Here is a 109,425-nt window from a genome sequence, read left to right as displayed (position 1 = left end):
GCGCTGCGTCGTCATCGACCGTGAGACGGCAGTGATTCAGGATCATGCGGACAACCGCCCTACGTCTGAAGGTGGTTACCTGATTCGCGATCGAGCCGTCGCGTCGTTCATAGCCGATGCGTTCGAGACGTATTGGGTGCGCGGTGAAGACTGGGCCGGCGCGGCCACGTCCGAGCACGCGTCGGTGACCACTCCCCTGCAACGCGCGATCCTGCGGGAGTTGTGCGGTGGGCGTACGCAGCAGCAGATCGCGACGAGCCTCGGCTACACGTCGCGGACGGTCGGCCAGCACCTGACCGAGCTCAGGACGAGGCTCGGGTTCGAGACGCTGCATCAGCTCGTGCACTGGTGGTCGACGTCTGACGAGCGCCACAGCGACTAAGCGCGCGGTCAGTCCGCGTCGGGGAGCTCACCGGCTGCGAGTCTCCTCAGGAGCGCCTGAACCTTGGGCATGTCGGCCCCAGTCATGCCGGGCGCGTGCACCACTGCGACGACGGCGTCACCGCCACTCGCTCCGACGGGGTCGCCGGCAATGAGCCCGACGTACTGCTGCGCGGCGGCTACCTGCACCTCGCGGGCGGGTTTGCCGAGGGCTACGGCGACCGCTCGCACCAGGGGCGGCGAGACCTTGATCGGCTCGTCCTTGCTGATCTTCCAGAAGGTTGTGTGCCCTACCTTCTCGCCGGTTTCGGGGTCGACCGCCTTGTCTGCGAGGGATCGCAGAGTGACCTCGGGCACCTGGAGCGCCTCGCGTACCAGGTCGCCAAAGGGGCTGCCGGATTCGCTCGGCACGTTCTCACCTCTGTTCTTGTCCTCTTACGCGAACGCGCTCATCTAACCACTCTCCCCCGCACGACGTACACCAAAGAACCACATTGACGGCCCCGGGACCGCCCTCTACGGTTGCCGCTGTCCGCAAACGAGAACAAGCGTGGGCCCTCAATGGTGGGCCCTGACGCCTGTTTGTTCGTGTTCGACTACAGGAGGGGGAGCAGTGAACGTCGACGAGACACCCACGCCGCCCGAGGTCGACGAGTGGCCGGAGCCGACGCCCGAGCAGCTCGACCTCGTCCGGCGCCTTCTTGCGCCGCACGTCCGCCGCGCGCTTTCCGAGCACGTCGAGCAGCAAGCCGCAGCGTGAGGAGCGATCAGCACGTGACCGAGGTCGAGTTCATCGGGCCGCCGCCCAGGCAGCGCAACACCAAGCACTTCCGCATCGCCGCGGCGCTCCGCGGCAACGCCGACGCCTGGGGCGTGGTCGCCAGGCGCGCCAACATCACCCGTGCCGCCTCGGCAGCGCAGGCCATCAAGAGCGGGCGCCTCGCCGCGTACGCGCCTGCCGGCAGGTTCGAGGCGGTCGCCCGGACCGTCGTCGTCGACGGCGTCGAGGAACACCGAGTCTACGCCCGGTATGTCAGCGACAAGGCCGCGCAGTGAGCGACTCCGGGCGCGGCGAACTCGTCACCCCTTCCGCGGTTGTCGTCGCTCCGCCAGGGCTTGAGCGTGAGCAGTGGCTCACCGTGCGCCGTACGGGAGTTGGCGGTTCCGAGGTCGCCGCGGTGCTCGGCATGAGCCGGTACTCGTCGGCGTACGAGGTGTACCTCGACAAGCGGGGCGAGCTGCCGCTCGACCGGCCGCGGTCGCCCGAGCTCGCCGAGGCCGCTTTCTGGGGGCTCGCGCACGAGCCGACGATCGCCTCGGTGTTCGCGGACCGTACGGGGCTCGGCGTGGTCGAGGGTCCCGGGACCGTCGCGCATGTCGAGCGCCGGTGGATGCTCGCCAACGTCGACCGGTACGTGATCGAGGCGGGCGAGGCGGCGCCGTCGAGTCTGCTGGAGATCAAGACCCGTAGCGCTTTTCAGCTCGACGAGTGGCTCGGCGGTGTGCCGGATGGGCCGGCGCTGCAAACGCACTGGTACCTCGCGGTGACCGGTTACTCGCACGCGCACGTCGCCGCGCTGCTCGGCGGCAACCGGCTGGTCGTGCACCGGGTCGAGCGCGACGAACAGCTCGTCGAGCATCTCGTCGCCCTGGTCGGCGAGTTCTGGCAGGGCGTGCTCGACGGCACCCCGCCGCCGATCGACGGCTCGCCGGCAACCGAGGAACTGCTCGGTCACCTCTACGACGTACGGGCCGGTGCCGAGACGGTCGCCGACCCGGCCGAGGTGCTGCCGCTCTTGGAGCGACGCCGCGAGCTCAAGGCCCGCGAGCAGCGCACCGCCGACGAGCTGCGCGAGGTCGACAACAAGCTGCGGGCGACCGCGGGCGAGGCCGAGGTCGTCAAGGTGCAGGGCGAGGTCGCGTTCACGTGGAAGCAGTCTGGCCCGGTGTCCGCGAAGCGTCTCGCCGCCGCGCACCCCGAGCTCGCCGCGCGGTACACGCGCCCCGTCGACGCGCTCGACACGAAGTGCCTCGCCGCTGAACACCCCGACGTCGTGCGGCCGTTCCGATCCCGCCGCCTGCTTGTTCCGAAGGAGTCTGCGCGTTGAGTACCAACCTGGCCGAGCGCGTCGCCAAGCGCCGCGCTCACTCCCCCGCCCCGACCGCGGCGACGCACGATGCTGCCGCCGCGCCGGCCACGCTTGCACAGTTCGTGCACTCGATGCGCGGCGAGATCGCACGCGCATTGCCCGAACACGTCGCCAGTCCCGAGCGGATCGCACGTATCGCACTCACTGAGCTGCGCCGCGTGCCGCACCTCGCCGAGTGCACTCAAGAGTCGTTCGGCGGCGCCCTGATGACCTGCGCGGCCCTCGGTCTCGAACCGGGCGGCGTGGCGGGCGAGGCGTACCTGCTGCCGTTCTTCAACAAGCGGGCCCGTGCGTACGAGGTGCAGCTCGTCGTCGGCTATCAGGGCATGATCCGCCTGTTCTGGCAGCACCCGCTCGCGGCCGGTCTCGACACACACACCGTGCACGAGGGCGACGAGTTCGACTACGAGTACGGCCTTACCCCCGTGCTGCGGCACCGGCCCGCGCTCACCAACCGCGGGGCGGTGACCGGGTACTACGCGGTCGCACGGCTCACAAACGGCGGCTCGGCGTTCGTGGTGCTGTCCGTCGAGGACGTCGAGGCGATCCGCAAGCGCAGCAAGGCCAAGGACGGCGGCCCGTGGGCGACGGACTACGACGCCATGGCGCGCAAGACGTGCATACGCCAACTCTTCAAGCTGCTGCCCAAGTCCGCCGAACTCGCCCGCGCGGTCGCGCACGACGGGACCGTACGGCGCGACGTCACGGCCGATGGCCTCGACGCGGTGCCCGAGTACATCGAGGGCGAGGTCGTCGAGCAGCGGGCCGACCAGGGTCGCGGGCAGGCCGAAGTCGAGGACGTGCCCGTCGAGTTCGCCGGGTGGCCCGAGGCCACCGAGTCGCCCGCCGGTGAGCCCGCGGGGGCGAAGTGATCCGACCGGTCACGTACCGGTGTCGGCATTGGGTCGGGCCGGAGCGCCGTTACTGCGGTGCTCCGGGCGCCCGCCGGTACGTCATCGGCTTTCGCTGCGTGGCCCACACACCCGCCGCCGTGAACGGCAGGCCCGAGACCCCGCCGCATCTGCCCCACACCGCCGAGAAGGGAGGCCCCCGCCGTGTCCTGGTTCAAGATCGACGACAGCGCCCATACGCACCCGAAAGTCATCAAGGCCGGTAACGCCGCGGTCGGTCTGTGGGTGCGCTGCGGCGCCTACTGTGCGCAGCATCTCACCGAGGGGCACGTGCCCGGTGCCATCGCCAAGCAGTACGGCACCGCCCCGCAGGCGCGGAAGTTGGTCGCCTCCGGGCTGTGGCACGAGGCGGGGCACACCTGCCCGCGCTGCCCGCAGCCCGAGGCCGGCGACTACGTCGTGCACGACTTCTTCGAGGGCGGCAGGAACGCCACCCGCGCGCAGGTCGAGGCCGGTCGGCGGGACGCCGCGGAGCGCAAGGCACGCAGCCGCGCACGTGCCGAACAGGCTGCGCCCGAGGGCGTTTCGACTCCGGATCGCGCGCGTTTCGGCGACGAATCGAACGCGAATCGCGCGCGAAACGAGGGCGATTCGTCGCCGAACGGGACGCGAAACGCACCCCCGTTTGCCGAAGGTTCCGCAGGTCAGGAGGCGGTGTCACAGCGTGACGCTAGGGACGGTGTCACAGGCCCCCTAACCAACACCAAGCCATACCCCTCTACTTCCTTCGGAAGTAGAGGGAAACAAGCTAGCTCGGAGCAGACCGCCGACGAACCGCGGATCGCCGAGCCCGTACGGCCGTTGGTCGACGCCATGAGCGCCGCCGGAATGGTCGTCGCCTGGCAGCTCGCCCCGGGCGAATGGACGCTGCTGCACGCCCTGATCGAACGCTGTGGCGTGCCCGTGCTCGTCGATCACGCCGGCGCCGCGTGGCAGTCCGCCCGCACCCGCCCCCGCTCCGCGCGCTACTTCCTGCCCGGTTGGCGCTCTCTGCCCTCGATGCCCTCGAACGCGCCGGATATCGGCCGAGGTCCGAACGTCGTGTCGTTGGCCGCCGCACGACCTTCGACGACCGACCAGCGAGTGAGCGCAGGGCTCGACCTCGCCGCCCGACTCCGCGAACAGGAGGCCACGTCATGACCCCGGCCGAAGCCGCCGAACTCCTCGCGCACTGCGCCGCGTTCGACCGCCGCACCATCGGCGAGGCCGACGCCCGCGCATGGTCCCGCGCCCTGCACGACGTCCCCCTCGACGACGACACCCGGGGCGCTGTTGCCGAGCACTACGCCCACACTGACCAGTGGATCACCGTTGCGCAGGTGCGGGCGATCCGTGCCCGCATCCGGTCCGGGCGCATCGATGCCGCGCACCCGGTGTACGACGGCCAACCCGGCGAGACCGGCGAGCAGTTTGTCGCCCGCCGCCGTGCGCAGGTCACGGCCGCCGCCGAGGGCGAGCTGCCCGCCCGCACCATCACGCAGGCGATCGGCGCCGCCCCGTCTGAGAATCTGCTCGCGCTGCTGCCTGCGGTCGGCCGCCCTGTCGTCGAGGCGGAAGAACCCGGCCCGTACGTCGACGAGCAGACGCGCGTCGAGATCCGCGAGCACCTGCCGGGGAACCGGGCCGCGCTCGTCGAGCTCGAAGTCGACTGTCCCAACTCCCGTTGCCGCGCGGCCCGTCGCCACCTGTGCAGGTCCTCCCGCGGGCGGGAACTGCGCGGCACTGTGCACGGCCAGCGCCGCGACGCCTACGCCGTACGGCACGCACAGTGCCCCGAGTGCGGCGCCCCACCGAGCCACGCGTGCACCACGCCCGAGCCGCACCCGGCCCGCGTCCGCGCCGCGACCGCTGACCGGCCCATGCCCAACCGCCGCCAGCTCGACCGCCTCATGCGCACCCCACCCGCCCCGCGCAAGAGCCGAGCCCGCCACACCACCGGAGGTACCCAGCGATGACGCCGCCCGCAGTGCGCGACGCCATCGCCGCCCACCTGACCGACGAGCTCGACCTCGCACCCCAGCGTGCCGCCCTCGCCGCCGCCCGCCTGTGCGACGAACTCGCCCTCGACGGATGGCAGATCACCCAACCCGCAACCAGCACCGCGCGACCGGTCGCGCCTCGCGCGCGGGGGCCGCGCGCTCGGCGCTTGTCCGTTGTTCTGAGTTCGCGCCGTGCCCGCATGAGTGGAGAGCAGACCCGATGACCGCCAACGATCCCGTGACCGAGACCCGTAGTGATGCCTCGACGGTTGGCCCGGACCGGTACCGGCTCGTACACGAGTCGCGCGCCGAGTACGTGCTGCCCCTGCCCTCGACGATTCCGGCCGCGGTCGAGCTGCTCGACATCGTGCGGTCCGCGCTGCGCGCCGAGGGCCGGTCGGTCACCGACGCGGCCGTGCACCAGGGCGAGGGCGCCGAGCTCGTCATCTCGTATCAAGTCTCCGCCGACCGCAACACCGTCCCCATGCCGCAAGTGCCCCGCAGGAAAGTGGGGTTCGAGTGACCCGCGTCGCCGCGCAGCAGGCCCTCGACGACACCGACCACTGAACGACGGGAGCACACACGATGACCTACGCCGCACTTGCCCACCGTGAGACCGTCGACGCCCTGCGGACCGTACGGGAGTTGTGGGGCGAGCTACTCGTCGCGATCGAGACCCCGCCCGCGGACGTGTGGCCGCCGCGGCAGCTCGCGCACACCCTGCGCCCCGACGTCGACGGCGACGAGCTGCTCGTCGCCGACCGGGCGCCGCTCGTACTGCGCGAGCACCCCGCGCCGCTCAACGTGACCGCGCTCGACACGGGGCTCGCGATCGAGCGGACGCTGTTCGACCTCGCCGACCTGCTCGCCGCGGTAACGCAGCAGTACACCCCGCTTGACCACCCGCGTCGCTGGGCGTTCCGCGCCGACTCCGGGCCCGGTTCGCGCGCGTACGGGCTGCACTGGGCAGCTCTGTGGATCGAGGGCCGTGTGCTCAATGAGGACACCGAGCCCGAGCTGCTGCCCGACGGGACCCTCGCCGCGCCCCCGTTTACCGCGCTGCCCGGTCATCTGCTGCACGAGGCTCGGCGCACCGCCCGCAGCGCCGAGGGCCGGCTGCTGCGCACACTCGGCCTCGACGCGCGCACGGTGCCCATACCCGACCGGGCGTGCCCGTGGTGCGGGGGCGAGTTGCTGCTGCACCGGCACCCCGATGTGCAACCGGCGGTCACGTGCGCGACCGGCGAGCGGTGCGGCGCCCCGGTGCCGCTCGACGAGCGGGGGCGGCGCCGGTGGGGCGTGCACGAGCTCGTCGCCCTTGCGTCCGCGCTCGACGTGGGCGAGTGGCAGGACGCTGCGCGGGCTGCGTGACCGGCAGGTGCAGGGCGCCGGCCCGGACCGATGGGGCGGGCCGGCCCTACTTGCCTTTGGCGAGTTGGTCGACGCGGGGCACCGACAGGCCGAGGAGCGCGGCGACCTCGCGCAGCGTGCGGTCGGCGCGCAGTTCCTGTACCGCGCCCCCGCGGACGACCTTGACGCGTCGTACCGCGCTGGGCAGCAGCTCGTCAGCGAGGAACCGCGCGACGAGCTCGCGCTCGGCAGGGTCGGTGATCTTGTCTAGGTGCGCGAGGACGCTGTCGAGTTGCTCAGTCATCCGCTGGCGTAGGGCGTCGCGGTCCGTGTCGGACGAGTGTTGTTGCGCGGTCATGAGGGCAGCGTACGACGCCGCAGCGACTGATTTCTAGGGGGGCCTTGACACTCCTTTATAGCCCCCTCTATAAATGAAGTGCGCCGCCGGACTCCACCCGGCACCCGCCGACCCGAGGGAGCAAACCCCATGAACAGCACTCACACCACCAAGGCTTTCGAGGTTCGTGGCATGACCGACGAGATCACCACCTGCGAGCTGTGCGGCAGGGAGGAACTGCGCGGCACGGTGCAGATGATCGAGCTCGACGCCGACGGCAACCCCGACCGTGACCTGTACTTCGGCACCGCCTGCGCAGCGAAGGCCGCTGGCTGGACTCAGCGCGACCTCAAGGCCCGGATCAAGGCCGCCGAGACTGCCCGGCGCGAGGCTGGGGTGCGTGAGCGGGAAGCTCGCCGGGACGCCGAGAACGCCGCATTCGAGGCGTACCTGCTGGAGACTTACGGCACTTCCGACCGGCAGGCCGTGGTCGAGCGCCGCGGACTGCGCACGGCCGTGCCTCTGCTGGTGGAGTTCGACGAGTACCGCACCCCGCAGCGCGCCGCGGGGCAGACCGCTGTCGCCGCGCTTCAGCTCACTTTCCCGGGCCTGCCTGCCGACGCCCATCAGGTAGCGCTCTTCTGAGACCCGCGCCCTACCCGCCCCGCCGGGGCGGGTACTCGCCATCACGCATGAAGCGGCCCGCCGCGGCGACTCCACCGCCGGACGGGCCTGACCACGAACGGGAGCAAACCCCGCCATGGCTGCACCAGACCCTACCCACAGGTCGAACAACACGCCGCCAGCGGTCGGCAAGCGCGCCAGCGTCCGCGTCGACGCCGAGCTGCACGCCGACCTCGCCGTACTCATGTCCGACGGAACGAAGTTGTCGGACGCCGTGCGGCAGGCTGTCGGACTTCTCGCCAACTCGTACCGGCGTGCGTGGGACTACGGTGACGTGCCCGACGGCACTGCGCCGCATGTCCTCAGCGTGCGCTACGCCCTGTCGGACGGAACGCCCGAGTGGCTGCCGCGCCCGTCGGACACGTCACACCCGCAGGTGCGCGAGGTGCCGGCCGCCGCAACCCGCGCCGCGTGAGGCGTCGTCGGACGCGGGGCGTGCCGCGCGTCGGACACCGGGCGGGCGTCCCGCGTCGGACACGCGCCCTGCCCGACGCCGAGCCGGCTGTGTGGCGCCTCGCCCCCGTGGGACGCGGGAATCTACCCATGAACACTTGCGCCGTTATCGTTTCGTGACCTAATGTTGGGGGCGCCTCCGGCGTGCCCGGAAACTTCCTCCCCCCTCTTCTCGTACGCCCCGCTGTTCCCCCTGCGGCGGGGCGTACGCATGTCTCCGGTCGGGAGGTGAGCCGCGATGGCCGAGCCGATCACCGACCGAGACCGCGAGCAGGTCCGCCGGCTGCACGCCGAGGGCAAGAGCCGCAACGCCATCGCCCGCGCCATCGGGCGCAGCGCCGCGACCGTGAGCAAGATCGCCCGCGAGGCCGGCCTCACGTTCACCGGCGGCGCCCGGGTCGCTGCTGCGACCGAGGCGCGCCGCGCCGATGCCGCCGCCCGCCGCGAGCAGCTTGCCGACGACGCCCTCGACGGAGCGCTCGGCCAAGTCGCCCGCACCGGCGGGGCGGAGAGCGCACGAGATGCCCGCGACCACGCCACCGCGGCCCGCGCCCTGACCGAAGTACATGCACGCGTCGCTGAGTTGGCCCGCCACAGCGGGACTGGCAGCGCGGGCGGCTCGATGCTCGACAAGCTCGCCGACGCCCTGCTCGGGCCGACCGGCGAGGACGACCGGGAGGGGGAGTGATGACGGCTCCCCTGTCCGGCAAACAGCTCGACTCGATCCGCGAATCAGCCGACGCACGTATATCGGTCTGGCACGGGTCGGTGCGGTCGGGAAAGACGATCGCGAGCCTTGTCGCGTTTCTGCTCGCGCTGCGCCGCGCGCCGGCAACCGGGTTGATCCTGGTGTGCGGTCGGTCGTTGCAGACGATCGAGCGGAACATCATCGAGCCGTTGCAGGACCCCGGGTTGTTCGGCGAGGTGGCCGACGAAGTGCGGCACACCCGCGGGGCGACGACCGCGAGCATCCTCGGCCGCACCGTGCACCTTATCGGCGCCTCGGATGCGCGGGCCGAGGGCCGGCTGCGCGGACTGACCGCCGCTCTCGCCCTGGTCGATGAGGCCACCCTCGTACCCGAGGCTTTTTGGACGCAGCTTCTCGCCCGCCTGTCCGTGCCCGGCGCGCGGCTACTCGCGACCACGAACCCCGACTCACCGCGGCACTGGCTGCGTACCGGCTACCTGGACCGCGAGCGCGAACTCGACCTCGCCTCATGGCACTTCCGCCTCGACGACAACCCGAGCCTTTCCGAGGCGTACGTCGCCGCGCTCTCCGCCGAGTACGTCGGTCTGTGGCGTAAGCGCATGATCTTCGGCGAGTGGGTGGTCGCCGAGGGCGCGGTCTACGACATGTGGGACGAGCAGCGGCACGTCGTCGACGAGCTGCCGCCCATGCGCCGCACGTGGGTTGGCGTCGACTACGGCACTTCGAATCCGTTCGCCGCGGTGCTGCTCGGTCTCGGCGACGACGACCGGCTGTACGTCGCCGGCGAATGGCGGCACGACTCCCGCGCGGCGCACCGACAACTCACGGATGCGCAGTACAGCGCGCGCCTGCGCGGGTGGCTCGACGAGCAGCAGGTCGTGCCCGAGTGGACGTTCGTCGACCCCTCGGCCGCGTCATTCGTGACGCAGCTTTGGACAGACGGGCACCCCGGCGTCGCCCGCGCCCATAACGACGTACTCGACGGCATCCGCAGTGTGGCGACCGCGCTCGACTCCGGTCTGCTGCGCGTGCACCGCTCGTGTACCGGGCTGCTCGACGAGCTGCCCGGTTACGCGTGGTCGGAAGAGGCCGCCGAGAAGGGCGAAGACAAGCCCATCAAGCGCGACGACCACTCGTGCGACGCGCTGCGCTACGCGATCCACTCGACCGCCCACGAATGGCGGCACCTGATCGCGCAGCAGCCGTAACCACACCCGACCACCACAGCCCCGGACGACCCCCGCCCGGGGCGCCGCGGCATCTGGCATGCCCAAGGGGGGCGCTGCGATGCGCGAAGACTGGACAGACCGGTTCCTCGCCAAGATCACCGAGGCTGACAACGGTTGCTGGGAGTGGCAGGCTGCTCGGCTCCCGACCGGATACGGCCGCTTTTACCTCAACGGCAAACATCGGTACGCGCACCGCGTCGCGTACGAAGCCGTCAAGGGCCCGATACCCGACGGTCTGGTGATCGACCACCTGTGCCGCAACACGTCCTGCGCCAACCCTGACCACCTGGAAGCAGTGACGAACCGCGTCAACGTGCTCCGCGGGGTCGGGTTCTTCGCCGATCGGGCGCGGCAGACGCGTTGCATCCGCGGCCACCGCTTCGACGCCGCGAATACCTACCGGGCGCGCAACGGGACCCGCAAGTGCCGAACCTGCCGGCGCGCAGCAGCCTGCGAGTACCGGCGTCGCCGACGGGGGGTGCGTTGTGCCGCTGCCTGAGAGCAACGCCCCTTGGCCCCCGGCGCAGTTCGCGGCCGAGTACGCGGCGATGCGTGTCGATGATGCTTGGTACGCGGGTGACCGTCGCCGTTTGACCGAGGTGTACGCGCGTGACCGGCTGCGGGCCGACGGCCGTCGCCGGTTGTGGGCACGTCGCCCGCCGGACGCGTGGCAGCGCGACACCCGGCTGCACATTCCCCTCGCCGCCGACATCGCCGGGACGAGCGCGGCGCTGCTTTTCAGTGAGCCGCCGACGTTCACCGTCGAGGACCCTGCGGCGCAGGCCCGGCTCGACGAGCTGACCGAGGCCGGTGGCGTCGCGAACACGCTGCTTGAAGCGGCCGAGGTCGCCGCGGCGTTGGGCGGGGTGTTCCTGCGTGTCACGTGGGATGCCGGCCTCACCGCGCGTCCGCTGCTCACCGCCGTACATGCCGACGCCGCGTTGCCCCAGTTCCGATTCGGGCAGCTCGTCGCAGTGACGTTCTGGCACGAGCTGACCAGCGGCACGGGCGCAGTGTGGCGCCACCTCGAACGGCACGAGCCCGGCGTGATCCTGCACGGCTTGTATCAGGGCGACCGCGACCGCCTCGGCACGCGGGTGCCGCTCACCGAGCACCCCGAGGTCGCCGGCCTCGCTGACTCGCTCAGCGAGCAGGGCGACGCCGTCGAGACCGGGCTGCCCGACGCGCTGACCGCGGCGTACGTGCCCAACATGCGGCCGAACCGGCAGCGCCGCGGCAGCGCGCTCGGCCGCTCCGACTACCAGGGTGCGCACGATCTGTTCGACGCGCTCGATACGACGTGGTCGAGTTGGCTGCGCGACATCCGCCTCGCCCGTGCGCGGCTGATCGTCCCCGACGGGTACCTGCGCAGTAACGGCCCCGGGCAAGGGGCGTCGTTCGATGCCGATCGGGAGATCTGGCAGACCCTCAATATCCCGCCCACCGAGACCGGCAACGGCATCACGCTGTCTCAGTTCGCAATCCGGGTTGCCGAACACGCGCAGACCGCCGAGGCGATCGTGCGGCAGGCCGTACAGAGCGCCGGCTACAGCTCCCAGTCGTTCGGGCTCGGCGACGCGACCGCAGTCACGGCGACCGAGGTCGTCGCCCGCGAACGCCGCTCGATGATCACCCGGGACGTGAAAGCGCGCTATTGGGCGCCCGCGCTCGCCGACATGCTGCACGTGATGCTGCGCCTTGACCGCGGTCTCGGTTTCTCGACCGTGCCTGTCGACGCGCGTCCGCACGTCCAGTTCGGCGACGCCGTGAGCGAGGACCCGCAGACCACCGCGCAGACGCTCGCCTTGATCGCGCAGGCCGAGGCCGCGAGCACCGACACCCGCGTGCGCGTTCTGCACCCGGATTGGTCCGACGAGCAGGTGCAAGCCGAGGTCGACCGCATTCGCGAGGAGAACGGCACGGCCGTGCCCGACCCGATCACCGGCGCCCCCGCCGCCCCGCCGCCGGCAGACGAGCCGGACGCCCCCGAGGCGCCTTTCCCCGCGTAGCTCATGCGCCGGCCACAGGCCGGCGCCAACCCTGCTGAAAGTGAGGACCGATGACGACGACGATAGACAGGCCGGCCACGGCCAGACTGCTTGATCTCCAGCCGCACCCCGAGGGCGGCTGGTTCCGGCAGACGTGGCGCAGCGACATCACGCTGCACCTCGCCGACTACCCCGGCCCTCGCGCCACCGCGACCGCGATCTACTTCCTTCTCACCGCCACCGACAAGTCCGCGTGGCACACGGTGCGCTCGCCGGAACTCTGGCTGTGGCACCGGGGCGGCCCTCTGCGCCTGACCATGGGCGGGACCGGCGACAGCCCCAGTGCGCAGACGACAACGGTCGTTCTGGGACCCGACCTTGCAGCCGGGCAGCAGCCGCAGGTCATCGTGCCGGCCGGTGTCTGGCAGCGAGCCGAGCCGGCCGACTGCGACGAGGCCCTCGTGAGCACGGTCGTCTCGCCGGGATTCGAGTACGACGACTTCCGTCTGCTCGCGCAGAACTGACGGTGTGTGATGCCGAGGACCGGCTACTAGGCGACGGGCCACCCGACGAACTTGTCACCGTCCTCGTACACGAGCGCCATGCCGGCGTGCGCGACCAGCTCGGCGAGGTCGTCGACCGGCCGTTCGGGGAGCAGGACAACGAGGCGCGCGTCCTTCGGGGGGATGTGGCGGCTGTAGTCGTGAAGCTGTCCTATGGCCATTCGGACGGCGTTGCGACTGCTGCTGCCCTTGAGCTCGTAGAGCACGTTGTCGGTCGCGTCGTACAGGTCCGTCCAGAACGTTGAGGTCAGGCCCTGTACGCGGATCTTGAAGCGGTCGACCTTGTGCCCCTGACCCTTGAGGAAGGCGAGGAACCGGTCGCTCAGTTCCGCCTCGCGGCGCGTGACCTCGACGGCGTCGCTGGCCTTGCGCGTCACCTTCTTCTTGCTGTTCTTCTCCGGCTTGGTTGCCTGCCCGCTGGTGGATTCAGCCGGCTTGAGCTCGAAGAGCGAGGGGTCACCGGTCGGCACGGCCGGCAGGGTCTCGATGATGTCATCGGATGCGGCGGGAACGAAGTCCTCCGGGAGCTGCTCGACCGGGGCCACGGGGCGCAGTCGGAAGACGTAGACCCACCGCAGGTCCTTGTTCTGGTCGAGCGCCTGACGGCGTACGAACGGCTCGTCGTCATCGACCTTGAACTCGCCGACGTACCGGTGCTCCTTCGTTCCGTCGCGACCGTTGACGTATCCGACGCAGACGAACATGCGCAAGGTGCGCCCTGCCGCAGCGTGGTTGAGTACGGACCCGTTGAATCCCTTCAGGGTCTGGTGCCCTTCGACGCCCTGTCCGGTGTACTCGAAGACCGGGCCCTTCTCGTCTTCTTCGGCAAGCCAACCATCCTGGTAGCCGTACTCCTTGCCGCTCTCGTGATCCGTGAAGAGCTGGATTGTGTTGCTCGTCTTCGACGGGATGATGCCGCCCTGACCCGAGCCGCCGAACAGGGCGTTCAGCTGCTCACGGGTGAGGACGTCGCCGGGTGTGATCTGCGCAGAGGTCATGCTCACGACCGTACCGAGCGGCACTGACAGTCACTGTGGGTCAGGTGGGACGGGCCTGTGTCCCTCCCCACCTGACTACCTCAGCAACACAGACTCGGTGGTTGGTCAGATTCGCCTTGGAGCCGGCTAGCCGGCGCGGAAGACGATGCGTAGGACGCGTTCGGCCCTCCGTCGCATGTCGGGGTCGGGGTGGGCAACTGCCACCAGGACGACGGCAGCAAGTACGGCGGCAAACAGTGGGAGCCCAAGAGTGAGCAGCGCAGAAGCGTCAATTTGCATGAACGGAAAGGTACTTCGACGAAAGACGCTGCAACACCAGGAGTTTTCTTCCCAATCACTTGACAGTGTCTAGCAATATGGGCAATGTGAATTGATAACAGGCTAGAGCTGACCGAGCGGTCAACGAACTCTGCCTGGTCAGGCAGCCGTTCGAACGTTCGCGCGAGACGACATTCTGAGCAGGCCCATGCAGTACCCCGCCTGAGCGAGTGACGCATTTAACGAATCGAATTGCGTCAATTCTGCCACTTTTTGCGGGTGTTCACCCCTCACCACATTGCGTTTCATCTTCCACGAATAAGCAGGATTGGCGATGCCGGGGGGTGCACGGTGCCTATCGACCCCGGCGTGACCGAAGACCTGTCAGCCGGCGTGCGCGACCTGTACGCGGACGCCGAGGAACGCCTACTCGGCATCGTGGCCCGGCAGTTGGCCGACGGGTTCGAGGCCCCGGGGTGGGCGCAGCGCAAGCTCGCCGCTATCCAGCCGATGCGGCGGGCGGCGCAGGCCGTTGTCGACGAGCTCGGGCGCGCGGTGTCCCTTGAGGTGTTCGACGTGGTCGCCGAGGCGTACAACCGCGGGCACCGTGCCGCGGTTGCCGAGCTCGGCGCGCTGCCGGATGCCGCGCGGCGCCTGGTCGACGAGATCACCCCGAACGCGGCGGCCGTCGACCGGCTCGCGGTCGAGACGGTGGACCTGGTGACCGCGACGCATCGCGGCATTCTGCGGGCGGTCGCCGATGGGTTCCGCGAGGTCGTCGCGAAGGTCACGGCTACGCCGCTGCTGGGTGTCGGCACCCGTCGGCACGCGACGCAGGACGCCATGCGGCAGTTCGCCGACCGTGGCATATCCGGGTTCACCGACCGGGCCGGCCGACGGTGGCAACTCACCTCGTACGCGGAGATGGCCGTACGGACCTCGACCGCCCGCGCCGCGGTCGAGGCGCACACACGGACGTTGAGCGAGGCCGGTCTCGACCTGGTGCTCGTCTCCGACGCGCCACGCGAGTGCCCGCTGTGCCGCCCATGGGAGGGCAAGGTGTTGGGCATCGGCGGACCGGACGGGCCCCGTACGGTGCGGGTGGAGCACGCCACCATCGACGGCCGGATGCTGACGGTCGAGGTGCAGGGCAGTCTCGAAGAGGCCCGCCTCGCCGGTCTCCAGCATCCCAACTGCCGCCACAGCGTGAGTGCTTACCTTCCCGGGGTCACCACGCGTCCGCCGGTCGACTCCGACAGTGCCGGTTACGAGGCGGGGCAGCGACAGCGCGCGATCGAGCGGAACATTCGCAAGCACAAGAAGCGCGCCGCCGCGGCGACCACGCCCGAGGCCAAGAAGGGTGCCGAGGCGAAGGTGCGCACGTGGCAGGCCGCCATGCGCGAGCACCTCGCCGCGCACCCGGACCTGCGCCGGCTACGCCACCGGGAGCAGGTGGGCGCCGGCAACCTCCCGCCCGCCCGTACGGCGCCGCAGCCCGAGGCGGTCGAGGCCGCGCGGCTGCGCGCCGGCGACGCGCAGACTCCGGGCGAGATGAGCGAGCAGCAGGTCGCCGAGGCGGTCGGCTCGGGCCTGCTCGACGAGCGCGACCTCGATCGTGCCGCGGCCGAGCTCGACCGCCGCGACCTTGCCGCGCTGTTCGACCGCATCCGCCCCCAGGGCGTGTTGGTCGACGACCTCACGCCGTTCAGCGACCGTGAGCTCGCCCGCGTGCTGTCCCACCTCGACGACGAGCAGGTGCTGCGTGTGGCGGCGGAGATGGACCGACGCGACGTCGACGCCGGATTGCCCGGCGCGCGTGCGGATCTGGTCGGCCTGTCCGACGAGCAGCTCGCCCAACGCGCCCGCCTCGCCGATCCGGCCGAGCTCGCCGCCATTGCGGCCGAGGCCGACCGCCGGCAACTGCTCGCAGCGCTGTTCCCCGGCGGGCAGCTCGCCGCCGACCTGTCCGCCTTCGGCGACGACGTGCTCGGATGGGCGGTGCGCTACGCGCAGCCGGGCGAGGGTGAGCGGATCGCCGCCGAGCTCGACCGCCGGTACCCCGCCATACTGCCCGAGCCGAGCAACGCGACCGGGCCGGCCGCGCAGCTCGACGACGCGCGGGCGGTCGACGAAGCCCTCGCGCCCGCGCCCGACACCGCGGTGTGGGCCGTCGCGCTGTCCGATCCGCCCGACGACCCGTACGCCGGCATGACGTCCACTGAGCGTTGGATCGCCGAGCGCGAAGAAGCGCAACAGTCCGCCCAAGCCGCCTACACCCGCGCGGAGATACGCGAGCTGTACCGGGAGCACTGCTATCGGCAGTGGCTTGCGGCCGAGGACGCGACGAACGGCTATCTCCTCAACCGCCGTGCGGCAGCGCAAGGTGTCGACCCCGAGTCGTTGTTCTCGGGCCCGGCGCACGTCGCGTACGCGCGAGCGTCGGAGGAGCTCAAGAGGTATTGGGCGGAAGTTGAACCGCGGCTCACCCTCGCTGAATACACTGAGCAGCTCACCGGCATACGCACCGCCGAGGGCGACCGGGCACGGCGCAGTCTCGGCGATCAGCAGAACCGGCAGTGACCACACGGGGAAGGGGTGCGCATCGACATGGGGCCGCGTGAGCAGCTCGTACGCGCGATCAACGAGGGCCAGCAGGCCGGCCGCAACCGAGAGCCCGTGACCGTGTGCCCCTACCCCGCGAACGACCTGCGTCGCTCCGCATGGGTGCGCGCCTACACCGCCGGCCGCCGCGAAGCCGACGAGCAAGGCTGATCACCCGACGGGCACACCACCTGTCAGTGACGGTTGATATACGTCGGGTATGCCTGACGTCCGAGTGCCCGCCTGTCACCGATGGGAGTTACCAACCCATCTGGACCCGAAACTGCCGTCGCTGGGGAAGCTGTTCGCGTGGCAACGTGGACGATGCGCGATATGCGGCGTATCTACCGCGGCCTGCGTCGTGGACCATGATCACGTCACAGGGTTCGTGCGGGGGCTGCTCTGCTCTACCTGCAATTTGGCGGAAGGCGTCAGGGGTGCCAGGGACGACCCGTTCGCCGACTACCGCCGCAGGCCGCCGACGGCGATCGTCGGTGTGGCACTTCCGTACCGATCGGGCGACCGTACGTACTCCTTCCGATGCGATCGCTACCTCAGTTACCTCAGTGTTCCCTCTGCCTGGTCTCCAGGGGCCACCATGCTCACGTTGCTGGACGACCCTTCGGACCCCACGGCACTGGCGCGAGCCATCGAAGAACACGAGAGTCACAGCCCCGGATTGGGGGACGTGGATCGGTTCGAAATGGTCGCGTTCGCCTGTGTGCGCTCTCTGCGGCGAGACGGCACATGCCGCGATCAGCGGATGCACTTGGAAGGTGAACCTCCGCCCGGGACTGCCGTGTTCGCCCCAACACGCGCCGCACGTGCACAGGGCCTGACTGGCACCTTGGCTTCCGGCCGAACCATGGATGTGCAGAACCATCGGCTCGGGCGGCCACCACGCGGGGCAGCCCCGCTCTGGCAGCGCCTTTACCGCGCGTAGCCAGCAACCCAACCCGAAGGGGTCTACCGAACTCGGTAGCCCCCTTTGCCATGCCTGTATCCACCTGCCCCTGTCTGGGAGGACGACCTCCGCATGCCTGAGACCACCAACGCCCCGACCGCGAACACGGACGCCGCCGGGCAGGAACCGCAGTCGGCGCCCGTCGCCGGCAGCAGCGAGGCGACGCCGACCGCACCGCCGTCAGGCGATGCGCCGAGCGTGGCCGACGAGCAGCTCGCCGCCGCCGAGCAGCGCGCCACGGCCGAGACCAAGCGCGCCGAGCAGCTACAGGCCGCGCTCGACGCCGTGAACAAGGCGCTCAACCCGGGCGGAGCCGAGAACGAGCAGGACCCGACGCAGCTCGCCGCGGTTGTGGCCGAGCGCGACAAGCAGCTCGCCGACGTCAGCGAGCGTCTGCGTACGGCGCAGGTCGAGCTCGCCGCGCACCGTGCCGCGGGCGAGCACGGGGCGCGCGCTGACCGGCTGCTCAACTCCCGCAGCTTTCTCGACTCCGTCGCCGGCCTCGATCCGGACGGCCCGAAGTTCGAGCAGCAGCTCGGCGAGCAGATCCGCGCTGCCGTCGAGCACGACCCCGACCTGTACCGCGCGGCGCCGTCCGGGCCTGCGCGCGGGGGCGCCGAGTTCAACGGACCGCCGACCACCGAGCAGCGACCGAAGTCGCTGCGCGACGCCGTCGCCGCCCGCCTCGGCGCCTGACCTGTAAGGAGAACCTGACCCGTGATCACGCTCGCTGACGCGCACCTGAACGCGCTTGAGGACCTCGACCATTTGGTGATCGACGAGTTCCGCAAGTCGTCGTGGCTGCTCGACAACCTCACCTGGCACGACGCCGTCAATCCCGCCGGGGGCGGCGCGACCCTGTCGTACACGTACCTGCGGACCGTGACCGAGCGGCCCGCGCACTTCCGGAAGTACAACGACGAGTACCCGATCGCCGAAGCGCACCGCGCGAAGTACGGCGTTGAACTCGCGCCGCTCGGTGGCGCGTTCACGATTGACCGGGTCCTCGCGAACGTCGGGCCGGCGGCCACGAACGAGGTGACGTTCCAGATTGCGCAGGTCGTGAAGTCCGCGCGAGCGTTCTTCTCCGATCAGGTCATCAACGGCATGCGCGTGCGTACCCCGGGCGCAGAGGAAGGGTTCGACGGGCTCGACTTCGCCCTCGCGGGCTCGGATACCGAGATGGGTCTCGGGACCGTGACCGACTGGACCGGCCCCGGGCTGGACACCTCCCGCGAGTGGCACGCCGCCCTCGATCTGCTCGACGAGTTCCTCGCGCAACTCGACGACGCCCCGAGCGCCATTCTCGGCAACAAGCAGACGATTGCCCGCGTCCGCAGCTTGGCGCGCCGCTCGGGCTACTACACCCGAAGCGAGGACGCGTTCGGCCGACCGGTGGAGACGTACAACGGGATTCCGTTCGTCGACCTCGGCGCCAAGGCTGGCAGCACCGATCCTGTGATTCCGGTCGAGCCGCGGCTCGTCGACGCCGAGGGCGACGGCACGGGGCAGACCGTTTCGGGTTTGTCGGACCTGTACGCCGTGCGCCTCGGTCTCGACGGGTTCCACGGCGTTTCCACAGCCGGTGGACAACTTGTACGCACGTGGCTGCCGGACTTCGACACCGCGGGTGCCGTCAAGCGCGGCGAGGTCGAAATGGGCCCGGTTGCCGTCGTGCTCAAGGCGACCAAGGCCGCCGCCGTTCTGCGCAACATCCGTGTGAAGTAAGGGAGTTGAGTCCTGTCATGCAGTACCGCATTACCGCGCCCGTGCACGGGCATTCCGGCATCGTCGCGGGAATCACCTTCGCTGACGGTGTCGCGACGTGCTGCGATCCGCCGCTTGGCGCGATCGAGTATTTCCGCCGCCACAGGTACGAGATCGTCGTGCTCGACGCCCCCGACACCCTGCCCGCGGTCGAGGACTCTGCCGCGTCCAAGTCGACTGGCTCGCGTGGTCGTTCGGGCCGGCAGCGCGCCACCGACACGGACGGGAGGTAGGACCGTGGGCCGGATGTTCGCCACCGTCGAGCAGTACACCGTGCGGTGCGGGCACCCGGCCCCGGGCGTGCCGGTCGAGGTGCTGCTCGCGCGCGCGTCCGATGACATCGCCGCGGCGCTGATCGCTGCCGTCTACGACACCGCACTCGGCGACGTCGCCCGCGCCCTGGCCGATGCGGTGTGCGCGCAGGTCGAATACTGGCTCGCGATCGGTTCGGACGGGATCACGACCGCGGATACGTGGGATTCGGTCTCGATCGGACCCGTGTCCCTGTCCGGCCGTAGTGGCGCCGCCCCGACGCCGGTCGTCGTGTCCGGGGTCGAGCTCGCCCCGCGCGCCTACCGGGCGCTGCACCTGGCCGGCCTGCTGCCCGGGGAGGTGTGCGAACCGTGGTGAGCGAAGTCCCGGGATGGCTGCTGCGACACCGCATCTCGGTCGAGCCCTACCTCGGCGACTCCGCGTACGGGCCGCGGTACGGCGACCGCGTCGAGTGTGTGCCTGCCCTGGTTTCCCCGATGCGAAAGCAGCTCGCCGACAAGGAGGGCCGCGAGGTCCTCGCGACCGCGCAAGTCATCGCCGGCCCCGGGCTGGAATGTCCGCCCGGATCGCGCGTGACCCTGCCGGACGGGCGCACCGCGACCGCTGTCTCGACCGCACGGCACACCGCGCCCGGTCTGCCCGTGCCCGCCTGCGTAGAGGTGATGTGCCAATGACCCAACGCGCCCGCCTGCGGTGGAACGGCGAGCAGGCACTGCGCGGCACCCGAGAGGGCGCCGCCCGCGGCCTGCGGATCGCGGCCGAGCACGTGCTCGGCGTCTCCCGCCGCCGCGTCCCGATCGAAGAGGGCACCCTCGAACGGTCCGGCGTCGCGACCGTCGACGAGACCGACCTGACCGCCGCCCTGTCCTACGACACCCCGTACGCCGTGAGGCAGCATGAGGAACTCACCTACCAGCACGACCCGGGCCGGACCGCGAAGTATCTGGAAGGCCCGTTGACCGAAGAGGCCGACACGGTCGCCCAGTTGATCGCCGCGCAGGTAAGGCGGTCGCTCCGTGGCTGAGCCGCTGGACTACGCCGACGGGCTCGCCCGCTACCTGCACGGCCGGGGGCTGCTCGTCTACGACCCGACCGGCACCTCGGGTGACACGTTCATCGAGGCCATGCCTCCGGCGCCCGACGCCGCGGTGTGCCTGTCCCTGTATGGAGCGGGCGCCACGGACGCCCGCACCGGATGGGACGTGCGGTCCCTACAGGTGCGTGTGCGCGGCAGCGCCGATCCGCGCGTCTCCCGCCGCCGCTGTGAAGCGCTCTACGGGGCCCTGCACGGCCTCGCCGGCGTCTCGCTGCCTGGCGGTATCTGGCTCGTGCTCTCTACGGCCGTCGCCGCCCCGGCCCCGCTGGGGACGGACGCGAACGGGCGGCACGAACACGTCACGAACTACCGCCTCGACATCGAGGCGCCCACCGCGCACCGCCACAACTGAACAGCAACCACAACTGAACAACAATTCAAGAGGAGTTCCCCACATGGGACGACCGGTTGACGCCCGAGGCTGGGTGTTCGAAGTCCTCGACCAGTCGCACGCACACCGCGAGCGGTGGCTGCCGATCGAGAACCTCACCTCGTGGTCGAAGAACGACAGCGAGAACGAAGAGACCGCCGAGACGACGTCGTTCGACTCCAAGGGTTGGTACGAGCAGGACGTCATGCAGCGCGGCGGTCAGATCGAGCTCGAAGGGCAGTACGCCCTCGACCCGCGCACCGGCCGGCAGGTCGAGGGGCAGGCGTACGTCGATCGCTACTGGGGGCAGCGCCTCGGCATCGACAGCCGGAACCTGATCCGTTGGCGGCATGACTCCCAGGACACGTGGGTGATCTGGGAGGCCACCGTCACGCCCGACGAGCAGAGCGGCGAGACCAACGACAAGACCTCATGGACGGCGACGTTCACTCAGTGCGGGCGCCCGCGCTACGCCCCCGTCTTCCCGATCTGCGCCGAGGAGCGTTCCGCATGACCGAGCACAACCACAACCACGAACACGGGCACGAGGTCGCCGACTTCGACGCGTTCTTCGCCGAGCACGCCGAGCCGCGGTTCGGCGCCGTACTGCGCCTGTACAGCCGCGAGTACGTGCTGCCGACGAGCCTTCCGCTTCTTTTCACGCTCCAGATGGAGCGCGTCAAGGACAGCGACAACCCCGACGACATTCGGCGCCTGCTCGCCTCGCTGTTTGGGCCGGCCGCGCTCGACGAGTGGGCAGAGCACGGCATGACCGACCGGCAGCTCGGCGTCGTCCTCGTGTGGGCCGCGGCCAACTCCCGTGAACCGGGCTGCCTCACGATCGCCGAGGCCGCCGCCGCGTACGACGAGCGCGAGGGCGAGGAGGGAAAAGCCCTGCCGCGGCCGACCCCGGCGACGATGCGGCCCGGTTCTGGCAAGCCGTCCTGAGCCATTGGGGCGTGGTCGAGGCCGACCTCGCCCGCGAATACGGCCTGACCGCCGAGCAGCTCGCCGCGGCGAGCACACGGCGGTTTCTTGTGCTCGTCGGCGGTCTGCCTGCCGAGGCCAAGTTCCCCAGACTGTGGGCGCGCACCCCGCGCGCGGTCACCGACCCGCGCGAAATCGCCGCGCTCACCGGCGCCCCCGTCCCGTGACGGGCCGCGCCGACAACTGAAGACACAACAGAACAGACAACTGCACACATAACTGAATAGGTGGGGGTGGTCTGCGTCATGGCGCTCACCATTGGCGAACTCGTCGGATACATCGATCTCGACGCGTCCGGCGCCCGCCAAGGCGTGGCGCAGACCGGCCTCGCGTTGCAGGGGTTGCAGCGGGACGCCGACGGCCGGCTGCGCGACCTCCGCGGCCGGTTCGTCGCCGAGTCCGCCGCCATGGGCGCTGCCCTCGGCGACGGGCTCGGCGGCGCCGGCGAGCGAGCGGGGGCGAGCCTCGGCGCGCTCGGCGGCACCCTCGGCGTGCTGGGGACAGCGACCAAGGCACTCGCCGGCGGCGCTCTCGCTGCGGGCGGCGCCCTGGTCGCGGTCCCCGCGCTGTTCGGCGCTATCGGCATCAAGGCCGCAGCGAGTTCGGCGGAAGTGCAGGAAGCTTTCGGCGGGCTGAAAGATCACGTCGTCTCCGAGGTTCAGGGGATGGCGGCGCCGATCGGCAAAGAGCTCGTCGGCATCGCTGGCGATGCCCGCAGCACGTTCGACCAGATCGCCCCCTCGCTGCGCAGCGCGTTCGCCGCCGCCGCGCCGCAGATCCGCACCCTTGCGCAGGGCGCGCTCGGCCTGGTCGAGAAGCTCGCCCCCGCGCTCGCAAGCGCCGTCTCGGCCGCAACGCCCGTGATCAACGTCGTGGGGGACGGATTGACGCAGCTCGGCAGCGGGCTCGCCGGGTTCCTCGACGGGATCTCGGCCGGCGCGCAGGGTGCGGCTAGTGCCTTTTCGGGCCTGTTTGCTGGAATTTCTCATATCCTGCCCGCCCTTGGGCAGTTGATCGGCCAACTTGCCACGGCCGGCGGCCCTGTCCTGTCCGCGCTGGCGACACAGCTCGGTCCGCTGGTGTCGATACTGGCAGGCGCCTTGGGTCCCGCGCTCGCTCAACTCGGGCCGCCTCTGCGGCTCTTGATCGAGAATCTAGGCGCCGGCCTGCGCCCCATCGTCGCTGCGCTCGGCCCCGTGCTCGGCGCCGCGGCGGGCGCGCTCGGGCAACTCGTCGCCGCCGCAGCCCCACTACTGCCGATCGTCGGGCAGCTTGCGGCGGCCATCCTGCCCGCCCTCACACCGATTCTGCGCGCGGTCGGCGACGTTTTTCGGCAGCTCGCACCTGTGGTGCAGCAGCTCGCCAGCACCTTGCAAACCGCACTTGCCCCGATCCTCGCCCAACTACCCGCAATTACACGACCTTTGGCTAGTTTGCTCGGAACTCTGGCACGCGCGGTACTGCCGGTCGTATCGAGCCTGATCGCCGCCCTAGCCCCCAGTGTCGCCACCTTGGGACGAGCGTTTTCGCAGGTCATGGTCGCCCTGGGCCCCCTGCTGACCGTGCTCGGTCAGCTGATCGGGAGCGGGTTGCGTGCCCTGGCCGCGATCTTGACGCCGATCATCGGCCTTGTCGGCAAGCTCGCTTCGATCTTGGCGACCGGGCTGGCGAAGTACCTGACCGGCATCGTCGTTCCCGCGATCCGCATTGTGGTCAGCCTGCTCAAGGGCGACTTTTCCGGCGCGTGGACCAAGGCGAAAGCCCTGGTCGCCAACGTCGGCCGCTTCCTGTTCAGCCTGTTTCTGAAGCTCGGCGTATACGCGGCGCGCGGTATCACGCTCGCGGTGCGGTGGATCAAGTCTCTTCCCGGGCGGGCGCGTTCGGCGCTCGTCACGCTGGCCCCGGTCCTGCGTGCTGCCGCGGTGAACGCCCTCGCCCGGTTCCGGGCCGCGGTCGTCGCCGGCGGCACGCGGGCGCTCGCGTGGGTGCGCGGACTACCGCGCCGGATCGTGTCCGCGCTCGGGAACCTCGGCGCGCTGCTGCTGAGCGCGGGCCGTGACCTGATCCGCGGTCTGTGGAACGGCATGAAGTCCATGGGCTCGTGGGTGAAATCCAAGATCAAGGGATTCGCGAGCGGGATCGTCGGCGGAATCAAGGGCGCGCTTGGCATCTCCTCACCGTCCCGCGTGATGGCCCGCGACGTCGGCCGGTGGATTCCCGCCGGCGTCGTCTCCGGGATCACCTCCGGGCAGGGCGCGGTCGACACGGCGATGCGGCGGCTCGTGCCCACGCCCGCCCTGCCCGCCATGGCTGCTGGTCCGCCCTCCGCCGGGGGCGCCCGGGGAGTTGGGGCGAGCCCGTACGGCGCCGGCCGCGGGGCGCTGCTGCACATCGACACATGGAACGCCGGCGGCGCGACCCCGGACCAGACCGCCGCCGCGCTTGCGTGGCGTATGAAAGCGAGGGGATAACCCGCGATGGACCGCACACGAATCGACGTCACCCGGGCCGCGGCCGGCATGGTCGCAGGGCAGTTGCGCTACGGCGACTTCCTGCTCGGCCCGGGGACCCCGTACCGGTGGCGCAAGCTCACCGGGTGGGAAGAACTGCCCGAACTCGACTCGGGCAACGTCCCGAAGCCTGACGCACACGGCGCGTACCTCGGCCGGCTGCTGTCGCAGACGCGCACGATCGCGCTTGATGAGGTGATCGTGCGGGCTCCCGCCGAGCAGCTCGGCGGCGTCGTCGAGCAGCTCGGCGCCGCGACCGGACTCGTCGAGGGCGAGCTGCCGCTGCTCGTGCACATCGACGAGCGTGGCCCTTTGCTGGTGTGGGCGCGCGCGGTGCGCCGCACCGTGCCTGTTGAGCTCGGCTACGCGGTCGGGACGGTGACCGAGGCTGCGATCGAGTGGGAGGCGAGCGACCCGCGCCGGTACGCGCCGGCCGTGCAGCAGGTCGAGACCGGTCTACCCGAGCCCTGCCTGCCGTGGCACACCACTCCGGACGGGGCACCGCGCGGCATACCGGCCTCGACCGGGAACCTGACCGCGGCCAACCTCGGGAGCGCCCCGACGCATCCGGTCGTCGAGGTGTGGGGGCCGGTCGACACCCCGCGGATCACCAACGAAACGACGGGGGCCGTCCTCGAATACGACCTCATCCTCGACGCGGGCGAGCAGCTCGTCGTCGACACCTTCGCGGGAACCGCGGCCCTCGCCGACGGCGAGAGTCTGCTGCACGCCGCGTCGGTCGCGAGTTGGCCCGAGCAGGCATTCGTGCTCGCCCCCGGGGCCAACGAGCTCACGTTCCGGGCCGCCGATGACGCGCCCGCCGATCCGCGCGCCGCCGCCGTCCTGCGGTGGCGCTCCGCCCACTGGTGAGGGGAGCAACGGCCGTGTCTACCTCCCGTTACCGCATCCTGGTGTGTGATCTGCGGTCCGACCGGCTGCTCGACGTGCTGCCGCTGACCGGCGTCTCGATCGAGGATTACATCGGCAAGTCCGGCAGCCTGAGCGGCACCGTGCCCGTGCCGAACCGCGAGCTCGCCGACCGGGCCCGATCCGTTCTCGTCCCCGCGCGTACGGCGCTGTGGGTCGAGCGTGACCGCCGTATCTGGTGGGGCGGAGTGCTGTGGTCGGTCAACCCGAAGTCCGACGAGCGCGGACAGGTCAGCGTCGAGGTACAGGCGGGCACGTTCGACACCTACCTCGATCACCGGATGCTGCGCACCACGCACCGTGCCCGCGGCGTGGATCAGCTCGACATCGCCCGCGACCTGGTCGACTACGCGCAGGCGCAGCCCGGGGGCGACATCGGCCTCGCCTACGACACCGAGCTGTCCGGCGTGAAGCGGTCCCGTACGTTCTCGGCCTCGGATCAGCCGAAGATCCGCGAGCTACTCGACAAGCTCGCCGGCGCCGAGGACGGGTTCGAGTGGCGTGTGCGCTGCTACCGCGACGAGAACAGCGGCGCGCGCGTGAAGCTGCTCGACCTCGGATACCCGCGCATCGACCGCGGGGGCGACGACGTCGTGCTCGCCCACCCCGGGCGGCTGCTGTCCTACAGCTTCGCCGCGGACGGTACGACCGTGGCGAACGTCTGGCAGGCACGCGGGGCGAGCGACAACCGCAACCAGGCCGCCGCGTCCAAGCCCCTGTTGTCCGAGCTGCTCGTCGCCGAGCAGGACCTCGCCGACGGGTGGCCGCGCCTCGACGGCAGCTCGGATCACCAAAGCGTCGACGACCGCCAGGTGCTCGCCGAGCACGCGCGTGCCGAGGCCGCCCTCGCCCGACGGCCCACCGTGATTCCCGAGGTCACCGTGCATCTCGATTCCGGGATCTCCCCTGATCTGCTCGGCCGCTATGTGCGGCTGCGCATCCGCGACGAGTGGTTCGCCGAAGGGTTCGACACCCGGCACCGCGTCGTCGGCATCTCCGTCACGCCCCCGGAGCGGGGCGCCGGCGAATCCGCCCAACTCACCTTGGAGGTACCCCGTGTATCGGAGTCCCCTGCTTAACGGCCCGCTTTCCGCCGCGCTCGCTGACCTCGCGCACGGCGACGAGATCGTGCTCACCGGCGCGGCGCTGCCGCGGCCCGACGTTCTGCCGTCCATCGACCTGTCGCTCGTCGCCGGTAACCCGACGGTCGTCGAGGTCCTCGACGCGCTGCTGCCCACCTTCCCGGTCGAGTACGGCCTCGCCGCGCACGAGGTGCTGCACGACTGCCCGAGCATCGCCGCCGACCTGAGCGACCGTCTGCCGCACCTCGACACCATCCCGCACGCCGACCTGATGACCCGCTCGCACCGCGCGAAGGTCGTCGTCCGCACCGGCGACGACGAGCGGTACGCGAACGTCATCCTGCGCCGCGGCTTCTGACCCGACCCGACCCCTTTCCGGCGCCCCCGTACGCCCCTCGGTGTGCGGGGGCGCCCCTGTGTCTGCCCTGTATTGGAGGCCCGCCCATGGCGACCGTTCGAAACGACCTGCTCGACAGAATCCGGGATCTTGAGCGCCAGGTGCGCGAGCTCGCCGGCCGTGCCCAGACCCGCCCGCCGCTCGACCAGATCAAGAACGGCGACGTGAAGATCAGCGAGGGCGGGCAGCTCGCCGTCGTCCCGCCCGACAAGGACTTTGCGACGTTCGTCGTCGGCGAGTGGCCCGGCGGCTCGTACGGCCTCGTCGCCCGCCGCATGGACGGCTCGTACGCGCTGACCGTTGAGGGCGAGAAGGCCGACCGCGGCACGGTCCGTATCTGGTCGCGCGACCTCGCCGAGCCCGACCGCGTGCTCGTCATGGACGACCGGCACAGCCCGCGGCACCTCGGCCGCCCGTGGATTCCTCTCCAGCTCCACCCGACTGCCAACCAGTCGACGCGCTCGACGAGTTGGGCGCACGCGTGGGTCGGCGTCACCCCGGTACACAACCCCGTCGCGCACATCGAGCTCACGAGCTACGCGCCCGCGGGCGGGCGCGTGCGCGTACGGATGCGCGCCGAGGGCGGCACCGTGACCACGGTCGACGAGTGGACCGTGCCCGAGGGCGAATGGACCACCCACACGATCGAGCAGCCCCTCGACCGCGCCGGGTTCCTCGACGACGTCGCGCTGCAAGTCGAGCACCTCACCCGAAACCGCCGACAGCCCATCGAGACCCGCCTGTTGACCGCGTACGCCCGCAACACCTACTCAGCCGCCGAGGCGCCCGAAGCGCCCGAGGGGCGCGGCAGCGACACCGGCCGGCCCGACCCGACGCTGCCGGTCGAGGGCGACGAGAACGACAGCGACAACACGTAGAGAGGGGCCCCGAATGGCCAAGCCCATAGGCGCCGCCGCCATGGTCGCCGCTCTCAAGCGCGAGGGGGTGAAGGTGTCGGGCGTGCGCAGTTGGCGCCGGCACAACCGCCGCGGGCATGGTCCGTGGGGGCCCGTGCACGGCGTGATGATCCACCACACCGTTACCACGGGCGCCGAGCAGACCGTCGGACTCCTCTACCGCGGCCGGTCCGATCTTCCCGGCCCTCTGTGCCATGGGGCGATCACGAAGGACGGCACCGTTCATCTCGTCGGGCACGGGCGCGTCAACCACGCCGGCACCGGCGACGCCGGCGTGCTCGAAGCCGTCATACGCGAGGTCAAGCTGCCCGCCCCAGGCGCCGACACCGTCGACGGGAACGCCCGCTTCTACGGGTTCGAGTGCGAGAACCGCGGCGACGGCAAAGACCCGTGGCCCGCCGCGCAGCTCGACGCGATCGAGCGGGTATCCGCCGCCCTCTGTCGCCACCACGGATGGCAGGCGCCGTCAGTGATCGGCCACCTTGAGTGGACCGCCACCAAGAGCGACCCGCGCGGATTCTCCATGGACGCCATGCGCGAGCGGATCGCCGAGCGGCTCAAGCACCCGCCGGACGACCAGCCCCGCCGAAAGCCGCGCCCGAAGCGCCCCAAGCCGCGGCAGACCCCGCCGCCGGCCCCGAAACCGAAGCCCACACCGCCCCGGAAGGGAGACGACCCCATGACCGAGGCCGCCCGCCGGACCGTTCGAACCATGGTGCAGACGGCGCTCAGCCTCGCCGCCGCACTGCCGATACTCGTCGAGGCCGCCGACATCCCGCAGACTGCGGCCGGCGTCGGAACCGCCCTCGCGGTCGCCGGCGCCGTAACCCGCGTCATGCAGTCCAAGCAGGTACAACGGCTGCTGCCGAAGTGGCTGCGCACCACCGTGCCGGACCCCGAGGACATCCCGCGGCCCGAGGCCGACCGGGCACAGGGCGGGGGCGTGGTGTGACCGAACCCGACCCGACCGACGTCGCGCTCGAACTCGCCCAACTCCGCGGCGCCCTCGACGCCGGGTTCGCCCGCCTCGACGGCCGCCTCGCACTGCTCGACCAGCGACACGACCAGACCGACAAGCGACTCGACGAACACGACGCACGCCTCGACCGCGGCGAACAACGACTCTGGCCCCTGCCCAGCGTCGCCGCCCTGGTCGCCGTCTCCGCCCTCGCCCTCTCTGCCTGGCAGTTCACCCACTGAACGCGCCGCGCCCCCGTTCACCGGCTCAACGCCGGTGGACGGGGGCGCCTTTTGTCGTTGGGCGAGAGCGAGAGGACCCCCGACGGCCGCAAGCGTCGAGGGTCCTCTCCGAGGGGTCACCGTGCGAGTGCACCTACGCGGCCACGGGCACGGGAGCCGTTCCCCCCTTTCCTCCGCCATCCGCCCCCGCGTGGGAGACGTGGTTATCCGGGCGGATGCGGTGGTGTAGTGGCCACTGGGCAGCCCGCGCGTGGCGCCCACGGGCCTTGCCAGGCACCGGAGTTGGCGCGCCGATCAGGACCCGTACGGGCTCGGCGTAGCAGTAGCAGGTGTAGGTGGTGCCGGGCCGGTCAAGCGGCGGTGGCGTCTCGGCGCGAAGCGGGTTCGGCATTGACCAGTAGATCGCCACCAGGGCGAGCAGGCCGAGGCTCAGCGCGATTGCGAAGACACCCCACATGGCGGGTTCAACATCAAGGATCATCATTCGGCCGCCTCCCCAACGGCGGAACGGTCGCAGACGAACAGGCCGAGCAGGTCGCCCAGTTCGAGGGTGAGCTCGCGCGCCAGGGCCGGCCGGAGCTCGACGAGATGACGGGCGTCGAGGTACAGCCACACATCGCCGCTGCTGCCGATCCTCGACACGGTCAAGTTCTTCGGCTTGATCACGCAGCACCCCTCCCGCCCGTAACTAGGCGGAACCACACGGCTTTTGACGTGGGAATGAGGCCGCCGAAGTACGTCACACCCCACGCGTCGGCACAGGCATTGACGATGTACAGACCGTGGCCGTGCTCAGCGTCGCTCAGCTCGCGCGGCATGGGGATGTCTCGGGGACGGTCGTCGTGCACGTAGATCGAGACTTGGTTTTCGCCAACCGTCACGTCAACAACTACCAGGAACGCGTGCGTGTGCCGAAAGACATTCGTGACGATTTCGCTCGTGCAGAGGCGGGCCGATTGCGCGAGGCTCGCGTGCCCCGTCGATTTCAGCAAAGCGCGAACCAGATCTCGCAGCACATGAGCGGCTGTTGACGTGTTCGCCGTGCTGAGTCGATACGTGGTTGTGGATTGTGCTTCAGGTGGTGCGGGAGGTGCTAAGGCAATAGGCATTTCGTCGTCTCCCAACGCGGTCATAGCGCGCGCTGCCCGCCACCGTGGCTCGGCCGCCCCCAGGGATGACGCCCACCACAAGGGCATGCGTCAGCGGCTGCACTGCGGGTGGTTACCGGCGTGCTGCGCGGTGCTGCCAGGACCATAGGGGCATACATGCCCCGTGGCAAGGTAGGCCCTTACGCCTAGCTCTTCCGGGTGGACCCGTGGCACGGTTACGCGCGACACTGTGCGCAGACAGGGGAAGGGACACATGCCGCCGAGGGATAACCCAACGGCTCGCCAAGTTCGGCTTGGAGGCGAGCTACGCAAGCTGCGCGAACGCGCTGGGAAGACCGCCCGCGAGGCGGCAGGGATGGTTTCGACCGACCAAGCCAAGATCAGCCACATTGAGGCAGGTCGCATCGGGGTCAGCGAGGAACGCATCCGCAAGCTGAGCGTCTTCTACGCCTGCGACGACGAGGCTCTGATCGAAGCACTCTGCGCCATCTCACGCGAGCACCGAGGGCAACACTGGCGGGATGACTACCGGGGTGTACTCGCACCCGGCTTCCTAGACATTGCCGAGCTTGAGCACCACGCCACGCACCTGCGATGCCTGCAACCCGCAACGTTCCCCGGCGTCCTCCAGACCAAGGAGTACGCACGCGCGTTGTTCGCCGGCGTGATCCCTCCCCTCCCCGAAGATGAGGTAGAGGCTCGCGTCGAGCACCGCATGAAGCGGCGCGACATCTTGGAACGAGACGACCCTCCGCGGTTCGAGGCGATCGTTCACGAGTCGGCGCTGCGCATGAGGGTTGGCGGGAGGAAGGTCGCTCGCGAACAGCTCGAACATCTTTTGTCAGTTTCCGAGAGCCCCGGCCTCACTGTGCGGGTAATCCCGTTCACGAGCGAAGACTTCGTCGAAGTTACTCAAACAGTGATGTACGCGGGCGGCATTGTGCCGCAGCTCGACACCGTCCATATCGACACACCCTTCGGCGGCGGATTCCTCGATGCAGCCGCAGACCTGAGTCGGTACCGCACTCTGCTTGATGTTGCCGAGCAGGCAGCGCTCTCCCCCGAAGAGTCGCGGAGTTTTATTCACCACGTCGCAAGAGAACTGTGAGAGTCAGGGAATGAACAGCGAAATCAATTGGCAGAAGTCGAGCTTCTCCGGCGGCGGTGGTGAGCAGTGCCTCGAACTGGCCGAGTCCGCCGGCGAGATCCTCGTACGCGAGAGTGACGACCCGGACGTGATCGTGAAGACGACGCCGGCGAAGCTGCGGGCGTTCATCCTCGGGGCGAAGAACGGCGAGTTCGACCACTTCGTGAGCTAGCCCCCAGGCACAAGCATGCCCCTCGCCCGATCCGGGCGGGGGGCTTTCGCATGCCCTGAACGCATGTATGCCCCGGAGCACACTTGCCGCTTTGCCAGACGTGGCGCTACCGTCGCTGTGCGTCGCTGTTCCGGGCCGCTCCGGCAACAAAGGGGCATCCAGCAGCGTGCAACTCTCCCTGCCTGAAAGCCCGTTGGGAGAGATCCGGGAGGATTCCCTGCCTTGCTGGACATCGGGCGGGGCAATCATGGCGCTCTGACTGGAAGGGCGAAGATGCGCACACCACGCCTCTGTGAGGGTCCCGAGGGAACAACGTTGTCGGGTGGACGCGCGCCCGGGGGCCCGGTGACGTCTTCCGAGGCTGACGCCACAGAGCAGCCGGCTCCCCCAACCGCGCCGCCCGAGCCAACCGCCGCGGACTGCGTGGACGAACTGGACCGCAGGCAACACAAGTTGGCGGCAGAAGTGCGCGAGCACTTTGCGCTACTGCGCAAAAGGGGGACGAAGTGACCGCAACGTACCGCTTCCGCGAGTACACGATTCGGCCTGATGACGAGCCCGACGCCGAGCCGCACACCTACGCGATGCAGTGCGCGGTCTGCGAGACGTCCGGCAGTCCGAGCAACGAGTCGCCAGACCCCACGAGTTGGGCTTTCGAGCACGTCAGGGAGTACCCGGAACATCTGACGTACCGGGAGATCATCACGCGCCCGTACCACGCTGTCCCGGGCGAGTTGCTGTGAGTCGGCGTGCGTTCGCGGTCAAGCCCGAGGGCCCGGTCGTCGCTGGTGCGTTATTCCAGGCCGAGTGCGTCGCCTACACCACGATAGGGGAGCGCCTGTTCTGGCTCGGCTCGTGCCCGGCAGAGACGCCATGGCGGGCGTTCGGCTGGATCACCCGCCGCGCGGCGAGCATCGCCGACCAGCTCGACCCAGCGTACGCCCGGCCGGTGCATGCCTGGCTCGCGGACTCCCATACGCACGCGCGGATCGTCGAGCAGCTCGACGCCGGCACCCCCTACACGTTCACGATCTGCGAGGGGGCCGTGCGCTACGCGCTGACCATCGCTCCGGACGGCGCCATCGGTCAGGCACACCTCTTAGCGTGCGAGGTGAGCACGTGAGCCGGCATCGGCAACCCCGGCCCGGGGCGCGTGCTCCCCCTCCCTGCGACCGGCAACCGGCAACCGGCAACCGGCAACCGGCAACCGGCAACCGGCAACCGATCGACAAGGGCCGCCCGCCATCTGCGACAGGGCCATTGAACAGGGAGAGCACCGATGCACGACGAACAGCACTTCACCGCCCCGCCCCGCCGCCGTATCGGCGCGCTCGCACTCATCCAGGACACCGCCGGCGAGCGCGTGCTCATGGTCGAGAAGAGCTACAACAGCGGCCCGGCCCGCTGGGGCCTGCCCGGCGGCTGCGCGAAGACCAACGAGGACGCGGCCGATGCATGCCGCCGCGAAGCGCAAGAGGAACTCGGCCTCAGCCTGGCGCCTGGCGCTCTCCTGACGGCACACCGCATGCCCGGCAGCGACTCTGCGGAGGGCTACAACTTCGTCTTCGACTGCGGCCAGATCGCCGCCGATGCCGAGATACGCCTCGGCGACGAACTGACCTCGTACCGCTTCATGACGCCCGACGAGATCCGCGAACACGCCGCGCCGTACACAGCGTGGCGTGTCGAGAGCGCGCTGCGCACCCTCTCCGGTGAAGCGGGCGGGTACATCGTCGGGCACCCCGAAGCGCGGACCGCCCCAGACGCCGCGTGACGCGGCAGAGCACGACAAGGACCGTGGCCGACCCACCATGACGCCCAGTACGTACCACCGGTCCGGGGTCACCCGGGCCGCCACCACAGGCACGCTGCAAACACTTCGGTGCCCGAGCCCCGGGTGCCTGCGCTTCGTGCCCGTCCGGCAGAACCGCATGGACGAACACGACAGTTACCTGACGGGCGAGCGCTGCCAGCTGTCCGGCGCCGAGGTCCTCGACAAGGCCCGTCCCTGAACTCCCGCCCTTTGCCGGGGAAGTCCCTGTATCCGTTCCCCCACGGCAAAGGCCCCCAGCAGGGGGCGGGTCCCAAAACCCCGCTCCGGCCGTCCCCTTGAGACGGTCGGCGGCCGGAGCGGCACCCGATAGGAATCGAGCAGAAGGAGTATCCCCCGCGTGAGCAAGACCGCGAAGAGCACCATCAAGGCCGCCAAGTCCCAGATAGAGCGGGACACCAGGAACAGCAAGGACTCGACGCCCCACCAGACGCAGGGCTCCCTCGCGGACCGGCACGTGCGCATGCACACCCCCGCGAGCCCCTACGGGGACGACAGCGACAAGTAGCCCATGCCCCCTGTCCCGGCCGTCTCGCATCAGGAAGGGCAGCCGGCCGGGACAGGGCCCCGATCACAACGAGGAGAGCAGGACATGACCGCTGTACTGGAACCCCCGGCCCACACGACCCCGGCCGTCCCCACGTTCCTTGAACTGGAGATCACCGGGCGCTGCCAGCTCGCCTGTACGCACTGCTATGCCGAGTCCGGGCCGACCAAGGGGCACGGGAGCATGACCGGCGATGACTGGCGCCGGGTTCTTGATGAGGCCGCCGCGATCGGTGTTCAGCGCGTGCAGTTCATCGGTGGCGAGCCGAGCATGCACCCCGAGTTCACGGACCTCGTACGGCACGCCTTGGACGTGGGCCTTGCGGTGCAGGTCTACAGCAACCTGTACCGGGTGACGGCCGCGCAGTGGGAGCTGTACGAGCACCAGCGCGTGAGCCTGGCCACCAGCTACTACAGCGACGTGCCCGCCGACCACGACCGCGTCACCGGCCGCACGGGCTCCCATGAGGCGACCCGCGCGAACATCGTCGAGGCCGTGCGCCGGGGCATTCCGGTGAAGGTCGGCGTCATCAAGACGCGTGAGGACCAGCGCGCCGAACAGGCCGTCACCGAGCTGGAATCGATCGGCGTCGACCAGGTGAGCATGGACCACGCGCGGGGTGTCGGCAATGCGGCCAAGACCGCCGGACTCCCGTCCACGTCGGAGCTGTGCGGCCGGTGCGCCAAAGGCATCGCCGCCGTTCTCCCCGACGGCGTCATTGCCCCGTGCGTGATGGGACGTTTCCTCCCGGCCGGACAGGTCCGCTCCACCGGACTGGAGGACGTGTTCACCTCCGAAAGGTGGCAGGAGCTCGCCGCGAGCATCCCCCAGCGCGGGCCCACGGCCTGTGCCCCGGACTGCAAGCCCGCCGACTCCGACTCGTGTCAGCCCGCCTCCGGGACGCCGTGCAGCCCCATGGGCTACGCCCCCATGTCGGCGGGCTGTTCGCCGGACGACTCGGCGTGCAAGCCTGGACAGCCCGCCTGCCTGCCCGCCTTCCCCTGAGAGGAGTCCCGTTCGTGGACTGGACACACCCGGACTGGGAGTCCCACGCCTGCCGGATGGCCGAGGAGACCGTGCGGCCCGAATCCCGCTGGTATCAACCCCTCGCCAACACGCCGCGCCACCTTTTCGTGCCCCGCTGGTGGACGCCGACGGAGCACGACGGGACGCGGGTCTATGAGGTGAGCGACGGGCCCGCAGATCCCGAGGGGTGGATGCGTGCTGCTTACGACGGCAGCCGCTCCCTGATCACCCGGGTCGGCCCGCACCACGCCGACCACGCCAAGCCCGATGCGCGGGTGTCGGAGACCTGGCCGACGTCGTCCTCGACACTGCCGAGCCTGGTGGTGCTGATGTACCGGCACGCGGTCATGGCCGACACGTCCCGCGTCCTGGTGACCTGCGGCAGCGGATACGGCACCGCCCTGGCCTGCCAGCGCCTCGGCGATGCCCGCGTCACGAGCGTGGACGTCGACCCCTACCTCGTGCAGGCAGCCGCGGAACGTCTGGAGGCAGCCGGCCACCGGCCGACCCTGGAGGTCTGCGACGTGACCGGCGACCTGCCCGGCACCTTTGACCGCATCATCTCCACCGTCTCCGTGAAGACCGTCCCGGCGTCCTGGCTCAAAGCCCTGGCCCCTGGCGGGCGGCTCGTGACCACGCTGTCCGGGACCGGTCTCCTGATCACCGCCGACAAGACCGACGACGGCGGCGCCATCGGCCAAGTTGCCCCCGAATCCGCAGGGTTCATGCGCACCCGCCACGGCGACGACTACGACCCCGCCCCCGACGACACCGCCCTGTGGGAGAGGGCACAGCACGCCGACGGCGAGCACATCAGCACCGGCCTCTACCCGGTCATGCGCGTGAGCGACACATGGGACGTGAAATCCACCCTCGAACTCACCGCACCCGGCATCGACCACCGCATGCATGTCGGCCAGGACGGCACCCGCACCGCCTACATGCTCCACCCCGACGGCTCATGGGCCCGCGCCACCGCCACCGGCCCGCGCGAACTCCCCGTTGTCCACCAGGGCGGCCCCCGCCGCCTGTGGGACGAACTCGACCGCATCCGCACATGGCTCGTCATCGACGGAGACCTCCCCGTCAACGGCGCCGCCGTGAGGATCACCCCGGACGGCACACTCACGCTCGCCCGCAGCGGATGGACCGCAACTCTGTGACCTGCTAGGCAGGCAGGGGCCGCAACGGTTCACACCGCCCCACCGCTCCCCCCGTCGTCCAAGACCGACGGGGGGAGCGGTGGTTTCGTTGAATCCCGTGCCGCGACGAACGGACCGAGGTACCGAACGCACCCGTTGCCGACGCACGTTGCGTACGGTCTAGCGAATCGCTACTTTCATGGCCCTCTACCTGACCCTGGAGCGCGGCTACTCCGCCTCGTACGCGGGTCTCGTCGCCGCGCTGCACGGTCTCGGCGGGGTCGTCTCGTCGATCGTGGCGGGTGTCCTCGCGGACCGGATCGGGCGGCGGCCGACGCTGCTCGTCGCGCACACCTCGACCGCTCTCTCGGTGGCGCTGCTCGGCTTCATGCAGGACCCGGTGGCGATCGCCGCGGTGGGGTTCCTCGTCGGCATGGCGTCCAACGCCTCGCGGCCGGCGGTGCAGGCGATGATGGCGGACATCGTGCGCCCCGAGGACCGGGTGCGGGCGTTCGCGCTCAACTACTGGGCGATCAACCTGGGGTTCGCGCTCAGCTCGATGGCGGCGGGCTTCATCGCGGAGTACAGCTACCTGGCCGGCTTCCTCGGCGAGGCCGTCCTCACCCTGGCCTGCGCGGTCCTGGTCTTCCTGCGGCTGCCCGAGTCGCGGCCGGTGAAGTCGGCGGGCGGCGCGGACGGGGACGACGAGCGGGTCGGCCTCGGCACGGTCGTGCGGAACGGCCGCTTCATGGGCGTCGTCGGCCTGTCCTTTCTGATCGCGCTGATCTTCATGCAGGCGTACGTCTCGCTGCCCGTCGCGATGGGCGCGGACGGCTTCTCCAGCTCGGACTTCGGCGTCGCGATCGCCGTCAACGGCGTCCTGATCGTGGCTCTGCAGATCCCGGTCACCCGCTTCATCGAGCACCGTGACCCGCGCCGCCTGCTCGTCGCCTCCTCGCTGCTCGCGGGGTACGGCTTCGGGCTCACGGCGTTCGCCGGCTCCCTCGGGCTGTACGCGCTAGCGGTGTGCGTGTGGACGCTCGCCGAGATCGTCAACGCTCCGACGCAGACGAGCCTCGTCGTCCGCCTCTCCCCCGTGCACGGCCGCGGCCGCTACCAGGGCATGTACACCCTGTCGTGGGCGGTCGCCGCGCTGATGGCGCCGCTGATGGGCGGCTGGGTCATCGACCGGTACGGGGCCGAGTGGCTGTGGGCGGGCTGCGCGCTGCTCGGCACGGTGGCGGCGCTGGGGTACTGGCTGCTGATGCGGGGCCTGCCCGCGGAGGACCCGAAGGCGGTGTCCGACGCCGTGCCGGAGCGGTCGGCCGAGGTCACCGCCTGAGATCACATCCTTGGGTCGCCGCCCGAGGGCACTTCCTGAGACCGCTGGGCGTCACCGCCTGAGCGCCCGCTGGGCCTCGTACAGGTTGCGCGGTTCGACGCCGCCCGGCCGCCCGTACGCCTCCACGCGCGCGTGCAGGTCGCCGCTGAAGTCGGGGACGTCGATCTGGTCGAACTCGCGCACCTCGGAGATGGCCACCGTGGCGCTGTAGGGGGCGATTTCGTCGATCTTGACGAGGCCGGCGCGGCCGTTGGTGACGGTGACGTTCCAGTGCGCGAACCGGGCTCCGTAGAGGGGTCCCGCGCTCGCGTCGCCGCCGTGCCGGCCGTCGTTCTCGACGGTGATCTCGGTGCGTACGTTCGCGAACGGCATGCCGCGGTGGGTGTCGAACGTGCCTGTCTCCATCAGCCCGCGGGACCACACGTTGTGGCTGGAGAGGCCCTCCACGTTGATGCCGTGCATCTGCGTGCCCGCGGGCGCGGGAACGGTCCGCCGGGCCACTGTGAAGTCCTGCACCAGGTTGTCGTGCGAGCCCTCGCGGCAGAAGTACGGGTGGTGCGCGCCGCGCCCCTCCACGCGCGTGTGCCGCAGGGTGCAGGCGGACGCGGCGACAAGCCCGAAGCCGTTGTCCACATGCCGCACGACGACGTCCTCCGCCCAACAGTCGTACGCGCACTGGAAGGTGAGCCCGTTGTAGCCCTTGTCCAGCAGGTGCGGGGCCTGCGGCGTCTCGACGGCCTCCAGGGTCAGGCCCTCCACCCCGGCGCCGGTCAACGGCTCGACGGGGGCGACGAGTTCGGGCCGCCACTCCGGCCGGACGTCGAGCGGAAGGGGCCGTTCGAGGGTCACTTTCCGCCCCTCTATGCGCATGATCCGAACCGGCCACTCATAGGGGACGTTCGAGAGGAGCTTGGTCTTGTCGTCCCAGGTGTACGCCTCGGGGCCCGGACCGCCGCCCGCCATGTGCTCCAGGAGGGTGTGCCCGGCGTCGTCGGCGAGGCGCAGCAGGACAAGGCGGCCGGGTGCGAGCGGGGCCGGGTCGTCGACGGTGACGGTCCACGCGCCGCGCCCTGCGGGCCGTACGGCGGTGAGGGGGCGGCCCTCGTCGCGCTTGTTGCCGGTCCAGCCCTCGAAGGGCCAGTCGGCGGCCCTGATGGCGTCGGTGAGGGAGTTCCAACGAGCCTGTGGGCACGCCCAGATGAGGCCGCCCGCCCAGGACCAGCTGGACTTGTCGCCGCCGTAGCGCGAGCCGTACGGGCCGATCAGCTCGGTCAGGTTCCGGGTCGCATGGAGCTTCGTACGGCCGCTGCCCGCGCCGCGCAGGACGACGTTGCTGTGGGCGATGCGGATGAGCCCGTCGATCCGGTACGTCCCGGCGGGGACCAGGACCGTGCCGCCTCCCGCCCGGCCCGCGTGTTCCAGGGCCCGGTTGATCGCGGGTGCGGCGTCGGCGGAGCCGTCGGGCCTGGCCCCGTACGCGCGCACGTCGGCGACCACGCGCGTGTGCGGGCGGCTTTCGCTGCCGGAGCGGTAGCCGGCGCGGCCCACGTACGGGATCTGCGCGTGCCGATACGGGTCGGCGGTGAACTCCCGCCACAGGGCGGCGGGTTCGGGGCGTGCGGCGGCACGCGCGCGTGGTGCGGCTTTTGCCGGGCCGCCCGTCACGCCGGTGGCGGCCGCCGCGGTGACGGCGGCGGCGCCGTAGAGCAGGCCCCGCCTGGTGAGGTGGCCCGTGCGATCCGTGCCATCCGTGGCATCCATACGATCCATGCGCCCGCCCTCCATGGATGTGAACGCAGTTCAGATCTGCGTCGGCGCGGCGAGCATGCCACGGGGCGGAGGGAGGCGGAAGAGGTCGTGCAGCAGATGCGTTGAGGCTGGGTCAGGGAGCCGAGCTCCCCTGACCTGTCGACTACTTGTCGCGCGGCTGGGTCAGGTGAGTGAACGCCTCAAGGTTGCGCGTGGACTCGCCGCGCGAGACCCGCCACTCGTACTCCCGGCGGATCGCCGAGGCGAAACCCAGCTCCAGAAGGGTGTTGAAGGCACCGTCTGCGGCTTCCAGGACCGAGCCGAGGAGGCGGTCGATCTCGGCCGGGGTGACGGCGGCGAGCGGCAGCTTTCCCGTCAGGTAGACGTCGCCGAGGCGGTCGACCGCGTAACTCACGCCGTACAGCTTGAGGTTGCGCTCCAGGAGCCAGCGGTGCACGCCCTCGGCGTTCTCGTCCGGGTGGCGGATCACGAACGCGTTCAGGGACAGCGAATGGCGGCCGACGAGCAGCGAGACCGTCGTGGACAGCTTGCGCGTGCCGGGCAGCTTCACCACGTAGGAGCCCGGTTCCGGCGACTCCCATTCGAGGTCGGCGTCCTTGAGGGTGCTCTCGACGACCTGGCGCGCCTCGGCGCCGCTGCGCTCCGTCCCCGCTGTCTCAGCCATGGTGCGAGCGTACGCGACCACGGCGTTCCTGCATCGCCGCGGTGTACACGTCCGCCGTGGCCGACGCGGCCGTGCCCCAGCCGAAGGCCTGCGCGTGCCGTTCGGCGGCGGCGCCCATCCGGTCGGTGAGGTGCTCGTCGTCCACGAACCGCTCCAGGACCTGCGCGTACGCCGCCGGGTCGTGGCCTTGGACGAGGAAGCCGCTGACGCCGTCGCGCACCGCCACCGGGAGCCCGCCGACCGCCGCGGCGATCACCGGCGTGCCGGCCGCCTGCGCCTCTATGGCGACGAGCCCGAACGACTCGCTGTAGGAGGGCATGACGAGCGTGGAGGCGGCCCGGAACCAGTCCGCCAGCTGGTCCTGCCCGACCGGCGGCCGGAACCGCACGACGTCCGCGATGCCGAGCCGCGCGGCCAGCTTCTGCAGCCCTTCCGGCTTGGCGAGGCCGCTGCCGCTCGGCCCGCCGACCACCGGCACGACCAGGCGGCCGCGCAGCTCGGGCCGCCGTTCGAGCAGAACCGCCACCGCGCGGAGCAGGACGTCGGGCGCCTTGAGGGGCTGGATCCGGCCGGCGAAGAGCGGGACGACGGCGTCCTGCGGCAGGCCGAGGCGCTGCCGCGCGGCGGCCCGTCCGTCGGCGGGGCGGAAGCGGTCGAGGTTGACGCCGGGGTGGACGACGGCGACCTTTCCGGGCTCCGCGGCGTAGTGCCGTACGAGCTCGTCGGCCTCCTCGTCGGTGTTGGCGATGAGGCGGTCGGCGGCGCGCACTATCTGGGTCTCGCCGATCACCCGCGCGGCGGGCTCCGGGGTGTCGCCCTCGGCGAGCGCCGCGTTCTTGACCTTGGCCATGGTGTGCATGGCGTGCACCAGGGGCACGCCCCAGCGCTCGGCGGCGAGCCAGCCGACGTGGCCGCTCAGCCAGTAGTGCGAGTGCACCAGGTCGTAGTGGCCGGGGCGGTGCCGGGCCCAGGCCTGCATCACGCCGTGCGTGAAGGCGCAGAGCTGCGCGGGCAGCTCCTCCTTCTTGAGGCCCTCGTACGGGCCCGCGTCGACGTGCCGCACCAGGACGCCGGGAGCCAGCTCGACATTGGGCGGGAGGCCGCCGGTGGTGGCCCGGGTGAATATCTCGACCTCGACGTTGATCTCGGCGAGGCGCTTGGCGAGCTCCACGATGTAGACGTTCATGCCGCCGGCGTCGCCGGTGCCGGGCTGGTGCAGCGGCGAGGTGTGCACGCTGAGCATCGCCACCCGGCGCGGCCTGCGGTGTCCGCCGGGGAAGCGGAGCCGCGAGGGCGTGCTGCCGGTGAGGCGTTCGCCGAGCCGGCTCACGTACTGGCTCACCTGGCGGTCCTCCTAGCGGCCCTCGGCGCGGGCCTCCTGGCGGCCCCTCGTGCGGGCCTGCTTCCGGGCATGACGGCACGGGCGTGCATGCGCGCCCTACAGAACGGGGAACATCGGAAGTCTCGCCACCATTTCCACTTTGCCAAAGCATTACGCAGTCGCCTCAACCCTGATCGGAACGCCGGCGTCAGCCCCGCCTGAGCCCTGCCAGAAATCAGGCTCCGCGCCGCCCTGAGCCCAGCCGGAGACCGGCGCCGCTCCGCACGGCATCAGCCTCCGCGCACCCCCGAGCCCGCCCGAGATCAGGCTCCGCCCCGCCTCGCCCCCGCCCGAGAACCGGCTCCGCTCCGCCCTGTGCCGGGTCGTACGCGTGGGGGCCCGATACTGGTGGGCATGGCTTCCCGCACCACCCCCTCCCGCCCGGTGGGGACCGTCACCCGCGGGACCACCAACCCCAACCGGCTGCGCCGGATGGACCGCTGGATCGCGGCCGCGCACGGCGCCGCCCTGCGCCGCGCGGACGCACCGCTCGCCGTGGACCTGGGGTACGGGGCCGCCCCGTGGACAGCCGTCGAGCTCCTGAACCGGCTGCGCGGCGCCGCCCCCGCCGTCGAGGTCGTCGGCATCGAGATCGACCCCGCGCGTGTGGCCGCCGCCCGGCCGTACGCGCGCGAGGGGCTGGTTTTCCGGCACGGCGGCTTCGAGGTGCCCACGTCCCGCCCGCCGCACCTGATCCGCGCGGCGAACGTGCTGCGGCAGTACGACGAGGAGCAGGTCGCCGAGGTCTGGGCGCGGCTGTGCGCGCGGCTCGCCCCGCAGGGGCTCCTGGTCGAGGGCACCTGCGACGAGATCGGCCGCCGGCACGTCTGGGTCGCGCTCGGCCCCGAGGGCCCGCGCACGGTGACGTTCGCGACCCGGCTCGGCTCCCTGGACCGGCCGTCCGACCTCGCCGAGCGGCTGCCGAAGGCGCTGATCCACCGGAACGTTCCGGGCGAGCCGGTCCACGCGTTCCTGCGCGACTTCGACCGCGCGTGGGCGGCGGCGGCGCCCTATGCCTCGTACGGGGCACGGCAGCGGTGGATCCGGGCGGTGCGGGACCTGTCGGCGGACTGGCCGGTGCGGGACCGCGCGGGACGCTGGCGGCAGGGCGAAGTGACGGTCGAGTGGGGGGCGTTGGCGCCTCGCGGGTGACGCCGGTCCTCGGATGGGCCAAGCGGCGGGCCGGGGAGCGGGGGCGGAAGGCGTGGGAAGCGGAGTTCGTAACTCCCGTATCACCTGGGCCAAAGCCCCACACGAGTGAACTCGCGGGGATTCGGAACGCTGTTCGGCAGTCGTTCGTCGGACATGACGCGGGGATGGTGCGGGGAAGGCGTTCGGCAGTGACGCGGCCGGGTGCTCCTCTCCCTGTGCATGCGCGCCTGCCTCTGTCGGATTGGGCATGGGCGTGGCACCATCCGGACGTGTTCGTAAGTTACTGACGAGCAATCAGTTCAGGGGGAACGGACGTGACCGGCAAGCGGAGTTCGACCACGGCGACCATGGCTCTGGTGTGCGCGGCGGCGATCCTGGCCGCTCCGGGAACGGCGTACGCCGAGCCGGCACCGAAGGACCCCAAGTCCCTCGAGCAGGTGCGCAAGGAGATGGACCGGCTTTACCACGACGCCGCGGTGGCCACCGACGCCTACAACTTGGCGGAGGAGAAGGCCGATCGGCAGTCGGACGAGATCGTGCGCATCGCGCGGGCCATCGTCGCCGGCCAGAAGAAGGTGGACCGCCTCAAGCAGCGCGCGGGCGCGGCGGCCCGCGCGCAGTACCGCGGCGGCGGAATGCCACCGCAGGCGCAGCTGATGCTGAGCGACGACCCGCAGAAGTTCCTGGACAACGCCGGCCGGATGCGCCAGGGCCAGCAGGCCACGAAGGGCCTCCTCGGCGAACTGGCGCGCACACAGGAGGACTTGCGGCTGTACGCGGACGACGCCTCGGCGCGCTGGCGCGAGCTGGAGGCCAACCGCAAGGCGAAGGCCGAGGCCAAGAAGAAGATCAAGGCCAAGATCAAGGCGGCCGAGGAGCTGGAGTCCAAGCTGGAGAAGAAGGAGCGCGAGCGCCTGCTGCGCATGGAGGAGGAAGCGCAGTACGAGCGGCAGGCCGCGTGGATGGACTCCGGCGCGCTCGACGCGATCAGCGGCAAGGCGAGCAAGAGCGGCAAGAAGGCCATCAAGTACGCGACGGCCCAGATCGGCAAGCCCTACGAGTGGGGCGCCGAGGGCCCGGGGTCGTACGACTGCTCGGGGCTCACCTCGGAGGCCTGGATCTCCGCGGGGAGGACGATCCCGCGGACCTCGCAGGAGCAGTGGAAGCAGCTGCCGCGCATCGACATCGAGGACATGCGCCCGGGGGACCTGATCATCTACCACGAGGACGCGAGCCACGTGGGGATGTACATCGGGGAGGGAGCGATCGTGCACGCCCCGAGACCGGGCCGGGACGTGACGATCGCGGGCGCCGGTTCGATGAAGATCCTCGGGGTGGTGCGGCCGGACAAGTAGGGCAGTTCGGGAGCTTCAGGGGCTTTCCCTCGCCTGTGGCGGGACCGGTCGTCGCGGGCCGGTCCGCGTGACGTGGCGCACGTGAGCTGCGGCACCCGGGCAACCCGGGCGGCGTGATGTTCGTCATTCCCTCAGGAGCCCGGTCCGGCCCAATTGCGGTACGGGATGCGGCATATGGGCCCCCGCTGTTTGGTGATCGCCATTCCAAACCCGCGGTGGGTACCGCTAAGGTCCCCGTCGGTGGCACGTCGATCCACGTGTCGCCGCGCCCTCGGGGGGAGGGAAGGAAACCACACGATGCCCGTACCCATACCGCGGCAGAGAGCAGTCCCGGCCGCGGAAAGTGGTCAGGCGCAAGCGTCCCCCGCCGAGCCCGGAACCGAGACCGGCAGTGGCCTCACGCTGCTCGTCATCGAGGACGACCCGGCGGAGGCCTTGTCCGTGCCGGATCTGCTCGACGCCGCCGGCAAGCCCATCCGTATCCGTACCGCCCGCAACCTCACCGAGGCCGAGCGGCTGCTGACCGACGACGTGCACTGCATCCTGCTCGACCTCGCGCTGCCCGCGCCCGGCGCGGACTCCGAGGACGAGCTGGCGACGCTGCGGCACGTCCTGCGGCTCGCGCCCCGGCACGCCGTCCTGGCACTCACCGCAACCGGGGACGTCGACCTGGCCGGGGAGGCCGTGCGGGTCGGCGCGCAGGACTATCTGTTCCGGGAGGAGCTGGACGCCCGGCTGCTGAGCCGCGCCATCCGGTACGCGGTGGAGCGCAAGCGGGCGGACATCGCGCAGCGCCAGCTCACCGAGTCGCGGCTGCGCGCGCAGGAGAACGCCCGCCTGGAGCGGGGCCTGCTGCCGACGCCGCTGCTCGACGGCTCGCATCTGCGGTTCGCGGCGCGCTACCGCCCGGGCCGTTCCCGCGCGCTGCTCGGCGGCGACTTCTACGACACGGTCCGTACGCCGGACGGCACGGTGCACGCCATGATCGGCGACGTGTGCGGGCACGGCCCGGACGAGGCGGCGCTCGGCGTGGAGCTGCGGATCGCCTGGCGGGCGCTGACGTTCGCGGGCCTGTGCGGGGACGAGCTGCTGTCGACGCTGCAGCAGGTGCTGGAGCACGAGCGTCCGGACGAGGAGATCTTCGCGACGCTCTGCACGGTCGACATCTCCCCGGACGGCCGCCGCGCGGGCCTCTGTCTGGCCGGCCACCCGTCGCCGCTGATCACCCGCCCGGGCCGCCCGGCGCAGCTGCTGCCGTACGAGAACGGCGGTCCGGCGCTCGGGCTGCTGCCGAAGGCGCGCTGGCCGCGACAGCAGGTGGAGCTGGGCGGCGAGTGGAGCCTGATGCTCTACACGGACGGCCTGATCGAGGGCCGGATCGGGCAGGGCAACCAGCGGCTCGGCCAGGACGGCATGGTGGAGATGGTGCGCCGCCAGGTCTCGGAGGGGCTGCGAGGCGAGGATCTGCTGGAGGCCGCGGTCAGCGAGGTCCGCGACCTCAACGGCGGCGAGCTCACCGACGACGTGGCGGTGCTGCTGCTCGACCGGGGCGGACGCTAGGGCCAATGCTCGACCGGGGCGGACGCTAGGTCCAATGCTCGACCGGGGCGGACGCCAGGGCCCGCCCCTCGCCGGGCGGCTGCGCGCGCGTAGGGGCGGCCCGGCTTACCGTCCGCCGTTGTACGGCCCGTACGGACCGTCGCTGCTGCTGCTGCCGCCGCGCCGGCCGCCGCCGCCCGAGACCTGCTTGAGCGCCGGGCGGACGTCGACGAAGAAGACGATCGTGGCGATCAGCCCGATGATCTGCAGGAACAGCATCGGCACCAGCAGGTTCACGAGGACCGTGATGCCGAGGATGATCAGCCAGAAGTTCTTGTTCTGCTTGTCGGCCGCCACATAGGCGTCCGGGCGTGCCATGGCAGCCATCACCAGAGCGACCACCGCGAGCACCAGCATGGCGGTGAAGAGCAGCCACATAAAGCCGCCGAACGCTGACATCAGCACGTTGCCCACCACCTGATCCGAGTCGTCTCTACACCGGCAACCGTACCCGTACGAGGGGTTGCCGTACCCGGAGAACGCCCCGGGCGCTCGCTGAGTGCCCGGGGCGTTCCCCGATCTGTATCGCGACGACGGTCGCGGTGACCGTCCCCGCGGGGGCGGAACCGCCCGCCGTCGTCACTTCGCGGGCGGGGTGGTCTTCTTCGTCGCGGTCTTCTTGGCCGGGGCCGGGGTCGAGGCCTTCTTCGCGGTGGCCGTGGTCGTCGCCGGCTTCTTGGCGGCCGCCGGCTTCGACTCGTCCTCGACGACGACGGGCTGCGCGGCCTTGGCCTCGGACTTGGTCTCCGACTTGGCCGCAGGCTTCGGCTCGGACTTCGACTCGGACTTCGGCTCGACGGTGGCGGCGATCTCCTCGATCTCGTCGGCCGCCTCGCCGCGCCAGACCTTGACGGCCTGCTCGCCGTGCTCGGCGACCTCTTCGTAGACCTCGCGGGCCTTCACCGCGTACTCGGCGGCGACGCCGACGCCGCGCAGGGCCAGGCCCTGGGCCGTCTCGCCGATCTTCTTCAGGTCGGTGTCGAGGCTGCCGAGCACCTCGGCGACCTTGGCCTGCAGGGTCTCCTGGGCCTCCTTGGCGCGGGCCGTGGCCTTCTCCTGGACCTCCTTCGGGTCCGTGGCGCGCACGGCCTCGAACTTGGCCGGGGCCTCGGCCTGCAGCTTCTCCAGGAGCGCGGGGACCTTCTTGGCCTGCTGCACCGCGAGGTCGGCCGTGCCGGCCGCGAAGTAGAGCGGCTTGGGGTCGCTGAAGGTCTTGCGGATGTCGTCGGTGATGGCCATGCCTGGGATCCTCCGGTCAGGGTGAGGGTTCGGTGGTGGCGCTGCTGCCGTCGGCCGTGCGGGGGCCGTCATCGGCGGTGTCCTCGGACGCGTTCGCGGGCGTCTTCACGGACGCCGACGTCTCCGACGCCTTCGCGGCCGTCTCAGACGTCTTCGCGGACGTCTCCTCTTTCGTCTCGAATCCGTTCTCCTTGCGGAAGGACTCGTAGATCTGCAGCAGAACCTGCTTCTGCCGCTCGTTGATGGTCGGATCGGCGAGGATCGCGGCGCGCGTCTCCACTTCGTCGCGGTCACGCTCGTCGAGGATCCCGGCCTGCACGTACAGCGTCTCGGCGGAGATCCGCAGGGCCTTGGCGACCTGCTGCAGGACCTCCGCGCTCGGCTTGCGCAGGCCGCGCTCGATCTGACTGAGGTACGGGTTGGACACCCCGGCGGCGTCGGCGAGTTGACGCAGTGACAGCTGCGCGTTGCGCCGCTGCTCGCGCAGATACTCACCGAGATTGCCGACGTTGAGCGATGCCATGACTCGATGGTGCAGCATGGGCGCTAACTATTGCAAGCAGACGCTTGCAAAAGTGTTCCGCGCCACGGCCGGCGCCGCCCACGCCGCTTGCGGGTTCAGTCTCGCCCCAGCCACGCCCGGATCGCCGCGAAGTCGGATTCCCGCAGGCCGTGCCGCGCGTCGACGCGGTGCAGGAGCGCGCGGCCGGGGTGGTGGGCGGCCACCCAGCGCCGGTCGGCGTCTGCGATCTCGTCGTCCACCCAGACGAAGGGCCGTCCGGCGGCTCGATCGACGATCGGCCGTGTCTTCCAGTGCAGGCCGATCGTCGACCCTTCGTACGCCGTCTCCACGCTCCCCTCGCCCTCCTCGTTCTCCTCCGGGTACGGCAGTACGGGCAGTCGGGGCAGGCCGAGGCGAGGGGCGAGTTCGGCGTTCGCGTCCTCGCCCCAGGTCGTCGCCCACACCAACGCGCAGCCCAGACCGGCAAGTCGGGGCCCGAGCGCCGGGTCGAGCCGGGCCAGCAAGGGGTTCCCGCCCGTATCACCGCCCCCGTACGCCGGATAGCCCTCAGGCGCTCCGAAGGGGATGAGCGGGCCGTCGACGTCAAGGAAGAGCAGGGGGCGCGGGCGGGCAGGCGGGGGCGGGCGCATGGGGCGCACCGTAGACGACCCCGCGCCCTCGCCTCCGCGCCCCCCCACCCGATGAACGACTCCGTACCCCGCCCTCAGAACGGCAGCGGCCAGCTGTGCACCACGTCGAGCCGGGAGACCGCGCGGGTCAGCACCACATAGAGCCGTTCGAGGCCCCGCTGTTCCGCCTCGGCGACCGCGGCCGGTTCGACGGCGACGACGTGGTCGTACTCCAGGCCCTTGGCCATGGTCGCGGGCAACACCGTGAGGCGGGCGCCGAGTCGGTCCGCGGCGGCCGGCGCGAGGCCCGCCGCGGTGAGGGCCGCGTGCAGGGCGGGCGCGCCGAGCGGGCCCGCGTCGGGCGTGATCACGCCGACCGAGCCGGGCCGACCGAGCGCCTCGCGGGCCAGCCGTACCGTCGTCTCGACCACCCCCGCCGCGTCCGCCGCCGCCTCGATCCGCAGCTGCCCGTCGGCGCGCAGGGAGCGGGCGGGCGGAACGTCGACGTCCAGGGCGGCGAGCAGCCGGTTCGACAGCTCGACGATCGCCGCCGGCACCCGGAACCCGACGGTCAGCGGCGCGTACACCGCGTCGGGCCGGCCCAAGTGCCGCAGCAGTACGGGCCATTCACGGGCTGCCCACGGAGTGGTGCCCTGGGCCAGGTCGCCGAGGACGGTCAGCGAACCGTAGGCGGAGCGGCGGGCGATCGCGCGGCACTCCATCGGGGAGAGGTCCTGCGCCTCGTCGACCACGACGTGCCCGTACCCCTGCGGGTGCTCGATGAGCCCGGCCACCTCGTCGAGCAGCACCAGGTCCGCCGCGCTCCACCGCGCCGAACGGTACGAACGCGGCGCCCTCGGCCACAGCAGCAGCGTCTGCTCCGCGGCGTCGAGCACGCCGTCGGCCGCGCTCGCCAACGCCTCTGCGTCACCGAGGAGTTCGGCCAGCACCTGCTCGGGCGTCGTCCTCGGCCACACCTCGTCCACGAACGCGGTGACGGGGCGCGACCGGCCGATCCGCTGCGACCAGCTCCGGTTCCGCGGCCCCGAACGCCGCTCGGCCTGCTCCTGCACCAGCCGCACGGCTCGCGTCCGCACCCGCTCCCGCCCCACGGCGTACGGCGGCGCCTCCGCCCGTACGTCGTCGACGATCCGCTCCAGGTCCGCGCGCCCGACCCGCCAGCGGTACGAACCGTCCGGCACGGCAAGGGAGTCGGCGGGCGGGCGCACGCGCGCGTGCAGGGCGCGGCTGAGCACCCGCGCCATCCGGGCGTCGTGCTTCACGGCCGCCGCGGCCTCACTGTCCGTGCCGCGCACCGGCTGCCGGGCGATCTCGTCCAGGACGGTGGACTGCCGCACTCCGCCCTCCCCGAGCGCGGGCAGCACCTCCGAGATGTACGACAGGAACGTCCGGTTGGGCCCGAGCACGAGCATCCCGCCGCGCTGCACACGCTGCGGGTGGGTGTAGAGCAGGTACGCGGCGCGGTGCAGGCCGACCGCCGTCTTGCCGGTGCCGGGCGCGCCCTGCACGCACAGCGACGTGCCGAGGTCGCGGCGTACGAGGTCGTCCTGGTCGGGCTGGATGGTGGCGGCGATGTCCCGCATGGGGCCGACGCGGGGGCGCTCGATCTCGCCGGTGAGGATCGCGGAGCCGGAGCCGGAGCCGGAGCCGGAGCCGGGTGCGGGTCCTTCGGCGGCCGCCGACTCGCCCTGCCGGTCCAGGTGTTCGTCCTCCAGGCCGGTGAGTTCGTGCGGCTCGCCCGTGCTGCCCGGGGCCCAGCCGAAGCGGCGGCGCACCCGGACGCCCTGGGGGTCGCGCGGGCCCGCCTGGTAGAAGGCGCGGGCGACGGGGGCGCGCCAGTCGACGACCAGGGGCGGGCTCGCCGGGTGCTCGGTGATGCGGAGGCGGCCCACGTGGTAGCTCTGGCCGGCGTGGTCGCCGCCGGACCCACGCGCGAAGTCCAGGCGCCCGAAGAACAGCGGCCCCGGCGGCAGTTCGCGGAGCGCCTTCGCGTCGCTCCGGAACCGTCGGCCGAGCACTTCCGCGTCCGCCCCCGACGCCGAGACGTCCTCACCGACGACGACCTGTTCCTGTGCGCCTTCGACCATCGCCGCGAGCGCGGCACGGCAGGCGTCGTGGTGGTCCCGCTCCTGCTGGAGGGCGCGGTCGAGGCCGGGGGCGGGGGCGGGGTCGAGTTCGCGGTCGAGGTCAGCCGGGCCGGGTTCGAGGTCAGCACGCATGAGAGCGAGAATAACTTAACTGAGTAACATTTATGGCCTGAGTAACGTTTATTGGCTGAGTAACGTTTGTGACCCGGCCTCGCCTCTCCCCGTAAACTGCCCCCATGAGCCGTACGCCCCCTCCCCCCGCCCGACCCGTGCCGCCCACCGACAGCGGGAGCGGCGGCGGGCTGCGTGAGCGCAAGAAGCAGCGGACCTACCAGGCGATCTCCGACGCCGCGATCGCCCTCTTCCTGGAGAAGGGGTTCGAGAAGGTGTCGGTGGCGGAGGTCGCGGCCGCTGCGGAGATCTCCAAGCCGACCCTCTTCCGGTACTTCCCGGCCAAGGAGGACCTCGTCCTGCACCGGCTCGCGGACCACGAGGACGAGTCGAGCCGCGTCGTCGCCGCCCGCCCCGGACAGCAGTCGCCGCTCGACGCCCTGCGCCGGCACTTCCTGGCCGGGCTGCGGCGCCGCGACCCGGTGACGGGGCTCAGCGACGAGCCGGAGGTGCTCGCCTTCCACCGCCTGGTCTACGGCACACCGTCGCTGGTGGCCCGGCTGTACGCGTACCAGTCCCGCACCGAGGAGCACTTGGCCGGAGCGCTGGCCGAAGCGCGGGAAGGGGCACAAGGCGGGGACGCCGACCAGGCGAACCCCGCCGACCCCGGCGCCCGCCTCGCCGCCGGTCAGATCGTCGCCGTGCAGCGCGTCCTCGCCGAGGCGAACTGGCGCCGCATCGCCGCCGGGGAGTCCGCCGCCGCGATCTACCCGGACGCGGTCGACGCCGCGGAACTGGGCTTCGGCCAGCTGAGATCGGGCCTCGGGACGTACGCCTGACCGGGCCCGGCGAGCCACGACCGCAGCGCGCGTTCCGTCTCCCCCGGCCCCGGCACCCGGGCCAGGCCGAGCGGCTCGGCGGCGGCGAGCAGCACGCGCCGCAGCTTCTCCGCACCCCGGCCGACGGCGGCCGCGTCCACCTCGAACCCCGGCTCGGCGCCTGACTCGGCGCCCGGCTCGGCCAAGGTCATCGCCGTACGGATCACGTCCGTGTACAGGGACTGCACCCGCTTGAAGGCGAGGAGGCGCGGCAGGTCGGCCTCGTACCCCCGGGACGCGCCCGGCAGGACCTGCTCCACCTCTGCGCGCCAGCGTTCCGTCACGTACTGCTGCTGCTCGGGCGGGTAGCGGGTCAGGTAGAGGTGGGTGGCGAGGTCGTAGAGGGGGTCGCCCAGCATGGCCAACTCCCAGTCGATGACCCAGAGTCGGCCGTCGCCGTCGACGATCAGGTTCTCCCGGTGCAGGTCGCCGTGGAGCAGGCAGAACGGGCGCGGGACGAGCGGGCCGAGGCGCGCGCCGAACCCGTCCAGGGCACCGTCGGGCACGCCGAGCGCGGCGAACAGCGAGCCGTACGCGGCCCGGTGGGCGCGGCGGACGCGGTGCTCGACGAAGTGCACGAGCCGGTCGAGGAAGTACGTGGTGTCGGCGTCGGCCGCCCGGTCCGCGGGGTCGCAGCGGCGGGCCACGTCCAGCTGACCCGGCCGTACGCGTGCCAACCGGCCGAAGAGCGGAACGAGTTGATCCACGTACACATCAGGAACCCGTTCGTCCGCGGCGTAGGCCGAGCCGAGCGTCGAGCCCTCGATGAAGCGCTGCAGCAGACAGTCGCCGGCCGCGCGGACCTCCGGAACGGGCAGGTCGAGGCCGAGCCGGGCGAGGGCGCGGAGCAGGTCCTCCTCGGACGAGAAGCACCGCCGGTCGAACCACAGCACCCCGGCCCGCGGCTCGCGCACCTTCCACCACTCGGCACCGCCCAGGGCTTCCGGGCGCAGGACGTGGGTGACGTGGTGCTGGCCGGTGAAGGGGCCGTGAGCTGCGGCCGCCCCGGCGGTGTGAGCTGCGGGTTCGCCCGCGCGCAGGAGGGTGGCGGCGGTGCGGGCGGCCGGGCCCGCGACCGGTTCGGCTGACGACATGATCCGCTCTCTCGCCCGGACTGATCCGCTCTGAGCCCGGCGGCGACACCGCCGGGCAGAGGCCGTTCACGCTACTACCGGGGCACGCGCGCGCACCGCCTCCGCGAAGGATCGACTCCCCGCACTGGCATACGAGCACGCACCCCGGCGACGTCGCACCCCGGCGGGACCCGCCCCTACAGCAGCGCCCCCGGCCAGACCGCCCGCAGCACCGGGCCGAGCGAGTCCACGACGTGTTCGGCGCCCGCGTCGCGCAGCTTCTTCTCCCGCTGCTCGTCCCGCCCGTACCCCAGGAACGCGACCCCGGCGGCGCTCGCGGCGAGGTAGTCCGCGGGGGCGTCGCCGATCATCAGCGTGGTGGCGGGGTCGGCGCCCAGGGAGTCGAGGGCGCGGTGCAGGCAGTCCGGGTCGGGCTTGAGGGTGTGGACGTGGTCGGTGCGGCGGCCGTGGATGTGGGCGCCGAAGCACTCGGCGACGCCGCGCCCCTCCAGGTAGTGGCGGGCGGCCTCGGGGGCGTTGTTCGTGGCGACGGCGAGCCGGGCGCCGCTCGCGTGCCAGGTGCGGATCAGGCGGTCGACGTACGGGGTGGGGTACGCGCGCGCCGCGGCGTGCAGTTCCTCCTCGGTGAGCCGCGCCTCCAGGGCCGCCTCCAGCGCGCTGCCGGGGTGGGCGAGGTGCACGGCGCGCAGGACGGCGTGCGGGTCGCCGGAAGTGCGCTCGGCGTCGGTGAGCAGGTCGTCCTCGTGCTGCTCGGCGAGCCAGCCGACGAGGTTGTCCACGACGGTCTGCGCGTCGTGGTTCGCGTACAGACGGCAGATCGGGCCGTCGAAGTCGAAGAGGACGTGTTCCGCGTGGACGATGCGGCCGATCAAGTCCGGAAGGTTCTCGCTCACTCGCCCCACCCACTCGCCCTGAGCCGTGTCGGAAGTCATTAAGAGAGTGTCAGGGGCCGGGCGATGGTGTTCCAGAGTGCGTCGAACCACTTCTGCGACTCGGAGACGAACTTCTCGTCCCGCGGCCCGGCCGGCTTCTCGAAGGAGAACAGCAGCGACTCCGCGCCCAGCGCGTCGTACATGTGGATCTTCTCGCTGTCGATCTCCTCCTCCCGCTTGGTCACCATGTAGTACGCGAGCAACGCCTCGGCGCCGTTGAGGAGGTACAGCTTCATCGGCGGGGTGAACGGCAGGGCGCGGAACTCCACGTCGATGTCGATGCCGTGACTGGTGCGCAGGGCGCGCAGGTTGTGGCGCAGGACCTGGCCCTGGGCGTTGCGCTGGGCGAGCCAGCGGGCGTGCACCTGCTCGTCGACGGTCGACTCGTCCCCGGCCGGGCCCGCCTCGTCCGGGTCGCCGGCGGGGACGGGGAAGGCGAGGTTGATGCGGCTGCTGGGGAGCAGGACGCGCAGGGTGATGGACTCGGGGCGGATGCGGCCCTCGTAGATCAGGCGGAGCGGCTCGCTCAGGCCGAGCATCAGGGTCTCGGAGGTCAGGCTGGTCGCGTCGATCGTGACGTGCTCGGCCTGGAAGGCGTCGACCAGGCGGGCGGCGAGGCCGACCATCGTGGTCTGCGGCTCCTCGGCGCCCGGGGCCGGCTCGGCGACCTGCGGCGGGCTGCCCTTGGAGACGTTCACGAGGAGGCCCTCCTGCGCGAGGATCGCGAGGGCCTGCCGCACCGCGCCGCGCTCGACCCCGAACTCCTCGGCGAGCTTGGCCTGCGTCGGCATCCGGCTGCCCGCGGGCACGGCCCCGCTGCGGATCCTCCGGCGCAGCTCATCGGCTATGTCCTTGTACGAGGGCTTTCTGCCGTTCACCGCAACGCTCTCCTGGGCCTGGGTCACGTCCCAAACGGTACAACTCCCCGCCATCTAATGGGAGTTGTGTGAAGGCTGTTTAACCAAGCCGACCAAGAGGGCACAACCTAGACGTAGTTGGCTGCCAACTTCCCAACTTTCTCAACCTGGCCGATCCTGGTGAGAGTTGCCGAAGTTGCCCGCCAGGTTTCTCCAGTCGGCTCCTTCCAGCCGACTCCTCCCAGCCGAAGGAGGATCCACCATGCCAGTCATCGCCATCCTCGGAGCCGCGTTCGTGTTCGGCTTCGAGCAGCTCGTCGAGTGGCAGTACGGTCCCCTGGGGATCGTGGGAATGCTGTTGCTCAGCGTCGGCGTCAAGGCCAAGGACCCCACGTGCAGTTCGCTCGGCGCGGTCGTCCTCGCGGTCCTGGTCGCCGGTCCCGCACTGAACTGACGCACGACGCAGCGGACTCAGGCGCGGCGTCTCAGAACATGTCCGGGCACCACGGACTGCGAGGCGTACGCAACAGGGCGTCGGCAACGGCGGCGGCGCCTGCCCGTTCCTCGGTCAGCCGGCCGAGCGCGGCGAGCCGCACGGCGGACTCGTCACCCAGCCACAGCGAACCCAACTCCCGTACGTCCAGGGCGACATCGGCAGTGCCCCGGGTCGGCGCGCAGGTTCCGCGCCCGTCCGCCCCGGCCTCGATCCGGTACCGCCCTGCTGCGAACCCCAGCCGGTCGCGCACCTCGACGACGAGGGCGCCCGGCCTTTCGTACGTCCGGGCCTCGAACGCCGCCGGGACGTCGAGGAGCCGCACCCACAGCCAGTCCCCGAGCGTGACGACGCGGGCCGCGCGGGCGTTCGGGAAGAGGCTCGCGACCAGGTCGTCCGGGGCGCGCGGGCCGGTGCGGACGGTCACGATCCAGTCGACCGAGCAGACGTACCGCCACAGGGCGCGTTCGGCCGCGGGCGTCGCGGCGATCAACTCCCGCACGGTGGCGGTGTTCATGGGCTGCTTGCCGTCGCCCCACTTCTCGTCGCAGCTGTACGCGATCAGGCCCTCGACCTCGCCGGCCGCCGAGCGGTACACGGCGAAGAACGGCTCGGTCCACGGCGCCCGGTCGAGCCGCAGCGCGCCGGTCGTCGTCTGCCACCAGCGGTCGCTGCGGTCCACGGCGCCGGGGGTCGCGCGCCGCACCCGCTCGTGCAGCTCGGGGCCGAGCTTGCGGACGTCGGCCGGGTCCACGAGGTCGATCCGGGCGCCGTCGTCCGGCCCGGACCAGCGCGGGTCGAGGCCGGTGCGCGGGACGTCGATCTCCCACTCGGCCATGCGCGTGGCCTGGCCGAAGCCGTACCGCCCGTAGATCGGGTACTCGGCGGCGATCAGCGTGGCGACGACCTCGCCGCGCTCCTTCGCCGCCGCGAGGTCGTCGGTGATCATGCGGCTGAGCAGGCCGCGGCGCCGGTGCGTCGGCGAGACGGTGACGTTGGAGACGGCGCACGCGGCCACCTCCGCGCCCCCGACGGCGGTCAGCCGCTGCGCGAACGAGCGGTACGTCGCCACGCACCGCCCGTCGTCGAACGCCCCCCGCACCCGGCTCAGATCGACGGACGACCTGCGGTCCTCGACCTCCCGCTCGGTGGAACTCGGCGCCCGCAGGAACCCGGTGTTCAGGGCCCGCACCCAGTCGGCGAAATCGTCCTCGGCAAGGGGGCGAACGTCTAGAACCATGCCTTCACGGTAGGCGGACGATCACCGGCCCCGCACATGATTTTCCGGCGGGCGTACGGGCCCACGGCGCGGGGCCCACGGCGCGGGGCGCGGGGTTAAGCGGACGGCGCTCGCCCCAGCCTCGGGCAGAGCCTCCCCCGCAACCTCAGAACGCCGCCCGGATCTCCCCCACCTCTCGACCGCCGCCGAGGAGCGGGGCCGCGGCGATGCGGGGGAGGGCGGGGGTGTCCACGTCGAGGAGTTCGAGGGTGCGGGCGAGGATCGGGCCGAGGGCTCGGATCGCGCCGTCGTCGACCTTGAAGGCGAGGGCGCGGCCGTCCGGGAGGGCCACCGCCTGCACGGCCTCGGCGCCCATCTTCGACAGGACGCCCGGCATCGACTGCATCAGCCAGGTGTCCGGGCGGCGGGTGCCCGCCACGTACTCGGGGTGGGCGCGCATCGCGTCGGCGACGCGGCGCTCCGGCGTACCCGGCTCGGCGAGCACGAAGTGGCGGAAGGCGCGGGCGAGGCCGGTGAGGCTGATGGCCATCAGCGGGGCGCCGCAGCCGTCGGTGCCGGTGGCGGCGACGGGCTCGCCCGCGGCCTCCTCGATGACCTCGCGGACCAGCTGCTGCAGCGGGTGCTGCGGGTCGAGGTACGACTCCTGGTCCCAGCCCCGGCCGGCGCACGCGGCGATCATCGCGGCGTGCTTGCCGGAGCAGTTCATGGCGACCCGGTCGCGCACGGAGCCGCCCGCCAGGTACGCCTCCGCCTCGGCCGGGTCGAAGGGCAGGTCGGGCGGGCACTGCAGCGCGGACTCGGTGAGCCCGAACTCGCCGATCATCGTGCGGACCAGGTCGAGGTGGAAGGGCTCCCCGGAGTGGCTGGCGGAGGCGAGGGCGAGCCGCTCGCCGGAGAGGTCGAGCCCGGCGCGCAGCACGGCGGCGGCCTGCATCGGCTTGTTCGCGGAGCGCGGGAAGACGGGGGCGGAGACGTCGCCGACGGCGCGCTCGACGCTGCCGTCGGCCGCGAGGACGACCAGCGAGCCCCGGTGGCGTCCCTCGACGAATCCGGAGCGCACGACCTCGGCGAGGACCGGCGATATGGCGGGCTGCGGGGCGGCGCTGGCGGTGGCGGATGACGTCATCGTCGGTGGATGCCTTCCGGTGGTCCCGCCGCCGGGGCCCGCCGGGGTGGCCGGGGGTCAGGCGAGCAGGTCGTCTACTTGTGCTTCCCCTTCACGGTACCTGCGGGCGATCTCGGCGCTGCAGTCGTCGGCCGTGCGCTGGAGCAGCTGGCGCCGGTGCGAGACCTGCTGCTCGTACCGGACCAGGCGGCCCATCGCGGCGTGCAGCTCGTCGTCGGTGCGGGCGTCCAGGTCGGACAGCTCGACCTCGCCGAGCATCTCGGCGGCCAGGCTGCGGTACTCCTCGCCGTGCGGGGTGCCGACCGTGACGTGCCGGGCGGACGAGCGGTGCCGGGAGGGCGTGTCCGTGAGGATCTCGGAGAGCCGGGCCACCATGTCCGGGTCGGGCGCGGGCGCGGCCGGGTCGTGCCGCCGCGCCAGCTCGGCCCGCAGGATGTCGATACGGCCCTGCAGCAGCCGGCGGACATAGCTGAGGTCGGCCTCGTCCTGCTGCGAGGTGCGGCGCAGGGCCCGGACCTCGGGGAGGCGGAGCAGCGCCAGATCGTGTTCGGGCAGCTCGGGAAGGCGGTCCCCGGTGCGCTGTGCGGGCGGGCGCGGCGTACCGGGACACGCGCCGCGTGCCGTCGGTACGGGCCCCGGCGGCTGCCCCGCGGTGCTCGACGTGCTGTTCATGCTTGCTTCAGTCCCCTCGACCGGTGCGGAGCGCCACGGGCGCGCCGCTCGGCAGCAGAATGCCACCCTTCGTACCCCAGTTGGTGCGGAGTGCACTCGATCGGCCCCGGACAGCCGTATGGCGTTACGTGGCGAATTCGGGAAACCGGCCCACGCGCGACCACCCGGAGAGCGCCGCGCGACCACCCCGAGGGCGCCGGGCGCGGGCACGGCATCATGGACGGCATGCGAGCAGTGGTGCAGAGGGTGGACGGCGCGAGCGTCGTCGTCGAAGGGGAGACCGTCGGGGAGATCACGGGCGAGGGCCTGTGCGTCCTGGTCGGCGTGACGCACGAGGACACCAAGGAGAAGGCGGCCCAACTGGCCCGCAAGCTCTGGTCGTTGCGCATGCTCGACGGCGAGAAGTCGTGCAGCGACATCGACGCCCCGCTGCTCGTGATCAGCCAGTTCACGCTGTACGGGGACGCCCGCAAGGGCCGCCGCCCCACCTGGAACGCGGCGGCGCCGGGCGAGGTCGCCGAGCCGCTGGTCGAGGAGGTCGTGGCTCAGCTGCGGGCGCTCGGGGCGACCGTGGCGACGGGCCGGTTCGGGGCGCAGATGCGGGTGTCCCTGACGAACGACGGCCCGTTCACGGTGCTCCTGGAGATGTGAGGCCGTACGGGAGTTACGGCTCGACCACGACTTCCTGGGCCGCGGCCGTCGTGCCGACGAGCAGCTCCGCGTCGACCGGGACGTTCCGCTTGACCAGGGCGAGGGCGATCGGGCCCAGCTCGTGGTGGCGGGCGGAGGTCGTGACGAAGCCGATCTTGCGCCCGTCCGGGCCGTCGGCGGCGAGCCGGACGTCGGTGCCGTGCCCCGGCAGGTGGACCTCGCTGCCGTCGAGGTGCAGGAAGACCAGGCGGCGCGGCGGCTTGCCGAGGTTGTGGACGCGGGCGACGGTCTCCTGGCCGCGGTAGCACCCCTTCTGCAGGTGCACGGCCGTGCCGATCCAGCCCAGCTCGTGCGGGATCGTGCGGTGGTCCGTCTCGAAGCCGAGCCGTGGGCGGTGCGCCTCGACCCGCAGCGCCTCGTGCGCGAGCACGCCGATCGCCGGGCCGTTGGCCTCCGCGTACGCCTCCAGGTCGGCGCGCGGCAGGAAGAGGTCGCGGCCGTGCGCGGTCTCGCGTACGACGACGCCGTCCGGGACGGGGGCGATGGAGCCGGCGGGGAGGTGGACGACCGCGAACTCCTCGGTGCGGTCGGCGACTTCGACCCGGTAGAAGAACTTCATGGACTCCAGGTACGCGAGGAGCGCCTCGCGGGTGCCCGGCTCCACGTGCGCCCAGACCGTCGTGCCGTCGTCGACCAGGTAGAGGGCGTGCTCGATGTGGCCGTTGGCGGAGAGGATCAGGGCTTCCGTGGCCTGGCCGGCGGGCAGTTCGCTGACGTGCTGCGTGAGCAGCAGGTGCAGCCAGCTGAGCCGGTCGTCCCCGGTGACCGCGATGACGCCGCGGTGCGAGAGGTCGACGAGGCCGGCGCCGTCGGCGAGGGCGCGCTGCTCGCGGTACAGCTCGCCGTAGTGCGCGGCGACTCCTTCGTCGACGCCTTCGGCGGGGACGGCACCGGGCAGGGACAGCAGGGGGCTCTTCATATCCACTCAGACTACGACTCGTTGACAGCCGGTCTTATTCCCCGGTCGCCGCAGCGCTTTCCCCGGTGTCCGGGACGGCCTTGGTGCACTCCCCGCAGCGCCCGAAGATCGCGAAGTGCTTCATGTCGGTGTCGAAGTCGAAGGTCGCCCGGAGCTTCTCGATGAACTCGGCGGCGACCTCGACGTCCGCCTCCACGACCCCGGTGCAGTCCCGGCAGACCAGGTGGATGTGGTGGTGCCGGTCGGCGAGGTGGTACGTGGGCGCGCCGTGCCCGAGGTGCGCGTGGCTGACCAGGCCGAGCTCCTCCAGGAGCTCGAGGGTGCGGTAGACCGTGGAGATGTTGACCCCGGAGGCGGTCTTGCGGACCTCGACGAGGATGTCGTCCGGGGTCGCGTGCTCCAGGGTGTCGACGGCTTCGAGGACGAGCTGACGCTGCGGCGTCAGCCGGTAGCCGCGCTGCCTGAGGTCGCTCTTCCAGTCGGTGCTCACCACGCGCACAAGTGTAGGCGGGGCCGGCCGCCTGCTCCCAGGCGCCGACCCCGCCCCATCCCGTACGCAACCACCGGGTTACTTGAAGAAGGCGATCCCGTCGTCCGGCAGGTCCCCGAGGTTGCGGGCCATCTCCGCGACGTCGTCGGGCGAGACGACCTTCTTCAGCTGCGCCGACATGTACGGCCGCAGCGGCACCTCGGGCGTCTGCTTCTCGCCGACCCACATCAGGTCGCTGTTCACGTAGCCGTAGAGCCGCTTGCCGCCGCTGTACGGGCCGGAGGCCGCGGTGCGGGCGACGGCGTCGGTGGCCAGGTCGATCTGCGGCTTCTTGTCGGCCAGCTCGCCGTACCAGACCTCGACCACGCCGTCGTCGCGGACCATCACGACCTCGACCTTGCGGTCCTTGTCGACCCGCCAGAAGCCGGACTCGGACTCCAGGGGCTTGACCTTGTTGCCGTCGGAGTCCAGCACCCAGGTGTGGGAGCGGTACTCGAGGAAGTCCCGGCCGTCGTGGCTGAAGCTGACTTCCTGGCCGAAGTTGCACTTCTCGCTGCCGGGGAAGTCGTGCACGCCCGCGCCGGCCCAGTTGCCGAGCAGGAAGGTGAGGGGCACGAGGTCCGGGTGGAGGTCGGACGGGATCTCGATCATGGGTTACTCAGGCGATCTGTGTCGGAGCGGAGATCAGCGGACGGGTCGGCGGACCCGGATCAGCGCTGACCCTGGTACAGCTTCTTCACGGTCAGACCGGCGAACGCGAGAACGCCGACGCAGACCAGGACCAGCAGGGCTGAGAAGAATGCCTCAAGCACGGGGTGCTCCTCGATGAGCGGTTAGCAGGACGGGGCCGCGCCCCAGCTTAGTCGGCCCACCCCCGTCGTTCTCTGTGAGGTGGGCCGCCCCGCCCTCGCGGCCGTACGGGACGGCCGTACGGGATTACAGTGCGCGGCATGGCGAAGAAGCTCGTGATCAAGGTGACCGCGGGGGCCGACGCCCCCGAGCGCTGCTCCCAGGCCTTCACGGTGGCGGCCGTGGCCGCGGCCAGCGGGGTGGAGGTGTCGCTCTGGCTGACCGGCGAGTCCGCGTGGTTCGCGCTGCCGGGCCGGGCGGCCGAGTTCGAGCTGCCGCACGCGGCGCCGCTGCCGGACCTGATCGAGTCGATCCGCGCGGCCGGCCGGATCACGCTCTGCACGCAGTGCGCGGCCCGCCGCGACATCACGCAGGACGACGTCATCGACGGGGTGCGGATCGCGGGCGCGCAGGTCTTCGTGCAGGAGTCGCTGGCGGACGACACGCAGGCGCTCGTGTACTGAGAACTGCTGAAATCCTCAGCGGCGTTTCTTGCCGTCCAGCTCGTCCCACCACTCGTCGGACTTCGGGTCCCCGCTGGGGTCGTCCCACCAGCGGTCGTCGGGCCCGCGCCGGTTGGCGACGATCGCGGCGAGCGGCGGGATGACCATGGCGACCACGCACATGCCGACGGCGACGGGGATCGACCAGAGGCGCACGACGGCCCACGCCAGGACGAAGAGGGCGAGGCAGGTGCCCATCATGGCGAAGTAGACGTGCCGCCTTCGCGCGTACATGTCTCCAGCGTAGAGCGGGGCCCGGGGAGTCCGGGCAGCGCAGAGCCGGAGGACCGCACCCGCGTCCTGGTATGGCGTCCAACCCCCAGGGGTGCGGCCCTCCGGCCGTCAAGAAGTGCCGACTGTCGTCAGACGGCGATGGCGACCTCGGCGAGGCCTCCGGTCTGCGCGACGACGGTACGGTCCGCCGTGCCGCCCGGCACCAGGGCGCGTACGGTCCAGGTGCCCTCGGCGGCGTAGAAGCGGAACTGTCCGGTCGCGGAGGTGGGGACCTCGGCGGTGAACTCGCCGGTCGAGTCCAGGAGGCGGACGTAACCGGTGACGGGCTCGCCGTCGCGGGTCACCTGGCCCTGGATGGTGGTCTCACCGGGCTTGATCGTCGCGGCGTCGGGGCCGCCGACCTGTGCTCCACACATAAGTCACTGTCCTCCTGGTTCAGTTGGAGCCGAGCTCGATCGGGACGCCCACGAGGGAGCCGTACTCCGTCCACGAGCCGTCGTAGTTCTTGACGTTCTCGACGCCCAGCAGCTCGTGCAGCACGAACCAGGTCAGGGCCGAGCGCTCACCGATGCGGCAGTACGCGATGGAGTCCTTGGCGAGGTCCACCTGCTCGTCGGCGTAGAGCTTCTTCAGCTCCTCGTCCGACTTGAACGTGCCGTCGTCGTTGGCGTTCTTGGACCACGGGATGTTGCGGGCGCTCGGCACGTGGCCGGGGCGCTGCGACTGCTCCTGCGGGAGGTGCGCCGGGGCGAGGAGCTTGCCGGAGAACTCGTCGGGCGAACGGACGTCGACCAGGTTCTGCGAGCCGATGGCGTTCACGACGTCGTCGCGGAAGGCACGGATCGAGGTGTCCTGCGCCTTGGCCTTGTACTCGGTGGCCGGGCGGCTGGGGACCTCGGAGCCGTCGACCAGGTCGCGGGAGTCGAGCTCCCACTTCTTGCGGCCGCCGTCGAGGAGCTTCACATCCTGGTGGCCGTAGAGCTTGAAGTACCAGTAGGCGTAGGACGCGAACCAGTTGTTGTTGCCGCCGTAGAGGACGACGGTGGAGTCGTTGGCGATGCCCTTCGCCGACAGGAGCTTCTCGAAGCCCTCCTGGTCGATGAAGTCACGACGGACCGGGTCCTGCAGGTCCTTGGTCCAGTCGATCCGGATCGCGTTCTTGATGTGGTTCTTGTCGTACGCGGAGGTGTCCTCGTCGACCTCGACGATGACGACCTGCGGGTTGTCGAGGTTGGCCTCGACCCAGTCGGCGTCTACCAGGACGTCGCTGCGGCTCATGCTGTTCTCTCCTCCGGGGCGGTAGGCGCAGGGCGCGAAGCGCTCCACTAGGGGTGGTGGTCGGGCGGCGGGCGGGAGGGGGTGGTGCGCGAGGGGTGGTGCGTGCGGCACGGGTACGCGGCGACGTCGCGGCGCACGCGGCACGGGGGCGGCCCGGCGGACGCCGGTTCGGGTTCGGCGTCAAAGGGCCCGGGGAATACGGGAGTTGGAGCTCCCGCTCAGACGGGGCGACAGAGCATGGCGGCGACGCGGCACAGGTCGACTGCCCGCCGCTTCGTGAGATCCGCCTGTCGCTTCATGGCCCCGATCGTAGGGAGGGATCGGCGGCCATGTCACCGGTGTGTCGTATTCTGAGACACGATCGTCCGTATTGCGATACGGAAACCGCCCCGGGCCCTGTGTGCAGGGGCTCCGGGGCGGCTGCCGCTCCCGTCACATCTGTTTTCCGGACACGTCCGTCTCGCGATACGGACCAGCGGGGTGATCGCGTGCTCGCGCCCGGGCCGTCCGGCGGCCCGCTGGGCCTGGCCTTCGGCCCGCTTCAGCCCGCGAGCTGGACCTTCGTGCCCTTCACCGTGATCCGTACGCCGTCCTTCTCCGCGGTGACCTCGTCGAGCTCGATGCCCGCCGGCAGGCCGTCGACGGCCTGCTCGAAGTCCGTGATCTGCCGCATCCGCTGCTCGGCCACCGGCACCGCGCCCAGCTTCGGCAGCTTGTCGGCGTGCACCTTGACCGTCTTGCCGCCCTCGACGTCCGCCGAGCTGACCACCTCGACGGGCTCCGGCAGCGTCTGGCCGAGAACCGTCGCCTGGACGGCCACCTTGATCTTGCCGTTGCCGCCGTCGGAGAGGCCGACGACCTTCGCGGTCACGCCGGGGGCGACCTCGACCGGCTCGACCTTCGCGGCCTTCAGGAGCTCGTCGTACCCGATCCGGGCGGAGCCCGTGGCCTCGGCGGCGGTCGCGGAGCTGAAGTTCGAGTCGAAGGCCACACCGCGCATCCGCGCGTCCAGCTCGGCGATGGTGACCTTGCCGGCGCCGCTCGACGCCTGCATGCCGTCGATGCCGATCTGCACCTCGTCGAGCTCGCCGCCGAGCACCTGCGTCAGGAACGGGAAGCCGTTGATCGCCACCTCCGGGTCCTGCTGCAGCCCCTCGCTGCTGCGCAGCTTCTCGGCGACCTTGTCCTCGGCGAAGCCGACGGCGACCCGGTCGGCCGCGACGAACAGGCCGCCGAGCACGACGACAGTGATCAGAAGTATTCGCAGTGCACGCATGGTTCGGTGCTTCCCCCCATGAAATTCCCCCGCCGGTACGGACGTTCGCGAGCCTAAACGACAGGCCCCCGCCGCGGGTTCCAGGTGGAATCGCGACGGGGACCTGTCGAAGAGCTGTGACAGCGGGGGCCGTTGGCCCGCCCGCCCTGCCGCGGCTCGCGCGGCGGGGCGGGCCGCCGGTCAGGCCACCACCCGGCCCAGCAGGTACAGCGCCGGCACCGCGGCCGTCAGCGGCAGGGCCACTCCGGCGGTCATGTGCACGAAGCGGGACGGGTAGTCGTAGCTCGCCACCCGCAGGCCGACCAGGGCGCACACCCCGGCACCCGCGCCGAGCAGCGCACCGGACGGGCCGATCTCCGTCATCCCGCCGACGGCGATGCCCGCGCCCGCGGCGGCGAGCAGGGCCACCACGACGGAGGCCGCGCCGGGCAGCGGCAGCGCCCGCGCGAGCACCGCGACGGCCACCGCGACCGCGCCGACCGACACCGCCTCGGGCGCCGCGGCGAGACTGCCGCCCGCGAGGATCGCAAGCGCGGCCGACGAGACCGTGGCCATCAGGCCGTACATCCGCTCGTCCGCGCCCGCGTGGCTGCGCAGTTGCAGCACGAGCGTGAGGAGCACCCACACACCGCAGGTGCCGATGATCGCGCCCGGCGCCTGCTCCCGGCCGACGACCAGCACCATCGCGTCGGCCACCACGCCGCCGAGGAAGGCGAGCGCGATGCCCTGCCGCGCGGGCCACATGCCGTTGAGCCGGAACCAGCCGGCCGCCGTCAGCGCCTGCAGCAACAGCACCGGCACGAGCAGCCCGAACGCCCCGAGGGCCGCCCCGCCCGCCAGCAGCAGCGCGAGCACGGCGGTGAGCGCGGCGGGCTTCATGCCGGGCTCGATGATCGGCGACCGCCCTTCGAGCCGGGCCCGCTGCGCGTACGTGAGCCGAGGCTCCTCGTCCGCCTCTGCGCCGCCGGTCGGCGCGGCCTCCTGGGACTGCGGGGGTTGCAGCAGCTCGCTCGACGCACGGCCGATCGGCTCGGTGGTCTGCCCCTGCGGCGGCAGGTACGCGGTGTCCGTGGCGGCGGCCTGCGGCTGGTACTGCCCCTGATGCTGGGCCTGGGCCTGGGCCTGGGGCTGGGGCTGGGGCTGCGGCTGGACGTGCCGCTGCGGCTGGGCCTGGTACGCCTGCTGGTGCTGCGGCTGCGCCGGGTACTCCTGGTGCGGCTGCTGCTCGTACGCCTGGTGGTGCTGGGGGTACGTCTGGTCCGCGGCGGGCGGCTGTCCGTACCCCGTCTCCCAGGTCTGGCCCTGGAAGGTCTGGGTCCGGCCCTGCGCCTCCTCGTACCCGCCGCCCTGCGGCCACTCCTGTGTGCCCGGCTGCTGCGGCGACTGCTGATACGGGTCGTGCGACTCGTACGGCTGCTGGCTCATCGTGTGACGCTCACCCTCCTGCGAACGGCGGGAGCACCTCGACCGTGCCGCCCTCGGCAAGCGCCACCGTCTCATGGGCGCGGGTGCCGACCGGGTCACCGTCGACCAGGAACGAGCATCGCCGCAGGACGCGGACGAGTTCCCCGGGGTGTCGCTCCCGGGCGGCGTCCAGCGCCTCCGCGAGTGTCGCCGCGTCGTACGGCTCGTCGGCCGTGCCGGCGGCGGACTTGGCGGCCGCCCAATAGCGGATGGTGCCGTTGGCCATGGCGGGCGCTCCTTTCGTTGCGTACCTGCGTACCGACTCAGTATCCGTGCTCGGCGTCCCGGCCCGGGCAGCCTGTGGAAAACTTCGCGACCGCCCAGCTCGCGACGCGGACGAGCAGCTCCTCGCCCGCCGCGTTCTCGGCGTGGCCCATGCCCGGCTCCAGCCACAGCTCGGCCGCCCCGGCCGCGGCGTCGGCCAGCATCCGCGGATGGTCGACCGGGAAGTACGGGTCGCGGTCGCCGTGCACGATCAGGAGCGGGGCCGGGGCGATCAGCGGGACCGCCTCGACCGGGCTGAGCGGCACCGGGTCCCAGTCGCGGTGGTGGATGCGGGTGCGCAGGACGTGCCGGCCGACCACCCGCCCGGCCCGGCGCGTGACCAGCCAGTGCAGGCGGCGCATCGGGGCCGTGCCGCGGTAGTACCAGCGCGCGGGGGCGCTCACGGAGACGACCGCGTCGGCGTGCGCGTCCGTGCGCCCCTCCTCCGCGGGGCCTCCCTCGGGCGCGCGGTGCAGGGCCGCGTGCCGCAGGACCACCGAGCCGCCCATCGAGAAGCCGACCGTCACCACGCGCGCGTGCCCGAGGCTGCGCGCCCAGGCCACCGCCGCCGCCAGGTCGAGCACCTCGCGGTCGCCCACCGTCGACGTGCCGCCCGATCTGCCGTGCCCCCTGAAGGTGAAGGTGACGACGCTCGCGTACCGCGTGAAAACCGTCGCCGCGCGGCGCACGTGCGGGCGCTCCAGGTCGCCGGTGAAGCCGTGCGCGAGGACGATCGCGAGGCCGTCGGAACCGTCCGGCCCGGGCTCGTACCGGGCGTCCACGGGGACCCCGTCGGAGGCGCGCAGCGTGGTACGCAGCGTGCCGTCCCCGCCGCTGTCGGTGATCTTCCGGCGAGGCCGCCGCGGAGTAGTTCGCGTCACACGCCCTGCCGATCCGGTGCTCATGTGGGCTATTCTCCTTGGCAGAGGACCTGGGCAGCGCAGCCCCCGGGTCCTTTCGTGCTTTCGGGCCGCCTCGCAGTACGGGGCCCGGAGGAGCGGCGGAACCCAGGGCGCGGGTGCCGCACCGGCAACAGCGGCTGTGCACGTACGAAGCAGTGCCGCAAACTCCCCCACTGCCGCACCTGGCGTGGGAGATGCCCCCAGCGCAGGGACCGAGGAGGAACCGACGTAATGGGCGAGCAAACCGTGCACGACAGTCACCCGACCCGGGCAGGTGGGTCGCGATGAGCTCTCTGCTGCTCCTGACCAACGCCCTTCAGCCGTCGACGGAGGTGCTCCCCGCCCTCGGCCTGCTCCTGCACAACGTGCGCGTGGCCCCCGCCGAGGGCCCCGCACTCGTCGACACCCCCGGTGCCGACGTCATCCTGATCGACGGCCGCCGCGACCTGCCACAGGTGCGCAGCCTCTGCCAGCTGCTCCGCTCCACCGGGCCCGGCTGCCCGCTGATCCTGGTCGTCACCGAGGGCGGCCTCGCCGCCGTCACCGCCGACTGGGGCATCGACGACGTACTCCTGGACACCGCGGGGCCGGCCGAGGTCGAGGCCCGGCTGCGGCTCGCGATGGGCCGCAAGGAGATCACCGGGGACGACTCCCCGATGGAGATCCGCAACGGCGACCTCTCCGTGGACGAGGCGACGTACAGCGCGAAGCTGAAGGGCCGGGTGCTCGACCTGACCTTCAAGGAGTTCGAGCTCCTCAAGTACCTGGCGCAGCACCCCGGCCGCGTCTTCACGCGCGCGCAGCTGCTGCAGGAGGTGTGGGGCTACGACTACTTCGGCGGTACGCGCACGGTGGACGTCCACGTACGGCGGCTGCGCGCCAAGCTCGGCCCCGAGCACGAGTCGCTGATCGGCACCGTGCGCAACGTCGGCTACCGCTTCGTGACGCCGGAGAAGGTCGAGCGGAACGCCGATCAGGAGAAGGCGAAGCAGGCGCGCCCCAAGCCCGAGGGGGAGGATGTCGCTTCTGCGGCTTCTGTCACCCACAAGGCGGCAGAAGAGCCGGTCCCGGCCGGTACGCGACCTGCAAAGAGTTAGCTCTCCCCGCGTAGACTTCGCACGTGGCCAAGGTGACGCGGGACGATGTGGCAAGACTGGCGGGGACGTCGACCGCGGTCGTCAGCTACGTCATCAACAACGGACCCCGGCCGGTCGCCCCGGCCACGCGCGAGCGCGTACTCGCAGCGATCAAGGAACTGGGGTACCGGCCCGACCGGGTCGCCCAGGCCATGGCGTCGCGGCGGACCGACCTCATAGGCATGATCGTGCCGGACGCGCGCCAGCCGTTCTTCGCGGAGATGGCGCATGCCGTGGAACAGGCCGCCGCCGAGCGCGGAAAGATGGTCCTGGTCGGCAACTCCGACTACCTGGACGAGCGCGAGGTGCACTATCTGCGGGCGTTCCTCGGCATGCGCGTCGCCGGTCTGATCCTCGTCAGTCAGGGCCCCAGCGAGCACGCGGCCGCGGAGATCGACGCCTGGGACGCGCGCGTGGTGCTGCTGCACCGCCGGCCGGAGGCCATCGAGGACGTCGCGGTCGTCACGGACGACGTCGGCGGCGCCCAGCTCACCACCCGCCACCTCCTGGAGCACGGCCACGAGTACGTCGCCTGTCTGGGCATCACCGAGTCGACGCCCACCATCGGCGACCCGGTGGCCGACCACATCGAGGGCTGGCGGCGCGCGATGGCCGAGGCCGGCATCTCCACGGAGGGCCGCCTCTTCCAGGCGCCGTACAACCGCTACGACGCGTACGAGGTCGCGCTGCGCATCCTCTCCGGGCCCGACCGGCCCACCGCGATCGCCTGCGCCACCGACGACCAGGCCATCGGCGTGCTGCGCGCCGCGCGTGAGCTGCGGATCGACGTGCCGGGCGAGCTGGCCGTCGCCGGGTTCGACGACGTCAAGGAGGCGGCGCTCACCGACCCGCCGCTGACCACGGTCGCCTCCGACCGGCCGGCGATGGCGCGGGCCGCCGTCGACCTGCTGCTCGACGACTCGCTGCGGGTCAGCGGATCCCGCCGGGAGCGGCTGCGGCTCTTCCCTTCGCGTCTGGTGGTACGCCGCTCCTGCGGCTGCGAGCACTGACACCCGGGCTCTCGGCGGCGCTGCGGCGCCTGCGGGTGCCGCTGCGGCGCTGCACCCCGGGGCGGGGCTTTATTTCCGGCATACGGGCTTCTGCCGGGCTTCTCAGGACGTACTCAGACGGTTCTCATGATCGCCGTCGAAGCTCTGAGACATGACCGAAAGCTTCCGCCACAACGGCGACCACAGCAGCGCACACAGCGGCGACCACACCGGCGACCACCGCGGCGAACGACCCCAGCAGCCGGCCTTCGCGAACGCCGGATTCCACGACAGCGCGCACGGCGCCTACCCGCCCCCGCCCCCGTACGCCCCCGGCCCGGCCCCCGCGGGTGGCCGGGGGCGGCGGAAGGCGAAGGGGCCGGTCGCGCTGCTCGCCGCCGTGGCGCTCGGGGCCGCGGCGGTCGGCGGCGGTACGGCGTTCGCGGCGCAGGAGCTGTGGGGGAACACGGCCGCCGCCGCGACGACCGGCGTGAACGGCACCAACGCGGCGGCGGGCGGCAAGGGCAGCGTCAGCGGGGTCGCCAACGCGGTGAGCGACAGCATCGTGGAGATCCAGGCCGAGACGCCCTCCGGTGAGTCCACCGGCTCGGGCGTGATCATCACGTCGGACGGCGAGATCGTCACCAACAACCACGTGGTGTCCGGCGCCTCCACGGTCAAGGTGCGCACCAACGACGGCAAGACGCACACCGCCGAGGTCGTCGGCACCGACGCCGACAAGGACCTGGCGCTGATCAAGCTGCGCGGCGCGTCCGGCCTGCAGGCGGCGACGCTCGGCGAGTCGGACGCGGTGAACGTCGGCGACCAGGTCGTCGCGATCGGCTCGCCCGAGGGCCTCACCGGCACCGTGACCAGCGGCATCATCTCGGCCAAGGACCGCGACGTGACCGTGTCCAAGGACGGCGGCCAGGACCAGCAGCAAGGCGGCGGCGGGCGCTGGCCGTTCGAGTTCGAGGGGCAGCAGTTCAACGGCGACACCGGCTCGTCGAAGACCACGTACAAGGCGCTGCAGACCGACGCCTCGCTCAACCCCGGCAACTCCGGTGGCGCGCTCATCGACATGAACGGCGAGATCATCGGCATCAACTCCGCGATGTACTCGCCGAGTTCGGGCAGCGGGTCCGGTTCGGGCTCGGGCTCGGTGGGGCTCGGCTTCGCCATCCCGATCGACACGGTCAAGGCCGACCTGGCGAAGCTGCGGGCGGGGGCGACGGACTGACGGCGCCTCTTCCGCGTACCCGTGCGCATACCACGTCAGCGGGCCGCCGAGCCGGTTGTCCACAGGCTGATGTCGAGGCCGTCGGGAGGTTGTCCACAGGTCGACGCACGGGCCGCGACTCCGTGCGAGGCTGACGGCACGACACCAGCACAAGCCCACGAGGACCCGACAGCCATGAGCCCCGAAGACGCCAAGCAGCGCATCCTGATCGTCGACGACGAGCCCGCCGTGCGCGAGGCCCTGCAGCGCAGCCTCGCCTTCGAGGGATACGGGACGGACGTCGCCGCGGACGGTCTCGAGGCCGTGGAGAAGGCCGCGTCGACCCGGCCGGACCTGATCGTGCTCGACATCCAGATGCCCCGCATGGACGGCCTGACCGCCGCCCGCAGACTCCGCGCCACCGGCTCGACGACCCCGATCCTCATGCTCACGGCCCGGGACACGGTGGGCGACCGCGTCACGGGACTCGACGCCGGCGCCGACGACTACCTGGTCAAGCCCTTCGAGCTGGACGAACTCTTCGCCCGCATCCGCGCCCTGCTGCGCCGCAGTTCGTACGCGGCGGCGGAGCTCGCGGCGCAGGGCGGCCCGGACACGGACGTCCTGGAGTTCGGCGATCTGCGGATGAACCTGGCGACCCGCGAAGTGGTCCGCGGCGAACGGCCGGTGGAGCTGACGCGCACGGAGTTCACGCTCCTGGAGATGTTCCTCGCCCACCCCCGCCAGGTCCTCACCCGCGAGCAGATCCTGAAGGCCGTCTGGGGCTTCGACTTCGAGCCGAGCTCCAACTCCCTCGACGTGTACGTGATGTACCTGCGCCGCAAGACCGAGGCGGGCGGCGAACCGCGCCTGGTGCACACGGTCCGCGGGGTGGGGTACGTGCTCCGGCCGGGCGGCGCGGAATGAGCGAGGTCAACGGTGCGGTGCGGCGCTTCCGCGCGCTGCCCCTGCGGTCCCGGCTCGCCCTGCTCGTCGCCACGGCAGTGGCGGTCGCGGTGGCGGCGAGCGCGGCGGCCTGCTGGTTCATCGTGCGCGGCGCGCTGTACGACTCGCTGGACGACTCCCTGCAGCAGAACCGGGTGTCGAGCACCTGGGTGCTGCAGCAGGTCGACGGGACGCAGTGCCGCTCGCAGGGGCCGGTGCTGCCGGAGGATGTGAACCCGTTCAGGCTGTCGGTCCAGGTCCTCAACCCGGACGGCGTGACCTGCACGGTCCTCGGCAAGGCCGTCGCCGTGGCGGACAGCGACATCGCGGTGGCGGACGGCCGCTCGCCGCAGAGCCTGCACAACACGAGGTCGGAGGCCGGCACGGAGTACCGCGTGCTGACCTACCCCCTCGCCGGGTACAAGGGGGCGGTCTCCGTGGCCCGCCCGCTCAACGAGGTCAACGACACCCTCAGCGACCTCACCCTGGTCCTCGCCCTGGTCGCCGGGGTCGGCGTGGTCGGGGCGGGGGCGGCCGGACTGTGGGTGGCGCGGACCGGACTGCGGCCCGTGGACGAGCTCACCGGCGCCGTGGAGCACGTGGCGCGGACGGAGGACCTGACGGTACGCATCCCGGCGGAGGGGGACGACGAGATCGCGCGCCTGTCCCGCTCGTTCAACGCGATGACGGCCGCCCTCGCCTCCTCGCAGGAACGGCAGGCCCAGCTGATCGCGGACGCGGGCCACGAGCTGCGTACGCCGCTGACGTCGCTGCGGACGAACATCGAGCTGCTCGCCCGCAGCGAGGAGACGGGCCGGGCCCTTCCGGCCGAGGACCGCAAGGCGCTGCTCGCCTCGGTGAAGGCGCAGATGACCGAACTGGCCGCGCTGATCGGGGACTTGCAGGAGCTGTCCAGACCGGACGAGACCGGCGGGCCGGGCAAGGTGCAGGTGGTCGCACTGCACACGATCGTGCGGACGGCCATCGACCGGGCCAGGCTGCGCGGCCCCGAGCTGACCGTCGAAGCGGAGCTGGCGCCCTGGTACGTGCGGGCGGAGGCGCCGGCGCTGGAGCGGGCCGTGGTCAACGTCCTGGACAACGCCGTGAAGTTCAGCCCGCCGGGCGGCCGGATCGACGTACGGCTCGACCGGGGCGAGCTGACCGTGCGGGACCGGGGGCCGGGCATTCCGGAGGACGAACTGCCGCATGTCTTCGACCGGTTCTGGAGATCGCCGTCGGCCCGCAGCCTGCCGGGGTCGGGGCTCGGCCTGTCGATCGTGGCGCGGACGGTGCAGCAGTGCGGGGGCGCGGCGGAGCTGAGACCCGCGCCGGGCGGCGGCCCGGGCACGGTTGCGGTGATCAGACTCCCCGGCGCGCCCACGCCCCCGCCGGGACCGGCGGAGGCGTGACCGGCGGAGGCGGGAACGGGGGCGGGGTGAACGGGAGCGGGGTAAACGGGGGCGAGGTGAACGGGAGCGGGGTCAGGGGGCCGTGGTCGTCGCCGGGGCGTTGTGGCGGATCAGGGAGTCCACCAGGCCGGACCTCGTGTTCGGGTAGTCCATGGGGACGATGCCCAGGCCGCGCCAGGCCGTGCCCTCGCCGTCGAGGAGTTCGTGCACCTGGGGGTTGAGGCGGTCGGCGTTCCAGCGGGGAGGGAGGCCCGCGGCGGTGCTGACGAAGTTGATGTAGCAGGGGCCGGGGCGCCCGGCGGCCTCGCGGAAGTGGGCCTCGATCTTGGGCCACTTGGCGAAGGGCTCGGCCATGTAGTCGTCCTGGACGGCGAAGACGGAGGTGTCGCCCCAGCGGATGCCGCCGGGGAGGCCGCCGTTGTCCGCGAGGAGGACGACCTTGCCGCGGGCCTGGCCGAGCGTCGGCAGGGCGTCCCCGATGTGGAACAGGGAGCGCCAGCCGCGGGCGTCCAGGTAGTCGGTGAAGACGGCGCCGAACTCGGCGTCGCCGACCTCCGAGTACTCCTGCTTGACCCGCATCAGGACGGTCTCGGAGGGGTGGGCGGAGAGGAAGTCGCGGCAGGCGATCAGGACGTCGCCGAACATCAACTCCTGGTAGAAGGCGCCGTGGTGGATGGCGAAGGAGCCGTCGATGGCGCGGCAGCGCACATCGAGGAAACGTATGCCGGAGGTGAGCTGCTCGGCGATGGTGGTGTTCTGGCACTCGACCCAGAGGCCGCCGAAGCGCGCCCCCGAATCATGGGTGCCCGGAATCGTGAGTGCGGCCAGCGCGGTGCCGTCGCCGAGGCCCGCCATCCAGTCCTGGGTGCCCAGGGTGGCGGCGGCCCTCGGGCGCGCGGCGGCCGTGCCGGCCGAGGTGAGAAGTGCGGCGGCGGAGAGGGCCGCCGCACCCGTGAGGAATCCCCGTCGGTCCATGGTCATGGGAGGGAGCGAAGCACAGGTGGTGGGTGGGGCGACAGATGCGTAAGTGACAATCCCGGGGCGGAAGTTGGCCACTCCCGCCCCCCGGGTGGTCCCGAGCCCCGCCCGGTCGGCCCCGCCCGGTCGGCCCCGGGCGCACGCCCCCGGCCGGGCCCGCCGTCGGCGGAGGCGGACGTGTCTGGCCCGGTGCGCTCCGTTGGCGCAGGCGGGCGCGTCTGCCGAGGGCGCTCGGTCGGTGCAGGCAGACGCGTCTGCCACGTGATCGCCGTCGGCCGCAATCGCCAGTCGTCGGCTGGGCGCGCAGTTCCCCGCGCCCCTTTCAGGGCCGCAAACCCTCCGTGCCGGGCCCCCGCCCGGGCCCGGCCCGCCGCCGGCACAGGCGGCCGCATCTGCCACGTGCTCACCATCGGCCGCAATCGCCGGTCGTCGGCCGGGCGCGCAGTTCCCCGCGCCCCTTTCAGGGCCGCAACCACTCCGTGCCGGGCCCCACGGCCCAACCCGCCGTCGGCGCAGGGGGGCTCGTCAGCCGGCGCCCGCCCGCCGCCCCCCGTTACTTGTCGAAGGTCAGGCCGATGCCGTTCAGGTGGACTCGGATGCCGTCTTTTTCGACCTTCACGTCGCGGAGGCGGACGTCGCCGGTGCCTGGGAGTTTGGGGAGTTGGAAGCCGAGGGAGAGGCGGTCGGCGAGGGCGGGGCGGGTGAGTTCGGTGAGGCCGTCGAGGAGGGCCGGGTCGAGGCCGAGCTTCTTCAGCAGCCAGGGGTGGCCCATCGCGACGTCGATCAGGTTGAGTCGCATCAGCTTCTTCACGAAGTGCGGGGAGCCGGTGAGTTCGGCGAGCTTGTGCTCGTTCTGCAGGGCGGCGCGGACCGCGGAGTCGGGGACGCCGAGGCGGCGTACGACCTCGTCGACGCGGAAGAGGGCCTTCACCTTCTGTGTCTCGTGGCGCAGGCGGTCCGCGGACTTGCGGCTCAGGTGCAGGCCCTGGCCGGGGCCGGTGCCGGGCCGGTAGGTGGCCAGGTCGCCGATGTCCAGGCGCATGCCGCCGATGCGGGTGGAGATGCCGTGGTCGCCGCTGCGCTGGATGCGGGCCTCGGCGGCCACCTTGAGGTCGTGCCCGGCGACGGGGAGGGTGCCGCGGGCGATCACGCGGTCGTGGCCGCGGGCGGTGAACGTGACCTGGGAGGCGCCGAGTTCACGGTTCAGGTCGTCGAAGGAGAGCAGCACCTCGCCGTCCATGGACTCGATCTCGGCGCCCTTGAAGTCGAGGAGTCCGCCCTTGATGCGTACGTCGTGGGCGGTGGTGGAGACCTTGGCGAGGGAGACGCGGTCGGCGGCGACGTCGGGGACGGTGATGCGGACGGTGTCCAGGCGGTCGTCGAGGGCCTGGGTGAGGAAGGGGAAGCCGTCGATCTCCACCTCGGGTGCGGCGCTGAGGTGCATGGCCTCCTTGAGCTTCGCGGCGGCCTCGTGCTCGGTGTAGAGGAGCGCCCAGCGGTCGCCGAGGCCGAGGAAGGCGGTTGCCGCCAGCAGGAGGACGAGCACCTTCGCGGCGATCGGCAGGCCCGCGAAGCGGTTGCGTTTTCGGCGGCTGTTGCGGCGGTGGTTGGGCGGGGACCAGGAGTCGTCGTCCTCGTCCGGTTCCTCGCGCAGGAACTCGTCGAGCGGATTCCCGGCCAGGGCGGCCAACTCGTCGTACGGGTTCTCGTACGGGCTCTCGTGCGGATTCTCGTAGGGGTTCTCGTACGGACCCTCGGCCCGGCTCCCGTACGGGCCGCCGTAGGCCTCGTCTCGCGACGGGTGGTCGTGAACGCTGTCTGGACGATCTGTGGATATGCGGTGGGGGGTGGTACGCATCCGGTCATCTGACCATGCGTGCCACCCCCCACAGCAAGTCCCTACTGCAAGTAAGGGAGGAAACCCGTCACTTCACGACCGTGATGCGGTTCGCCGCCGGCGGGGCGAGGGGCTTGTCCGCCGAGGAGTTGGCGGCCAGGTAGTCGTTGAAGGCCTTCAGGTCGTCGCTGCCGACCAGCGGGTTCGTGCCCTTGCCGAGCTCGGTGAAGCCGTCGCCGCCGCCCGCGAGGAAGGCGTTGAGGGCGACCCGGTAGGTGGCGGACTCGTCGATCGGCCGGCCGTTCAGCTTGATCGAGTCGGTGACGACGCGGTCGGCGCCGGTCTTGGTCATGTCGAGGGTGTACGTGAAGCCCTCGGAGACCTGGAGGATCTTCGGGGAGGCCTCGTTCGGGCCGCTGACCTGCTGCTTCAGCGCGGTGATCAGCTGAGCGCCGGTGAGGTCGACCAGGTTCACGGTGTTGCTGAACGGCTGGACGGTGAACGCCTCGCCGTAGGTGACGACGCCGTCGCCCTCGTTGCCGCTCGCCTTGTGGACGAGGTCGGCGCGGATGCCGCCCGGGTTCATCAGGGTGAGCACGGCCTTGTCGTCGAGGGACTTGGCGTGCGCGAGCTGCGCGTCCGCGATCAGGTCGCCGAGCGGCTGCTCCAGGGTGCCGGCGCCGCGGCCCGGGATGTCGCCGGAGATGTACCCGACCGGCTTGTCGGCGATCGGCGCGGCCAGCTTGTTCCAGCGCTCGATGAGCGAGGTCATGTCGGACGCCTTGGCGACGTCCCGGCTCACGACCTTGTTCGCCGAGCGGACGCCCGCGCGCACGATGTCCTTGGTGGCGCGGTCGTACGTGAGGGTCGTGTCGGTGAAGAGCTTCCCGTACGAGGAGGCCGAGGTGACCAGGCGGGGCTTGCCGGCCGGGTCGGGGATGCTGCAGACGTACGCCTGGTGGGTGTGGCCGGTGACGAACGCGTCGACCTTGGACGAGACGCCCTTCGCGATGTCGGAGATCGGGCCGGAGACGCCGTCGCCGGGGCCGGGGCTGTCGCAGTCGTAGTTGTACGCCTGCGAGGCGGGCGCCCCGCCCTCGTGGACCAGCGCGACGATCGACTTCACGCCCTGCTTGTCCAGTTCGGCGGCGTACTTGTCGATCGTCTCGATCTCGTCGTGGAACTTCAGGCCCTTGATGCCCTCGGCCGAGACGATGTCGGGGGTGCCCTCCAGGGTGAGGCCGATGAAGCCGATCTTCACCCCGTCCTTCTCCCACACGGAGTACGGCTTGAGCAGCGGCTTGCCGGTCTTCTCGTCCGTCACGTTCGCCGTGAGGTACGGGAAGTCGGCGCCCTCGAACTCCTTGCCCTCCTCGTAGCAGCCGTCCTTCGGGTGGCAGCCGCCCTTCTGGATGCGCTGCAGCTCGTCGCGGCCCTCGTCGAACTCGTGGTTGCCGACGCTGCTGACGTCGAGGTCGAGCTTGTTCAGCGCCTCGACGGTCGGCTCGTCGTGGAAGAGGCCGGAGAGCAGTGGCGAGCCGCCGATCAGGTCGCCGGCCGCGACGGTCGCGCTGTACCGGTGGCCCTCGCGGGCCTTGCGCAGCGACGTGGCGAGGTACTCGACACCGCCCGCGTCGATCTTCTTCTCGCTGCCGTCCGGCTGGCGCTCCGTCACCTGGCCCGAGGAGCCCGCGGGCGGCTGCAGGTTGCCGTGCAGGTCGTTGAACGAGAGCAGCTGGACGTCCACCATGCGCGGCACGTCGCCCCGGCTTGCCCAGTCCGTCCCGCTCGCGCCGCCCTCGGCGCCCGCGGGCAGCGCCGCCGCGAGCACCCCGGCGCTCGCGCCGAGCGCCACGACGCCCACCATCAACCGGCCCCCGATACGGCGCCGTTGAGCTCTGCCAGCCATCTCTTCCCCTCCACAGGTCCACGCGGTCGAGCGGCAGCCTAGAGTCAACGCGCGTAGCGCAACAGGGGGTGACAGGTTACGAGCTGGTTGCCGCTCGCCCGCCACGCACCGCACCCGCGCCCCACCCGGCCGCCGCACCCGGCCACCCCACCCGGCCCGCGGGCGCCCACCGCGCCCACCGCGCCCTCCCCGGCCGCACCCCGCGGCGAGCGGTGGCGGAACCGCCGCGTCCATGGGTTCGCGGCGCGACTCGACGTACGCTCGATGCCATGACAGACGCAGCTCCCGCGGTCCCGCCGCGCTCGATCCAGACCCTCGACGCGCTCACCGAGGAACAGGCCGCCGCCGTGCTCGCGCTGCTCGCCGACGCCGCCCGCACCGACGGCCAGCAGGCGGTGTCCGAGCAGGGCCGGCTGCAGTTGCGCGGCCGGCCGCGCGAAGGCGTGCGGCACCTCCTGCTCTCCGTCGACGGCCAACTCGTCGGCTACGCCCAGCTGGAGGACACCGACCCCGTCGAGGCGCCGGCCGGCGAACTCGTGGTCCACCCCGGCCACCGCGGCCACGGCCACGGCCGCGCCCTGGGCACGGCGCTGCTCGCCGCGTCCGGCAAGCGGCTGCGGGTCTGGGCGCACGGCGGGCACTCGGCGGCCCGGCACCTCGCGCAGGTCCTCGGCCTCACACTGTTCCGCGAACTGCGGCAGATGCGCCGCCCGTTGAGCCCCGACGCGATCGCCGAGCCGGCCCTGCCCGCCGGCGTGACCGTACGCACCTTCGTGCCCGGCGAGGACGACGCGCGGTGGCTCGCGGCCAACGCGGAGGCGTTCGCGCACCACCCCGAGCAGGGCGCGCTCACCCAGCGCGACCTCGACGACCGCAAGGCCGAGCCGTGGTTCGACCCGGCGGGCTTCTTCCTGGCCGAGAACGCCGAGGGCGAGCTGCTCGGCTTCCACTGGACGAAGGTGCACGCGGAGGAGAGGCTCGGCGAGGTGTACGTGGTCGGCGTCCGCCCCGCCGCCCAGGGCACCGGCCTCGGCAAGGCGCTCACCGCGATCGGCCTGCGCCACCTGGCCGCCGCGGGCCTGCCGACGGCGATGCTGTACGTGGATGCGGACAACAAGGCGGCCGTCTCGGTGTACGAGCGGCTCGGCTTCAGCACGCACGAGACGGACCTGATGTACCGCACGGAGACGTAAATCCCTTTCGTCTCAGGCGGGTTGGGGCGGCGTCGGGAGCTTCGGCTCTTGACGCCGCCCCTTCTTTGGATCACCCTTTCACTACTTGATTAGTGAAAGGGGGTTGAGCAGACGTGTTCGCTTACCGGATCGACCGGCGGAGCGGTGTCGCCACGTACGTCCAGCTCGTGCAGCAGACCAAACAGGCCCTGCGCCTCGGCCTGTTGGAGCCGGGCGACAAGCTGCCCACGGCCCGCGAGGTCGTCGAGGCCACGGCCATCAACCCGAACACGGTCCTGAAGGCCTACCGCGAGCTGGAACGCGAGGGCCTGGTCGAGGCCCGCCGCGGCCTCGGCACCTTCGTGACCCGGTCCCTGGGCTCCGCGCCCGCCGACTCCCCGCTGCACGGCGAGCTCAGCCGCTGGGCCGAGCGGGCGCGGGCGGCGGGGCTCGAACGGGACGACGTGGAGGCCCTGTTCGCGGCCGTACTGGAAGAGCAGTTCACATCCGAGGGGAACGAGGGGGACAGCGCATGACCGGAACCGCCACAGCCGCAGCCGCAGGCACCGACCCAGCCGCGAGCACCGCCGCAGCCGCGGACACCGCCGTCGAGGCGGCCGCACTGGGCAAGACGTACGGGAGGCGCCGCGGCCCCGCGCTCGACGACTGCGGCTTCCGGCTGCCGGCCGGCCGGATCTGCGCGGTCGTCGGGCCCAACGGCGCCGGCAAGTCCACGCTGCTCGCGCTCGCCGCCGGGCTCGTCCGCCCCACCTCGGGCCGCCTCACCGTCCTCGGCACGAGCCCGGCCGAGGCCCGCCCCCGGGTCGCGTACGTCGCCCAGGACAAGCCGCTCCACCCGCAGCTCAGCATCGCCGACACGCTCCGCCTCGGCGCCGAGCTCAACCCCGGCCGCTGGGACGCCGCGCTCGCCCGACGGGTCGTGGAGGAGGGGGAGTTGGACCCGTCCGTACGCGTCCGGGCGCTCTCCGGCGGGCAGCGCACCCGGGTCGCGCTCGCCCTCGCGCTCGGCAAGCGGGCCGAGCTGCTGCTGCTCGACGAGCCGATGGCCGACCTCGACCCGCTCGCCCGGCACCAGCTCATGGGCACCCTGATGGCGCAGGCCGCCGAGCACGGCACGACGGTCGTGATGTCCTCGCACATCGTCGGTGAACTCGCCGACGCCTGCGACCACTTGCTGCTCGTCTCCGCCGGCCGTGTCCGCCTCGGCGGCGCCATCGACGACCTGCTCGCCGCGCACACCCTGGTCACCGGCCGCGGCTCCGTCGCCGAACTCGCCCCGCACACCGTCGTCGAGTCCCGCGCCACCGGGCGCGGCACCACCGCCCTGATCCGCCCCGCCGGTGCCGTCGGCGCCGCCTGGGAGGCCCAGGAACCGTCCCTGGAGGACCTGTTGCTCGCCCATCTCCGCTCCCCCGACACCCCCGCGCTCCTCACCCCGGACGCGACCCCGACCGCGACCCCGGACGCGAGCCAGGACGCGCAGGCCGGGCAGGAGGTCGCCGCATGAGCACGCCCCTCCTCAAGGGCCCCCGCTGGGTCGAACTCCGCCTGCACCGCCCGACCCTGCGCACCGCCCTCGCCGTCCTCGTCCTCGCCGCCGCCACGACCGTCTTCCTGCGCTGGGGCGCAAGCGCCTACCCGCCCGTCGACCGCAGCTGCGTCGGCCCCTGCGAGCCGACGTTCCTCGGCTTCGCCGACGGCGAGCACCTGCTCAGGGAGGCCATGGGCAAGGCCTCGCACGCGCTGCTGCTGTTCCCGCTGCTCGTCGGCGTCTTCGTCGCGGGCCCCTTCACCGCCCGCGAACTGGAGGCCGGCACGCACCGCCTGGCCTGGACCCAGTCCGTCACGCCCGCCCGCTGGCTCGCCTCCCGCCTCGCCACCGCGGCCGGGATCACCGCGGGCCTCGCCCTCGCCCTGATGGCCGTCTTCCGCTTCGGCGCCGCCGACCTCCTCGGCAGCTGGAACATGCACTGGGCCGACCGCGGCGTCTACGAGGCCTCCGGCCCGGCCCTCCTCGCGTACTGCCTGTTCGCCGTGGCCGTCGGCACCCTGACCGGGCTGCTCGTGCGCCGCACCCTGCTCGCCGGCTCGCTCACCGCCCTGGTCACCGGCGCGCTCCTCGCCCTGCTCGGCACCCTGCGCTGGCAGCTCTGGCCGGTCGTCCAGGCGTCCGGGCCCGCGACCACCATGGAGCCGCACTGGATCGGCGTGCTGCCGCGCGGCGCGTTCATGACCGACGTGGGCGTCACCAACGCGGCCGGGGAGCGCTTCGTCGCCCGCCAGTGCACGCCGGACCAGATGGCACACTTCCCGTGCCCCTCGGACACCGAGATCGCGGGTTGGTTCGCGGACTACCACCCGCGCTCGCACTTCTGGTACACCCAGTTCGTCGAGACCGGCATCGTCCTCGCCCTCGCGGCGGCCGCCGTCTGGGCCGCGTTCCTGGTGCTGCGCCGCCGCACGCCCTGAGCGGCACGCGCCCGCCCACGGCAGGCATCCGCCGACGGCCCCGTACGTCCGACGGAGCAGGGCGGCCACCGGACTCCCGGGGGTCGCCCGCCGATGTCCCGCACGTCATGTCGCCGTAACCAACGGTTCAGGGACCCTTGCCAAGCTCACGGAATGCAGCCCGCCGTCCCCGAGCCGCCCCTTCCGAACACCGGAGCGGGTCTCGATGCGTCCTCGTTCGGCGCGCCCGGAAGCCCCGGTACGCGGAAGAATGGCGTCATGAACAAGGCCAGCGCCCAGGCAGCCGCCCAGCACGCCCAGAACGCCCAGCCGTCGGTCGGTTCCATCGCGGCCCACCGCCCGCACACCGTGGCCGCCGCCGTCTCCGACCTCGAACCGGACATCGACGCGGACCTCGACACGTACGACGGGTACGAGAAGGACGTCGACGGCGCCGAGCTGCCGCAGGGGCGGTTCCTGGACCGGGAGCGGAGCTGGCTCGCGTTCAACGAGCGGGTCCTCGAACTCGCCGAGGACCCGCACACCCCGCTCCTGGAGCGCGCCAACTTCCTGGCGATCTTCGCGTCCAACCTGGACGAGTTCTTCATGGTCCGGGTGGCCGGCCTGAAGCGCCGCATCGCCACCGGTGTCGCCACCCGCTCCGCCTCCGGACTGCAGCCCCGCGAGGTCCTCGACCTGATCTGGACCCGCACCCGCGAGCTGATGGCCCGGCACGCCGCCTGCTTCCAGGAGGACGTGGCGCCGGCGCTCGCCGACGAGGGGATCAGCCTCGTCCGCTGGGCCGAGCTCACCGAGAAGGAACAGGCACGCCTCTTCACGCTGTTCCGGCAGCGGATCTTCCCCATCCTGACCCCGCTGGCCGTCGACCCGGCCCACCCCTTCCCGTACATCTCGGGGCTCTCGCTCAACCTGGCCGTCGTCGTGCGCAACCCCGTCAGCGGGCACCGGCACTTCGCGCGGGTCAAGGTGCCGCCGCTGCTCAGCCGCTTCCTGGAGGCCTCCCCCGGCCGGTACGTGCCGGTCGAGGACGTGATCGCCGCGCCCGCGCACCTGGAGGAGCTGTTCCCCGGCATGGAGGTGGAGGCCCACCACATGTTCCGGGTGACCAGGAACGAGGACCTGGAGGTCGAGGAGGACGACGCCGAGAACCTCCTCAAGGCCCTGGAGAAGGAGCTCATGCGGCGCCGCTTCGGCCCGCCCGTGCGCCTGGAGGTCGAGGAGTCCATCGACCGGCACATCCTCGACCTGCTCATCCGCGAGCTGAAGATCTCCGAGGCCGAGGTCTACCCGCTGCCCGGACCGCTCGACCTCACCGGCCTGTTCGGCATATCGGGCCTGGACCGGCCCGAGCTCAAGTACCCGAAGTTCGTCGCCGGCACCCACCGCGACCTCGCCGAGGTCGAATCCGCCTCGGCCCCCGACATCTTCGCGGCCCTGCGCGAACGCGACGTACTCCTGCACCACCCGTACGACTCGTTCTCCACCTCCGTCCAGGCCTTCCTGGAGCAGGCGGCCGCCGACCCGGACGTCCTCGCCATCAAGCAGACCCTGTACCGGACTTCGGGCGACTCCCCGATCGTGGACGCGTTGATAGACGCCGCCGAGTCCGGCAAGCAGGTCCTCGTCCTCGTCGAGATCAAGGCCCGCTTCGACGAGCAGGCCAACATCAAGTGGGCGCGCAAGCTGGAGGAGGCCGGCTGCCATGTCGTGTACGGCCTGGTCGGCCTGAAGACGCACTGCAAGCTGTCGCTCGTGGTCCGCCAGGAAGGCGAGACGCTGCGCCGCTACAGCCACGTCGGCACCGGCAACTACCACCCGAAGACCGCCCGCCTGTACGAGGACCTCGGCCTGCTCACCGCCGATCCGCAGGTCGGCGCGGACCTCTCCGACCTCTTCAACCGGCTCTCCGGCTACTCGCGCCGCGAGACCTACCGCCGCCTCCTCGTCGCCCCCAAGTCCCTGCGCGACGGCCTGGTCTCCCGCATCGAGAAGGAGACCCAGCACCACCGCGCGGGCCGCCCGGCGTACGTGCGGATCAAGGTCAACTCGATGGTCGACGAGGCCGTCATCGACGCGCTCTACCGGGCCTCGATGGCGGGCGTGCCGGTGGACATCTGGGTGCGCGGCATCTGCGCGATCCGCCCCGGGGTCACCGGACTCTCGGAGAACATCCGGGTCCGGTCCGTGCTCGGACGGTTCCTGGAGCACTCGCGGGTGTTCGCCTTCGGCAACGGCGGCGAACCCGAGGTGTGGATCGGCAGCGCCGACATGATGCACCGCAACCTCGACCGTCGTATCGAGGCACTGGTCAGGGTCACGGACCCGGCCCACCGCGCGGCCCTCAACCGCCTTCTGGAGACGGGCATGTCCGACACCACCGCCTCCTGGCACCTCGGCCCGGACGGCGACTGGACCCGGCAGGCCACCGACCCCGAGGGCCGGCCGCTGCGGAACGTACAGGAGATGCTCATAGACGCCCGGAGGCGCCGGCGTGGTTCAGCGACACCCTGACAGCGACACCCCCATGGCCCGGGGGGTCACCGCGAGAGGCGAGGCGCCCGTGGCCGGGGAGGTGCTCGCGCCCTACCTGCGCGGGCAGGCCACGGAATTCCTGCGCGCACTGCGGCAGCACCGGGAGAGCAGCGCAGAGGAGGCCGCCGAGCCCGCGCTCGCGCTGCGCGCCGCGGCCCGCCGGATCAGCGGCACGCTGCACACCTTCCGGCCGCTGCTCGACGCGGACTGGTCGGACCAGCTGCGCACCGAACTCGCCTGGCTGTCCGGCACGTTGGCACGCGAGCACGCGTACGCGGCCCGCCTCGACCGGCTGATCGGCGCCCTGCACCGGCTCTCCCCCGCGAGCCCGGCCGGACCCGCCGGTTCCGCCGTGGACCGCGGGGCCGCCGTGCCCGCCCAGTCCGGCGGACTCACGGTCGGCGCGGCCAAGGCGGGCGCGCTGATCGAGCGTCAGCTCACGCTTGCCCGGACCCGCGCCCACTCCACGGCCCTGCAGGCGCTCGGCTCGTCCCGCTTCCACGCGGTCGCGGACGGGGTCGCGGTACTCGCCAGCGAGGTCCCGCTGCGCCGGGACGCCGCCGGGCACCCGCTCGCGCCGTTCGCCGCGGACGTCGAGGCCCGCCTCAGCGAAGCGGTCGCCGCGCTTCCGCTCGTCCGGGCCGGGCATCCGTACAACGCCGAGGCGCTGCTCCACGGCCTGGGCGCCGACGCCGCCCCGGAGTCCCAGGACGCGCCCTGGCACCAGGTCCGGCTGCTGCTCCGCCTGCACCGGTACGCGCAGGAGGCGATCGGCGCCGAACCGGACCACGACCTGCGCCTCCTCGGCGCGGGCCAGGCCCTCGACCGGCACCGCGACGCCGCCGAGGCCGCCACCGCCGCGGCCTCCGCCGCCCGCACCCCACGCATCGCCCCGGCCACGGCGTACGCCCTCGGCGTGCTGCACGCCGACCAGCGGCACGAGGTGGAGGCGGCCCGCTTCGCCTTCCAGGCGGTGTGGCGCCGGAACGCTTCCGCCCTGCCCGACCGGACGGTGAGCGCGCCATGACGCCGGGGCCGGCCCCCATCCTCGCGGCGGGCTGCGTCCTGTGGCGCCGCACGCACACCGCCATCGAGGTCTGCCTGGTCCACCGCCCCAAGTACGACGACTGGTCCCACCCCAAGGGCAAGCTCAAGCCCGGCGAGGATCCCCTGGCCGGGGCGGTACGCGAGGTGGCGGAGGAAACAGGCCTCACCTGCACACCCGGCCCCCGCCTCCCCACAGCCCACTACGTCGTACGGGGCCGTCCGAAGCAGGTCCACTACTGGGCGGCGGAGGCGGGCGAGGGCGCCCTCGTCCCCAACTCCGAGGTGGACGCGGCGATCTGGCTCCCGCCGTTGGAGGCACGAGCGCGCCTGACGCAGGTCCGTGACCGGGAGTTGGTGGACGCCCTGCTGCCCCTTCTTCCCCAGCCCCGCCCCTTCCCGTAACCGCGGGCTCCGCCCCCTGAGAGGGGCGAGGCGAAGCCGCCCCTCAGGGGCGCGGGGAACTGCGCGACCGGCCACGACGCAGCCGCAGACGAACGACGAGGAGCGGGGGCAGACGCAATCAGCCCGTCCGGCGCTTGAGGACGAGCGCGGAGCGCGATGGGGGGCCGGGGGCGGAGCCCCCTGGGGGTGCGGGGAAACGCCGGTCAGCACGGAACCGGAACGGTTCATTACCCCCCGTGCACGTGACCTCGCCGTGACCTAACCGCACCGCCCTCCGAGGTTCACCCCCCGTTCACTCTCGACCTTCGGCCGCTTCACCTGTCCTGCCTAATTTCGGACTTGCGCGAAGCGTGGTGCGGTCACATCGGCCCGCCCGCAGCGACACATGAACGAAACGACTTCGCACGCCGTCCCACCTCCGGCGGCTCCTGGAAGGAACTCCCGAAAGTGAAGCTTCAGCGCAAGAACCGGCGGGCCCTCACCCTCGGTGCTCTCGCCGTCTCCGGCGCCCTGGCCCTCACGGCGTGCGGCTCCGACGAGACCGGCGGCACCGGTGGCACCGGCGGCAAGGAGACCAACGCCGCCAACATCAAGTGCGACGACGCCAAGGGCCAGCTCGCGGCCTCCGGCTCGTCGGCCCAGAAGAACGCCATCGACGCCTGGACCAAGGCGTACGCCCAGGCTTGCCAGGGTGTTCAGGTCCAGTACAACCCGACCGGTTCGGGCGCGGGCATCACCGCGTTCCTGCAGGGCCAGACGGCCTTCGCGGGCTCCGACTCCGCCCTGGAGCCGGAGGAGATCGAGAAGTCGAAGAAGATCTGCAAGGGCGGTCAGGCCATCGACCTGCCCATGGTCGGCGGCCCGATCGCCGTCGGTTACAACGTCCCGGGCGTGGACAACCTCGTCCTCGACGCGAAGACCCTGGCCGACATCTTCAACGACAAGATCAAGACCTGGGACGACCCGGCGATCAAGAAGCTGAACCCGGACGCCAAGCTCCCGAACACCAAGGTCCAGGCCTTCCACCGCTCGGACGAGTCCGGCACCACGGACAACTTCACCAAGTACCTGAAGGGCGCCGCCCCCGACGCCTGGCCGCACGAGCCGGGCAAGACCTGGGAGGCCAAGGGCGGCCAGTCCGCCAACGGCTCCGCGGGCGTCTCCAGCCAGGTCAAGCAGACCGCCGGCGCCATCTCCTACTTCGAGCTCTCCTACGCCGACGGCATCAAGACCGTCGACCTGAAGACCGAGGCCAAGGAGCCCGTGAAGGCCACCGTCGACAACGCCTCCAAGGCGATCGCCGAGGCCAAGGTCACCGGCAAGGGCAAGGACCTCGCCCTGGAGCTGAACTACAAGCCGCAGGCCGAGGGCGCGTACCCGATCACCCTCGTCACGTACGAGATCGTCTGCGACAAGGGCAACAAGGCGGAGACCCTCGCCACCACCAAGTCGTTCCTCAACTACATCTCCAGCGAGGACGGCCAGCAGGTCCTCAAGGACAACGACTACGCCCCGATCCCCGACGAGATCATCACCAAGGTCCGCGAGACCGTCGCCGGCCTGAGCTGACCCGAGTGCGGCCCGGTTCGCAGTGTCGAGCCGGGCCGCACCGTCCGGTGCACCGCCGCCAGGAGCCCGCCCGCCGTACGGACACCCCGTAGCCAGGGCAGCTCCGCAGACCGGAGAATCCCCATGGACATAGCCACGCAGACTGAAACAGCCCCACCCCCGCCCCCCGCCACGACCGAGCAGAAGCGCGCCGCCCGCGGTGCGACCCGTCCGGGTGACCGGATCTTCCTCGGCCTCTCCCGCGGCTCGGGCATCCTGCTCCTCGTGATCATGGCCGCCATCGCGGCCTTCCTGACCTACCGTGCGGCGCTCGCGCTCTCGGACAACACGGGGAACTTCCTCACCACCTTCGAGTGGGACGCCAACGCGATCCCGCCGAAGTTCGGCATCGCGGTCCTCGCCTTCGGCACCATCGTGAGCTCGATCATCGCCCTGGTGATCGCCGTTCCGGTCGCCGTCGGGATCGCGCTGTTCATCTCCCACTACGCACCGCGCAAGCTGGCAGCCCCGATCGCGTACGTGATCGACCTGCTCGCCGCCGTGCCCTCGATCGTCTACGGCCTGTGGGGCGCCCTCGTCGTCGCGCCCAACCTCACCGGCCTGTACAGCTGGCTCGACACGGTCTTCGGCTGGACCGGGATCTTCGAGTACCAGGGCGGCGCCCCGCGCTCCCTGATGACCGTGGGCATCCTGCTCGCGATCATGATCCTGCCGATCATCACCAACGTCAGCCGCGAGGTCTTCCTGCAGGCGCCGAAGATGCACGAGGAGGCCGCCCTGGCCCTCGGTGCCACGCGCTGGGAAGTCATCCGGATGTCGGTGCTCCCGTTCGGCCGCTCCGGCATCATCAGCGCCTCGATGCTGGGCCTCGGACGCGCGCTCGGCGAGACCATCGCCGTCGCCACGGTCCTCTCCCCGACCTTCCTGATCAACGCCTCGCTGCTCGACCCGGGCGGCGGCACGTTCGCGCAGAACATCGCCAGCAAGTTCAACGAGGCCAGCGAGTACGGCCGGGACGCCCTGATCGCCTCCGGTCTGGTCCTGTTCCTGATCACCCTGCTGGTCAACGGCGCGGCCCGCATGATCATCGCCCGCCGCAAGGAGTACTCGGGGGCCAACGCATGAGCACCACGACACCCACCCCGAAGGCCGCCACGCCGGACACCCTGCACGCGGCCCGCCTGCCCCGCTGGGCCTCCCCGCTCGTCGCGCTCGGCTCGGCCGCGGCCGCCGTGGGCATCGGCCTCGCCGCCGGTCTGCACAGCCGCGTCCAGTGGGGCCTGATCGCCGCGGTCCTGTTCGTGATCGCCAGTTACGTCCTCGCCACCGCGGTCGAGGGCAAGCGGCAGGCCAAGGACCGGTTCGCCACCTCGATGATCTGGGTGACGTTCCTGCTCGCCGTCATCCCGCTGGCCTCCCTGATCTGGGAGACCGTGGAGCGCGGCAGCAAGGTCTTCAGCCCGTACTTCCTGTCCCACTCGATGGGCGTCGTCACCGACCAGGAGCCCGGCGGCGGCATCAACCACGCCATCATCGGCACGCTCCAGCAGGTCGGCCTGGCCTCCCTGATCGCCGTGCCGATCGGCCTGCTGACCGCGATCTACCTGGTCGAGTACGGCCGGGGCAAGCTCGCGAAGGCCGTCACCTTCTTCGTCGACGTGATGACGGGCATCCCGTCGATCGTCGCCGGTCTGTTCGTCCTCAGCTTCTGGATCCTGATCCTGGGCTTCGACTTCTCCGGCTGGGCCGGCGCCATGGCGCTGTCGATCCTGATGATGCCGGTGGTCGTCCGCTCGACCGAGGAGATGCTCAAGCTCGTCCCGAACGAGCTCCGCGAGGCCTCGCTCGCCCTCGGCGTACCGAAGTGGCGCACGATCCTCAAGGTGGTCCTGCCCACCGCGATCGGCGGCATCACGACCGGCATCATGCTGGCCGTCGCCCGTATCGCCGGTGAGACCGCCCCGGTGCTGCTCCTGGTGTGGGTGAACCCGTTCATCAACACCAACCCGTTCGACGGCGCCCAGGGCTCGCTGCCGCTGTACATCTACCAGCAGTACGCGGCCGGCTCCGAGGCCTCGTACGACCGCGCCTGGGCAGCGGCGCTCGCCCTCATCGGCTTCATCATGATCCTCAACCTCGTGGCCCGCGGCATCGCCCGCTGGAAGGCCCCGAAGACCGGTCGCTGACGCGGCCATAAGCGACCGACGTACCCCCTCGAAAGAAGCAGTGATCCCCATGGCCAAGCGAATCGACGTCAGCGGCCTCTCCGCCTATTACGGCAGCCACAAGGCCATCGACGACATCTCCATGACCGTCGAGCCCCGCTCGGTGACGGCCTTCATCGGCCCCTCCGGCTGCGGCAAGTCGACCTTCCTGCGCACCCTCAACCGCATGCACGAGGTCACCCCCGGCGGCCGCGTCGAGGGCAAGGTCCTCCTCGACGGCGACGACCTGTACGCCTCCGGCATCGACCCGGTGAACGTCCGCCGCACCGTCGGCATGGTCTTCCAGCGCCCGAACCCCTTCCCCACCATGTCGATCTTCGACAACGTGGCGGCGGGCCTGCGCCTCAACGGCTCGTACAAGAAGTCCGAGCTGAACGACATCGTCGAGAAGTCCCTCAAGGGCGCCAACCTCTGGAACGAGGTCAAGGACCGCCTGAACAAGCCCGGCTCCGGCCTCTCCGGCGGTCAGCAGCAGCGGCTCTGCATCGCCCGCGCCATCGCGGTCGAGCCGCAGGTGCTGCTCATGGACGAGCCCTGCTCGGCGCTGGACCCGATCTCGACCCTCGCCATCGAGGACCTGATCGGCGAGCTGAAGGAGCGCTTCACGATCGTCATCGTGACGCACAACATGCAGCAGGCCGCCCGCGTCTCCGACCGCACGGCGTTCTTCAACCTGGCGGCCGTCGGCCAGCCCGGCAAGCTCATCGAGATCGACGAGACGGAGCGGATCTTCTCCAACCCGTCCGTCCAGGCGACCGAGGACTACATCTCCGGCCGCTTCGGCTGATCCTTCCCCTCGACTGCTGTGCGGTGCTGCATGGCGGTGCCACCGCACAGCAAGGGCCCGCACCCCCTCGGGGGTGCGGGCCCATTTTGCGTGTGCCCCATAGGGGCGCGGGGAACTGCGCGACCAGCCACAGCGGACCCGCAGCAGAGAGCGCTACAGGAACGCCAGGTTCACAATCCAGAAGCTGACCGCAGCGACCAGCGCAGCCGCCGGCATGGTGATGAACCAGCCCAGGATGATGTTCTTCGCGACCCCCCAGCGGACAGCGTTCACACGCTTCGTGGCGCCGACGCCCATGATCGCGGACGTGATGACGTGGGTCGTCGAGATCGGCGCGTGGAACATGAACGCGGTCGTGAACATGATTCCGGCGCCGGTCGTCTCGGCGGCGAAGCCCTGCGGCGGGTCCAGCTCGATGATCTTCCGGCCGAGCGTCCGCATGATGCGCCAGCCGCCCGCGTACGTACCGAGCGAGAGCATCACGGCGCAGGCGATCTTGACCCAGACGGGGATCGGGTCGCCGGCCTTCTCGACGTCGGCGATGACCAGGGCCATCACGACGATGCCCATCGTCTTCTGGGCGTCCTGGAGGCCGTGGCCGAGGGCCATGCCCGCCGCCGAGACGGTCTGCGCGATCCGGAAGCCGCGCTTCGCCTTGTGCGGGTTGGCCTTGCGGAAGATCCAGAGGATCGCGGACATCACGAGGTAGCCGACGAGCAGACCGACGATCGGCGAGAGGAACATCGGGATGACGATCTTCTCGAGCACGCCGGACCAGATGACCCCGATGCCCCCGGCGAGCGCGGCGCCGACGAGACCGCCGAACAGCGCGTGCGAGGAGGACGAGGGCAGCCCGTAGTACCAGGTGATCAGGTTCCAGACGATCGCGCCGACGAGGCCGGCGAAGAGGATCCACATCCCCTTGTCGCCGTGCGGCGTCTCGATCAGGCCTTCGCTGACGGTCTTGGCGATGCCGCTGCCGAGGAAGGCGCCGGCGAGGTTCATCACCGCGGCCATCGCGAGCGCGGCCCGCGGGGTGAGGGCGCGGGTGGACACCGACGTCGCGATGGCGTTGGCGGAGTCGTGGAAGCCGTTGGTGTACGTGAAGAACAGCGCGACCCCGATGGTCACGACAAGGGCGAAGGTGTCCACGAGGTTCAGGACTCCTTGACCGCGATGGTCTCCACGGTGTTGGCGACGTGCTCGAACGCGTCGGCCGCCTCCTCCAGTACGTCCACGACCTGCTTGAGCTTCAGCACCTCGATGGCGTCGTACTTGCCGTTGAAGAGGTGCGCGAGCAGCTTGCGGTGGATCTGGTCGGCCTGGTTCTCAAGGCGGTTGACCTCGATCCAGTACTCCGTGAGGTTCTCCATGGTGCGCAGGTGCGGCATGGCCTCGGCGGTCAGCTCCGCGGCGCGGGCGAGCACCTCGATCTGCTGCTCGACGCCCTTGGGGAGCTCCTCGATGTTGTAGAGGACGACCAGGTCGACGGCCTCCTCCATGAAGTCCATGATGTCGTCGAGGGACGACGCGAGGTTGTAGATGTCCTCACGGTCGAACGGCGTGATGAACGAGGAGTTCAGCTGGTGGAAGATCGCGTGCGTCGCGTCGTCTCCCGCGTGCTCCGCGGCCCGCATACGCTCTGCGATCTCGGCTCGGGCGGAGGTGTCCGCCCCGAGCAGTTCCATGAGGAGCTTGGAGCCCGTGACGATGTTGTCCGCGGATGCGGAGAACATGTCGTAGAAGCTCGTCTCCCTCGGGGTCAGACGAAAGCGCACGTGGGGTCCTCGGGGTGCTTTGGATTCGGTCAGGCTGATGCTAGAGGCATCATCCGGCCACGGCTAACCGGCCGTCCTCCAGTGTCGCCCATCGGGAACAGTCATCCGCACGGGGTCCGGCGGGGACCCGAAATATCCGGTACCATATACCCACCTGGGGTATTTGAACCCTTGCAGGACAACGGGAGGACCCGATGACCACCACCGAGGCCGACGCGACTGCGGGCGCCGCGCACTGCGCCGGGACCGAGACCGAGATCACGGACCACGACCGCGGGGTGCACGGCTACCACAAGCAGAAGGACGAGCACCTCAAGCGGCTGCGCCGGATCGAGGGCCAGATCCGCGGCCTCCAGCGCATGGTCGACGAGGACGTCTACTGCATCGACATACTTACCCAGGTCTCCGCGAGCACAAAGGCCCTGCAGTCCTTCGCCCTGCAGCTCCTGGAGGAGCACCTCCGCCACTGCGTCGCGGACGCGGCGGTCAAGGGGGGCGACGAGATCGACGCGAAGGTGGAGGAAGCGACGAAGGCGATCGCCCGCCTCCTGCGCACCTGAGCCCACCCGGGGCCTGACGGCCCCTGGCCCCGTCGGACCCGGCACCTCCTCCTGCCCGGGCCCGGCGGGCCTGGGCCTTGTCCACCCCGCCCCCCGGCAGACCTGATGCCTTCGCCTGCCAGGTCCCCGGAGGTCCTGGCGCTGCCTCCGCGCGAGGCGGCGGCGACCGGGGCGTATCGGCTACCTCGGGGGCCGGCGAATTTTGGACCCTCGGACCGAAGTAGTCGCCCCGACCGGCCCGGCTCCTTGGGCCTCGGGCCGCCCCGTCGGCCTGAAGAGGGTGGCCGACCTGACATCTGGGTCACCCCGGCCCCGGCAGACCCAGCACCTTCTCCCGCCCTGGCTTCGGCGCCTGGGGCCTCGGGGCCAACCTGGGCCTGACAGCCGCCCGGACCCGGGCGAGCTGAGGGCACGGCCGGCGCGGGCGTCTCGACCTGCCCGCCATCTCGCCCCTGCCGACTGGAGCAGTCCGGCTGGCCCAGCATCTCGGCCTCAGCAGACCTGGCGCCTGCTCCCGCCCCGGCCCCGAGCCTCAGGCCCCGGCGGACCTGAGACCTCGGATCGGCATGGGCATCACGGCCACCCCGGCGCCTGGGCCTCCTGGGCTCCGGGCGGCTCGAGGTGTTTCGACTGGCTTGGGGGCGGCTCGGCTACCCCAGGCCCGGCCGAGCCGGGGGCGGCCGAGGCGGGGTCGGCCGACATCACGGGTTCCGGCTGCCCTGGTGCCCGGGCAGGTCTGGTGTCTCGGACCGGCCCTTGGACCTGTTCGCCCGCCCCCCGGCCGCCTCGGTTCCGCTGTTCGCGAGTTCCAGCGGCGGATGTGGCTCAGCTCGTGCCCGAGGTTTCCTCGTAGACCTTCAGGACCTCGTCGATGCGGGCCGGGCTGAGGCGGTCCTCGTCCGCCGTGGACGCGGCGATGATCAACTCGCCGCACAGCTCGATCTCCGCGAGGGCGACGTGATCGTGCACCGTCGTCTTGCCGGTCGTCGGAGCCACGCACACCACCCCTTCCCAGCCGTCGTCGACTTCCTAGGGTAGGGAGCGGCCTACGCACCGCGCATGGCACGGACGGGCTATTTGCGACGCGAACTCGCCCCTCGTACGGGCACTTTCACGCCGCCCCGTTCGTTACTGCCCGGCGATCTTCCCAGCGAAGATGTCCTCGGCAGCGGGCAGTCCGGCCTTCAGAGCGGTGCCGAATCCGTAGAGCACCGTGGTCGAGGCGACCATCACGTCCCCGTTCCCGCCGTTGGCCGAATCCGCACCCCCGGCGTCCCCCGCCCCCGGGCCACCGGAGCGCCCCGAGCCCGTCGCGCCCTCCGCGCCCTCCGCCCCCGCGTCGTTGGCGAAGCTGAACCGGTGCCGGATCTTCCGCAGCCGCCCCTGCTCGTCGAGGTACGCCTCGAACGGCACCGTGTCCTCGGCGAACCCGCGCGCCGCCGCCCGCAGCACCTCCCGGTTGGCGCCGACGGCCCGCTCGGCCGCACGCCCGATCTCCGTCGTACCGCGGAAGTGCCGCACCGGAACGCCCGCGATCCGCGTCTCCCCCACGTACGAGACGGCGCTCGCGCCGAGGAGCAGTTCGGCGGCGGCCAGCGGGTCGGTGGCGCCGCCGGTGACGAGGTTGCCGTCGTCGAGGCCCGCGGTGTCGATGCGCACCCACTTGTCGGCGGGGACGCCCGCGCCGCGGTTCTTCATGTACAGGGCGCCGGGCGCGAGGAGTTCGGTGATCGGACGGTGCTCGTCGACGCCCGCCGGGTCCTTCGGCAGCATCACCTTGAGCTTGCCGAGCGGCTTCGCGAAGTCGTAGACGCCCTCGCCGCGGATGGTGACGCGGGTGCCGCCGCTGGCCATCTCCATCGACGTACGCGCCTTCGCGCTGCCCGCGGCGCGCAGCGCACGGACCGCGCGGTGCACCGTGTCCACCGGGTCGGCGGCCGGCTGGTCCTCGGCGGCCGCACCACCGCCGGAACACCCCGTCGTGGCCATCATCAGGGAGGCGAGCGCCCCGCCCGCCACGGCGGTGACGGCAACGCCGCCTCTGCGCCTGTGCTGCTGCACCATCGCCTGCCTACCCCCAACACTGGGCCGTCCCACGGCCCCCCTTCTCGTTCCGCCTAACGACGGCTGCCGCAACCCGTCACGCCCCCTCACCCCGGCCCCGGCCGGGCCCTCGCCGGCCTCCGGGGCAGCGTCCGGAGCGGCCTCCGGGCAGGCTCCGGGGTGGGCCCCCTGCCCCTGTTCACCTCGGCCCGCTACGGTGGCGGCGTGTCAGCCCAACAGGACCCGGCCGCGACCACCGAGCACCGCACCACGACCGTCGAGCAGGGCCGCTTCTGCCTGGCGCGCTGCAGCTGCGGCTGGCGCGGACCGGCAAGACGGGCCCGGTCCAAGGCGCGTTCGGACGCCGACGAGCACACGGCGCACGCCTGACGCACACCGGACACCCGTCTCCGTCCCGCCTGGCACCCGCCTGCCTCCCACCCGACGTACGCCCGCCCCGCGCCTGCCTCAGACCTGACGCACGCCTGCCTCACGCCTGACACGCCCCCGAGCGCATCCCGCGTACGCCCTCCACCTCCGCGCACCCCGTACGCCCCAGCGCACCGGCGCAGAGGTGGAACGCGGTCGTCCCGTTCCTCGTCTCGTCCTGCGGGAGGGACGACATGGACCGCAGGACGGGCACGACCGGCTGGGACGGCGGCGGACGGGGAGCAGCGCGGGGCGTCGGCCGACGCAGCGTCATCACCGCAGGCGCCGCACTGGCGTTGGGCGCCGGAGCGAGCGCGTGCACAGGCGCGGGCGCGGGCCGCGACGGCAAGGCTCCGGGCACGACCACGACCGCCTCGGACACGACCACGGCCACGAGCACGGGCACGGCCCCGGCCGCGAAGCGCCCCGTCGGCCCCGCCTGGACGGCGTTCGCCAAGGACCTCGACGGCGAACTCGTACGCCCCGGCGACGCCGACTGGGCCTCGGCCCGCCAGCTCTACAACACCCGCTTCGACGCCCTGCGACCCGCCGCGGTGGCCTACGCCGCGCACGAGGACGACATCCGCACCGCCCTCGCCTTCGCCCGCAGGCACAAGACCCCGCTGTCCATACGCAACGGCGGTCACTCGTACGCGGGTTGGTCCTCCGGCGACGGTCGGCTGATCCTCGACGTGTCCCGGCTGAAGTCCGTACGCGCCTCGGGGAGCACGGCGACGGTCGGCGCCGGGGCCAAACTCATCGACGTCTACCGGGCGTTGGCCGCGAAGGGCGTCACCGTGCCCGCCGGCTCCTGCCCCTCCGTCGGCGTCTCCGGGCTCACCCTCGGCGGCGGACACGGCGTCACCTCGCGGGCGTACGGCCTCACCTGCGACAGCCTCACGCAGGCCACCCTCGTCACCGCCGACGGCCGCCGCCGCGTGTGCTCGGCGGACGAGAACGCCGACCTCTTCTGGGCCCTGCGCGGCGCGGGCAACGGCAACTTCGGCGTCGTCACCGAACTGCGCTTCCGTACGCACCCCGCGCCGCAGGGTGTCACCGGCTACCTCACCTGGCCCTGGCGGAAGGCTGCCAAGCTGCTGAAGGCCTGGCAGGAGTGGGGCCCGGACCAGCCCGACGAGATCTGGTCGTCCCTGCACCTGGCCGCCGCCCCGGGCAGCGCGCCCACGATCTCGCTCGCGGTGTTCTCCCTCGGCACGTACGGCGAGCTGCAGAACGCCGTCGACCGCCTCGCCGACGGCCCCGGAGGCCCCGGCTCCGCCTCCAACGTCTCGCTGAAGCGCCGCTCGTACCTCGACGCGATGGAGGTGTACGCGGGCTGCGCCGGCTTCGCCGACGACGCCCAGTGCCACCTGCCCGGCTCCACCCCGGGCCGGGACGCGGCGGGCGCGCTCGGCCGCGAGACGTACGCGGCGCGCTCCGACTTCTACTCCCGCTCGCTCTCCGACGCGGGCGTGCGGGCGCTGCTCACCCGCGTCGAGCAGGTGGCGGGCGGCCCCGGCAGCGTCGCCCTGACCGCGCTCGGCGGCGCGATCAACCGGGTCGACCCGACGGCGACAGCGTTCGTGCACCGCCGCCAGCGCTTCCTCGCCCAGTACGTCGGCGCCTGGCGGGCCGGCACCCCGGGCACCGCCGCCCGCGCCTGGCTCGACGGCACGCACACCGCGATGCGGCCGTACGCGTCCGGAGCGGCGTACCAGAACTACACGGACCCGGCCCTGAAGGACTGGCGCGGCGCGTACTACGGTCCGGCGGCCGGGCGCCTGAAGAAGCTGAAGGGGACGTACGACCCGGACCGCCTCTTCACGTTCCCGCAGGCCCTCTGACGCCTGCTGCCACACGACAGACGCCTGACGTCGCGCGGCAGACACCTGCTGCCGCGTGGCAGACACCTGCCGTCGCACGGCAGAGGCCTGCCCTTGTGCGGCAGACACCTGCCCTTGCGGGGCTGCCGCCGCAACCGCTGTCGGCCGTACGAGCGCAGGCGCCGCCCGTACGGCCCTCCCCGGCTGGCCCGCGCCGTGGGACGGCGATGCCCTGAAGTCCCAAGGACCCGACGAAGTCCCACGGACCCCAGGACCCCAGGACCCGACCCAGGGCAGGAACCATGACCGGACACCGAATAGCCGCGCTCGGAACGCTCGCGTCCGCAGCGCTCCTCCTGGCCGTCGCCGCGCCCCCGGCCGTGGCGGTCGACAAGCCCACCGAGCCGGGCGAGTTGACGCTCATCGACTCCCCGCAGGGCAAGGTCCTCGCCGACAAGGACGGCAACCCGCTCTACCTCCGCGAGGCCGACAAGCCCGACACCCCCGACTGCACCGGCGAGTGCGCCGCCAACTGGCCCGCCGCGATCGGCTATCCGACGAAGGCGAAGGGCGTCACGGGCGACACCGCCCAGACCGAGGCGAACGTCGACGGCACCGACCAGCCCCAGGTCATCTACGAGACGCACCCGCTCTACTACTTCAAGAACGACAAGCCGAACCAACCCAAGGGCCACGAGGTCAAGGGCTGGAGCCTGATCGGCCCGGACGGCAAGCCGGCCAAGGCGGGCGCGGGAGCGGGCAAGTCCCCGTCGCCGGACGCGTCCCCGACGGACACCGCGTCGAAGTCCCCGGACACGGAGAAGTCCCCGGGGGCGGGCAAGTCGCCCGGCACGGAGAAGTCGCCGGGGGCAGGGAAGTCGCCCGACGCCGAGAAGTCGGGCGGGGCTGCGGTCCCGCCGGGGACGGGCGAGTCGCCGGACGGTACGCAGGAGCCGGGCGGTACGACGGAGCCGGGCGGTACGCGGGAGCCGGGCGGTACGCGGGAGTCGTCCGGTACGACGGCGAAGCCGAAGCCCGAGCCCTCGGACGCGTCCCCGGAGCAGTCCGCCGGGAGGGGCACGGGCGGGGACACCGAACCGGGCACGGGAAAGCCCACCGCCCCGGCCGACCAGGCCGACCCGAACCGGGACCCCGGAAAGGAACCCGGCAAGGAGCCCGGCAAGGAACCGGGCAAGGAACCCGGTACGTCGCAGCCCCAGGAACCGGACACCGGCGCGATGAAGGCGACCCCCTCCGGCCCCGCCAGGACCGGCGCCCACCACACCCTGCAGAACGCGGCGGCCGCCGAACATCCGGAGGCGGGTCCGCTGGCCCTCGGCTCGGCGGCGGTCGCGGCAGGCGCGGGCGTACTCGGCCTGGTCCTGCTGCGCAGGCGCCGCGCGGAACGGACCACGCACAGCACCGAGGACGGCCGCAGCTGAAGCGGAACGGCCGTACGCGGCAGCCGCGTACCGCGGTCAGGGCACTGTTCGGAGCCTCCGCGCTCTGTGCCCTGGCCGCGCTGCTCCTGCACCAATTCCCTTGGCTGGACGCATCGGTGAGGTCGGCCGTCGCCGCGTCGTTCACCGACCTGACCGGTGCGAGGGCGGGGCGGCCCGCGACCACGGCGACGGCGGCTCCCGGGGCGCGCGAGGTCGCCGACGCCGCGACGGCGCCCCGCCGCCTACGCGTGCCGTCGATCGGCGTGGACGCGGAGGTGCTGCCCCTCGGCCTGGACGCGCGGGGCGCGATCGAGGTGCCGTCGTTCGACGACGCGATGAAGGTCGGCTGGTTCACCCCCGGCTCCCGCCCGGGTCGGCCCGGTCCGACGGTGCTGGTCGGCCACCGCGACGCCCCCGCCGAGCCGCCCGGCCGCGGCTACCGCCCCGCCGTCTTCGCCCGCCTGGACCGCCTCGCGCCCGGGGCGACGGTGGAGACGACGAGCGGCGACGGCCACCGCGTCCGCTTCCGCGTCACGTCGGTGAACACGTACCGGACGAACGCCTTCCCCACCGAGAAGGTCTACGGCCCGGTCCCCGACTCCCAACTACGCCTGATCACCTGCGGCGGCACGATCGACAGGACGGGCCACTGGAACGCGAACGTAGTCATCACGGCAACCCAGACCCCACGGTGACCACCCCTCACCCCATGCACCCACACTCAGCCCGTCCGGCGTCTGAGGACGAGCGCGCCGGCGCGACAGACGGCGCCGCAGGCTTACGGGAAGGGGCGGGGAGGGGCACGAACTCAGCCCGTCCGGCGTTTGCGGACGAGCCCGAAGGACGACCGGGGGCGAGGGGCGAAGCCCCATCCGCCGGAGGCGGCAGAGGCAGGACAGCCCCAGCCCGGGCGGCAGCCCGAAACCGGGGTGCGGGGGCTGCGCCCCCGGGGAGGACCGTTCAAGCAGCCAGATCGTTCTCGTCCGACTCCCCCGAAGCCGAAGCCCCCTCCACCCGAGGCCCGGGCAGCCCGACCGGATCGGTCACGACGGGTCGAGCCCCACGCGCCCGTACGAGCCAACTCGCCCTCGGCGCCCGGCCGATCGCCTTCGTCAGCGGGGTCAGCAGCACCATCGCGAGCGGCGCGAGCAGCAGCGTCACCGCCGTGCCGAGCGCGAATCCGCCGATGACGTCCGTCGGATAGTGCACGCCCATGTAGACCCGGCAGACCCCTTCCAGGAGGGCGAGCCCGATGCCGACCAGGCCGAGCTTGCGGTGCGCGACGAACAGCCCGACGCCCAGCGCCATCGCGAGCGTCGCGTGGTCGCTGACGAACGAGAAGTCCGTCTTGCCGTCGACCAGCACCTCAAGCCCCTGGTGGTCCAGGAACGGCCGGCGCCGCTCCACGAACTCCCGGATCGGCACGTTGACCAGCACCGCGAGCCCCGCGGCGAGCGGCGCCCACACGAGGGCGGCGACGGACGTCTCGGCGTCCGGCCCGCGCCGTACCGTGCGCCAGGCCCACAGCACGAGCAGGACCATGGCGAGCAGCAGCCCGTACTCCCCGACGAAGCCGACGATGCGGTCGACCCACGCGGGGGCGTCCTTCGCGACGCCGTTGATCTCGTAGAGCAGGCCTACGTCCGGGTTCGACCTCGAGGTCCCTGGTCCAGCCTCTGGTCCAGCCATGGTGCCGCGACCCCTTGTCCTTGTGCCCACGGACGCGCTCCTGTCGCGCGCCCTGATCGACCCCCGTGCCTCAGAGCTGGTCAGTGCTGCTGCGGTACTGCTGCCGGTGCTGCTCTCGCGTTCAAGGGAACGACCGGATCCCCCGTCCACGTTCCACGGTCCACCGAAAGATCACCCAGACGTTATCGAAGAGTGACTCATCGTCGCTGCTCAGGACGGTCCTCGGCCGCAAGGATCCAGCCAATCGCCAACCGCTCGCCCGCCCGTCGCGCAGTCGTGGGGCAGGCCGACCGACAGCGCCCGACGGCCGTCTCGCGCTACCCCGCCGCGAGCGCCTTCGCGCCGTCCTCGGTGACTCTGGTCGCCCCGAAGTAGTCCGGGGTGTCGATCGGGGTGAAGCGGATCACCGCACCCGTTCTGGGCGCGTCGATCATGTACCCGCCGCCGACGTAGATCCCCACGTGCCGGATGGCGCGGGAATTGGTCAGGTCGTCCGAGAAGAACACGAGGTCCCCGGGGAGCAGTTCCTCCCGCTTGGGGTGCGGCCCCGCGTTGTACTGGTCGTTGGCCACGCGCGGCAGCTCCACGCCCACCGATTTGTACGCCGCCTTCGTCAGTCCCGAGCAGTCGAAGCGCCCGCCGTCCTCCGGCGTACCGTCCCCGCCCCAGAGATACGGCTCGCCGAGGTGCTCCTGCGCGAACGAGATCGCCCCGGCCGCCTGCCGCGAGGGGTCGACCCGCCCCACGGGTCTGGCGAAGCTCTTCGACAGATCGGTGATCGTCTTCACGTAGTTCTGCGTCTCGCTGTACGGCGGCACGCCGCCGTACTTGATCACCGCGTACGCCCCCGCGTTGTAGGCCGCGAGCATGTTGTGCGTCGGGTTGCCGGGGGCGTCCTTCACGTATCCGGCCAATTTGCAGTCGTACGACGCGGCTGACGGAATCGCGTCGGCCGGGTCCCAGACGTCCTTGTCCCCGTCCTTGTCCCCGTCGACCCCGTGGGTGGCCCATGTGCCGGGGATGAACTGCGCTATGCCCTGCGCCGCGGCCGGGCTCTGCGCCTTCGGGTTCCACCCGCTCTCCTGGTACAACTGCGCCGCCAGCAGGGCCGGGTTGATGGCCGGGCAGAGGTTGCCCCACTTCTGCACCAGCGACTGGTACGCAGCCGGCACCGCGCCCTTGGCCAGGCCCACTGCCCCCTTGCCCGCACCGCCTGCGAGGCCGCCCGCCGCCATGTACGTACCGACCACGAGGAGGCCGAGGAACGCGGTGAGCGCGGCGACGACGGCACTCCCGACCAGCACTGCCTTACGCACCGTCAACCGCCCCTCACGCCTTGGGAGTACGCCTCGGCCAGTCTAGAGCTCCGAGGCCCGGCAGGAAGGGGCAAGCGGCAGCCTGTGGATAACTCTCGGTCAGGAGTGCCGTGTTCGCGCAGCGAGGCCGGACAAGCCCGGGCCCTGCACCAGCCCGGGCCTGCGCCAGCCCGGGCCCTGCGCCCCCGAACTCCGCGAAAGCCCGATCCCTGCGCCAGCCCGATCTCCGCGAAAGCCCGGGCCCCGCCCAAGCCCGAACCCCGCGTAGGCCCGAACCCCGCGCAATCCGGGCCCGGGCTCGCTCCCCGGCCCGGCCTCGGCCCAGGTGATCCCGCGTCAGCCCGGATCCGGCAGGTCCGCCGGGACCAGCGCGCCGCGCTCCACGAGCCGGGACACCTCCGGAAGCGCCACCTCCGCCAGTCGGCCGGCCTCCGCGCCCTCGGCCTCCGCGATCCGCGCCAGCTGCTCGCCGAGCGTGGTCTCGCGCCCGGCGCCGCCGAGCAGGGCGACGGCGAGCGGGGAGATGCGGTCGCTCCAGTTGAGGCCGTCCCCGGGGACCTTGAGCACCTGCTGGGTCAACTCCCAGCCCGCGCCGCCCCGCTGCTCGGCCTGCTGCCACAGGGTGAGCCCCTGGCCCGGCAGGAAACTCGCCTCCAGCGGGTCGTGCGCGCGCAGCCAGTCCCGCCGCGCGAACCACCCGGCGACCTGCGCCCCCGTCAACTCGCCAGCGTCGGCCGACATTTCCTCGACCCGTACCGCGGACTCCGCAAGCCCGGAGCGGCGCACGACGACGGTGCCGACGCCGACCGCCTCCACCTTCTGCGTCTCGAACCAGCGCAGCCAGGCCTCCCGCTGCCCGAGCGCCTCCTCCCCGCCGGCGAGCTCCAGCCAGTGGTCGACGTACGGCACGACCCCGGTCGCCGAGCGCTGCACGATCCACGCCTCGAGTCCGGCGCCGCGCGGGATCCACCCGGCGAGCCGCTCGCGCCAGTCCTCGCCGGACCGGTGCACCCAGTTCGCGCGGAACTGCAGATACCCGCCCTCGGTGAGCAGTTCCGGCGCCGCGCCCGCGAGTTCGGCGCAGAGCGCGTCGCCGGGGCGCCCGGAGTCCCGGTGCACGCTGTGCACGGTGCCGGGCCCGACCGCGTACGGCGGATTGCTCACCACCAGGTCGAAGCGACGGCCGGCGACGGGCTGGGCCATGTCGCCCTGGAGGATCTCCCAGTCGAGCCCGTTGAGCGCGGCCGTCGTCGCGGCGAACCGGGCGGCGCGCGGCGACAGATCGGTGGCGGTGACCTTCTCGGCCTGCGCGCTGAGGTGCAGCGCCTGCACCCCGCCGCCGGTGCCGAGGTCGAGGGCGGTCTCCACGCGGTGCGTGAGCGTGGCCCGCCGCAGCAGCGACGCGTCGAGCCCGATGGGCACGACGGCCTCCGCCCGCCGGTCCTGCGGGGCGGGCCGCAGAAACCTCGGGAAGTCGGAGATCGCCCACCATTTCTCGTACGGATGGAGATGGACGGCGGCGCGCACAGCGCCCTCGCCCGCGGATTCGAGCAGGGGCACGACCGCGGGGTCCGCGTGGTCGAGCGGGACCGTGCGCCCGCACATGAAGAGCTGGATGAGGACGGCCAACGGGTCGTCCTCGCCGAGCAGTTGCAGGGTGAGCGTGGGGTCGTAGCGGTTCAGGCCCTGTGCGGCCTCGATCCCGACGCGCGTGACGATGCCCTCCCGCGTGTAGCCGTGGGACACCAGCGCGTCCCGCAGGGCGTCGACGGCGGAAGGGGCGATCAGGGGCTGCGTGGTCATCATGGTCCGGTTGTCGGCTCGTGTACGCGGCGACTGAACCCTTAGGCCATTGGGTTAGCGCCAATGGGCGAACGGGATGAAATCGCCTTGCGCTCCAGCGCGTTGGGGAACTTCCGCCCTGTGACCTGGTAATGCGCCCGCGAAGGATCTTGCGGGGCGGGGTGTGTGCCGTAAGCACGGCTCCACCACCCCCGACTGTCCACAGCCTGTGGACAACCGAGACCGCGCACGCCGCCGCAGGACGACGCAGTTCGACGGGGCCGAGGACACACCCCAAAGCAACTCAACCCACAACAAAGGAACTTGTTACGCGTAGCAGTCCGATCCACCGAACCTGCCCCCATATGCACGCAGCACTTGCGCGCACCCCACGACCCCCAGCGCAAAGAACCGGCCAATCCCACCGGGCCCTGGCCCCCACCAGGGCATACGCGCCGTGACGAGCACCGGCCGTTCATTGCCCGGCGTCACCCCGCGTGATACACAGAGTGACCATACGCGCCTCTGTTGACCGCTCCGCACCCCCGCGCGGAGCGGTCAACTGCGCCGCGTACAGACTCCGTACGAAGTTCGCACGAAGTCCACCGACGAATGACTCCAAGTCGACATGCGACAGCGGCATTCTCAGCGAGAATAGGCGTGACCTCTGCACACGGGCAGGGGGTGCGGAACTACCCATTAGGGGCGGTGAGTTACATGCTTCTGGCAGCCGAAAAGGGCGACATCACGACCATCATCGGCGGGATCGCCCCGGACTGGGGCCCCTTCGGAAGCCTGGGCAACGAAGCACGCGTGATGATCGAGGTCGTGATGGCCATCGCCATCCTCCTCTGTCTCGGCATCGCGATCTGGGGCGCGGCCAAGCAGCGCATCGGCGCCACGGCCCTGCGCGACACCTTCAGCGCCGAACAGGGCAAGGGCCTGATCATCGCGGGCCTGACCGGAGTCTTCATCATCGGCTCCCTCGGCACGCTCTTCACCATCGTGTACGGGATGGCCGTCTGACCCAGCCGCGCAGTCTCCCGGCGCGCGGGCGTCCCCACCGCCCGCACCGCCCCGGAGCCGACCCCTCCGTCCTCCTGTCCCCGAGCCACCATCCGTCCGTCGTGCCCACCGGCTGAGGTTGCGTCCCCCTGATGTCCAGTCACCACACCGCGCCCGCGCGCGAACCAGCACGGCTACCGTCGTACTCAGTGGTCCTGCAATTCCTCGAGGGGGCGTACGCGGCATGAGTCTCGACGACGACCACGGCCGGCCGGACGACGGCTACGGCGGCTCCGGCCACACCCGCACCCGCCTCCCGGACGGCGACGGCGGGTACGACGGCGCGCGCCGCACCCTGCCGCGCTCGCCGCGCAGCCTCGTCACGGTCGTGACGGTCGTCATCCTCCTCCTCGCGGCCATCGCGTTCGCGAACAGGGGCAGCGGGGACGGCGGTTCGGACTCCGCATCCGGCGACGGCACCACCCCGGCAGCCGCCCCCACGGCCCCCTCCGGCCAGAAGCCGGTGAGCTCGGGGTTCGGGAGAGACCGGGAGGGAGTGCAGAGCGCTGCCGCGAATTACGCTGCCGCTCTGGGGTCGGACGGGATGTTCAACACCGGTCGCCGGCACGCCATCGTCGAGGCAGTGGCCCACCCCAGCGCGCGGCAGCGGCTGCAGTCCGGTTTCGACGCGGACTACTCCAAGGACCTGCTCGGGAAGATCGGCCTCAACGAGGACGGGTCCGCCCCCAAGGACGCCACGTTCGTCAATCGCACCATGCCCGCCGGAAGCAAGGTCACCTCCTACTCGGCCGACCAAGCGACTGTCGAGGTCTGGTGCAACGGCCTCTTCGGTCTCACCGGCGAGGACACCACGAACCCTGTGACGAGCAGCTGGTTCACCGTGACGCTGAAGCTGAAGTGGAACGGCGACTGGAAGGTCCTGGACACGCGGCAGAAGACCGGCCCGACCCCTGTCACCGGAGACAACCCCGTCTCCGGCGCCGACGAGATCGCCGACGCGGTCAAGCAGTTCGGAGGGTTCACCTATGCCCGCTAGTCACGCCCGCCGTGCCCTCTCGCTGACCGCAGCCTTCGTCGCCGTACAGACAGCCTTCGCCGGCAGCGCGATCGCCGCTCCGGATCCGAAGGACGACCCCTGCGAACTCATCGCGGGCCCCGCCAAGAAGTACTGCGAAAACGGCAAGGAAAACCCCTCCACCAACTCCCCCGCCGACGACGCCCTAGGCACCCTCGACCCCCTCTCCTCCCTCGCCAAGGGCTGTGCCGACGCCGCGTCGTGGACCGTCGACAAGCTCAGCGCTGCGGTCAAGGACACCGCGAACGTCGACTTCACGAACCCCACGTTCCTGAAGCAGTACGCCGTCGTCTTCGCCGCGTCGACCATCCTGACCCTGCTCCTCTGGCTGCTCGCCGTGGCCAAGCGGGCCGTGCGGGGTGTGCCGTTGGCGACGGCGATCGGGGAGGCGATCGGCTTCCTCTGGCTCACCGTGCTCGCCTCCGCGTTCACGCCCCTGATCCTCTACACCGTCGTCTCCGCGACCGACGGCGTCTCCGAAGTGCTCGCCAAGACGACCGGCGGCCAGACGGACGTGTTCTTCGGCTCGTTCTCCGAGGCTCTGAAGAAGGGCGAGGACATCGGCGGCGGGCCGATCATGCTGATCGTCGTCTCGCTCGTCTCGATCCTCGCCGCCGGCGTCCTCTGGCTGGAGCTCGTCATCCGGGCCGCCCTGCTCTACGTAGGAGCCCTGCTCGGCACGGTCGTGTACGCGGGGCTCGTCGACAAGAACCTCTGGTCGCACGTGCGCCGTTGGGCCGGGATCATGATCGCGGTGATCCTCGTGAAGCCCGTGATCGTCATCGTGCTCGGGCTGGCCGGCGCGCTCTCCGGCGAGGACGGGCCGGACGCCTTCTCGGCCGTCGTCTCCGGCCTCGCCATCATCCTGCTCGCGATCTTCGCGTCGGCGATGATCTACCGCTTCGTCCCCGGCTTCGGCGACGAGATCGCCGCGGGCCGCAACAACCGCATCATGCAGAGCGCCGAGGGCAAGGCCGCCGCCGTCATCAGCTCGCCGGCCGCCCTCGTCTCGCAGGGCATCAAGACGCACAGCGCCCGCGGCCGCGGCGGCGACGACAGCGGCGGCGGCAGCCCCCGCCCCGCCAACCCGGCCAGCAGCGGCGTCGCGGCCCACGCCAACCGCGGCTCGAACACCGCAGCCGCCACCCCCGCGCCCCGCACCGGAACCCACAGCAACAGAGGCACGACCAACCGCACGGGAGGTGAAGGGCGTTGACGACCCAGACCCACCAGGTCGCGCCCCGCCGCACGTATCTGATCGGCCGGGCCCGGCCGAACGCGATCGTCGGCAAGAACCGGGAGACCGGCGAGATCGCCCTGATCATCGCCGGGGCGTTCCTCGGCATGATGTGCGGCCTGCTCGTCCCCGTCCTCTCCCTGCGCATCGTGCTGCTCACCGGCTTCCCGATGCTGGCCCTCGCCGCGGTCTACGTCCCGTACAAGGGCCGTACGTTCTACCGCTGGTTCGAGATCAACCGCAGCTACAAGCGCAGCCTCCGCCAGGGCACCGCCTACCGCTCCGCCGCCCCCGAGGCCGGCGTGCGGCTCGACGGCCGCGAGGTCGAGGTCGGCCCGCCGCCCGGCATCGGCCGCATCAGCTGGCTGGCCGCGCCCTTCGGCCCCGACGAGATCGCCGTGCTGCTGCACGCCGACCGCCGTACCGTCACCGCCGCCATCGAGATCGAGGGCCCCGGCGTCGGCCTGCGCGACAGCGAGGACCAGGAAGCCCTCGTCGACCGCTTCGGCACGCTCCTCAAGCACGTCGCGAACGGCGACGGCTTCGTCACCCGCCTCCAGATGCTCGCCCGTACGCTCCCCGCCGACCCCGACGCGCACGCCAAGGACGTCGCGGCCCGCGGCGACGACAAGTCCCCGGGCTGGCTGCAGAGTTCGTACGACCAACTGCAGTCGATGGTGTCGACCAGCAGCGAGCAGCACCGCGCGTACCTCGTCGCCTGCATGCACTACACCCGCGAACTCGCCGCCGAGGCCCAGGCCGTGGCCCGCGCCGCCCGCCCGCACGGCGGCCGCCGGCTCGACAAGGACGCGGGCATCGCCGTCGTCATGGCCCGCGAGCTGACCGACATCTGCTCGCGCCTCCAGGAGGCCGACATCCGCGTACGCCAGCCCCTCGGCCAGGGCCGGCTCGCCTCGCTCGTGCACTCCATGTACGACCCGGACCACCCCATCGACCACATCCAGGCCATGACGAAACGGAACGCCTGGCCGGCCGAGCTCGACGCGATGGAGCCCACCTACCTCCAGGCCAAGACCCGCGAGTCCTCCACCCGAGCCCCCTGGTGCCACGCCACGGCCTGGGTGAAGGAGTGGCCGATGACCCCCGTGGGCGTCAACTTCCTCGCGCCGCTGCTCGTCCACACCCCGGACGTGATCCGCACCGTCGCCGTCACCATGGACCTCGAACCCACCGAGGTCGCCATCGAGCGGATGCTCACCGAGAAGACCAACGACGACGCCGAGGCCAGCCGCCAGGCGAAGATGAACCGCACGGTCGACCCGCGCGACGCCGCCGCCCACTCCCGCCTCGACCAGCGCGGCGAGGACCTCGCGAGCGGCGCGGCCGGCGTCAACCTCGTCGGGTACATCACGGTGTCGGCCCGCTCCCCCGAGGCACTCGCCCGCGACAAGCGGACGATCAGGGCCTCGGCGGGCAAGTCGTACCTCAAGCTGGAGTGGTGCGACCGCGAGCACCACCGCGCGTTCGTGAACACGCTGCCGTTCGCCACCGGCATCCGCCGCTAGCCCTGACCGACCTCGTGGGACACAGAAGGTAGAGGCGCCAAAGCCCATGCGAGATCCGCTGACCACGCTGACCGACGCCTTCACCTCCTTCCTGTTCGGAAAGGTGGAGACGACCCGCCTCCCGGTGCGCACCTCCACCGGCCAGGCCCAGGCCGTCTACCTGCCGACGGCCGCCCCCGGCCTCGGCGACTCCGGCGTGATCATCGGCCGCGAGGTCTACAGCGGCAAGGGCTACATCTACGACCCGTTCCAGCTGTACGGCCAGCAGCTCCCGGCCCCCCACTGGCTGGTCCTCGGCGAGTCCGGCAACGGCAAGTCCGCCCTGGAGAAGACGTACGTCCTGCGGCAGTTGAGGTTCCGGGACCGCCAGGTCGTCGTCCTGGACGCGCAGGGCGAGGACGGTGTCGGCGAGTGGAACCTGATCGCCCAGGAGCTCGGCATAACGCCGATCCGCCTGGACCCGACGGTCGCCCTGGACACCGGCATCCGCCTCAACCCCCTCGACCCGTCGATCACGACGACGGGCCAGCTCGCGCTGCTCCGCACGATCATCGAGGTGGCGATGGGCCACGGCCTCGACGAGCGCAGCGGCTTCGCCCTCAAGGTGGCGCACGCGTACGTCAACGAGACCATCGTCGAACGCCAGCCGGTCCTCACCGACATCGTCGAGCAACTCCGCCACCCCGAACCGGAGTCGGCGGAAGCGATGAACGTGGCCATAGAGGACGTCCGCGCCTGGGGCCTGGACGTCGCGCTGGTCCTGGACCGCCTGGTCGACGGCGACCTCCGCGGCATGTTCGACGGCCCGACGACGGTCGGCATCGACCTGGACGCGCCGCTGATCGTCTTCGACCTCTCCCACATCGACCGCAACTCCATCGCCATGCCGATCCTCATGGCGATCGTCGGCGTGTGGCTGGAGCACACCTGGATCCGCCCGGACCGCAAGAAGCGCATCTTCCTCGTCGAAGAGGCCTGGCACATCATCAACAGCCCGTTCGTGGCCCAACTCTTCCAGCGCCTCCTGAAGTTCGGCCGCCGCCTGGGCCTCTCCTTCGTCGCGGTCGTCCACCACCTCTCCGACGTCGTCGACGGAGCGGCAGCGAAGGAGGCCGCCGCGATCCTGAAGATGGCCTCGACCAGAACGATCTACGCCCAGAAGACCGACGAGGCCCGCGCCACCGGCCACGTCCTGGGCCTGCCCCGCTGGGCCGTGGAGATCATCCCGACCCTCACCCCCGGCATCGCGGTCTGGGACGTCAACGGCAACGTCCAGGTGGTCAAGCACCTCATCACCGAGATGGAACGCCCGCTCGTCTACACCGACCGCGCCATGACCGAGTCCTCCCTCATCGACGAGGACGACGACCTCACGGCCGCCGCCGAACGCGAGGCCGAGGAACGCGCCGCCCGCATGGAGCGGTACGCGGCCCACGCCGAACTGAACGATCCGGACGCAACGGTGGCCTGACATGCCCGACCCGCACCGCGACCGCCGCCCCGAGGAACGCGCCGGAGGCGGTGGCGTCCCCGACGGCCTCCTCGTCGGCCTGCTCGCGTTCCTCCTCGGCCTCACCCTCCTGGTCTGGACGGCCACGGGCCTCTCTGCCCTGCTCGCCAAAGGCGCCTGGCCGTCCCAGGTCACCTTCGCCCGCACCCCCCTGGCCATACGCCACCTCGTCTCCCAGCCCCACGACATCCCCGGAGCCTGGCCCGCCTCCCCACCCGAGTCCTTCTCGGGCTACGGGCTCTTCTGGGGCCTGTTCATAGGGCAGTTGATGGTCCTCACGGTCCTGGTGGTCTTCGTCATGGGCACGGTGGCGCGATGGAAGGCGGTACGGAAGTCATCCCTCCCTCCCACCCACCCCGCCCCCGCTGTGGACGACTCAGCCGCTACTGCTGTGGGCAGGCGTTCCGCAGGGCGGAACGGGTGGGCACAGCCCCCGGTGCCGGGTGCGCGTGAGAAGGAGCCCAGCCCAGTCAAGGAAACGGCACCCGAGCCGACGGCACCCTCACCGACGACGGTCCCGGCCCCCCGTACCCCCCTGATCCTCGCCCCCGCGGAGGGCCGCCACGCCCCCGCCGTACAGGCCATCCAGGAGTCCGAGGGCCCCACCCTGGTCGTCACCTCGAACCCCACGCTCTGGGAGGAGACCAAGGACGCCAGAGCCAAGCTCGGCCCCGTGCTCCTCTACGACCCCGACCACCGCTGCGACACCCCGGCCCGCATGCACTGGTCCCCGTCCGCCGGCTGCGAGGACAAGCAGACCGCCGCGGCCCGCGCCGCAGCCCTCCTCGCCCCCGTACGCCCTTCGGCCAAGCTGGACGCGGCCACGGCCGGCACCGCGGAGACTCTCCTCCGCAGCTATCTCCACGCCGCCGCCATCGACGGCCGCCCCTTCAAGCACGTACACCGCTGGTCCCAGGGCAGCCAGGTCCAGGAGGCGGTACGCGTCCTCCGGACGAGCGCCAAGGCGGCTTCCGGCTCGGGCGGCGAACTGGAAGCGGCCCTCACGGCACATGCCGAACGCCGCGACATGGCCCAGGAGTTGACCGCAAGGGCGCTCTCCGCACTGTTCTCGGTGCACATCCGCGAGGCCTGCACACCGAACCGGACGGACACGCTCACGCTGGATTCCTTCATCGCGGAAGGGGGCACGCTCTACGTGGTGGGTGAGCCCATCGAGGACCCGAAGTCGGCGCCGGGAGCCATGCCGCTCCTCACGGCGCTCGCATCAAGCGTGGTCGAGCACGGCCGGCGCATGGCCGCACGGTCATCCTCCGGTCGGCTCGACCCACCACTTTCGCTGGTCCTCGACGATGTCGCCGCGGTGGCCCCTCTCCCCCAGCTCCCCGACCTTCTCGCTGCGGGCGCCGAGTGGGGCCTTCCCACGCTGGCTCTGCTCCGCTCCCGCGAACAGGCCCGCGCCCGCTGGCCGCACGACGAACTACCGGCGTAAAAAG

The 109,425-nt window shown here is 71.5% G+C and carries 119 protein-coding genes and 1 pseudogene (1 of these 120 only partly in view); 79 read left to right on the top strand and 41 right to left on the bottom strand.

Going from position 1 to position 109,425, the window contains the following annotated elements; all coding sequences use genetic code 11:
• Positions 1–382: the end of a LuxR C-terminal-related transcriptional regulator gene (locus ACIDOF_RS08155; RefSeq protein WP_409005052.1), read on the top strand. The gene continues 599 nt to the left of window position 1, outside the view; the window shows 382 of its 981 coding nt (coding positions 600–981); its start codon lies off the left edge, out of view; the stop codon is at positions 380–382.
• A gap of 8 nt (positions 383–390) precedes the next feature.
• On the opposite strand, the gene ACIDOF_RS08150 is transcribed toward ACIDOF_RS08155, so the two are convergent.
• Positions 391–792, bottom strand: coding sequence for a hypothetical protein (locus ACIDOF_RS08150; RefSeq protein ID WP_409005051.1), 402 nt, complete (start codon positions 790–792; stop codon positions 391–393).
• Positions 793–994: 202 nt separating this feature from the next.
• On the opposite strand from ACIDOF_RS08150, the gene ACIDOF_RS08145 reads away from it, so the two are divergent.
• From ACIDOF_RS08145 to ACIDOF_RS08110, 8 genes are all read left to right on the top strand, one after another.
• A complete protein-coding gene (locus ACIDOF_RS08145; RefSeq protein WP_409005050.1) occupies positions 995–1,141 on the top strand; it encodes a hypothetical protein in 147 nt (48 codons plus the stop codon).
• Positions 1,142–1,155: 14 nt separating this feature from the next.
• Complete coding sequence (locus ACIDOF_RS08140) at positions 1,156–1,437, top strand: hypothetical protein (RefSeq protein WP_409005049.1); 282 nt, start codon at positions 1,156–1,158, stop codon at positions 1,435–1,437.
• The gene (locus ACIDOF_RS08135; RefSeq protein ID WP_409005048.1) at positions 1,434–2,489 is read left to right on the top strand and encodes a YqaJ viral recombinase family protein; all 1,056 of its coding nucleotides are present in this window, start codon (positions 1,434–1,436) and stop codon (positions 2,487–2,489) included. The genes ACIDOF_RS08140 and ACIDOF_RS08135 overlap by 4 nt, the downstream gene beginning before the upstream one ends.
• Complete coding sequence (locus ACIDOF_RS08130; protein ID WP_409005047.1) at positions 2,486–3,403, top strand: recombinase RecT; 918 nt, start codon at positions 2,486–2,488, stop codon at positions 3,401–3,403. Before ACIDOF_RS08135 ends, ACIDOF_RS08130 begins: the two co-directional genes overlap by 4 nt.
• 183 nt (positions 3,404–3,586) lie before the next feature.
• Positions 3,587–4,582 (top strand): mucin-2, encoded by a 996-nt coding sequence (locus tag ACIDOF_RS08125; RefSeq protein ID WP_409005046.1) that lies wholly within the window; start codon positions 3,587–3,589, stop codon positions 4,580–4,582.
• Entirely contained in the window at positions 4,579–5,397 is an 819-nt protein-coding gene (locus tag ACIDOF_RS08120) for a hypothetical protein (protein ID WP_409005045.1), read from the top strand. The genes ACIDOF_RS08125 and ACIDOF_RS08120 overlap by 4 nt, the downstream gene beginning before the upstream one ends.
• Positions 5,398–5,641: 244 nt before the next feature.
• On the top strand, positions 5,642–5,944 hold the full coding sequence (locus ACIDOF_RS08115) for a hypothetical protein (protein ID WP_409005044.1): 303 nt from the start codon (positions 5,642–5,644) through the stop codon (positions 5,942–5,944).
• 62 nt (positions 5,945–6,006) lie between these two features.
• The gene (locus ACIDOF_RS08110; protein WP_409005043.1) at positions 6,007–6,792 is read left to right on the top strand and encodes a hypothetical protein; all 786 of its coding nucleotides are present in this window, start codon (positions 6,007–6,009) and stop codon (positions 6,790–6,792) included.
• Between the two features lie 46 nt (positions 6,793–6,838).
• Here ACIDOF_RS08110 and ACIDOF_RS08105 read toward each other — a convergent pair whose 3' ends face one another.
• Entirely contained in the window at positions 6,839–7,129 is a 291-nt protein-coding gene (locus tag ACIDOF_RS08105) for a hypothetical protein (protein WP_409005042.1), read from the bottom strand.
• 129 nt (positions 7,130–7,258) lie between these two features.
• Here ACIDOF_RS08105 and ACIDOF_RS08100 point away from each other — a divergent pair, with 129 nt between their 5' ends.
• The 7 genes from ACIDOF_RS08100 (at position 7,259) to ACIDOF_RS08070 (ending at position 12,695) form a co-directional block, all read left to right on the top strand.
• Positions 7,259–7,753, top strand: a complete 495-nt coding sequence (locus tag ACIDOF_RS08100; RefSeq protein WP_409005041.1) for a hypothetical protein — start codon at positions 7,259–7,261, stop codon at positions 7,751–7,753.
• Between the two features lie 115 nt (positions 7,754–7,868).
• A complete protein-coding gene (locus ACIDOF_RS08095; protein WP_409005040.1) occupies positions 7,869–8,207 on the top strand; it encodes a hypothetical protein in 339 nt (112 codons plus the stop codon).
• Positions 8,208–8,483: 276 nt separating this feature from the next.
• Positions 8,484–8,933, top strand: coding sequence for a helix-turn-helix domain-containing protein (locus tag ACIDOF_RS08090; RefSeq protein ID WP_409005039.1), 450 nt, complete (start codon positions 8,484–8,486; stop codon positions 8,931–8,933).
• A complete protein-coding gene (locus tag ACIDOF_RS08085; RefSeq protein ID WP_409005038.1) occupies positions 8,933–10,162 on the top strand; it encodes a PBSX family phage terminase large subunit in 1,230 nt (409 codons plus the stop codon). Before ACIDOF_RS08090 ends, ACIDOF_RS08085 begins: the two co-directional genes overlap by 1 nt.
• A gap of 79 nt (positions 10,163–10,241) precedes the next feature.
• A complete protein-coding gene (locus tag ACIDOF_RS08080) occupies positions 10,242–10,682 on the top strand; it encodes an HNH endonuclease signature motif containing protein (protein ID WP_409005037.1) in 441 nt (146 codons plus the stop codon).
• Positions 10,669–12,192, top strand: a complete 1,524-nt coding sequence (locus ACIDOF_RS08075) for a phage portal protein (RefSeq protein ID WP_409005036.1) — start codon at positions 10,669–10,671, stop codon at positions 12,190–12,192. The genes ACIDOF_RS08080 and ACIDOF_RS08075 overlap by 14 nt, the downstream gene beginning before the upstream one ends.
• Positions 12,193–12,242: 50 nt before the next feature.
• Entirely contained in the window at positions 12,243–12,695 is a 453-nt protein-coding gene (locus ACIDOF_RS08070; protein ID WP_409005035.1) for a cupin domain-containing protein, read from the top strand.
• Positions 12,696–12,721: 26 nt separating this feature from the next.
• Here ACIDOF_RS08070 and ACIDOF_RS08065 read toward each other — a convergent pair whose 3' ends face one another.
• Positions 12,722–13,732 (bottom strand): hypothetical protein, encoded by a 1,011-nt coding sequence (locus tag ACIDOF_RS08065; RefSeq protein WP_409005034.1) that lies wholly within the window; start codon positions 13,730–13,732, stop codon positions 12,722–12,724.
• A 537-nt stretch (positions 13,733–14,269) separates the two neighbouring features.
• On the opposite strand from ACIDOF_RS08065, the gene ACIDOF_RS08060 reads away from it, so the two are divergent.
• The 20 genes from ACIDOF_RS08060 to ACIDOF_RS07965 all read left to right on the top strand — a co-directional run bounded on the left by ACIDOF_RS08060 (position 14,270) and on the right by ACIDOF_RS07965 (position 29,081).
• Entirely contained in the window at positions 14,270–16,570 is a 2,301-nt protein-coding gene (locus ACIDOF_RS08060) for a phage minor capsid protein (protein WP_409005033.1), read from the top strand.
• Positions 16,571–16,597: 27 nt separating this feature from the next.
• Positions 16,598–16,762, top strand: coding sequence for an Rmf/CrpP fold protein (locus tag ACIDOF_RS08055; protein WP_409005032.1), 165 nt, complete (start codon positions 16,598–16,600; stop codon positions 16,760–16,762).
• 49 nt (positions 16,763–16,811) lie between these two features.
• Positions 16,812–17,534, top strand: coding sequence for an endonuclease domain-containing protein (locus tag ACIDOF_RS08050; protein ID WP_409005031.1), 723 nt, complete (start codon positions 16,812–16,814; stop codon positions 17,532–17,534).
• A 93-nt stretch (positions 17,535–17,627) separates the two neighbouring features.
• Positions 17,628–18,251, top strand: coding sequence for a hypothetical protein (locus ACIDOF_RS08045; RefSeq protein ID WP_409005030.1), 624 nt, complete (start codon positions 17,628–17,630; stop codon positions 18,249–18,251).
• Between the two features lie 21 nt (positions 18,252–18,272).
• Positions 18,273–19,283 carry a major capsid protein gene (locus ACIDOF_RS08040; RefSeq protein ID WP_409005029.1) on the top strand — a complete coding sequence of 337 codons (1,011 nt, stop codon included), beginning with the start codon at positions 18,273–18,275 and terminating at the stop codon, positions 19,281–19,283.
• A 17-nt stretch (positions 19,284–19,300) separates the two neighbouring features.
• Entirely contained in the window at positions 19,301–19,555 is a 255-nt protein-coding gene (locus ACIDOF_RS08035) for a hypothetical protein (protein WP_409005028.1), read from the top strand.
• Between the two features lie 13 nt (positions 19,556–19,568).
• Positions 19,569–19,952 carry a hypothetical protein gene (locus tag ACIDOF_RS08030; RefSeq protein ID WP_409005027.1) on the top strand — a complete coding sequence of 128 codons (384 nt, stop codon included), beginning with the start codon at positions 19,569–19,571 and terminating at the stop codon, positions 19,950–19,952.
• The gene (locus tag ACIDOF_RS08025; protein WP_409005026.1) at positions 19,946–20,269 is read left to right on the top strand and encodes a hypothetical protein; all 324 of its coding nucleotides are present in this window, start codon (positions 19,946–19,948) and stop codon (positions 20,267–20,269) included. Before ACIDOF_RS08030 ends, ACIDOF_RS08025 begins: the two co-directional genes overlap by 7 nt.
• Positions 20,266–20,619, top strand: a complete 354-nt coding sequence (locus ACIDOF_RS08020) for a hypothetical protein (RefSeq protein WP_409005025.1) — start codon at positions 20,266–20,268, stop codon at positions 20,617–20,619. The genes ACIDOF_RS08025 and ACIDOF_RS08020 overlap by 4 nt, the downstream gene beginning before the upstream one ends.
• The gene (locus ACIDOF_RS08015) at positions 20,612–21,043 is read left to right on the top strand and encodes a minor capsid protein (RefSeq protein ID WP_409005024.1); all 432 of its coding nucleotides are present in this window, start codon (positions 20,612–20,614) and stop codon (positions 21,041–21,043) included. The genes ACIDOF_RS08020 and ACIDOF_RS08015 overlap by 8 nt, the downstream gene beginning before the upstream one ends.
• Positions 21,044–21,086: 43 nt before the next feature.
• Positions 21,087–21,575, top strand: a complete 489-nt coding sequence (locus ACIDOF_RS08010) for a phage tail tube protein (protein WP_409005023.1) — start codon at positions 21,087–21,089, stop codon at positions 21,573–21,575.
• Entirely contained in the window at positions 21,572–22,009 is a 438-nt protein-coding gene (locus ACIDOF_RS08005) for a hypothetical protein (RefSeq protein WP_409005022.1), read from the top strand. The genes ACIDOF_RS08010 and ACIDOF_RS08005 overlap by 4 nt, the downstream gene beginning before the upstream one ends.
• A gap of 11 nt (positions 22,010–22,020) precedes the next feature.
• A complete protein-coding gene (locus ACIDOF_RS08000; protein ID WP_409005021.1) occupies positions 22,021–22,215 on the top strand; it encodes a hypothetical protein in 195 nt (64 codons plus the stop codon).
• A gap of 78 nt (positions 22,216–22,293) precedes the next feature.
• Positions 22,294–24,519, top strand: a complete 2,226-nt coding sequence (locus ACIDOF_RS07995) for a hypothetical protein (protein WP_409005020.1) — start codon at positions 22,294–22,296, stop codon at positions 24,517–24,519.
• A gap of 6 nt (positions 24,520–24,525) precedes the next feature.
• A complete protein-coding gene (locus tag ACIDOF_RS07990; RefSeq protein ID WP_409005019.1) occupies positions 24,526–25,428 on the top strand; it encodes a phage distal tail protein in 903 nt (300 codons plus the stop codon).
• A 14-nt stretch (positions 25,429–25,442) separates the two neighbouring features.
• Entirely contained in the window at positions 25,443–26,564 is a 1,122-nt protein-coding gene (locus ACIDOF_RS07985) for a hypothetical protein (protein ID WP_409005018.1), read from the top strand.
• Entirely contained in the window at positions 26,542–26,925 is a 384-nt protein-coding gene (locus ACIDOF_RS07980) for an RbsD/FucU domain-containing protein (protein WP_409005017.1), read from the top strand. Before ACIDOF_RS07985 ends, ACIDOF_RS07980 begins: the two co-directional genes overlap by 23 nt.
• A gap of 86 nt (positions 26,926–27,011) precedes the next feature.
• Positions 27,012–27,842 (top strand): hypothetical protein, encoded by an 831-nt coding sequence (locus ACIDOF_RS07975; protein ID WP_409005016.1) that lies wholly within the window; start codon positions 27,012–27,014, stop codon positions 27,840–27,842.
• A gap of 13 nt (positions 27,843–27,855) precedes the next feature.
• Complete coding sequence (locus ACIDOF_RS07970; protein ID WP_409005015.1) at positions 27,856–28,833, top strand: N-acetylmuramoyl-L-alanine amidase; 978 nt, start codon at positions 27,856–27,858, stop codon at positions 28,831–28,833.
• Positions 28,830–29,081 (top strand): hypothetical protein, encoded by a 252-nt coding sequence (locus ACIDOF_RS07965; protein WP_409005014.1) that lies wholly within the window; start codon positions 28,830–28,832, stop codon positions 29,079–29,081. Before ACIDOF_RS07970 ends, ACIDOF_RS07965 begins: the two co-directional genes overlap by 4 nt.
• Before the next feature lie 133 nt (positions 29,082–29,214).
• On the opposite strand, the gene ACIDOF_RS07960 is transcribed toward ACIDOF_RS07965, so the two are convergent.
• The 3 genes from ACIDOF_RS07960 to ACIDOF_RS07950 are packed head-to-tail and all read right to left on the bottom strand — an operon-like array spanning position 29,215 to position 30,190.
• Positions 29,215–29,565, bottom strand: a complete 351-nt coding sequence (locus ACIDOF_RS07960; RefSeq protein ID WP_409005013.1) for a hypothetical protein — start codon at positions 29,563–29,565, stop codon at positions 29,215–29,217.
• Positions 29,562–29,747, bottom strand: a complete 186-nt coding sequence (locus ACIDOF_RS07955; protein WP_409005012.1) for a hypothetical protein — start codon at positions 29,745–29,747, stop codon at positions 29,562–29,564. The genes ACIDOF_RS07960 and ACIDOF_RS07955 overlap by 4 nt, the downstream gene beginning before the upstream one ends.
• Entirely contained in the window at positions 29,744–30,190 is a 447-nt protein-coding gene (locus tag ACIDOF_RS07950) for an ATP-binding protein (RefSeq protein ID WP_409005344.1), read from the bottom strand. The genes ACIDOF_RS07955 and ACIDOF_RS07950 overlap by 4 nt, the downstream gene beginning before the upstream one ends.
• 253 nt (positions 30,191–30,443) lie before the next feature.
• On the opposite strand from ACIDOF_RS07950, the gene ACIDOF_RS07945 reads away from it, so the two are divergent.
• From ACIDOF_RS07945 to ACIDOF_RS07905, 9 genes and pseudogenes are all read left to right on the top strand, one after another.
• Complete coding sequence (locus tag ACIDOF_RS07945; RefSeq protein ID WP_409005011.1) at positions 30,444–31,298, top strand: helix-turn-helix domain-containing protein; 855 nt, start codon at positions 30,444–30,446, stop codon at positions 31,296–31,298.
• Between the two features lie 10 nt (positions 31,299–31,308).
• A complete protein-coding gene (locus ACIDOF_RS07940) occupies positions 31,309–31,509 on the top strand; it encodes a DUF397 domain-containing protein (protein WP_409005010.1) in 201 nt (66 codons plus the stop codon).
• Between the two features lie 506 nt (positions 31,510–32,015).
• A complete protein-coding gene (locus tag ACIDOF_RS07935) occupies positions 32,016–32,252 on the top strand; it encodes a hypothetical protein (RefSeq protein WP_409005009.1) in 237 nt (78 codons plus the stop codon).
• Positions 32,249–32,632, top strand: coding sequence for a hypothetical protein (locus ACIDOF_RS07930; protein ID WP_409005008.1), 384 nt, complete (start codon positions 32,249–32,251; stop codon positions 32,630–32,632). Before ACIDOF_RS07935 ends, ACIDOF_RS07930 begins: the two co-directional genes overlap by 4 nt.
• Positions 32,633–32,788: 156 nt before the next feature.
• Positions 32,789–33,283, top strand: a complete 495-nt coding sequence (locus ACIDOF_RS07925; RefSeq protein WP_409005007.1) for an NUDIX domain-containing protein — start codon at positions 32,789–32,791, stop codon at positions 33,281–33,283.
• Between the two features lie 397 nt (positions 33,284–33,680).
• Positions 33,681–33,848 (top strand): hypothetical protein, encoded by a 168-nt coding sequence (locus ACIDOF_RS07920; RefSeq protein WP_409005006.1) that lies wholly within the window; start codon positions 33,681–33,683, stop codon positions 33,846–33,848.
• An 84-nt stretch (positions 33,849–33,932) separates the two neighbouring features.
• Positions 33,933–34,892: a radical SAM protein gene (locus tag ACIDOF_RS07915; protein WP_409005005.1), complete on the top strand. Its 960-nt coding sequence runs from the start codon at positions 33,933–33,935 to the stop codon at positions 34,890–34,892.
• A 14-nt stretch (positions 34,893–34,906) separates the two neighbouring features.
• Complete coding sequence (locus ACIDOF_RS07910) at positions 34,907–36,076, top strand: methyltransferase domain-containing protein (protein ID WP_409005004.1); 1,170 nt, start codon at positions 34,907–34,909, stop codon at positions 36,074–36,076.
• Between the two features lie 166 nt (positions 36,077–36,242).
• A pseudogene (locus ACIDOF_RS07905) lies at positions 36,243–37,397 on the top strand (MDR family MFS transporter); the annotation flags it as partial.
• A 51-nt stretch (positions 37,398–37,448) separates the two neighbouring features.
• On the opposite strand, the gene ACIDOF_RS07900 reads toward ACIDOF_RS07905, so the two are convergent.
• The 3 genes from ACIDOF_RS07900 to mshA form a co-directional block, all read right to left on the bottom strand.
• Positions 37,449–39,167, bottom strand: a complete 1,719-nt coding sequence (locus ACIDOF_RS07900; protein ID WP_409005003.1) for a glycosyl hydrolase family 28-related protein — start codon at positions 39,165–39,167, stop codon at positions 37,449–37,451.
• Between the two features lie 142 nt (positions 39,168–39,309).
• Positions 39,310–39,831 (bottom strand): YbjN domain-containing protein, encoded by a 522-nt coding sequence (locus tag ACIDOF_RS07895; protein ID WP_409005002.1) that lies wholly within the window; start codon positions 39,829–39,831, stop codon positions 39,310–39,312.
• Positions 39,824–41,173 carry a D-inositol-3-phosphate glycosyltransferase gene (gene mshA / locus ACIDOF_RS07890; protein ID WP_409005001.1) on the bottom strand — a complete coding sequence of 450 codons (1,350 nt, stop codon included), beginning with the start codon at positions 41,171–41,173 and terminating at the stop codon, positions 39,824–39,826. Before mshA ends, ACIDOF_RS07895 begins: the two co-directional genes overlap by 8 nt.
• Before the next feature lie 393 nt (positions 41,174–41,566).
• Here mshA and ACIDOF_RS07885 point away from each other — a divergent pair, with 393 nt between their 5' ends.
• The 3 genes from ACIDOF_RS07885 to ACIDOF_RS07875 all read left to right on the top strand — a co-directional run bounded on the left by ACIDOF_RS07885 (position 41,567) and on the right by ACIDOF_RS07875 (position 45,279).
• Entirely contained in the window at positions 41,567–42,364 is a 798-nt protein-coding gene (locus tag ACIDOF_RS07885; protein ID WP_409005000.1) for a class I SAM-dependent methyltransferase, read from the top strand.
• A gap of 347 nt (positions 42,365–42,711) precedes the next feature.
• Positions 42,712–43,719, top strand: a complete 1,008-nt coding sequence (locus ACIDOF_RS07880) for a C40 family peptidase (RefSeq protein ID WP_409005343.1) — start codon at positions 42,712–42,714, stop codon at positions 43,717–43,719.
• A 297-nt stretch (positions 43,720–44,016) separates the two neighbouring features.
• Positions 44,017–45,279: a PP2C family protein-serine/threonine phosphatase gene (locus tag ACIDOF_RS07875; protein ID WP_409004999.1), complete on the top strand. Its 1,263-nt coding sequence runs from the start codon at positions 44,017–44,019 to the stop codon at positions 45,277–45,279.
• 105 nt (positions 45,280–45,384) lie between these two features.
• Here the strand turns inward: ACIDOF_RS07875 and ACIDOF_RS07870 are convergent, their stop codons facing one another.
• The 5 genes from ACIDOF_RS07870 to ACIDOF_RS07850 form a co-directional block, all read right to left on the bottom strand.
• A complete protein-coding gene (locus tag ACIDOF_RS07870) occupies positions 45,385–45,723 on the bottom strand; it encodes a DUF2516 family protein (protein ID WP_409004998.1) in 339 nt (112 codons plus the stop codon).
• A 174-nt stretch (positions 45,724–45,897) separates the two neighbouring features.
• Positions 45,898–46,557 carry a hypothetical protein gene (locus tag ACIDOF_RS07865; RefSeq protein ID WP_409004997.1) on the bottom strand — a complete coding sequence of 220 codons (660 nt, stop codon included), beginning with the start codon at positions 46,555–46,557 and terminating at the stop codon, positions 45,898–45,900.
• 16 nt (positions 46,558–46,573) lie between these two features.
• On the bottom strand, positions 46,574–47,080 hold the full coding sequence (locus ACIDOF_RS07860) for a helix-turn-helix domain-containing protein (protein ID WP_409004996.1): 507 nt from the start codon (positions 47,078–47,080) through the stop codon (positions 46,574–46,576).
• 95 nt (positions 47,081–47,175) lie between these two features.
• The gene (locus ACIDOF_RS07855) at positions 47,176–47,709 is read right to left on the bottom strand and encodes an HAD domain-containing protein (RefSeq protein ID WP_409004995.1); all 534 of its coding nucleotides are present in this window, start codon (positions 47,707–47,709) and stop codon (positions 47,176–47,178) included.
• A gap of 74 nt (positions 47,710–47,783) precedes the next feature.
• Positions 47,784–49,928, bottom strand: coding sequence for a HelD family protein (locus ACIDOF_RS07850; RefSeq protein WP_409004994.1), 2,145 nt, complete (start codon positions 49,926–49,928; stop codon positions 47,784–47,786).
• Between the two features lie 104 nt (positions 49,929–50,032).
• Between ACIDOF_RS07850 and ACIDOF_RS07845 the strand changes: the two genes are divergently transcribed.
• Positions 50,033–50,746, top strand: coding sequence for a TetR/AcrR family transcriptional regulator (locus ACIDOF_RS07845; RefSeq protein ID WP_409004993.1), 714 nt, complete (start codon positions 50,033–50,035; stop codon positions 50,744–50,746).
• Here ACIDOF_RS07845 and ACIDOF_RS07840 read toward each other — a convergent pair.
• The 3 genes from ACIDOF_RS07840 to ACIDOF_RS07830 form a co-directional block, all read right to left on the bottom strand.
• Positions 50,674–51,879: a phosphotransferase gene (locus ACIDOF_RS07840; protein ID WP_409004992.1), complete on the bottom strand. Its 1,206-nt coding sequence runs from the start codon at positions 51,877–51,879 to the stop codon at positions 50,674–50,676. The two genes, ACIDOF_RS07845 and ACIDOF_RS07840, sit on opposite strands and share 73 nt — an antisense overlap.
• Before the next feature lie 176 nt (positions 51,880–52,055).
• Positions 52,056–52,811, bottom strand: a complete 756-nt coding sequence (locus ACIDOF_RS07835; RefSeq protein WP_409004991.1) for an HAD family hydrolase — start codon at positions 52,809–52,811, stop codon at positions 52,056–52,058.
• A complete protein-coding gene (locus ACIDOF_RS07830) occupies positions 52,811–53,716 on the bottom strand; it encodes a GntR family transcriptional regulator (RefSeq protein WP_409004990.1) in 906 nt (301 codons plus the stop codon). Before ACIDOF_RS07830 ends, ACIDOF_RS07835 begins: the two co-directional genes overlap by 1 nt.
• A 214-nt stretch (positions 53,717–53,930) precedes the next feature.
• Here ACIDOF_RS07830 and ACIDOF_RS07825 point away from each other — a divergent pair, with 214 nt between their 5' ends.
• Complete coding sequence (locus ACIDOF_RS07825; RefSeq protein ID WP_409004989.1) at positions 53,931–54,122, top strand: hypothetical protein; 192 nt, start codon at positions 53,931–53,933, stop codon at positions 54,120–54,122.
• A 31-nt stretch (positions 54,123–54,153) separates the two neighbouring features.
• On the opposite strand, the gene ACIDOF_RS07820 is transcribed toward ACIDOF_RS07825, so the two are convergent.
• The 3 genes from ACIDOF_RS07820 to ACIDOF_RS07810 all read right to left on the bottom strand — a co-directional run bounded on the left by ACIDOF_RS07820 (position 54,154) and on the right by ACIDOF_RS07810 (position 57,199).
• Positions 54,154–55,401: a GNAT family N-acetyltransferase gene (locus ACIDOF_RS07820; RefSeq protein ID WP_409004988.1), complete on the bottom strand. Its 1,248-nt coding sequence runs from the start codon at positions 55,399–55,401 to the stop codon at positions 54,154–54,156.
• Between the two features lie 145 nt (positions 55,402–55,546).
• Positions 55,547–56,527 (bottom strand): asparaginase, encoded by a 981-nt coding sequence (locus ACIDOF_RS07815; RefSeq protein ID WP_409004987.1) that lies wholly within the window; start codon positions 56,525–56,527, stop codon positions 55,547–55,549.
• A gap of 57 nt (positions 56,528–56,584) precedes the next feature.
• The gene (locus ACIDOF_RS07810) at positions 56,585–57,199 is read right to left on the bottom strand and encodes an ABC transporter substrate-binding protein (RefSeq protein ID WP_409004986.1); all 615 of its coding nucleotides are present in this window, start codon (positions 57,197–57,199) and stop codon (positions 56,585–56,587) included.
• A 225-nt stretch (positions 57,200–57,424) separates the two neighbouring features.
• Between ACIDOF_RS07810 and dtd the strand changes: the two genes are divergently transcribed.
• Entirely contained in the window at positions 57,425–57,850 is a 426-nt protein-coding gene (dtd, locus tag ACIDOF_RS07805; RefSeq protein WP_409004985.1) for a D-aminoacyl-tRNA deacylase, read from the top strand.
• A gap of 13 nt (positions 57,851–57,863) precedes the next feature.
• Here dtd and ACIDOF_RS07800 read toward each other — a convergent pair whose 3' ends face one another.
• The 3 genes from ACIDOF_RS07800 to ACIDOF_RS07790 form a co-directional block, all read right to left on the bottom strand.
• Positions 57,864–58,829: a YgfZ/GcvT domain-containing protein gene (locus ACIDOF_RS07800; RefSeq protein ID WP_409004984.1), complete on the bottom strand. Its 966-nt coding sequence runs from the start codon at positions 58,827–58,829 to the stop codon at positions 57,864–57,866.
• Positions 58,830–58,863: 34 nt separating this feature from the next.
• Positions 58,864–59,322, bottom strand: a complete 459-nt coding sequence (locus ACIDOF_RS07795) for a Fur family transcriptional regulator (RefSeq protein ID WP_409004983.1) — start codon at positions 59,320–59,322, stop codon at positions 58,864–58,866.
• Positions 59,323–59,397: 75 nt separating this feature from the next.
• Positions 59,398–59,970 (bottom strand): FABP family protein, encoded by a 573-nt coding sequence (locus ACIDOF_RS07790; protein WP_409004982.1) that lies wholly within the window; start codon positions 59,968–59,970, stop codon positions 59,398–59,400.
• A 299-nt stretch (positions 59,971–60,269) separates the two neighbouring features.
• On the opposite strand from ACIDOF_RS07790, the gene ACIDOF_RS07785 reads away from it, so the two are divergent.
• Positions 60,270–60,632 carry a DsrE family protein gene (locus tag ACIDOF_RS07785; RefSeq protein ID WP_409004981.1) on the top strand — a complete coding sequence of 121 codons (363 nt, stop codon included), beginning with the start codon at positions 60,270–60,272 and terminating at the stop codon, positions 60,630–60,632.
• A gap of 15 nt (positions 60,633–60,647) precedes the next feature.
• Here ACIDOF_RS07785 and ACIDOF_RS07780 read toward each other — a convergent pair whose 3' ends face one another.
• The 8 genes from ACIDOF_RS07780 to ACIDOF_RS07745 all read right to left on the bottom strand — a co-directional run bounded on the left by ACIDOF_RS07780 (position 60,648) and on the right by ACIDOF_RS07745 (position 66,092).
• Positions 60,648–60,905: a DUF3099 domain-containing protein gene (locus ACIDOF_RS07780; RefSeq protein ID WP_409004980.1), complete on the bottom strand. Its 258-nt coding sequence runs from the start codon at positions 60,903–60,905 to the stop codon at positions 60,648–60,650.
• Positions 60,906–61,033: 128 nt separating this feature from the next.
• On the bottom strand, positions 61,034–61,321 hold the full coding sequence (locus ACIDOF_RS07775) for a DUF1416 domain-containing protein (protein WP_409004979.1): 288 nt from the start codon (positions 61,319–61,321) through the stop codon (positions 61,034–61,036).
• A 19-nt stretch (positions 61,322–61,340) separates the two neighbouring features.
• Positions 61,341–62,183, bottom strand: a complete 843-nt coding sequence (locus ACIDOF_RS07770; RefSeq protein ID WP_409004978.1) for a sulfurtransferase — start codon at positions 62,181–62,183, stop codon at positions 61,341–61,343.
• Positions 62,184–62,401: 218 nt separating this feature from the next.
• Positions 62,402–62,482, bottom strand: a complete 81-nt coding sequence (locus ACIDOF_RS07765) for an Ms5788A family Cys-rich leader peptide (protein ID WP_351229977.1) — start codon at positions 62,480–62,482, stop codon at positions 62,402–62,404.
• A gap of 242 nt (positions 62,483–62,724) precedes the next feature.
• Positions 62,725–63,459: a DUF2993 domain-containing protein gene (locus ACIDOF_RS07760; protein WP_409004977.1), complete on the bottom strand. Its 735-nt coding sequence runs from the start codon at positions 63,457–63,459 to the stop codon at positions 62,725–62,727.
• Positions 63,460–63,639: 180 nt separating this feature from the next.
• Positions 63,640–64,884 carry a hypothetical protein gene (locus ACIDOF_RS07755; protein WP_409004976.1) on the bottom strand — a complete coding sequence of 415 codons (1,245 nt, stop codon included), beginning with the start codon at positions 64,882–64,884 and terminating at the stop codon, positions 63,640–63,642.
• 10 nt (positions 64,885–64,894) lie between these two features.
• A complete protein-coding gene (locus ACIDOF_RS07750) occupies positions 64,895–65,149 on the bottom strand; it encodes a MoaD/ThiS family protein (RefSeq protein ID WP_409004975.1) in 255 nt (84 codons plus the stop codon).
• A gap of 37 nt (positions 65,150–65,186) precedes the next feature.
• Complete coding sequence (locus ACIDOF_RS07745; protein ID WP_409004974.1) at positions 65,187–66,092, bottom strand: alpha/beta hydrolase; 906 nt, start codon at positions 66,090–66,092, stop codon at positions 65,187–65,189.
• A gap of 281 nt (positions 66,093–66,373) precedes the next feature.
• Between ACIDOF_RS07745 and ACIDOF_RS07740 the strand changes: the two genes are divergently transcribed.
• The 5 genes from ACIDOF_RS07740 (at position 66,374) to ACIDOF_RS07720 (ending at position 71,787) form a co-directional block, all read left to right on the top strand.
• Positions 66,374–67,186 (top strand): winged helix-turn-helix domain-containing protein, encoded by an 813-nt coding sequence (locus ACIDOF_RS07740; RefSeq protein ID WP_409004973.1) that lies wholly within the window; start codon positions 66,374–66,376, stop codon positions 67,184–67,186.
• Between the two features lie 23 nt (positions 67,187–67,209).
• Positions 67,210–68,235 carry a LacI family DNA-binding transcriptional regulator gene (locus tag ACIDOF_RS07735; protein ID WP_409004972.1) on the top strand — a complete coding sequence of 342 codons (1,026 nt, stop codon included), beginning with the start codon at positions 67,210–67,212 and terminating at the stop codon, positions 68,233–68,235.
• Positions 68,236–68,386: 151 nt separating this feature from the next.
• On the top strand, positions 68,387–69,454 hold the full coding sequence (locus ACIDOF_RS07730) for a S1C family serine protease (RefSeq protein WP_409004971.1): 1,068 nt from the start codon (positions 68,387–68,389) through the stop codon (positions 69,452–69,454).
• Between the two features lie 174 nt (positions 69,455–69,628).
• Positions 69,629–70,360 (top strand): response regulator transcription factor, encoded by a 732-nt coding sequence (locus tag ACIDOF_RS07725; protein WP_409004970.1) that lies wholly within the window; start codon positions 69,629–69,631, stop codon positions 70,358–70,360.
• On the top strand, positions 70,357–71,787 hold the full coding sequence (locus ACIDOF_RS07720) for an ATP-binding protein (RefSeq protein ID WP_409004969.1): 1,431 nt from the start codon (positions 70,357–70,359) through the stop codon (positions 71,785–71,787). Before ACIDOF_RS07725 ends, ACIDOF_RS07720 begins: the two co-directional genes overlap by 4 nt.
• Before the next feature lie 72 nt (positions 71,788–71,859).
• Here the strand turns inward: ACIDOF_RS07720 and ACIDOF_RS07715 are convergent, their stop codons facing one another.
• The 3 genes from ACIDOF_RS07715 to ACIDOF_RS07705 all read right to left on the bottom strand — a co-directional run bounded on the left by ACIDOF_RS07715 (position 71,860) and on the right by ACIDOF_RS07705 (position 76,469).
• The gene (locus ACIDOF_RS07715) at positions 71,860–72,762 is read right to left on the bottom strand and encodes a phosphatidylinositol-specific phospholipase C (protein ID WP_409005342.1); all 903 of its coding nucleotides are present in this window, start codon (positions 72,760–72,762) and stop codon (positions 71,860–71,862) included.
• Between the two features lie 556 nt (positions 72,763–73,318).
• Positions 73,319–74,623 (bottom strand): DUF2993 domain-containing protein, encoded by a 1,305-nt coding sequence (locus ACIDOF_RS07710; protein WP_409004968.1) that lies wholly within the window; start codon positions 74,621–74,623, stop codon positions 73,319–73,321.
• 67 nt (positions 74,624–74,690) lie between these two features.
• The gene (locus tag ACIDOF_RS07705; protein WP_409005341.1) at positions 74,691–76,469 is read right to left on the bottom strand and encodes a bifunctional metallophosphatase/5'-nucleotidase; all 1,779 of its coding nucleotides are present in this window, start codon (positions 76,467–76,469) and stop codon (positions 74,691–74,693) included.
• Between the two features lie 311 nt (positions 76,470–76,780).
• On the opposite strand from ACIDOF_RS07705, the gene mshD reads away from it, so the two are divergent.
• The 11 genes from mshD (at position 76,781) to pstB (ending at position 88,735) form a co-directional block, all read left to right on the top strand.
• Complete coding sequence (gene mshD / locus ACIDOF_RS07700) at positions 76,781–77,704, top strand: mycothiol synthase (protein WP_409004967.1); 924 nt, start codon at positions 76,781–76,783, stop codon at positions 77,702–77,704.
• Positions 77,705–77,817: 113 nt separating this feature from the next.
• The gene (locus ACIDOF_RS07695; RefSeq protein ID WP_409004966.1) at positions 77,818–78,219 is read left to right on the top strand and encodes a GntR family transcriptional regulator; all 402 of its coding nucleotides are present in this window, start codon (positions 77,818–77,820) and stop codon (positions 78,217–78,219) included.
• The gene (locus tag ACIDOF_RS07690) at positions 78,216–79,211 is read left to right on the top strand and encodes an ABC transporter ATP-binding protein (RefSeq protein WP_409004965.1); all 996 of its coding nucleotides are present in this window, start codon (positions 78,216–78,218) and stop codon (positions 79,209–79,211) included. The genes ACIDOF_RS07695 and ACIDOF_RS07690 overlap by 4 nt, the downstream gene beginning before the upstream one ends.
• Positions 79,208–80,173 carry an ABC transporter permease gene (locus tag ACIDOF_RS07685; protein ID WP_409004964.1) on the top strand — a complete coding sequence of 322 codons (966 nt, stop codon included), beginning with the start codon at positions 79,208–79,210 and terminating at the stop codon, positions 80,171–80,173. The genes ACIDOF_RS07690 and ACIDOF_RS07685 overlap by 4 nt, the downstream gene beginning before the upstream one ends.
• 153 nt (positions 80,174–80,326) lie before the next feature.
• A complete protein-coding gene (locus ACIDOF_RS07680) occupies positions 80,327–82,684 on the top strand; it encodes an RNA degradosome polyphosphate kinase (RefSeq protein ID WP_409004963.1) in 2,358 nt (785 codons plus the stop codon).
• Positions 82,665–83,732 (top strand): CHAD domain-containing protein, encoded by a 1,068-nt coding sequence (locus ACIDOF_RS07675; RefSeq protein ID WP_409004962.1) that lies wholly within the window; start codon positions 82,665–82,667, stop codon positions 83,730–83,732. The genes ACIDOF_RS07680 and ACIDOF_RS07675 overlap by 20 nt, the downstream gene beginning before the upstream one ends.
• The gene (locus ACIDOF_RS07670) at positions 83,729–84,154 is read left to right on the top strand and encodes an NUDIX hydrolase (protein WP_409004961.1); all 426 of its coding nucleotides are present in this window, start codon (positions 83,729–83,731) and stop codon (positions 84,152–84,154) included. Before ACIDOF_RS07675 ends, ACIDOF_RS07670 begins: the two co-directional genes overlap by 4 nt.
• 447 nt (positions 84,155–84,601) lie before the next feature.
• Positions 84,602–85,723 (top strand): phosphate ABC transporter substrate-binding protein PstS, encoded by a 1,122-nt coding sequence (pstS, locus tag ACIDOF_RS07665; protein WP_409004960.1) that lies wholly within the window; start codon positions 84,602–84,604, stop codon positions 85,721–85,723.
• A 123-nt stretch (positions 85,724–85,846) separates the two neighbouring features.
• Positions 85,847–86,848, top strand: a complete 1,002-nt coding sequence (pstC, locus tag ACIDOF_RS07660; protein ID WP_409004959.1) for a phosphate ABC transporter permease subunit PstC — start codon at positions 85,847–85,849, stop codon at positions 86,846–86,848.
• A complete protein-coding gene (pstA, locus tag ACIDOF_RS07655; RefSeq protein WP_409004958.1) occupies positions 86,845–87,909 on the top strand; it encodes a phosphate ABC transporter permease PstA in 1,065 nt (354 codons plus the stop codon). Before pstC ends, pstA begins: the two co-directional genes overlap by 4 nt.
• 49 nt (positions 87,910–87,958) lie before the next feature.
• On the top strand, positions 87,959–88,735 hold the full coding sequence (pstB, locus tag ACIDOF_RS07650) for a phosphate ABC transporter ATP-binding protein PstB (RefSeq protein ID WP_409004957.1): 777 nt from the start codon (positions 87,959–87,961) through the stop codon (positions 88,733–88,735).
• Between the two features lie 153 nt (positions 88,736–88,888).
• Here the strand turns inward: pstB and ACIDOF_RS07645 are convergent, their stop codons facing one another.
• Both ACIDOF_RS07645 and ACIDOF_RS07640 read right to left on the bottom strand, forming a co-directional pair.
• Positions 88,889–89,887, bottom strand: coding sequence for an anion permease (locus tag ACIDOF_RS07645; RefSeq protein WP_409004956.1), 999 nt, complete (start codon positions 89,885–89,887; stop codon positions 88,889–88,891).
• Positions 89,888–89,892: 5 nt separating this feature from the next.
• Positions 89,893–90,513: a DUF47 domain-containing protein gene (locus ACIDOF_RS07640; protein WP_409004955.1), complete on the bottom strand. Its 621-nt coding sequence runs from the start codon at positions 90,511–90,513 to the stop codon at positions 89,893–89,895.
• Between the two features lie 194 nt (positions 90,514–90,707).
• On the opposite strand from ACIDOF_RS07640, the gene ACIDOF_RS07635 reads away from it, so the two are divergent.
• Positions 90,708–91,073, top strand: a complete 366-nt coding sequence (locus ACIDOF_RS07635) for a metal-sensitive transcriptional regulator (RefSeq protein ID WP_409004954.1) — start codon at positions 90,708–90,710, stop codon at positions 91,071–91,073.
• Between the two features lie 825 nt (positions 91,074–91,898).
• Here ACIDOF_RS07635 and ACIDOF_RS07630 read toward each other — a convergent pair.
• Together ACIDOF_RS07630 and ACIDOF_RS07625 are read right to left on the bottom strand one after the other, a co-directional pair.
• Positions 91,899–92,069, bottom strand: coding sequence for a hypothetical protein (locus ACIDOF_RS07630; protein WP_409004953.1), 171 nt, complete (start codon positions 92,067–92,069; stop codon positions 91,899–91,901).
• A 132-nt stretch (positions 92,070–92,201) separates the two neighbouring features.
• Positions 92,202–93,137, bottom strand: coding sequence for a hypothetical protein (locus tag ACIDOF_RS07625; RefSeq protein ID WP_409004952.1), 936 nt, complete (start codon positions 93,135–93,137; stop codon positions 92,202–92,204).
• Between the two features lie 204 nt (positions 93,138–93,341).
• Between ACIDOF_RS07625 and ACIDOF_RS07620 the strand changes: the two genes are divergently transcribed.
• The 4 genes from ACIDOF_RS07620 to ACIDOF_RS07605 all read left to right on the top strand — a co-directional run bounded on the left by ACIDOF_RS07620 (position 93,342) and on the right by ACIDOF_RS07605 (position 97,505).
• Positions 93,342–93,506 carry a hypothetical protein gene (locus tag ACIDOF_RS07620; RefSeq protein ID WP_409004951.1) on the top strand — a complete coding sequence of 55 codons (165 nt, stop codon included), beginning with the start codon at positions 93,342–93,344 and terminating at the stop codon, positions 93,504–93,506.
• Between the two features lie 233 nt (positions 93,507–93,739).
• Complete coding sequence (locus tag ACIDOF_RS07615) at positions 93,740–95,389, top strand: FAD-binding oxidoreductase (protein WP_409004950.1); 1,650 nt, start codon at positions 93,740–93,742, stop codon at positions 95,387–95,389.
• Between the two features lie 281 nt (positions 95,390–95,670).
• Entirely contained in the window at positions 95,671–96,810 is a 1,140-nt protein-coding gene (locus ACIDOF_RS07610) for a hypothetical protein (protein WP_409004949.1), read from the top strand.
• Between the two features lie 116 nt (positions 96,811–96,926).
• A complete protein-coding gene (locus tag ACIDOF_RS07605) occupies positions 96,927–97,505 on the top strand; it encodes a sortase domain-bontaining protein (RefSeq protein ID WP_409004948.1) in 579 nt (192 codons plus the stop codon).
• 265 nt (positions 97,506–97,770) lie between these two features.
• Here the strand turns inward: ACIDOF_RS07605 and ACIDOF_RS07600 are convergent, their stop codons facing one another.
• The 3 genes from ACIDOF_RS07600 to ACIDOF_RS07590 form a co-directional block, all read right to left on the bottom strand.
• Positions 97,771–98,499, bottom strand: a complete 729-nt coding sequence (locus tag ACIDOF_RS07600; RefSeq protein WP_409004947.1) for a phosphatase PAP2 family protein — start codon at positions 98,497–98,499, stop codon at positions 97,771–97,773.
• Positions 98,500–98,816: 317 nt separating this feature from the next.
• A complete protein-coding gene (locus ACIDOF_RS07595) occupies positions 98,817–99,815 on the bottom strand; it encodes an NlpC/P60 family protein (protein ID WP_409004946.1) in 999 nt (332 codons plus the stop codon).
• Positions 99,816–100,151: 336 nt separating this feature from the next.
• The gene (locus ACIDOF_RS07590) at positions 100,152–101,621 is read right to left on the bottom strand and encodes a methyltransferase (protein ID WP_409004945.1); all 1,470 of its coding nucleotides are present in this window, start codon (positions 101,619–101,621) and stop codon (positions 100,152–100,154) included.
• 693 nt (positions 101,622–102,314) lie between these two features.
• Between ACIDOF_RS07590 and ACIDOF_RS07585 the strand changes: the two genes are divergently transcribed.
• The 6 genes from ACIDOF_RS07585 (at position 102,315) to ACIDOF_RS07560 (ending at position 109,421) form a co-directional block, all read left to right on the top strand.
• Entirely contained in the window at positions 102,315–102,623 is a 309-nt protein-coding gene (locus ACIDOF_RS07585) for a hypothetical protein (RefSeq protein ID WP_055700904.1), read from the top strand.
• A gap of 223 nt (positions 102,624–102,846) precedes the next feature.
• On the top strand, positions 102,847–103,659 hold the full coding sequence (locus ACIDOF_RS07580) for a hypothetical protein (protein WP_409004944.1): 813 nt from the start codon (positions 102,847–102,849) through the stop codon (positions 103,657–103,659).
• Positions 103,649–104,914 carry a hypothetical protein gene (locus tag ACIDOF_RS07575; RefSeq protein ID WP_409004943.1) on the top strand — a complete coding sequence of 422 codons (1,266 nt, stop codon included), beginning with the start codon at positions 103,649–103,651 and terminating at the stop codon, positions 104,912–104,914. The genes ACIDOF_RS07580 and ACIDOF_RS07575 overlap by 11 nt, the downstream gene beginning before the upstream one ends.
• Complete coding sequence (locus tag ACIDOF_RS07570; RefSeq protein ID WP_409004942.1) at positions 104,911–106,461, top strand: SCO6880 family protein; 1,551 nt, start codon at positions 104,911–104,913, stop codon at positions 106,459–106,461. Before ACIDOF_RS07575 ends, ACIDOF_RS07570 begins: the two co-directional genes overlap by 4 nt.
• A 46-nt stretch (positions 106,462–106,507) precedes the next feature.
• Positions 106,508–107,932 (top strand): ATP-binding protein, encoded by a 1,425-nt coding sequence (locus ACIDOF_RS07565; RefSeq protein WP_409004941.1) that lies wholly within the window; start codon positions 106,508–106,510, stop codon positions 107,930–107,932.
• A 1-nt stretch (position 107,933) separates the two neighbouring features.
• Positions 107,934–109,421 (top strand): type VI secretion protein, encoded by a 1,488-nt coding sequence (locus ACIDOF_RS07560; protein WP_409004940.1) that lies wholly within the window; start codon positions 107,934–107,936, stop codon positions 109,419–109,421.
• Positions 109,422–109,425 lie beyond the last annotated feature (4 nt).

It is taken from the genome of Streptomyces sp. Da 82-17, from assembly GCF_046098215.1.
Classification (GTDB): domain Bacteria; phylum Actinomycetota; class Actinomycetes; order Streptomycetales; family Streptomycetaceae; genus Streptomyces.
Note: the sequence above shows the minus strand (reverse complement) of the source record. Positions and strands in the feature narration are given on the sequence as shown.

What these genes read in the sequence shown, in the direction of transcription:
- ACIDOF_RS08120 (WP_409005045.1), top strand. Translation starts at nt 4,579, where the DNA reads ATGACCCCGGCCGAAGCCGCCGAACTCCTCGCGCACTGCGCCGCGTTC.
- ACIDOF_RS08115 (WP_409005044.1), top strand. Translation starts at nt 5,642, where the DNA reads ATGACCGCCAACGATCCCGTGACCGAGACCCGTAGTGATGCCTCGACG.
- ACIDOF_RS08110 (WP_409005043.1), top strand. Translation starts at nt 6,007, where the DNA reads ATGACCTACGCCGCACTTGCCCACCGTGAGACCGTCGACGCCCTGCGG.
- ACIDOF_RS08105 (WP_409005042.1), bottom strand. Translation starts at nt 7,129, where the DNA reads ATGACCGCGCAACAACACTCGTCCGACACGGACCGCGACGCCCTACGC.
- ACIDOF_RS08100 (WP_409005041.1), top strand. Translation starts at nt 7,259, where the DNA reads ATGAACAGCACTCACACCACCAAGGCTTTCGAGGTTCGTGGCATGACC.
- ACIDOF_RS08095 (WP_409005040.1), top strand. Translation starts at nt 7,869, where the DNA reads ATGGCTGCACCAGACCCTACCCACAGGTCGAACAACACGCCGCCAGCG.
- ACIDOF_RS08090 (WP_409005039.1), top strand. Translation starts at nt 8,484, where the DNA reads ATGGCCGAGCCGATCACCGACCGAGACCGCGAGCAGGTCCGCCGGCTG.
- ACIDOF_RS08085 (WP_409005038.1), top strand. Translation starts at nt 8,933, where the DNA reads ATGACGGCTCCCCTGTCCGGCAAACAGCTCGACTCGATCCGCGAATCA.
- ACIDOF_RS08080 (WP_409005037.1), top strand. Translation starts at nt 10,242, where the DNA reads ATGCGCGAAGACTGGACAGACCGGTTCCTCGCCAAGATCACCGAGGCT.
- ACIDOF_RS08070 (WP_409005035.1), top strand. Translation starts at nt 12,243, where the DNA reads ATGACGACGACGATAGACAGGCCGGCCACGGCCAGACTGCTTGATCTC.
- ACIDOF_RS08065 (WP_409005034.1), bottom strand. Translation starts at nt 13,732, where the DNA reads ATGACCTCTGCGCAGATCACACCCGGCGACGTCCTCACCCGTGAGCAG.
- ACIDOF_RS08055 (WP_409005032.1), top strand. Translation starts at nt 16,598, where the DNA reads ATGGGGCCGCGTGAGCAGCTCGTACGCGCGATCAACGAGGGCCAGCAG.
- ACIDOF_RS08050 (WP_409005031.1), top strand. Translation starts at nt 16,812, where the DNA reads ATGCCTGACGTCCGAGTGCCCGCCTGTCACCGATGGGAGTTACCAACC.
- ACIDOF_RS08045 (WP_409005030.1), top strand. Translation starts at nt 17,628, where the DNA reads ATGCCTGAGACCACCAACGCCCCGACCGCGAACACGGACGCCGCCGGG.
- ACIDOF_RS08035 (WP_409005028.1), top strand. Translation starts at nt 19,301, where the DNA reads ATGCAGTACCGCATTACCGCGCCCGTGCACGGGCATTCCGGCATCGTC.
- ACIDOF_RS08030 (WP_409005027.1), top strand. Translation starts at nt 19,569, where the DNA reads ATGTTCGCCACCGTCGAGCAGTACACCGTGCGGTGCGGGCACCCGGCC.
- ACIDOF_RS08020 (WP_409005025.1), top strand. Translation starts at nt 20,266, where the DNA reads ATGACCCAACGCGCCCGCCTGCGGTGGAACGGCGAGCAGGCACTGCGC.
- ACIDOF_RS08010 (WP_409005023.1), top strand. Translation starts at nt 21,087, where the DNA reads ATGGGACGACCGGTTGACGCCCGAGGCTGGGTGTTCGAAGTCCTCGAC.
- ACIDOF_RS08005 (WP_409005022.1), top strand. Translation starts at nt 21,572, where the DNA reads ATGACCGAGCACAACCACAACCACGAACACGGGCACGAGGTCGCCGAC.
- ACIDOF_RS07995 (WP_409005020.1), top strand. Translation starts at nt 22,294, where the DNA reads ATGGCGCTCACCATTGGCGAACTCGTCGGATACATCGATCTCGACGCG.
- ACIDOF_RS07990 (WP_409005019.1), top strand. Translation starts at nt 24,526, where the DNA reads ATGGACCGCACACGAATCGACGTCACCCGGGCCGCGGCCGGCATGGTC.
- ACIDOF_RS07975 (WP_409005016.1), top strand. Translation starts at nt 27,012, where the DNA reads ATGGCGACCGTTCGAAACGACCTGCTCGACAGAATCCGGGATCTTGAG.
- ACIDOF_RS07970 (WP_409005015.1), top strand. Translation starts at nt 27,856, where the DNA reads ATGGCCAAGCCCATAGGCGCCGCCGCCATGGTCGCCGCTCTCAAGCGC.
- ACIDOF_RS07960 (WP_409005013.1), bottom strand. Translation starts at nt 29,565, where the DNA reads ATGATGATCCTTGATGTTGAACCCGCCATGTGGGGTGTCTTCGCAATC.
- ACIDOF_RS07950 (WP_409005344.1), bottom strand. Translation starts at nt 30,190, where the DNA reads ATGCCTATTGCCTTAGCACCTCCCGCACCACCTGAAGCACAATCCACA.
- ACIDOF_RS07945 (WP_409005011.1), top strand. Translation starts at nt 30,444, where the DNA reads ATGCCGCCGAGGGATAACCCAACGGCTCGCCAAGTTCGGCTTGGAGGC.
- ACIDOF_RS07940 (WP_409005010.1), top strand. Translation starts at nt 31,309, where the DNA reads ATGAACAGCGAAATCAATTGGCAGAAGTCGAGCTTCTCCGGCGGCGGT.
- ACIDOF_RS07925 (WP_409005007.1), top strand. Translation starts at nt 32,789, where the DNA reads ATGCACGACGAACAGCACTTCACCGCCCCGCCCCGCCGCCGTATCGGC.
- ACIDOF_RS07915 (WP_409005005.1), top strand. Translation starts at nt 33,933, where the DNA reads ATGACCGCTGTACTGGAACCCCCGGCCCACACGACCCCGGCCGTCCCC.
- ACIDOF_RS07900 (WP_409005003.1), bottom strand. Translation starts at nt 39,167, where the DNA reads ATGGATCGTATGGATGCCACGGATGGCACGGATCGCACGGGCCACCTC.
- ACIDOF_RS07895 (WP_409005002.1), bottom strand. Translation starts at nt 39,831, where the DNA reads ATGGCTGAGACAGCGGGGACGGAGCGCAGCGGCGCCGAGGCGCGCCAG.
- ACIDOF_RS07885 (WP_409005000.1), top strand. Translation starts at nt 41,567, where the DNA reads ATGGCTTCCCGCACCACCCCCTCCCGCCCGGTGGGGACCGTCACCCGC.
- ACIDOF_RS07880 (WP_409005343.1), top strand. Translation starts at nt 42,712, where the DNA reads ATGGCTCTGGTGTGCGCGGCGGCGATCCTGGCCGCTCCGGGAACGGCG.
- ACIDOF_RS07875 (WP_409004999.1), top strand. Translation starts at nt 44,017, where the DNA reads ATGCCCGTACCCATACCGCGGCAGAGAGCAGTCCCGGCCGCGGAAAGT.
- ACIDOF_RS07865 (WP_409004997.1), bottom strand. Translation starts at nt 46,557, where the DNA reads ATGGCCATCACCGACGACATCCGCAAGACCTTCAGCGACCCCAAGCCG.
- ACIDOF_RS07860 (WP_409004996.1), bottom strand. Translation starts at nt 47,080, where the DNA reads ATGGCATCGCTCAACGTCGGCAATCTCGGTGAGTATCTGCGCGAGCAG.
- ACIDOF_RS07855 (WP_409004995.1), bottom strand. Translation starts at nt 47,709, where the DNA reads ATGCGCCCGCCCCCGCCTGCCCGCCCGCGCCCCCTGCTCTTCCTTGAC.
- ACIDOF_RS07850 (WP_409004994.1), bottom strand. Translation starts at nt 49,928, where the DNA reads ATGCGTGCTGACCTCGAACCCGGCCCGGCTGACCTCGACCGCGAACTC.
- ACIDOF_RS07845 (WP_409004993.1), top strand. Translation starts at nt 50,033, where the DNA reads ATGAGCCGTACGCCCCCTCCCCCCGCCCGACCCGTGCCGCCCACCGAC.
- ACIDOF_RS07840 (WP_409004992.1), bottom strand. Translation starts at nt 51,879, where the DNA reads ATGTCGTCAGCCGAACCGGTCGCGGGCCCGGCCGCCCGCACCGCCGCC.
- ACIDOF_RS07835 (WP_409004991.1), bottom strand. Translation starts at nt 52,811, where the DNA reads ATGACTTCCGACACGGCTCAGGGCGAGTGGGTGGGGCGAGTGAGCGAG.
- ACIDOF_RS07825 (WP_409004989.1), top strand. Translation starts at nt 53,931, where the DNA reads ATGCCAGTCATCGCCATCCTCGGAGCCGCGTTCGTGTTCGGCTTCGAG.
- ACIDOF_RS07820 (WP_409004988.1), bottom strand. Translation starts at nt 55,401, where the DNA reads ATGGTTCTAGACGTTCGCCCCCTTGCCGAGGACGATTTCGCCGACTGG.
- ACIDOF_RS07815 (WP_409004987.1), bottom strand. Translation starts at nt 56,527, where the DNA reads ATGACGTCATCCGCCACCGCCAGCGCCGCCCCGCAGCCCGCCATATCG.
- ACIDOF_RS07810 (WP_409004986.1), bottom strand. Translation starts at nt 57,199, where the DNA reads ATGAACAGCACGTCGAGCACCGCGGGGCAGCCGCCGGGGCCCGTACCG.
- dtd (WP_409004985.1), top strand. Translation starts at nt 57,425, where the DNA reads ATGCGAGCAGTGGTGCAGAGGGTGGACGGCGCGAGCGTCGTCGTCGAA.
- ACIDOF_RS07800 (WP_409004984.1), bottom strand. Translation starts at nt 58,829, where the DNA reads ATGAAGAGCCCCCTGCTGTCCCTGCCCGGTGCCGTCCCCGCCGAAGGC.
- ACIDOF_RS07790 (WP_409004982.1), bottom strand. Translation starts at nt 59,970, where the DNA reads ATGATCGAGATCCCGTCCGACCTCCACCCGGACCTCGTGCCCCTCACC.
- ACIDOF_RS07785 (WP_409004981.1), top strand. Translation starts at nt 60,270, where the DNA reads ATGGCGAAGAAGCTCGTGATCAAGGTGACCGCGGGGGCCGACGCCCCC.
- ACIDOF_RS07780 (WP_409004980.1), bottom strand. Translation starts at nt 60,905, where the DNA reads ATGTACGCGCGAAGGCGGCACGTCTACTTCGCCATGATGGGCACCTGC.
- ACIDOF_RS07775 (WP_409004979.1), bottom strand. Translation starts at nt 61,321, where the DNA reads ATGTGTGGAGCACAGGTCGGCGGCCCCGACGCCGCGACGATCAAGCCC.
- ACIDOF_RS07770 (WP_409004978.1), bottom strand. Translation starts at nt 62,183, where the DNA reads ATGAGCCGCAGCGACGTCCTGGTAGACGCCGACTGGGTCGAGGCCAAC.
- ACIDOF_RS07765 (WP_351229977.1), bottom strand. Translation starts at nt 62,482, where the DNA reads ATGAAGCGACAGGCGGATCTCACGAAGCGGCGGGCAGTCGACCTGTGC.
- ACIDOF_RS07760 (WP_409004977.1), bottom strand. Translation starts at nt 63,459, where the DNA reads ATGCGTGCACTGCGAATACTTCTGATCACTGTCGTCGTGCTCGGCGGC.
- ACIDOF_RS07755 (WP_409004976.1), bottom strand. Translation starts at nt 64,884, where the DNA reads ATGAGCCAGCAGCCGTACGAGTCGCACGACCCGTATCAGCAGTCGCCG.
- ACIDOF_RS07750 (WP_409004975.1), bottom strand. Translation starts at nt 65,149, where the DNA reads ATGGCCAACGGCACCATCCGCTATTGGGCGGCCGCCAAGTCCGCCGCC.
- ACIDOF_RS07745 (WP_409004974.1), bottom strand. Translation starts at nt 66,092, where the DNA reads ATGAGCACCGGATCGGCAGGGCGTGTGACGCGAACTACTCCGCGGCGG.
- ACIDOF_RS07740 (WP_409004973.1), top strand. Translation starts at nt 66,374, where the DNA reads ATGAGCTCTCTGCTGCTCCTGACCAACGCCCTTCAGCCGTCGACGGAG.
- ACIDOF_RS07730 (WP_409004971.1), top strand. Translation starts at nt 68,387, where the DNA reads ATGACCGAAAGCTTCCGCCACAACGGCGACCACAGCAGCGCACACAGC.
- ACIDOF_RS07725 (WP_409004970.1), top strand. Translation starts at nt 69,629, where the DNA reads ATGAGCCCCGAAGACGCCAAGCAGCGCATCCTGATCGTCGACGACGAG.
- ACIDOF_RS07720 (WP_409004969.1), top strand. Translation starts at nt 70,357, where the DNA reads ATGAGCGAGGTCAACGGTGCGGTGCGGCGCTTCCGCGCGCTGCCCCTG.
- ACIDOF_RS07715 (WP_409005342.1), bottom strand. Translation starts at nt 72,762, where the DNA reads ATGGACCGACGGGGATTCCTCACGGGTGCGGCGGCCCTCTCCGCCGCC.
- ACIDOF_RS07710 (WP_409004968.1), bottom strand. Translation starts at nt 74,623, where the DNA reads ATGCGTACCACCCCCCACCGCATATCCACAGATCGTCCAGACAGCGTT.
- ACIDOF_RS07705 (WP_409005341.1), bottom strand. Translation starts at nt 76,469, where the DNA reads ATGGTGGGCGTCGTGGCGCTCGGCGCGAGCGCCGGGGTGCTCGCGGCG.
- mshD (WP_409004967.1), top strand. Translation starts at nt 76,781, where the DNA reads ATGACAGACGCAGCTCCCGCGGTCCCGCCGCGCTCGATCCAGACCCTC.
- ACIDOF_RS07690 (WP_409004965.1), top strand. Translation starts at nt 78,216, where the DNA reads ATGACCGGAACCGCCACAGCCGCAGCCGCAGGCACCGACCCAGCCGCG.
- ACIDOF_RS07685 (WP_409004964.1), top strand. Translation starts at nt 79,208, where the DNA reads ATGAGCACGCCCCTCCTCAAGGGCCCCCGCTGGGTCGAACTCCGCCTG.
- ACIDOF_RS07680 (WP_409004963.1), top strand. Translation starts at nt 80,327, where the DNA reads ATGCAGCCCGCCGTCCCCGAGCCGCCCCTTCCGAACACCGGAGCGGGT.
- ACIDOF_RS07670 (WP_409004961.1), top strand. Translation starts at nt 83,729, where the DNA reads ATGACGCCGGGGCCGGCCCCCATCCTCGCGGCGGGCTGCGTCCTGTGG.
- pstC (WP_409004959.1), top strand. Translation starts at nt 85,847, where the DNA reads ATGGACATAGCCACGCAGACTGAAACAGCCCCACCCCCGCCCCCCGCC.
- pstA (WP_409004958.1), top strand. Translation starts at nt 86,845, where the DNA reads ATGAGCACCACGACACCCACCCCGAAGGCCGCCACGCCGGACACCCTG.
- pstB (WP_409004957.1), top strand. Translation starts at nt 87,959, where the DNA reads ATGGCCAAGCGAATCGACGTCAGCGGCCTCTCCGCCTATTACGGCAGC.
- ACIDOF_RS07635 (WP_409004954.1), top strand. Translation starts at nt 90,708, where the DNA reads ATGACCACCACCGAGGCCGACGCGACTGCGGGCGCCGCGCACTGCGCC.
- ACIDOF_RS07625 (WP_409004952.1), bottom strand. Translation starts at nt 93,137, where the DNA reads ATGGTGCAGCAGCACAGGCGCAGAGGCGGCGTTGCCGTCACCGCCGTG.
- ACIDOF_RS07615 (WP_409004950.1), top strand. Translation starts at nt 93,740, where the DNA reads ATGGACCGCAGGACGGGCACGACCGGCTGGGACGGCGGCGGACGGGGA.
- ACIDOF_RS07610 (WP_409004949.1), top strand. Translation starts at nt 95,671, where the DNA reads ATGACCGGACACCGAATAGCCGCGCTCGGAACGCTCGCGTCCGCAGCG.
- ACIDOF_RS07600 (WP_409004947.1), bottom strand. Translation starts at nt 98,499, where the DNA reads ATGGCTGGACCAGAGGCTGGACCAGGGACCTCGAGGTCGAACCCGGAC.
- ACIDOF_RS07590 (WP_409004945.1), bottom strand. Translation starts at nt 101,621, where the DNA reads ATGATGACCACGCAGCCCCTGATCGCCCCTTCCGCCGTCGACGCCCTG.
- ACIDOF_RS07585 (WP_055700904.1), top strand. Translation starts at nt 102,315, where the DNA reads ATGCTTCTGGCAGCCGAAAAGGGCGACATCACGACCATCATCGGCGGG.
- ACIDOF_RS07580 (WP_409004944.1), top strand. Translation starts at nt 102,847, where the DNA reads ATGAGTCTCGACGACGACCACGGCCGGCCGGACGACGGCTACGGCGGC.
- ACIDOF_RS07575 (WP_409004943.1), top strand. Translation starts at nt 103,649, where the DNA reads ATGCCCGCTAGTCACGCCCGCCGTGCCCTCTCGCTGACCGCAGCCTTC.
- ACIDOF_RS07565 (WP_409004941.1), top strand. Translation starts at nt 106,508, where the DNA reads ATGCGAGATCCGCTGACCACGCTGACCGACGCCTTCACCTCCTTCCTG.
- ACIDOF_RS07560 (WP_409004940.1), top strand. Translation starts at nt 107,934, where the DNA reads ATGCCCGACCCGCACCGCGACCGCCGCCCCGAGGAACGCGCCGGAGGC.